This window comes from Mycoplana sp. BE70, assembly GCF_031455855.1.
Lineage (GTDB): Bacteria > Pseudomonadota > Alphaproteobacteria > Rhizobiales > Rhizobiaceae > Mycoplana.
In genome coordinates this window covers 1-111,534 of record NZ_JAVDTM010000004.1, presented here as the reverse complement: position 1 = coordinate 111,534, position 111,534 = coordinate 1, and the positions used below count along the sequence as shown (strand labels likewise).

The following is a 111,534-nucleotide window of genomic DNA, read 5'->3' as shown; positions in this document are numbered from 1 at the left end:
CTGGTGGTGCGCCGCACCGGCGGGGCGATCAACTGGGTGGACGGGCGCGACGTCTGGCTGGACGAGGCGGCCAGGGCGGCTTCGCCCGTATGCCCGGCCGAGCCGATGAACGCGGAGGACCCGCTGTTCATCCTCTACACCTCCGGCTCGACAGGCAAGCCCAAGGGGGTGCTGCACACCACCGGCGGCTATCTGGTGCATGTGTCGATGACGCACCAGTACGTCTTCGACTACCGTGACGGCGATATCTACTGGTGCACGGCCGATGTCGGCTGGGTGACGGGCCACTCCTACATCCTCTACGGGCCGCTCGCCAATGGCGCGACGACGCTGATGTTCGAGGGGGTGCCGAACTATCCCGACGCCTCGCGCTTCTGGCAGGTGGTGGACAAGCACAAGGTCAACATTTTCTACACCGCGCCCACCGCCATCCGGGCGCTGATGAGGCGACGACTGGGTGAAGAAGGGCTCGCGCGAGAGCCTGCGCCTGCTGGGTTCGGTGGGAGAACCTATCAACCCGGAGGCCTGGGAATGGTACTTCAACGTCGTCGGCGAGGGCCGCTGCCCGGTCGTCGACACCTGGTGGCAGACGGAGAACGGCGGCATCCTGATCGCGCCGCTGCCGGGCGCCACCGACCTGAAGCCCGGCTCGGCGAGCCGGCCCTTCTTCGGCGTGGTGCCCGAAATCGTCGACAATGACGGCGCGGTCATCGAGGGGATGGGCTCGGGCAACCTGTGCATCGCACAGCCGTGGCCGGGCATGATGCGCACGGTGTTCGGCGACCACGAGCGTTTCATCCAGACCTATTTCTCCACCTACGAGGGCAAGTACTTCACGGCGACGGCTGCCGGCGCGACAAAGACGGCTATTACTGGATCACCGGGCGGGTCGACGACGTCATCAACGTGTCGGGCCACCGCATGGGCACGGCGGAGGTGGAATCGGCGCTGGTGGCGCATGAGACGGTGTCGGAGGCCGCGGTCGTGGGCTATCCGCACGACCTCAAGGGCCAGGGCATCTACTGCTATGTCACGCTGATGGAGGGCGAGCAGCCGAGCGACGCGCTGCGCAAGGACCTGATCGCCCATGTGCGCAACGAGATCGGGCCCATCGCGGCACCCGACAAGATCCAGTTCGCGCCGGCGCTGCCGAAGACGCGCTCGGCCAAGATCATGCGCCGCATCCTGCGGAAGATCGCCGAGGACGACTTCTCCGCGCTCGGCGACACCTCGACGCTGGCCGACCCCTCCGTGGTCGACGACCTCATCGCCAACCGGCAAAACAGAAAAGCCTGAAAGCAAGCGCGGCCGCGAGGAGACCTTTGGAGCCTCGCTGCCGCCCCGTCTGCGACTTGAACTTCTGGTGTCCTACAGGCCGGCCCTGCGCTGGAAAGGCCCAGGGGAAGCTGAACGGCGATGGCGGAGAGCAGTGCCAGAAACCACGAGCATGAGTGCCGGAAACCTGGAGCGTCATCCGGCCACGTGATTAAGCCGTGGCGGCGCCGGAGCATCGGCCAAGCGCCGGCCACGGCATGCGAGAAGAAACCACGACCGCCGTCAGCCCGGAACTCAACATCCTCCATCGTTCCCGACCTTAGTGGCCTAGCCGATCGAGCGCGTCGCGAAGGGCGGCAGCTGCACTCTCACGCTCGCCGCTCGACATGAGTTCTGGCTCCAGATCGAGCTTTAGATGCGGCATGTCCTTGTGAATTTCCTCTGGTCTTGAAAGATTTGCCTTGGAAGCGACGACACGGTAGGCGGCAGTTGGATAAGCAATGCCTTTGACCTGGATCGGGCCAACCTCCTCGCAATGGATCACATCCTTCACCTGCGCGAAGGTCTCGTAGGAGATTAGGATGGATCCGGGGGCTGCCTCCTGCTCCAGCCTTGCGGCCAGGTTCACGGCACCCCCGATGATCGTGTAGTCCATCCGGTCTTCGCTGCCGAAATTGCCGACGGTACAATAATCCGTATGAATACCGATCCGGCAGCGGAGCGGAGTTTCTATCCCGACGCTGCGCCAGATCTCGCCGAGTTCACCCACTCGCTTCTGCATCGCAAGCGCCATCGAGACACAGGCAATGGCGTCTTCCTTGATACCGCGCGTCTCGGGATCGCCGAAGAACATCACGATGGCATCGCCGACATATTTGTCGATCGTAGCGCCAAACTCCAAGGCGATCTTGGACATTTCGGACAGGTACTGATTGAGGAGATGCGTGAGTTCCTCCGACTCCATTTTGTCGGTTGTTTCGGTGAAACCGGCAATATCGGTAAAGCAAATCGTTAGCTTCTTGCGCTGGCTCGCAATCCTCACGTCCTGTTGGCCGCTGAAGATCGAATTATAAACCTGAGGGGCGAGATACTTGGCCAATTTGCTCGAAAGCGCCTCGAGAGCGATCGACTTTTCGGACAGATCCTGCTCTCGACGCTTCAGCTCGGTGATGTCGGAATAGACCGCAACCGTCCCGCCGCCCGAGATCCGGCGCTCACTGATCTGGATCCAGCGGTCCGGACTGCGGCGCTGGACATGCGTTCCGGTTGGATTGCGATGCGCGAGCAGGCGCTCGGCGATCCATTCCTCCTCGCGACCAACCGCATTCTCTATAAGCCCGCGCTCCGCAGCCGCCCTGATGATTGCCTCGAACCGGGCGCCCGAAATGACGGTATCATTCATGTCCGGATAGAGAATTTCGCGGTAGCGGCTGTTGCAGAGGAGGAGCATGTCCTCCGAATCGTAGAGAGCAAACCCCTCGGAAATGCTTTCGATCGCGTCGACGAGGTGCTGGCGGGCTTCGGCGACTTCGCGCAGGTTCTTCTCCTCCACTTCGATCGCAGTGTCGCGAAAGAGCCGCAGCGCCTCGGCCATGCGGCCAATCTCGTCGCTCGCCGGCCTGGGCAGCTGCACTCGCAGATTGCCCCCGGCAATGGCCAGCATGCTCTGACTGACGCTCGCAAGCCGGGCGAGAAGGTTGCGGTCGACGTAGAGCCAGACGACCAGGAGCGAGCTGACGAGCGTCAGCAGGGCGGAGCCGAGAACGACCCCCGTCCCGAAAGCTTGTACGGCCGACGTTTCTCGTCCGGCATCGGCGATCTCACGGTGAGCAGCGGTTACAAGACGATCGACCGCAGCGGTGAGGTCCCGGGAAAGCCTCTCATTCTCGGCCACGAGCTTCTCGCCCTCGGCCAGAATGGCCAGCTCGCGTCCGCGAACGGCCGGAATTCCGGCGTCTCCTTCGGCCAATGCCCTGAACTCGGCGACCCGATCCCGAAAGCGGGCCTGCAACTTGGCTTCGATCTGCTGGACGATCGCCTCGAGGCTGTTTAGGGAACGCTGCAGCGGAAAGATGCTCAGCGCAAGATCGCCGGAAGTCGGCGTATTGGCGGCCTTCAGCAGCGCATCATTGACCGCGGCAATCTCCTGTTGGGCTTTCTGTTGGGGAAGATAGCCTACGATCGCCAGCAAGGCGCTCTCCGCCGCTGCGGCACGCTGCTCGGGCGGTGCGTCAGAGCCAGCGACCAATTTTTGCCACGCCGCCATTTTCGAGTTCGCAACCAGCGTGCCGGCATTGATCAGACGCAGGCCCGCCGTCGACGCAGCACCCAACCGGCGCAACAGCTCTTGCTTCCGGTCGACAACCGTCAGCCTCGTCGCAACCAGATCGTCGAGCGTCCGCAGGTTTCGTTCCAGGCCAAGGACCGCACTTTCGATCTCTGCGGACTCGGTTCCAAGCGTGCTGCCCTTGAGTGACCCGAGCAGCGTTTCGAGACGTGCCATCTCGACCGAGATGGCGGCGGACACCTCGGCACGCTTTATCGCGCTCGTTGCGGCGAGCATGGACGGCGCGGCGGCCGCTACCCGTTCGGCTTGTCGAGACAATTGCAGCGCAACAAGGGCAGAGGGCATCCGCCTTTGCGTGATGTGCGCGACGACGGAGCCGACTTCCCGATGCGCATAGATCGCAGCGGCGCTCGACAGCATGCTGATGGCGCTGAGCGCGAAGAATGCAAGCAACAAGCGGCCACGTATGCCGAGACGGTTATGCATCGCCTCCATTCCGGCTGATGCGGCTCGCTCTGCCGTGCCGGCATGCTCAAAATTCGCCGGCCCGCCAGCAGTTTGCCAATCCTGATCCTGGGCCTATTCTACGGGCACATACTCCCCATTCTTCCAGACGTACCACGCCCAGACTTGCCGCGTCAGATCGCCCTTGTCGTCGAAAGCGATCGGTCCGAGCACGGTCGAAAACTCGCCCTTGTGGAGTGCGTCGATCACCCGTCCGATCTCCAGCGAACCGGCCTTGGCGACAGCCTGGGCCCAGACCTGGATGGCGCCGTAAGTCAGCAGGGTATAGGCATAGGGCTCATAATTTTCCGCGCGATAGCGGGCGACGACCGCAGCGGCTTCGGCGTTTCGGCGCGCATCCGGTGTAAAGGTGAAAAGAAGGCCTTCAGCGGCAGGCCCCGCGATCAGCGCCAGTTCCTCGGTTGCCATCGCATCGCCGGACACGAACTGAACCGCGTAACCGGCATCGCGAGCGGCGCTCGCCATCAATGCGACCTCGGTGTGGTATCCGCCCACATAGACCACGTCGATCCCTTGCTCCTGGAGCTTGGCAACCTCCGCTGCATAGTCGCTCTTGCCCGGTTCATATTGAAGGTAGATTGCTTCGGTCACGTTGCGGCTGTTCAGCCGCTTCTTCGTCTGCTCCGCCAGGCCCTTGCCGTAGGTGGTCCCGTCATGAAGTATCGCAATCTTCTTCCCGCCCCAACGGTCGGCGAGAAGGTCCCCTGCGGTCGCACCCTGCGCATCGTCGCGTGGAATGACGCGGAAGACATTGGCACGACCCTGCTCCGTCAGGAGTGGATTCGTGGAACCTGGAGATATCTGCAGCACTCCTGCCGCCTCGTAAACCCCAGACGCCGGAATCGATGCGCCGGAACAGTAGTGCCCGACGATGAAGACAACTCTGTCGGCCACCAGCTTTTTGGCCGCTGCAGTGGCCTGATCCGGGTCGCAAAAATCATCGGCAATGATGAGCCGAACCGACTGGCCGAGCACGCCGCCTTGAGCATTGACGTCGTGAACCGCAAGCTCTGCGCCTCGCTGCAATTGCTCGCCGATCCAGGTCAGCTTGCCGGTCATCGGGCCGGCGGCCCCGATCAGAATCTCGGCCTGAGCGTGAAAGCCGATCAGCGATGCCAAAGCGACTGCTAATGGGAAAGGTCGGCGCATGACGCACCTCCTTTTCTCAATATACTCTGGATCAACAGGTGCGGCTACTTGTCTGTGCCCAAAGGAGCCGTGGGTGTGCATCCGCCACAAGCACGGGACACCTGGAGGGGTGACATCAGGACAACCAAATACGGGTTGCGGGCGGCGCGGATGTTGAGCGCATGGGTTTGCTATACGGTGTGGGTATAACGCTGCAACTTGAAATCACCATCGAGAAGCTTCGCATGCGACTTTCATGTGGCGATACAAAACTGTTGTATGGCTGTCATAAACTGACAATACTGCTCTCCGCGAGACTAAACCTTTCGCCAACCAGAACGGGAGCGAGACATGAAGATCGTAGGCTTCGCGGCCGGAGTTGCCGCCACATTCACGTTGCTATCCAGCACTTCGGCATTTGCCGTCACCGAGATTTCGTGGTGGCACGCCATGACGGGAGCCAACAACGAGGTGGTCGAGCAGCTTTCCAAGGAGTTCAACGAGAGCCAGAGCGAATACAAGGTCGTTCCGGTGTTCAAGGGCACCTATCCCGAGACGCTGAATGCCGGCATCGCCGCTTTCCGCGCCAAGCAGCCGCCGACGATCATGCAGGTCTTCGATGCGGGCACGGGTACGATGATGGCCGCCGAGGGCGCCATCAAACCGGTTGCCGAGATCCTGCCGATGGGCGGCCAGGCCTTCGACAAGAGCCAATACCTGCCGGGCATCGTTGCCTACTATTCCAAGCCCGACGGCACGATGCTGTCGTTCCCGTACAACTCGTCCTCGCCGATCCTCTACTACAACAAGGACATCTTCCAGAAGGCCGGCCTTGACGTCGACAATCCGCCCAAGACCTGGTCCGAGGTCTGGGATGCGGCCAGGAAGATCAAGTCGAGCGGTGCCGCACCGTGCGGCTTCACCTCGACCTGGCTGACCTGGATCCACACCGAGAATTTCGCCGCCTGGAACAACCTGTCCTACGGCACCAACGAGAATGGCATCGGCGGCACGGACGTCGAGCTCAAGATCAATGCCCCGACCTTCGTCAAGCACTTCCAGGAGCTCGCCGACCTCGCCAAGGACGGAACGTTCAAATATGGCGGCCGCACGTCGGAAGCCAAGCAGATCTTCCTCGCCGGCGAATGCGGCATCTTCACCGAATCCTCCGGGGGTCTAGGCGATATCGTCAAGTCGGGCATGAACTACGGTACCGGCCAGCTGCCCTATGAGGCGGATGCAGCGGGTGCGCCGCAGAACACCATCCCGGGCGGTGCATCGCTGTGGGTCTTCGCCGGCCTGCCGGACGAGCAGTACAAGGGCGTAGCCACCTTCTTCAACTTCCTGTCGCAGACGCCGATCCAGGCGCGCCTGCACCAGGTGTCGGGCTACCTGCCGGTCACGCTCGCCGCTTACGAGGAAACCAAGAAGTCGGGCTTTTATGACAAGAACCCGGCCCGCGAGATCCCGATCAAGCAGATGATGGGCAAGGCGCCGACCGAGAACTCGAAGGGCGTCCGCCTCGTCAACCTGCCGCAGGTCCGCGACATCGAGAACGAGGAGCTCGAGAAGATGCTCGCCGGCCAGCAGACCGCCCAGCAGGCGCTCGACAATACCGTCGAGCGTGGCAACAAGGCGATCCAGGACGCGATCAACAACTGATGCCGTGGGCGCGGCGGCCCCTGAATCGGGTTCGCCGCGCTCACCGCCTTTTTCCGCGGAGAGAGGCATCGCAACGTTAGCGTGGCATCGTCACTCGTCCGATCGGCCGGGCGAGGGTGCTGCACGCACCGAGCTGCGGTGTGGGCCTCCACGAACAAGCCGATGACCCAGCCGCCGAAGAGGCTCGCATTGTCCCCACGCGTCGTCTTTCCAAACAGGATCCTTCCCTATCTGCTGGTCGCGCCGCAGCTGGCGATCACGCTGGTGTTCTTCTACTGGCCGGCCAGCCAGGCGCTCTACCAGTCGATGCTCCGGGAGGACCCCTTTGGGCTGTCCTCCAAGTTCGTCTGGTTCGCCAATTTCAGGAAGGTGCTCTCGGACCCGAACTACCTCAATTCGGTTCACGTCACGATCGTCTTCTCCGTCGCCACCGCGGCGGTTGCCATGAGCGTGGCCCTGCTGCTCGCCGTGATGGCCGACAAGGTCGTGCGCAGTCGCGGGCTCTACCGCACGCTGATGATCTGGCCCTATGCTGTGGCGCCGGCCATTGCCGGCATGCTCTGGCTGTTCCTGTTCAACCCCTCGATCGGCTCGCTCGCCTATGGCCTGCGCTGGCTCGGCATCAACTGGGATCCGCTGCTCAACGGCAGCCAGGCGATGGTTCTGGTCGTCGCGGCCGCATCGTGGAAGCAGATCAGCTACAACTTCCTGTTCTTCGTCGCCGGGTTGCAGGCGATCCCGAAGACGCTGATCGAGGCTGCGGCCATTGACGGCGCCGGCGAGAACAAGCGCTTCTGGACGATCGTTTTCCCCCTGCTCGCGCCGACCACCTTCTTCCTGCTGGTGGTCAACACCGTGTATGCCTTCTTCGACACCTTCGGCATCATCCACGCCGTCACCGGCGGCGGGCCGGGCAAGGCCACGGAGACGCTGGTCTACAAGGTCTACAACGACGGCTTCGTCAATCTCATCCTCGGCGATTCGGCCGCCCAGTCGGTGATCCTGATGGTCATCGTCATCGCGCTCACCGCGATCCAGTTCCGCTACGTCGAGAGGAAGGTGCATTATGGCTGAGCCGACGACGCTTCCGCCCGCAAGCGGACATGACAGGCTGATGATCGGCCAGTCGGCTGCAGGCATCTATCTGGCGCACGCCGTTCTGATCCTCGGCATCCTGATCGTGGCGTTTCCGATCTATTACACCTTCGTCGCCTCGACCCATTCGTTGCAGACGATCCTGCGTCCGCCGCTGCCGCTTGTGCCCGGCGGCCGCTTCGTCGAGAACTATTCGGAGGCGCTGTTCGGCGGCGTCGGCCGCATCGGCGGGGTCAGCGTGGCGACGCTACTCGTCAACACCACCATCGTCGCGCTCGGCATCGCCGTCGGCAAGATCATCATCTCGATCGTGTCGGCCTATGCCATCGTCTTCTTCCGTTTTCCCGGCCGGATGTTCTTCTTCTGGCTGATCTTCATTACGCTGATGCTGCCGGTCGAAGTGCGCATCCTGCCCACCTACAAGGTGATGGTCGATCTCGGCCTGATCGACACCTACACGGGTCTGATCGTGCCGCTGATCGCATCGGCAACGGCGACGCTGCTGTTCCGCCAGTTCTTCCTCACCATACCCGGCGAACTGGTCGAGGCGGCGCGCGTGGATGGCGCCGGCCCCTGGCGCTTCTTCAAGGATATCCTGCTGCCCCTGTCGCGCACCAACATCGCGGCACTCTTCGTCATCCTCTTCATCTATGGCTGGACGCAATATCTCTGGCCACTGCTCGTCACCAACCGCAATGACATGAACACCATCGTGATTGCACTCAAGAAGATGATCTCGTTTGCCGATGCCGATACCGAATGGCATCTGGTGATGGTTACCTCCATGCTTGCGATCGTGCCGCCCATCCTCGTGGTGGTGCTGATGCAGCGCTGGTTCGTCCGCGGCCTCGTCGAAACGGAGAAATAATGGCAACCGTCGATCTCAAGGACGTCCGCAAGGTTTATGCAGGCGGCGTCGAAGCCGTGAAGGGCGTGTCCATCGCCATTCCCGACAAAGCGCTGTGCGTACTGGTCGGCCCGTCGGGCTGCGGCAAGTCAACGCTTCTGCGCATGATCGCGGGCCTGGAAACCATCTCGGCCGGCAGCTGCGCCATCGACGGGAAGGTGGTCAACGCCATCGGCCCGACCGAGCGCGACATTGCCATGGTGTTCCAGAACTATGCGCTCTATCCGCACATGAAGGTCTACGACAACATGGCCTATGGCCTGCGCAACCGCGGCACGCCGAAGGACGAGATCGACAGGCGGGTGCGTTCGACGGCGAAGACGCTTGAACTCGAGCACCTGCTCGAGCGTCGCCCGCGCGAGCTCTCCGGCGGCCAGCGCCAGCGCGTCGCCATGGGCCGGGCGATCGTCCGCAATCCCAAGGTCTTCCTGTTCGACGAGCCGCTGTCCAACCTCGACGCCAAACTGCGCGGGCAGATGCGCGTCGAGATCAAGAACCTGCAGCGCAATCTCGGCGTCACCTCGGTCTATGTCACCCACGACCAGTTGGAAGCGATGACGCTGGCCGACGTCCTTGTGGTGATGAATGCCGGCCTCGTCGAACAGTCGGGCGCGCCGCTCGACATCTACGAGAAGCCGGCCTCGACCTTCGTGGCCTCCTTCATCGGCGCGCCGCCGATGAACCTCCTGCCGCTCCGCAGCGGCCAGCTCGAAGGTGCGGTGACGCTGCCGGCCGCACCCGCCGATGCGGAGACGCTCGGCTTCCGTCCCGAGGATTGCGAGGTGCGTGCCGAGGCCGACGGCGTCGCCGCCGATGGCGCGTTGCGCCTGTTGGCCCGGGTGGAAGGCGTCGAGCCGGTGGGGGCGGAGAGCTTCCTCTACTGCCAAGCTGCCGGCGGGCGCATTGTCGTGCGCGTGCCCGGCCGCACCGAAGTCCAGCCCGGCGACCAACTGCCGGTGTTCGCCCGGCGCGAGAAGCTGCATTTCTTCGGCAGCGACGGCAAAAGGGTCTAGGCCGTGTGGGCCTCGATCTCCTTGTCAGATTTCGCGAGGAGATTGCGGCAGAGGCCCCGACGCAGTTGCAGCCGATTTACCGCTCACGGGTGACGCGGGCCGTTGACCGGAAGCAGGTAGTCGCGGCCTTCGGCCGCCATCCTTCACCGTAATCAAATTCTGGGCCGCCTCTCGACGCTGCACGTTCCTCCTCAGGCGGCGACCAGGTGGCCGCCGCCGATGTCCTTGAGGGTGACGCGTTGCGGCTCGTCGCCGACGGCGCGGGTCGGGCTCGGAATTTCGCCGTCCATGCGGGCGAAATGCGTGCGCCGACGAGAGGGATCGGGCGTCGGCACCGCCTCGATCAATCGCCGCGTATAGGGATGCGCCGGGTTGGAGAACACCTGGTCGCGCGTGCCCATTTCCACGATCTGGCCGAGATACATCACCGCGACCCGGTCGGAGATGTTCTCCACCACCGCCATGTCGTGCGAGATGAACAGATAGGCCATGCCGAATTCCTGCTGCAGCTCGCGCAGCAGTTCCAGCACGCGGGCCTGCACGGACACGTCGAGCGCCGAAACGCTCTCGTCGGCGATCACCAGCTTCGGCTGCAAGGCGAGCGCGCGGGCGATGCAGATGCGCTGGCGCTGACCGCCGGAAAATTCGTGCGGATAACGCTCCATCGCATCGACCGGCAGGCCGACCCGCTCGAACAGGGCGGCGACCCGGTCCCGGCATTCGCGCTTGGTGGCGATCTTATGGATGAGCAGCGGCTCGGCCACGAGGTCGCCGACGCGCATGCGCGGATCGAGCGAGGCGAAGGGGTCCTGGAACACCATCTGCACGTCGCGGCGCACCGTCTTGCGCGCATGCTTGTCGAGGCCGGCAAGATCGCGCCCGCCGACATTGATGCTGCCACTGTAGGGAACGAGCCCGGCCAGTGCCTTTGCGGTGGTGGACTTGCCGCAACCCGATTCCCCGACGAGCGCCAGCGTCTCGTTGGGGCGGATGGCGAAGGAGACACCTTCCACCGCATGGACGCGGCGCTGCACCCGGCCGAGCAGCCCTCCGCGCAGGTCGAACTGCACCCGCAGGTCGCTGACGGCCGCGATCGGTTCTGCACTGGTGGTAGGCCGACTTTCCTGCCGCCCGGCGCCGCCACCGATGCGCGGAACGGCGGCCAGCAGGGCGCCCGTATAATCCGTTCGCGGCGCCTCGAAGATCTGCGCCACCGGCGCTTCCTCGACCATGGCGCCATTGCGCATGACGATGACGCGGTCGCCCATCTCGGCGACGACGCCCATGTCGTGGGTGATGAGGATGATGCTGGTGCCGCGGCTGCGCTGCAGGTCGCGCAGCAATTCGAGGACCTCTCCTTGCACCGTCACGTCGAGCGCGGTGGTCGGCTCGTCGGCGATCAGCACGTCGGGATTGAGGGCAAGCGCCATGGCGATCATGACGCGCTGGCGCATGCCGCCGGAGAGCTCGTGGGGAAACTGTTTCATGCGGGTTTCGGCTTCTGAAATCCGCACCGCCCGCAGGGCTTCGATCGCCTTTTCGCGCGCTTCGGCCCGCGACAGCGACGTATGGGTCTCGATGGCTTCGACGAGCTGCCGGCCGATGCTTAGCACCGGGTTGAGCGAGGTCATCGGCTCTTGGAAGATCATCGCTACGCGATTGCCGCGGATGCGACGCATTCCGTCCTCACCGAGGCGGGCGAGGTCGAGGTCGCCCAGCATGATCGAGCCGGCCGAGACATAGGCAGCCGGTTGCGGCAGGAGGCCCATCACTGCCAGCGACGTCATCGACTTGCCGGAGCCGGACTCGCCGGCGATGCACAGCGTTTCGCCGCGCGCCAGCGTGAACGACAGGCCGCTCACCACGTCGCGCCCACCGTCCTCGCCACGCACGCTGATGGTCAGCCCGGAAACGGTCAGGACCGGCTCGGGCGACGCGGCGGGGGCCGAAGCTCCCGCCGCCGTGTTGATGCCGCCCGCGCTCATTCGAAGACGCAGCGCGGGAAGTAGAAGGACACGACCCAGTTGGGCATGTCGACGATCTCGCTGATGCGCAGGTCGCCGCATACCGACACCAGCATATAGGCGTCGACCGGATCGAGGTTGTAGCGGCCGGCCAGGAGATCGACCATCTGGGCGACGGCGCTCTTCGCACCCTCCATCAGGTCCGGCCCGATGCCGGTCGTCACCTCGTAGCCCTTCGCATCGAGGTGGCGCGTGACCGGCCCCGGCGTAGTGAAGCGCGGCGTCTTTAGGTTCGCCCCCTTCACCAGATCGAGGGTCAGGACGACATTCATCGGGCTTTCGATGGCCGTGCCGCAGACTTCGCCGTCACCCTGCGCAGCATGGGTGTCGCCGACCGAGAACAGCGCGCCCGCGACTTCCACCGGCAGGTAGAGCGTGGTGCCGGCGGCAAGATCGCGGATGTCGAGGTTTCCGCCGACCCGGCGCGGCGGCACGATCGAGTGCAGCCCCTTTTCAGCCGGCGCATTGCCGATGGTGCCGGCGAACGGCTTCAGCGGCACCCGGCCGTGCTTGCCGAACAGCGCCGGCTCCAGCGTCGAGGCGTCGTATTTCCAGATCGTCAGCGCCGGCTCCTTGAAGTCGTCGGCGAGCAGGCCGAAGCCCGGAATGTTCGCCGTCCAGCCGAAGCCGGACGGTTTGAACTCCTCGATGGTGACCTTCAGCGCATCGCCAGGCTCCGCGCCATCGACGAAGATCGGTCCGGTGACCGGATTGATCTTGGCGAAGTCGAGCTTGGCGATGTCCTCGACCGTGCTCTCCGACGAAAGCTGTCCGCCGGAGGAATCCAGGCACTCGAAGAAGATCGTTGAGCCGGGCGCGACCTTTTCGGCTGGGACAAACGTGTTGTCCCAGCCGAAATGGTGATTGCGTCCGTGGATGGTGTAGTTGCAGTTATTGCACATCGTTCACATACACATGGTCGTAGTTGACGGGGATATGGACCGGGTCGACGTAGAGGTTGTCGGCGCCGCCCATGCGCGTGGACTTCATGGTGAAGCGCTGCTCGTTGAAGATCGGCGCCCACGGGGCGTCTTCCATGATCTTCACATAGACGTCGCTCCACATCTTGTTGCGCTCCTCGGCCTTGGCCGGATCGACGATGGAGTCGGCCTTTTCGGCCATCTTGTCGAGTTCGGCGTTGCAGTACCAGGACCAGTTCCAGCCGCCCGGAACCGCGCCACCGCAACCCAGGATCGGGCCGTAGAAGTTCGACGGATCCGGGAAGTCGGCGATCCAGGCCATGCCGCCCGACCAGATCATCGGCGCGCCTTCCTTTTCGCCGCCGGCGGCGATGACGTTGGCCTGCGCCAGCGCTTGGATGTTGGCCTTGATGCCGATGGCGGCCAGATCCTGCTGGATGCCCTGCGCGATGCGCGGGTTCGGGTCGGTGTTCATGACGTAGAGATCGGTCTCGATACCGTCGGCAACACCGGCCTCGGCCAGCAACGCCTTGGCCTTCTCCGCGTCATAGGCGTAGCCCTGATAGTCCTTGGCGTAGCCCGGCATGGAGGGCGGCAGCGGCTGATTGGCCGGCACGGCGCGGTTGTTGATGAGCTGGACGATGCGCTCCTTGTTGATGGCCATGTTGACCGCCTGGCGCACCTTCACGTTGTCGAAGGGCGGGATATTGACGTTCATGGTCAGGTAGCCGGTGTGCAACTGGCCGCCCTCGACCACCCGTGCCTTCTGCTCGGGATCGTTCATCACTTCCTGGAACTTGGCCGGCGGAATGCCGTCGCCCGGAATGTCGATCTCACCCTTCTGCAGGCGCAGCAGCGCCACGATCGGCTCCTGGCCGATCTCGAAGGTGATGGTGTCGAGATGCGGCAGGCCCTTGTTCCAGTAGTCTGCGTTCTTCTCGAACACGACGCGCTGGCCGAGCGCCCATTCGCCCAGCTTGAAGGCGCCGGTGCCGACCGGGTTCTTGCCGAAATCCGGGCCGTACTTTTCGACTTCTTCCTTCGGCACGACATGGCTGAAGTTGATGGCCATGACATGCAGGAAGGTGGCGTCCGGACGGGTCAGCTCGAACTTGATGGTGTGGGAGTCGACGACGGTGATGCCCGAAACACCTTCGGCCTTGCCCTCGGCCGCTTCGTCATAGCCCTTGATGGAGGCGAAGAAGCCCTGGCCGGGGCTCTGCGTGACCGGATTGACGACACGGTCGATCGAGTATTTCACGTCTTCCGCGGTCATCTCGCGGCCGTTGTGGAACTTGACGCCCTGGCGCAGCTTGAAGGTGAAGGTCTGGCCGTCTTCCGAAATGTCATAGCTTTCGGCGAGGTCCGGCACCAGATTCGTGGTGCCTGGCTCATAGTCCATCAGGCCGTCGAACAGGCTCTTGATCATCGACCAGTTCTGCCAGTCGTAGCCGATCGCCGGATCGAGCGTGGCGACGTCATCCTTGTAGGTGATGGTGATGGAGCCGCCCTGCTTGGCGTCCGGGTCGGGCGCGACCTGTGCGGAGGCCGACGACAGGCCGAGCGCCAGTGCCGCTATGGCTACGGTTGAAGCGAGATAGGTCTTCATATTGTTCCCTTTCGTTGGTTATCGGAGTTTGATGCGAGGATCGATGAGCGGGGCGATGATGTCGGCGAGCAGGTTGCCAAGCACGATGGCGAACGCCGAGACGAGGGTCACACCCATGATGATGGGAATGTCGACGCGCTGGATTGCCTGCCAGACGAGCTGGCCGATGCCGGGCCAGCCGAACACGCTCTCGACCACGACGATGCCGCCCATCAGGATGCCGATGTCGATGCCGATCATGGCGATGATCGGCAATATGGCGTTGGGCAGCGCGTGCCGCAGCAGCACCGCGGCGCGGCCGAGCCCCTTGGCCCGGGCGGTGCGGATATAGTCCTGGCGCAGCACGTCGATCATCGACGAGCGCATCATGCGGGCATACCAGCCAGAACTCATCACCGCGACGGTGAGCGAGGGCAGCACGAGATGCGAAAACGTGCCGTAGCCGCCGATCGGGAACCAGCCGAGCTTGACGGCGAAGGCGTAGAGCAGCAGCAGGCCGACGACGAATTGCGGGGCCGAGACGCCGATGAACGAGACCACCATCAGCGATTGGTCGGTGCGGGTGCCGCGCCGCACCGCGGCGATGAGGCCCATGGTGAGGCCGATTAACAGCTCGAACACGATGGCGCCGGCCATCAGCAGCAGCGTCGGCGGCAGGCGGGCGACGATCAGTTGCGAGACTTCCGAGCGCTGGATGTAGGAGCGGCCGAGGTCGCCCTGCAACAGGCTCATGAGGTAGCGGCCGTATTGCACGAGGAAGGGCTGATCGAGGCCGAGCTGGCGGCGGATGCTTTCGACCGTTGCAGGCGTGGCGCTGCGGCCGGCGATCTGGCGCACGGGATCGGCCGGCAACAGATAGAGCAGCGCAAACGTGATGAGGGAAACGCCGAGCAGGATCAGCGCGGACTGGATCAGCCGGCGGCCGAGATAGGAGATCATGAACGCCCCCGCTGGGTTGGATCGAGAATGTCGCGCAGGGCATCGCCGACGAAGTTGAAGGCCAGCGCCAGCGCGAGGATGGCGATGCCGGGGAAGAAGACCAGCCAGGGGGCCGCCTGGAAATAGGTCTGGTTTTCGAAGATGATATTGCCCCAGGAGGGCGTGGGCGGCTGCACGCCGATCCCGAGATAGGACAGGGTCGCCTCCAGCAGCACGGTGGTGGAGATGCCGAGCGTGCCCCAGACGATGATGGTGGGCACGAGATGCGGCAGGATGTGCAGGAACAGGATGCGCGCGCTGCCGGCGCCAATGGTGCGCTCGGCGTCGATGAACTCGCGCTCGGCAAGCGAGCTGGTCTGCGTGTACATGACGCGCGCCGTCTGCACCCAGTTCACAAGGGCGATGACCAGCGCGACGATCCACAGGCTCGGCTGAAAGACGGCGGCAAGGCAGATCGCTAGCAGCAGGGCCGGAAAGGCCATCATCAGGTCGGTGAAGCGCATCAGCACGCCGCCGATCCAGCCGCGATAGTAGCCGGCGACGACACCGACCAGCGTGCCGATCACGAGCGCGATACCGTTGGCGACGATGCCGATGAACAGCGAGGTGCGCGCGCCGTAGAGGATGCGCGTCAGCAGATCGCGCCCCAAGAGGTCGGTGCCGAGCCAGTAGGTTTCGTTGGGCGGCAGCGGCTCGCCCGACAGGGTGAGGCCGTCGAAAATCTGCTCGTCCGGGCGGAAATTCGTAAGGTACGGCGCCAGCGCCGCTCCGCCCACGACGATGGCGATGAGCGCCAGGCCAATGAGCGCCAGCGGCCGCTTCAGCAGCTTGCCGAGGGCTCCCTTGCGCGGCCGGCTTGCGGCCGGCTGGATGTCAGGCGTGATGGCGTTCGTCATTCTCGTCCTCGTTTTCCGCCATGGCGACGACACGTCCGGCCGCCTCTTCGATGCTCATCTGCCAGTTCATGGCCAAATGGCGCAGCCGCGCGAAGCCCTGTTCGTAGTCGGTGTCCTTGGCGAGCGCCGCGACCGCACGCACGATGGTATGGCGTTCGGCCACGCGCAGCTGCAGCGCGTCGATGCGGGCGGCAAGCTGCTTGCGTTCTTCGAAATTCTGCCTTGCGATCAACAGACTGCTGTAGATCCCGGCCGTACCGACGGGCTTGACCACATGCGCGTTGGCGCGATGGGTGAAAAGCCCCCATTCGATGCGGCCCGGCGCTTCCGAACCGATCAGCGCGATCATCGGCATCGGTGCCTCGCCCGGTCGCCAGGGGAACTGCTCGTCGAAGCCGAGATCGACGTCGAAAAACACGAAATCTGCCGAAAGCGCCGCGGGGGGCAGTTCCGGCCAGCAGTCGATCGCCGTCAGGCCGATGGCCGACAATTGCCGCACCAGGGTCTGCGCCGTCGGATGCGGACGGTGCAGGACATAGGCGGTGGCGCCGCCGAGATTGGGAATGCGCGCCCGTCGGCTCATGGCGCCACCACCCGCAAACGCGCCTTGCCGAACTGAGTGGTGCGGTCGTAGCGGGAGAGATAGGGATCGGGCGCTACCTCCGGCTCCCGGCTGACGATGCGGAATCCGTCGCCGTCGATTGCGCCGATGACGACCGGCAGCGTGGCGTGCTGGGTGCGCGTATCGATGACCGTGGAGCCGAATGGCGTTTCGAAGCGGCGGGCGGCGAAGGCGGCCGGCAGGTCATCCCAGCCGGCGTCGGGATTGTCGGCGAGGATTTCGGCCAGCACGCAGATGCTCGCATAGGCCGCCGCCTCGAACGAACTGCGTGGCTTATAGCCTTGCGGGGCTTGGCTATCGGCCTCATGGAAATAGGGGCCGACCGAAAGGTGCCCGTTGCCGGCGGCGCCGATCGCCTCCAGCTCGCATTCCGTCAGATTGCAGGACACGACCGGGCAATGCTGTGGCAGGAAATGCCCGTCCTGCTCTCCCAGCGCCGCATAGGCCCTGAGGAAGGCATAGGAGGAGGAGCCGATCAGGTTGTTCATCACGAAATCGGGCCGCGTCGCCCGGATTTCCTCGATCAGGCGTGCGACATCGGTCTCGCCGAGCGGCAGATAACGCTCGCCGCGCACCTCGCCGCCGGCATCGGCGATGAGGTCGCGCGCTACCCGGTTCATCTCCCATCCCCAGATGTAATTGGAGCCGAGAAGGAAACCGTTCGCCCCGAACCGCGGCACGACATGGGAAAACAGCGGCAGCAATTGCTGGTTGGGGCAGGCATGCATGTAGACGACGTGATCGCTCGTCTCAAAACCCTCATAGGGGCAGGCATACCAGAGGGTGCCGCCGGCCCGCTCCAAAACGGGGATGACTTCCTTGCGGCTCCAGGAGGTCACGCAGCCGACGATATGCCGGGCGCTGCTCTTCTGCAGGATGTCGGCGCATCCGGCCGCATAGCCGTCGGCATTGCCCTCCGGATCATACTCGACGGGGACGAAAGCAACGGGCCTTGCGGGATCGGCATTGATATCCGCGATGGCGGACAGCGCGCCATTGCGGCAAGCATCGGAGACGAGCCGATAGTTGCCGGAACGCGAATAGAGAATGCCGATTTCGATGCGGCGCTTCAATCCGTCCCCCCAAAAATGAAAAAGCCTCGCAGGCTCGCCCGGGGGCGAAGCTGCGAGGCACAATTGCCGCTCGGCAAACCAAGCCGATATTTAATTGTAAGACTAGTCAGTTAACGTGTGCAGTCAAGTGGGGATAGCGGCCGGACCTGCGCCGGGCGTCGCCGGGCGCCGGTTATCCACGAACAAGCCGCGCAAACAGCACCGGCCTGCGCCTGTTCGAGCCGTCAGGAAGAGAGCAGGGCGCTCACAATGTCGCGACTGGACGCAAGCCGACCGAATCCGCACGCCGCTGCCGAGGGGCGACTTGCCGCTCGGGAGGAATGGGCATTTTCAAGCGACTACTGCCCCTGCATGAAGGCCCGCATCTCGTCCAATGTCACCTTGCCGTCCTTGTTTGCATCCACGGTGTCAAATATGCGCTTGTGGACGGCCGTGACCTCCTCGAACGACAAGGCACCGTCTCCGTCCGTGTCAGCCACCGCGAACATGATCCTCATCATCTGACCGCGCATCGGCCCCATCCCCATCCTGCCCATCATGCCGCGTCCCCCGCCACCCATCATGGCGTCGGGCGACATTTGAGACTGGTCCGGCTCCGCAGGTTGGGTTTGCGCCGTGCTTTCGTCCGTTTGGGCGAGGGCCGGGTTGATCGGGCTGATCGAAAGGACCATGGCAGCCGTTGCCATGCATGCCAATTTTGCCGAGGCCATTTTCCATTCTCCTGTCGGTTCCGGAATTGGGTGGCGTGAGCAGCATCTTGCGCCAAAAAAGGTAGCATAGAAGGACGCCGACCGCCTTGCTTTCGGTCAGGCCGTTCTCGAGCCGATGGGTGCGACATTCACAATTCCGTTACCCAACCTGCGGTGCGGCACAAAAAAACGCGCGATGCGTTATGCTGCAAAGAGGAAGTGGTGATGCAAATGAAGATCCTTGCAGTCATTAGCCTTTCGCTGACAGCGGCAGTGTCGGGTATCGCACCGGCGCAGGCTTTCCCTTCTATTCCCGACCCAGGGCTGCAGGCTTCGACCGACGTTCAGCAGGTCAAGTACAAATGGTACCGCCGAGGTGGCTGGAACCACGGCAACATGGGACGGTACGTTAACCGCGGCGACAACGATGGTGGCCGGGGATACTGGGTCGGTGGCCGGGGCGGTCGCGGTTGGTATGGCGGTCGCGGTTGGTATGGTGGGCATTATGGTGGTCACTACGGTGGCTACTACGGCCACTATCATAACCATTACAACGATGATGACTTCGGCGCAGTGTTCGGTGGGCTGGCGGCGGGCGCCATCATTGGCGGGCTGCTAGCGCAGCCCTATTATGGATCTTATGGATCGTATTATGCGCCTGGATACTATGCGCCGAGGTACTATGGCGCGCCGCGGTATTACGGCACGGACAGTCACGCCAGTTGGTGCTACTCGCGCTATCGCTCGTATCGGGCCTACGACAATACCTTCCAGCCTTACTATGGGCCGCGTCGACAGTGCATCTCGCCCTATTGAAGTTCCGAAGGTTAATCGGAATGGAGTATATGCTTAGTGCTAAGCCCTAAGTCCTCAGGTGAAGCCCCTAAAATCGAACCGCGGTTTTCACACAATTCAATGCGAAAATTGCCGTCAGCAAGCGGGACTTGTTTTCAACACATTGCACTCCTATATGTTGATCATCAATCTCGCTGAGCGTGATCTTTATTTGCAAATGCTCGCGAGATTACGTCACTCCCGGTCCTTGACCACGGATGTACTGGCAGGGATAGGATGTGACTGAGAAGGTCGGTGCGATGTCGCCCCGGCCTTTTTCATTTTCGGCTCGTACGCAACCTGCTGCGCTGAGCAGTCAGGCGGCCCGCCCAAAGTGCGGCATTCAGGCAACGTTGGCTTGATTTGGCTCATCGCCAGAATGCGACGTCCGGTCGAGCCCGCGCTGGAAGAGCGCAGCGATGAGGTCGGACTGCGTTACGATCCCGACGACGCGGTTGCGCTCGTCGACCACCGGCATGTGGTGGAGACCCAGATCCGCCATCGGCGGCACAAGCTTGGCGATCATGGTTTCGGGCGTCGCCGAATGAACGCGCCTGGTCATGATGTCGGCGACATTGCGTGGCTTGGTGCGTCCGCCAAGCGCGAGCCGAACCTTGTCTCCGAAGGTCAGGCGCAAGCTGCCGTGGCTGCCGAGGACCGAGCGGTGCATGAAGTCGGTCTGGGTGATGATTCCGACCAGGCCATCGGCCTTCGTCACCACCGGCAACGCCTTGATCCGGTGCGCCAGCAACAGCGCCCAGGCATCCCGCAGCGTGTCTTCGGGTGATACCATTGCAACGTCGCGCGACATCACGTCCGAACAGGTAACCTCGCCGGAAAGACGATGGTACGCGCGGATTTGTGCCTGATGCAGGAATTCGTCAAGCACGTCCGGGCTGACGTCCAGCACCTCGTCATATTGCGCAAGGACTGCCTGCAGGTCGTCCGGTACAACACCGATGCGTTGGGTCGGAACGGGATCGGCAGTGTGATGCGGATTTGCTGGCGCTGCAGGTGCCAGATGCGGATAACGTCGGCCGGTCGCGTTGTTGAAGAGCAGTGCCACGGTCAGGATCAGTGCGGAGTTGATGCCGACGGGCGTCAGCACAAACCAGTATCCCGCCTCATGCGTTGCCGGGCCTCCGAGAACGGCGGTCAGCGCGACCGCGCCACTCGGCGGATGCAGGCAGCCGAGTGGCATCATGACGGCGATCGCCAGCGCCACGGCAATGGCCGCGGCAATGATCGGGTCGCCGATGAAAAGGGCGCAAGTCACGCCGACGACAGCCGCGACCGTGTTCCCGCCGAGTATCGACCAGGGCTGGGCCAGGGGACTTGCGGGCGCGGCAAAGAGCAGGACCGCGGAAGCGCCCATCGGTGCGATCAGCAGCGGCAGGCTGATGCTGGAGCCGAGAGCCATTGTGCTGACAAAGCCTGTCAGGAGAATGCCGGTCAGCGCGCCCAGCGACGCGCGAAGCCTTTCGGTACGGCTGACAGGAGCAAGCGACGGTACCAGTCGCTTCAGGAAAGTGATGGCTTTTGACATGAAAACTCGTGCGGACGCGCGATGCCTGGAACGGTACGCGCCTCGATAGCACGGCAGCTTTGAAGCGCGCACGCAAAGTTGGCCTAAAAAAAGGGGTTAAGCTGAAAAATGTGCGCCTGACAATTTGCCCAGCGCGACATGTCAAGCGTCCGCGGACACTTGCGCCCGCCAACAGCGAAGGCGCGGGGCAGGGTGCCTTGCGGCTTGCGTCAATTTTGCTTCACATACTGCCGCCAGCTGTGTTCTGGCCGGAAGCCGAGTAAATCCCGCGCCTTGCGATTGGACAGCAGCGTCTCGAACTCGCCGAGCTCGCGCTTCAACGGCACGCCCGGATAGAAACGATCGATCAGGTCCCTGGTCGGGAGATCCGACGAGGTGTCGTCATTGGCGGCGTTGAAGATCTGGAAGCCGAGCCCGTCCTTTTCGATTGCCAGGGCGGTGATCTGCCCCAGGTCGCGCGCGTCGATGTAGCTCCAGGCGATCCGCTTGCGAAAGCCCGGATCGGCGAACCATTTCGGAAACAACTCGTATTCATGCGGCTCGATCACGTTGCCGATGCGCAGCGCGTAGATGTCGAAGCCGCTGCGCAGCGTAAAGGCGCGTGCCGTCTTCTCGTTGACGACCTTGGAGAGCGCATAACTGTCCATCGGGTCGACATCGTATTCCTCGTCGAGCGGAAAATAGGTCGGGTTGCGCGGTTCGTTGGCGAAGACGAGGCCATAGGTCGTCTCGCTCGAGGCGATGACGATCTTCCTGATGCCAAGCTTCACCGCCGCCTCGATGACGTTGTAGGTACCGAGTGCATTGATGCGGAACAGTTCGTTGTCCGGCGTGATCATGATGCGCGGGATGGCGGCGAAGTGGACGAGGGCGTCAACGGGCTGCGGGCGCAGCGACGGATCGAACTCGTGCAGCCCCATGTAGCTGGAAAGGGCGTTGAAGACCTGTCCACTATCGGTGATGTCTGTGATCAGGGTGCGCACCTTGGGATTGTCGAGCGGCCGGGTGTCGAGATTGAGGACCTGATAGCCCTGGTCGAGGAGATACTGGACGACGTGGCGTCCCGCCTTGCCACTGCCGCCGGTGAACATGATCCGCTTTGCCATCAGTTTCTCCCAACCCGTGCCGTCGCAGCCGACCGACTATTTCGCGTGGGCCCGTTCTCCAGAGGAGAACAGAATTGCCCGGGTGCAACACGCAAGATGCGGGGCGCCGCACAAGCGACGCCCCAAAGCAGGCCTACTTCTGGATGCAGGTATCCACCGTGTCCTTGGTGCATTCGTCAAGGCCGGTGAAAACCGGATCGTCGACCGGCTTGCCGGCGATCAGGTCCAGCATCACCGTCGGAGCCTTGTAGCCCATTTCGAACGGCCGCTGGCCGACGAGGGCGGTGACGAGGCCTTCCTTGGCGATCGCCACCTCGTCGCCGATCGTGTCAGCGGCGCCGATGACGAACTCGTTCTTGGCGATCTTCTCGGCCATCGGCTTGAACAGATCGCGATAGGGCTGCGGGGCGCCGAACAGCGGCCAGCCGCCCATGATGCCGAAGGCGTCGAGGTCGGGGTTGGCGGCGAGGATGTCGGTCATCGCCTGCACGCCCTTGGCGCCGTCGTCATTGGTGAAGACCGGGCAGCCGGCGACTTCCGTCCAGCCACCTTCGCCCTTCAGTTCCGTCAGTCCCTTCTGCCCGGTCAGGACATCACGCATGCCCTGGGCGCGGCGCAGGATGTTATCGGCGCCCGGGTTGCCCTCGATCGTGCAGATCTTGCCGCCTTCGGGTTTGGCTTTCTTGATGTACTCGGCGATGCGGGCGCCCATCAGGTAGTTGTCGGTGCCGAGGTAGGTCTTGCGGAGCGCCGAATCTTCCGCCGCCAGGTCGGCGTCGAGCGTCATGACGGGAACGGACGGGTTGGCGGTCTTGAGCGTCTGGGCGATCAGCTTGGCGTTGGAAGGCGAAATTGCGATGGCGGCCGTGCTCGCCTTGCCGAGCATGTCCTGGACGATCTGTGCCTCTCCGGCTTCATCGGAAGTCGATGCCGGACCGGTATAGAAGCACTCGTATTCGTTGCTGGCATTCTCCTTGTTCCATTTCTGGCAGCCCTGGTTGATCGCCTCGAAGAACGGGTTGTCGAGCCCCTTGACGACGATCACGAGCTGCTTCTTTTCCTGGGCCCCGGCCTGGCCGGCAACGACTGCCAGCGCCGCGACTGCAAGCAATAATGCCTTCCTCATAGGTTCCTCCCATTGAAACAGGCGGGGCAAGCGCGCCCGCCACACGATCAACCCGGGTACCAGACGATGCGAGGGTCATCTTGCGAACGCTCGTATTGCCAGGCCGAGTCAATGAGCATTTCGAGATCGTAGCGCGGGCGCCAGGCGAGCCGGTATTTCGCCTTGCTGTTGTCCATCCGGTTGGAGTGATAGCGGCTCGGTATGTCGACATGGGCAAGGCCGCGGGTGCGGGCGAGATAGGCGGCCACCTCGCCATAGTCGACCGGCCGGTCCATGCAGACGTTGAAGAGCTGGCCCTCTGCCTGTGGATTGTCGATCGCCAGCAGTATCGCGGCAATGAGGTCGTCGACGTGGACGAAATTGCGCTTCAGCGGCCGGCCATCGGCATCGCGCAGCAGCGGAACCGTCCCATCGCGCGCGTAGCGCTCGGCGTCCGCGGTCGGAACCATGGTTTTCCAGTCCGGCCCACCGAACACGTCGTCGCCGAAGGACAGCGAATGCTTGAAGTCGTCCTTCTCCATGATCCACGGCGCTCGCAGGCAGCTGCCGTTGATGCCGTATTGAATGACGAACTGTTCCAGCATCACCTCCTCAAGCACCTTGGACAGCGCGTAGGAGCCGGGATAGGCCCGGTGCGGCGTCTCTTCGGTGATGGGGCTGTCGTGACGATGGTGGAAGTGTCCGACCGCCGCGTCGCCGCCGATCAGGATGAACTGACGCGCGGTCGGGCTGGATCGAAAAGCCTCAAGAAGCCAGAACAGTCCCTTGACGGTCACGTCCATGACGTCGTCTGGCGTTTCCTTGCAGGTCGCGAGATGGACGACATGGGTGACGTCCGCAACTGCGCCGACGGCGATCTCCCGGTCGGCGATCGAGCCTCGCAGGGTGCTGATGCGATCGGTCTCTTCAAGCAAACGGTTGTGACACAGCGCGCGGATGCGCGCTTCAGAAAAACGCGGTTCGGCGAGCAGGCTCGCAATAAAGCGCCGCCCCACCTTGCCCGTTGCACCGGTGACAAGGATCCGCATGCTATGCCTCCGGCTACAGCTAATAACTGCTCGTTTCGGCCGTCAACTTCTATTTGTCATATGATAATAATATTTAATAGGTACGGGCGGTTTGTCCGCTCGTATCATTGACGCATTTATAAGCGTTTGCCTAAATATACCGATCGCTGCTGCAGGAAACAGCAAGCGAAATCGCGGGACCTATCCGGGCTACGGGCAGGCGGCGAGATGAGGGTTTTCCGGGAGGCTAGACGCGGGTGGCCGTACTCGAGCTCACCGACATCTCCAAACACTTCGGCGCCATCCAGGCGGTCAATGACGTATCGCTGTCGCTAGAGGCAGGGCAGGTGGTCGGCCTGATGGGCGACAACGGTGCCGGCAAGTCGACGCTGGTAAAGATGATCGCCGGCAACTTCCGGCCGAGTGGCGGGACGATGCGCCTCGATGGCCGCGAGATCGTTCTTCACCGCCCGCTGGACGCGCGCCGGCACGGCATCGAAATCGTCCACCAGGACCTGGCGCTGTGCGACAACCTGTCGGCGGCGGCGAACGTCTATCTCGGGCGCGAACTGCGCCGCGGCGTCGGCCCGCTCAGCGTTCTCGACTACCGGACGATGTATCGGCGCGCCGGCGCATTGTTCAAGGACCTGAAATCCGAAACCCGCCCGCGTGACGTCGTTCGGCAGATGTCCGGCGGCCAGCGGCAGGCGGTGGCGATCGCGCGCACCATGCTGTCGGAGGCCAAGATCGTGCTGATGGACGAGCCGACGGCCGCCATCTCGGTGCGGCAGGTGGCGGAGGTGCTGAACCATATTCGGCACCTGCGCGACCGCGGCATCGCGGTGGTCCTGATCAGCCACCGCATGCCGGACGTCTTTGCCGTCGCCGACCGGGTGATCGTCATGCGGCGCGGTCGCAAGGTGGCCGACAAGCCGATTACATTCAGTTCGCCCGAGGAGGTCACCGGGCTGATCACCGGCGCCATAGAAATGGTATGATTGGAACGCCCGCCGGCGGGCAATGGGAACGAGGCCGAGGATGGCAATAACCCTTGATCAGAGCATCGAGCAGAAGCAGCAATCCTTGCTTGGTTCCATCCTGGGCCACCAGACCTTCTGGGTGCTGATCGCCGTCGTCCTGGCCTGCATCTTCCTGTCGCTCACCACCGACGCGTTCGCGACCTCGACGAACCTCTACAACATCACCCGCAATGTCACCTTCGTCGCCATTATCGCGCTCGGGATGACGCTCGTCATCATCACCGGCGGCATCGACCTGTCGGTCGGCTCGGTGCTGTGCCTTTGCAGCATGGTGCTGGCCGTCGTCATGCATGCCGGCTACGGAATCGGCGTCGGCATCGCCGCCTCGCTGGTCACCGCGCTGGTGATCGGGGCGTTCAACGGCGTGCTGATCGCCTATCTCAATTTTCCGCCCTTCGTGGTGACGCTCGGCATGCTGTCGATCGCGCGCAGCCTGGCGATGGTGGCGTCCAACAATACCGTGGTCTTCCAATTCGGTCCCGATCACGACAAGCTGCTTGCCCTCGGCGGCGGTGCCTGGCTCTTCGGCATCGCCAACCCGGTGCTGTTCATGATCGCGCTGGCGCTCCTGACCGGCTTCGTCCTGCGCTGGACGCGCTTCGGCCGCTATCTTTTCGCGATCGGCGGCAATGAACACGCCGCCACGCTCACCGGCGTTCCGGTCCGCAAGATCAAGGTTGCCGTCTATATGATTTCGGCGCTGTCGGCGGGGATTGCCGGCATCATCCAGACCGGTTGGCTCGGCGCGGTGACGACCAATATCGGCGCCGGCATGGAGTTGCAGGTGATCGCGGCGGCCGTTATCGGCGGCGCCAACCTTGCCGGCGGCACCGGAACGGCGTTCGGGGCGCTGGTAGGCGCGGCGCTGATCGAGGTCATCCGCAACAGTCTCGGGCTTCTGGGGATCAACGCCTTCTGGCAGGGGACGTTCATCGGCGGCGCGACGATCCTCGCCGTCCTGTTCGACCGCATCCGCCATTTTCGCCAGAGCGAGTAGTGCTCTCAACGCGTTGTTCAGAGTTTTGCAGCCAGTTTCATCAACTGCTTTCGAAACACGACGGCGAGTGCGATCACCACGACGATGAAGGCGACGGCAGCAACCATCAGGTGCCGTGGCAGCGGAAGCCGGCCGAGCAATTGCTCGATGGTCTGTCCTGCGAAATATCCGAGGGCCGTGAACAGGGGGCCCCAGACCAACGCTGCCGCAGCATTCAGGAGGACAAATTTCGCTGCTGGTATCTGCGTCGTGCCGATCGCGACAGGACTGACGGTTCGCAACCCGTAGATGAAGCGGAAGGCGAAGACGAAGCCCGTGGGATGACGCTCCAATAGACGGCTTACGGCCGAGATTGTTGGGCTTGCAAGAACGCGCTGGACCGCCGGATAAGAACGGGCATGGCGTCCGGCAAGGAAGAGCAATTGGTCGGCAACAAACGATCCGAACGCCGCCGCAAGCGCGGTGGGCCAGAATGGCAGGAACTGGCGGTGGGAGAGAATGCCGCCAAGCAAAACCACGGTTTCACCTTCGATCCCGGCTCCGAGGAAGATCGCCAGAAGCCCGTATTTCGCGATGAGCAGTTCGATGGACACGCCGCGGCTCCATTGCGGCGATATATCGGCCGCTGCGCGAAGGTTATCCTTCCACGATGAGTATCAGGTAGGTGCCAAACAGCACCAAATGGACGGCACCCTGCATCAGGTTGGTTCTGCCGCTGGCAAAGGTGATCATGCTGAGCGCGAGGGTGAGGACGAGCATTATCGTCTCCGTCCGGCCCAGTCCGAGGACGATGCCGTGGCCGCTGAAGTGGCTGATCGCCAGCATTGCCGGGACGGTCAGCCCGATCGTCGACAGCACCGAGCCGAGGAAAATGTTGATGGAGCGCTGAAGCTGATCGGCGAGCGCGGCGCGAACCGCGCTGATCGCCTCCGGTGTCGCGACAAGCACGGCCATCACGAGGCCACCCAAGGCCGTGGGTGCGCGCAGGGTCTCAATGACAAAGTCGATCGGCTTGGCGAAATGCTCCACCAGGTAGACGATCGGAATCATGTAGGCGAAGAGGAGGGCGGTGTGGAGCGTCAGCGATCCTTCGGTAGTCGCTTGTGACGGCGTTTCGTCAGCGGCTCCGCGCTGCTTGAAGTAGAGCCTGTGGCGACCGGTCTGGAGCAGCAAGAAAGTGCCATACAGTCCCGCCGACGTCAGTATGAGAACGCGCTGGTGCGTCAATGAAAGCCCCTGAGCCGACGCGTCGGTCGTGAATTCCGGCAGGATCAGGCTCAGGGTCGCCAGTGGCACGATCAGGCCGAGATAGGCGTTGGCCCCTTGCAGATTGTATCGCTGCTCGGGGCGCCTCCATGCGCCGAGCAGGAGCGACAGACCGACCATCCCGTTGAGAATGATCATGACGACGGCAAACAGCGTGTCGCGCACGAGCGTGGGGTTGTTCTCGCCGTGGAACATCACCGCCGAGATGGCAACGACTTCGATCGTGGTGATCGTCAGCGTCAGGATCAGCGTGCCGTAGGGCTCTCCCAAGCCCTCGGCCAGTTGCTCGGCATGACGCGCGACCGACAGCGCCGAACCCAGAATGACGAAGAACAGCCAGAAGAACAGGAGACCGAGCCCCATGGGATGAACAAGCAAGGTCGAAAGCCGGTCGCCATAGGCAAAGAACAGCACCGCGGTCAGGACAGTGAGCGGCAGGAGCCGCTCCTGTCGAGCCAGATGCAGGAGGTCGAGATGTCTCGACTGCACTTCCATGTTCATGAGTTCATGGTCCCACGCCGTAATCGCCAGCGGAGTGATCACCTTACCCTAAAATTCGCTCCAGGATCATGTCTGCGATCGGGATGGCCGAGGTTGCGGCGGGAGAGGGGGCATTGCAGACATGCAGCATCCGGTCGGTACTGGTGAAGAGAAAATCGTGCACCAGCGTGCCGTCGCGCTTGACCGCCTGCGCCCGAATGCCGGCTTCATGCGGAAGGAGGTCGGACAGTTCCAGTCCGGGACAGTACTTGCGACATTCCTTGAGATAGCCGCGCTTCCATAACGAGTTTCGCAATTCGGACACGGCCGAGCTGCGGTTGCGCAGGACCGTCCGCCAGAAGCCCGGAAAGAAGGCATAGTCAAGGACATCCCTTGGAGCGACCGACAGGCGCGGGTAGCCCTCGCGCGCGAACCCGATGACTGCATTCGGCCCGACCGTCACGCTGCCGTCGATCATGCGCGTCAGATGGATGCCGAGGAAGGGCAGGTCGGGATCGGGAATGGGATAGATCAGGTGGTTCACGACCCGGTTCTTGCTGGCCGGCAGCTTGTAATATTCGCCGCGGAACGGAACGATGCGGTGGTCGACCGTCAGGCCGGCCATCATCGCCAGCCGGTCGGACTGCAGGCCCGCGCAGACGATCAGTTTCCGCGCGCGCCAGCTCTCGCCGGCTGCGGAGATCGTCACGTCGTTCGGTGCCTCCTTGATCGCACGCACCTCGGTGCCGAGACGGATCTCACCCCCGGCGGACTGAATTAGGCGTCCCATCGCGCGGCAGACTTCGCCATAGTCGACGATGCCCGTCGAGGGAACGAACAGGGCGCCTAGTCCGGTGATGTTCGGCTCGCGTTCGCGAAGCGCGTCTGCGCTGACGCGGTGGACGTCGACGGCGTTGTGCCGCGAACGCTCCAAAAGTGCGTCCATGCGCTTCATCTCCAGCGCCGTGGTCGCGACCAGAAGCTTGCCGCAGGTGTCGAAAGCTATTCCGTTCTCGGCGCAGAACTCCTTCGTCGCCTGCGCGCCCTTGCGGCAGAGTTCTGCCTTCAGGCTACCTGGCGGATAGTAGATGCCGGCATGGATGACGCCGCTGTTGTGTCCCGTCTGGTGCAGGCCGAGGCCGTCCTCCTTCTCCAGCAGAAGGAGACTGCAACCGGGGCGTGACTGCAGCAGCCGCATCGCGGTTGCCAATCCCACGATGCCGCCGCCGATTACGCAATAGTCATAGAGCATTGTGCGGTTGATCCTTCAGCGGCGTGAGAGAAGACAGGTCGGTTTGCCGATCATAGCGGAATCGAGAGATTGCGGGAGCCCACTTGCCGCCAAATGGTCAGCTCCTTTTCTTTCCGACCCTATCCATTCGGGCGGCTGAGGATGAACCACAACGGAAAGGCCATGACTGTCCCGACAATGACGGCGGTCATCGCTTGCGGGGCCTTGAAGAATACGAACAGGACATAACTTGCGACCATCAGGGCAACCGACGTGATCTTGGCCCGCGGCGAAATCGCCCCCTTTTCGCGCCAGCGGCGCAATGTTTCGCCGAAGACGGGATGATTGAGGAGCCATTGCTCGAAGCGAGGCGACGAGCGGGCAAACAGGCCGGCCGCCAGCAGCAGGAAAGGCGTTGTCGGAAGAAGCGGCAGAAATACGCCGGCTATGGCAAGCGCGACCATCAGCCAGCCAAGGCAAAGACAGAGGATCTGCAGCGGCAGCTTCATCGGTGATACCTGGCCTTCAGGACGGAGCCCCACTGTTAGCACGCTTGCGCGGTGGCCGACAGTTGCGCAAGCCGAAACAAAATGTCGCCGGTTGGAGCGCGCGGGAAATTCGAACTAACCCCGCTTTGCAACAGAGTTTTTCACGACTACTGTGTCTCCTGCATGAAAACAGAACCGAGCCGTATCCTCAGGAGGAGGTCGCATGCGGGTTCCGGGACTTCAGGTCATCCTGTTTTTGCTGCCTGCGGTTCTGCCAGGCAACGCTGCTGAAGCCCAACAGGCTCCGGCGGTCGTCGTCGTGCCAGCCAAGGTGATGGACCTTCGTGAGAGTGCGGATTTCACCGGGCGGCTCGTGGCGATCCAGAAGGTCGATATCCGCGCCCGCGTCTCGGGTTTTCTCGAAAGCATCAACTTCTCAGAAGGTCAGAAAGTAACGGCCGGCACCCTCCTTTATAAGGTCGAGGACGGCACCTATGCGGCCGCCGTGCGGGAAATCGAAGGTTCCATCCAGGCGGCGGAAGCTCAGCTCAACCTGGCGGTGATCGAACGGGATCGTTCAGTCCGTCTGCTGGCGAGCAACACGGCGCCCCAGTCGCAGGTCGATATCGCCAAGGCGCAGGTGCAGAAGGCCGAGGCCGATCTCGTGCGGCTGAACGGAACCAAGGCGCAAGCCGAACTGAACCTGTCCTATACGAGGATAACGGCTCCCTTCGACGGGATTGTCGGGCTGACCGCGGTGAATGTCGGCGCCCTGGTCGGACCCGAGGCGGGGGCGCTGACGACCCTGACGCGGCTCGACCCGATATATGCCGAGTTCTCTGTCGCGACAGCGATGTTCCTGACCTACCGCGAGCAGGTTCGACAGGGCAAGGTTTCGGCTGGCGCCAATGTGCAGATCATTCTCCCGAACGGAACGGTGTACCCGCCGAAGGGGACGATCAATTTCGTTTCGAGCAACGTGTCCCAGGGGACGGACACGGTCACGGTTCGCGCCGAATTCCCAAATCCCGACGGTCTGTTGCTCGACGGCACATTGGTGCGCGTCATGCTTGAGCAATCCGACAAGCAGGAGGTGCTGGCAGTCCCGCAGGAGGCGGTGCAGCGTGACCAGCAGGGGCCGTTCGTGATGGTCGTCGGTCCGGATTCCAAGGTCGAGCTGCGCCGGGTCGATATCTCTCGTTCCACACGGGGCGAGTCGGTTGTCGCATCCGGGCTGAAGGAGGGCGAAAACGTCATCACCGATGGCGTCGGCAAGGTGCGGCCGGGCATGGTGGTCGATGCTGCGTCGGCGACGGGTGGTTGAACGATGATTTCCGAGATCTTCATCGACCGGCCGCGGTTTGCCGCTGTCATCTCCATCGTTCTCACCCTGGCCGGTCTCATTGCGCTGACCCAGTTGCCGGTTTCGCAATTTCCCGACATCGTCCCACCCCAGGTCAGCGTCACCGCAAGCTATGCCGGTGCCGGGGCCGACGTGGTCGAAGCGACGGTCGCCCAGCCGATCGAGAGCAAGATCGTCGGCGTCGATGACATGCTCTACATGAAATCGACCAGCGGCGCCGACGGCTCCTACAACCTCGCCGTCACCTTTGCCGTCGGTACCGACCCGGACATCGCCACCGTGAACGTGCAAAACCGCGTGTCGCTCGCCGAGGCGGGGCTACCGGCGGAAGTCAAGCAAACCGGCGTGAGTGTCCGCAAGAAGTCGTCCGCCCTGATGCAGGTGATAGCGATCTACGGCAAGGACAGTCAATTCGACAACCTGTTCCTGTCGAACTATGCGACCATCAACGTGCTCGACACCATCAAGCGGGTGCCGGGCGTTGGCGACGCGTCTCTGTTCGGCGCCCAGGACTATTCGATGCGCATCATCCTGGACGTTGACCGGATGACCAGCCTGAAGCTGACGCCAACGGACGTGGCCAATGCCCTGCGGGCCCAGAACGTCCAGGCTGCAATCGGTCGTATCGGCGCGCAGCCGATGACCGATGATCCGCTGTTCCAGCTCAACATACAGACCCAGGGGCGCCTCACTGATCCGGCACAGTTCGAAAATATCGTCTTGCGGGCCGAGCCGGACGGCTCCTTCTTGCGGGTTCGGGACATTGCAAGGGTGGAACTGGGAGCGGCGAGTTCGGATTCGATCGCCCGTTTCAACGGCAAGCCGGTCGCGATGATCGGCACCTACCAGGCGCCGGGCGCCAACGCGCTCGCCGCCGCTCGCGGCGTCAACGAGGCAATGGAGCGGCTCTCCAGGAACTTTCCCGCAGGGCTGACTTACCAGGTTTCCTACGATACCGCTCAGTTCGTTCGGGCGAGCGTGGAGAATGTCCAGCACACGCTGATCGAGGCATTCATCCTCGTCATCATCGTCGTCTTCCTGTTTCTCGGTAACTGGCGGGCGGCACTGATCCCGCTCGTCGCCGTTCCCGTCGCGTTGATCGGTACGTTCGCGGTCATTCTGGCGCTTGGTTTCTCGCTCAATACGATATCGCTTCTCGCTCTGGTGCTTGCCATCGGCATTGTCGTCGACGACGCGATCGTGGTCGTGGAGAACGTCGAGCGGGTGATGGAGGAAAATCCCGGCATGCCGGCGGGGCAGGCCGCGCGGCTTGCCATGGGCGAGATCACCGGAGCCATCGTTGCCATCACCCTCGTCCTGCTTTCGGTGTTCGTGCCGGTGGCGTTCATTCCGGGGCTCAGCGGGCAGTTGTTCCAGCAGTTTGCCGTCGCAGTCTCCGTTTCGATGGTCCTCTCGGCCATCAATGCGCTGACGCTGAGCCCGGCCCTTTGCGCGATTCTGTTGAAACCGCACCACGGGCCGAAGCGCGGCGTCCTCGGCTGGATCTCGCGCGGCATCGACCGGGGGCGCGATGGCTATGTCTATGTGGCGGGGCACATCGCCAGAAGGGCGGTCATAGGGCTGCTGCTGCTGGCGGTGGCCGGCGGCGCTGCCGGCTGGCTATTCCGCATCGTTCCGACGGGCTTCCTGCCCAGCGAGGACCAGGGCATGTACCTCGTCGAAATCCGCTTGCCCGACGGAGCCTCGTTCAATCGTACCGATGCGGTGGTCAAGCGCGTGGAAGCTATGCTGCGGGAGATCGATGGCGTGGCGGACGCGATCAGCGTGACAGGCTACAGTTTTCTCGATGGCCTCTCCAAATCGAACAGCGGCTTCGCCGTCGTGACGATGAAGCCGTTCGCGGAGCGCACGAGTGCGGCTGCTTCCGTCGATGCGGCAGTTGCCACCACTATGGCCAAGGGTGCGGCGATCCGCGAGGCGCAGATCTTCGCCTTCAACCTGCCGCCGATCATGGGCCTCGGTACCGGTTCCGGTTTCGAGTATCAGTTACTCGACCTGCAGGGGCGGTCCCCGGCCGACCTGGCGGCCACGGCGCGCGGGCTGATCATTGCCGCGAACCAGAATCCCTTGCTCGGGCCGACCTTCACCACCTACTCGGCGACCTCTCCGCAGCTCTATCTCGACCTTGATCGCGACCGGCTGCAGGCACTGGGGGTATCCGTCAGCGACCTCTTTGCAACGCTGCAAGGCACGCTCGGCTCCTACTACATCAATGACTTCAATATGTTCGGCCGCAGCTGGCGGGTGACCATGCAGGCCGCGCAGGCCGACCGGCGCTCGGTTGCCGACATCTCAAGGCTGCATGTACGCAACGCCAACGGCCAAATGGTTCCGGTCGCGTCGGTCGCGCGCGTCAGCTACATCGTCGGTCCGCAATCGATTGTGCGCTATAACAATTACCGGTCGATCACCCTGAACGGGCAGCCGGCGCCGGGCGTCTCCTCCGGGGCGGCGCTCGCGGCGATGGAGGCCATTTCGGCGGCGACGCTGCCTCCCGGATACAGCTACGAATGGACGGGAACCGCACTGCAGGAACTGGAGGCGGCGGGCAAAACCAACGTCATTCTCGCGCTGGCCATCCTGTTCGCTTACCTTTTCCTGGTTGCGCTCTACGAAAGCTGGACGATCCCGGTTCCCGTCCTGCTGTCGGTGACGGTCGGCATCGCCGGTGCCCTTGTCTCCATTCTCGTCGCCGGACTGTCGTTCGACATCTACGCCCAGATCGGCCTGGTGGTGCTGATTGCGCTTGCCTCGAAGAACGCGATCCTGATCGTCGAGTTCGCCAAGTTCCGCCGCGAGAGAGGCGAAAGCATCATCGACGCGGCGATCGACGGCGCGCGTACCCGCTTCCGTGCGGTGATGATGACGAGCTTCGCCTTCATCGTCGGGTTGATCCCGCTGGTGACGGCGACGGGCGCGGGGATGCTCAGCCGCCGGGCGGTGGGCACCGGCGTCGCCGGCGGAATGCTTGTCGCGTCGCTGGTCGGAATCTTCCTGATTCCTGCGCTCTATGTCGTATTCCAATGGCTGCGCGAGAGGGCGCACAGCCTGGCAGGAATTGGACATGCTCCGGTTGTCGATGCCGAGCAGCAGAAGGCCGCGGCCGCAAGTCAGGACCAGGCCGCGCAGTAGCGATCAGGACTCAACGGTGAGGATCGATTGCTGGGGCTGGCGGGGGCAGGGGATCCCACGATCCCCCGCCGCTTTGCTCTCAATACCGGCTGAGCGCGAGGTCCGCCGACTCGATCTCCGGCTGGCGTCCGCTGATGATGTCGGCGAGCACGCGGCCGGAGCCGCAGGCCATCGTCCAGCCGAGCGTGCCGTGGCCTGAATTGATGAACAGGTTCTTGAACCGCGTGCCGCCGATGACCGGCGTGCCGTCGGGCGTCATCGGCCGCAGCCCCGACCAGAACGTCGCCTGCGACTGGTCGCCCGCGCCGCCGAAGAGGTCTTCCACCGAATGCTCGAGCGTGGCGCGGCGCGCCGCCGGCAGGTCGTGGCTGAAGCCGGCGATCTCCGCCATGCCGCCGACGCGGATCCGGTCGCCAAGGCGCGTGATGGCGATCTTGTAGGTCTCGTCCATGATCGTGGAAACCGGAGCACGGCTTTCGTCGACGATCGGAACCGTGATCGAATAGCCCTTCACGGGGTAAATCGGCGCGTTGAGGCCAAGCGGCTTGATCAGCGCCGGCGTGTAGCTGCCGAGGGCGGTGACGAAAAGGTCGGATTCCACGAGGCCGTCGGCGGTCTCGACGGCAACGATGCGGTCACCGAGATGCTTCAGCCGGCGAATGTCGACGCCGAAGCGGAAGGTGACCCCGAGCGCCTCGGCCTGCTCCTGCAGGATGGTGGTGAACTTGAAGCAGTCGCCGGTCTCGTCGTTCGGCAGGCGCAGGCCGCCGACGAACTTTTCCTTCACGCGGGCAAGCGCCGGTTCGGCGGCGATGCAGCCGGCGGGATCGAGAACCTCGAAGGGGACGCCGTCGGCGCGCAGCACCTCCACGTCCTTGCCGATACCGTCCAGTTGCTTCTGGGTCCGGAAGAGTTGAAGGGTGCCCTGGGTGCGATGGTCGTAGGAAATGCCGACCTCCTCGCGAAGCGCGATCAGGCAGTCGCGGCTGTATTCGGCAAGGCGGACCATGCGTCCCTTGTTCGTGGCGTAGCGGGCGCTGGTGCAGTTTGCCAGCATCGACATCATCCAGCGCCAGGTGGCAGCATCGGCCATCGGCCGGATGATCAGCGGCGCATGTTTCATGAACAGCCACTTGACCGCCTTCTGCGGGATCCCGGGCGCAGCCCACGGAGAGGCGTAGCCGGGCGAGATTTCGCCGGCGTTGGCAAAGCTCGTCTCCAGCGCGGAACCCGCCTGCCGGTCGAGCACGGTCACTTCATGGCCTGCCTTGGCGAGATAGTAGGCGGTGGTGACGCCGATGACGCCGGCGCCCAGTACGGTGATTTTCATGATTGCCCCATTGAACTTTATCTGTGCGCGCGAAAGGTCATCGGTATTCGCGGTGGTAGCGATCGCCGAGACCCGTCAGGATTTCGTAGGAGATGGTGCCCGCATCGGCGGCGAGGGCTTCCAGCGTCTGGTTCGGGCCGATCAGTTCGACCAGGCTGCCGAGCTTCAGCGTGCCGGGCGGCAGGGCGCTGATATCGATCGTGATGCTGTCCATCGACACGCGCCCGACGATCGGCAGGCGCACGCCGCCGTAATAGGCCGCCCCCCTGTGGCTCAGGCTGCGCGGCAGGCCGTCCGCATAGCCGGCCGCAATGGTCGCCAGACGGGTTTCCCCAGTGGTGACATGCGCGCCGCCATAGCCGACACGCGTGCCGGCCGGAACCGTTCGCGTCTGGACCACGCGGACATCGAGCCGCACGACCGGACGCATCGGGTTTGCCATGGCATCGGTCGGCGCACCGCCGTACAGCGCAATCCCCGGCCGCGCCAACGCGCCGCGGAAATCGCCGCCGAGGAAGATACCGCCGGAATTCGCAAAGCTAAGCGGGAGCGTGGGGAACAGGGCCGACGCCGCTTGCAAGGCCGCAAGCTGGTCGGCGTTCTGGATATTTTCCGACTCGTCGCCACTTGCGAGATGGCTCATGAGAAAGAGGAGGTCGATGCCATCGAGCAGGCGGCAATCGGCGGCAAGCGCTGTGAACTCTTCCGGCGGCAGGCCGAGCCGCGACATGCCGCTGTCGATCTGCAGGACGGCCGGAAGATGAGCACGGCGTGCTTTTGCGACCCGCGACCAGTTCTCAACCTGCTCGAGCGAATTGAGGACCGGGATGATGCCTTCGTTGGCGCATGTTTCTTCGGCGCCGGGCTGCAGGCCGTTCAGGACAAAGATGCGGGCATCGCCATGGATGGCCGGCTTGAGCCGAAGCGCCTCGCCGATGTGGGCGACGAAGAAATCGCGGCAGCCGGCATCGTAGAAGACCGGCGCGACGCGGGCAGCGTCCAGGCCATAGGCGTTCGCCTTGACCACGGCCGCGACGGGCGCCGGCGCTGCACGCTCGACCAATTGGCGATAATTCTGCCGCAAGGCCTTCAGGTCGATCGCAAGGTATCCCGAAGCGCCATCCTGATTGATGATTTCACGCGGTTGTGTATTCACTGCCGAACTCCCGATATCGGAACAGGCTAGTGAAACGATCGAGCGCTTTCCTTCGAATTATTGCTCTGTTATTGCATTTCGTAATAATAAGCAGAATTTTCTGCGAAAAGATGGACGATTCTGCATGAGGGGTTTGGACTCGATCGATCGCAATATCATCCGCCAGCTACGGTTGAATGCGCGCATCACGAACGCGAAGCTGTCGGAGGAGGTCGGCCTGTCGCCGTCGGCCTGCCTGCGGCGGATCAGCCTGCTCGAACAATCGGGCGTTATTCGCGGCTATACGGCGCTCGTCGGCAACTCGGAAGGCGAGAACCCGATTGCGGTCATCATCAACATTACGCTCGAACGTCAGACGGAAGAGCACCTGAATCGCTTCGAGTCCGCGGTCAAGCGGCATCCGGAAATCCAGGAATGCTATCTGATGACCGGCGGGTCGGATTATCTGCTGCGGGTCGAGGTGGAAAACGCTGGCGACTTCGAGCGAATCCACAAGGAAATCCTGGCTAAGTTGCCGGGAGTCCTGCGCATCCATTCGAGCTTTTCGATCCGCAACGTGCTGGCGACGCGGGTCCAGCCGCGCTGAGCTGGTCAAGCTGTAGTCGCGGGAGTTCGAAGCCTTGCTCCTAGGCCTTTTCCTCCAGCTTCCTGTCCGAGCGGGCGGGATGATGCTTTGATGGCTTGGCGAACCGCACCAGTTGGAGGCCGCGGGTAAAGAGGCTGTGATCGGGAAGCGGCCGTCCGATGCTGACGATTGTCGTACCGTGCAAATCCTTCTGGAGGATCGATAGGGCCCGCCTTTGTGCTGGAGGTTCCATCGATTCCAAGACCTCGTCGATGAACACCCAGCGTGGCCTGTGCAGGGACAGGCGTGCGAAAGCGAGCAAGCGCTCGTCCTCGTCGCTCAGTTCACGGTCCCAACGCGCTTCCGTGTCGAGTTGTGACACAAGGCGCTGGAGGCCGACCCTCGACAGCGCGTCGGTCAGCTGCGCGTCGTCGAATATGTCGGACTGCGGATAGGAGAGAACATCACGAAGTTTGCCCGGCGGCAGATAGGGCGTGCGCGGCAGGAAGGTAACCGGCTCGTCCTTCGGCAGGCCCACGCGTCCGCTGCCCCACGGCCAGAGCCCGGCCAATGCGCGGAAGAGAAGGGTCTTGCCGGTCCCTGGATCACCCGAGATGACGATCCGTTCGCCTGGCATGATCTCGACCCGGGGCTCCTCCAGCCGGGTATGGCCGCTCGGCGAGACAACTTCGAGACCGTCGATCGTCAGGCGGTTGCTGTCGTTCAGCGCGAATTCGATGCGTCCTTCGGCATCGTTCAAGGCGTCGGTGCCGATCAGGGCACTGCGGAATGCCGTGATCCGCTGCAGCGTCGCGCGCCAGTCGGTGATGGCGCCGATATTGGCGATGAACCAGCGCAGCGAGGTGTGAACCTGGTTGAAGGCGCCGACTGCCATCATCAGCCCGCCGAAGCTGATTTGTCCGGCGAAGTAGACGGGCGCTGCCACCAGGATCGGCGCGACGACCGTTACCCAGCCGTAGCTGTCGACCACCCAGGCGAGATTGATCTGCGCGCGGAAAATGTTGCGCATCGCCATCAGCACGGAGCCGAGATCGTTCTCCAGCCTTTGTCTTTCGCTCGGCTCGCCTCCGGCGAGCGTGATGGAATCGATATGTTCGTTGACGCGCATCATGGTGAAGCGCAGCGCCGCCTCGCGATTGTAACGCTCGCCATTGAGGTTGATCAGCGGGCGTCCAACCAGCCAACTGAGGCAGGAGGCGGAACCGGCATAGATGATCGCCGCCCAGACCATATAGCCGGGGATGTCTATGCTCCGTCCGCCGATGTGAAATATGAAACCGTCAGAGAGTGCCCAAAGGACGCCGACGAAGGAAAACAGCAGGATCGTTGACTGCAGGAGACCGAAAGCGAGATCGGTCGTCAGGTCGGCCAGATGTCCGGCATCCTCTTGCATGCGCTGGTCCGGGTTGACGCCGATCGCGCCGGCATTGGCCAGCCGGAAAGCGCGTCGGGGGCGCATCCACTCGGCAATGAGGTCTCTGGTCAAGCCCTCGCGCAGCTTGAGTCGAAACATCTGGTTCAGCCACTGTTGCGAGACGTTGAACAGCAGAAGGACGCCGGCTATCCCGGCAAATATCGTCAACTGGTGAAAGAAGGCTCCGGTGTCGCGCCGCTCGATCGCGTCGTAGAAGGGTTTGTACCAACGGTTCAGTACGATCTGGCCCAACGCGGTGGCGACGACAACGAAGAAACTACCAACTGCGAGGCAAAAGAGGGTTCTGAAAACCGGTGATGCAAGGTAGATCCGCCGCATCGTCATCAATTGCGCCCATAGACCGGGGTCGTCCAATCCCGGAGGGTTGGCGGGTCTGGTATTTTTCCCATTTGCATTGGGCATCGTCCGATCCTTCTGTCGCAAGGAGCGCTCGCTCCTCGGAGAGCGGAGCGCCTGCCTTCGATTACTGGAGCATCACAGCGCGAGCGGCAAAGCGGGTGTGGCGTCGAAAGATTAGCGCCTGCTGCCGAGGGCACCACATCACTTTGACGCTCAAACAATCAATTTTATGCCGACGTCCATGGGCAGAACTGGAGCAGGTCGACTGGCGGCATCGTCTCGATAGGTGCGATGATCGGGCAGGTTGCTTCCGGAGCGCAATTCGATACAAGCAGGGCGCACGCAAATCCCGGCGCCCCAGCGGCGCCCTGCCGAAGCTCGGAGAATATGATGACGACGCATGCATATCGAGACACTACGCTTTTGATCAACGGCGAATGGCGCGGCTCCTCGGACGGCGCGACGATTCCGGTGCTCGATCCGGCGACCGGCGAGCAGATCGGCAAGGTGTCGAAGGCAACGCGCGCGGATCTCGACGCAGCGGTGGCCGCGGCCGACGCCGGCTTCAAGGTCTGGAGCGCGGTTTCCGCCTACGAGCGCTCGAAGATCATGCGCCGCGCCGCCGACATCCTGCGCGAGCGCCGGGAAGGCATTGCCGTCTTGATGACCCGCGAGCAGGGCAAGCCGCTCGCTGAGGCGATGGGCGAAATCGCCGCCGCCAGCGACCTGATCGAATGGTTCGCCGAAGAGGGTCGCCGCACCTACGGCCAGGTGATCCCCGGTCGCAGTCCGAGCGTCTCGCAGACCGCAATCAAGCTGCCCGTCGGTCCGGCAGTCGCCTTCACGCCCTGGAACTTCCCGATCAATCAGATTGTCCGCAAGCTGTCCGGCGCCCTTGCCGCAGGTTGCTCGATCATCGTCAAGGCACCGGAAGAAACGCCGGCTTCGCCCGCCGAATTGATCCGCGTCTTCGTCGATGCCGGGGTTCCCGCCGGCGTCATCGGGCTCGTCTTCGGCGTTCCTTCCGAGATCTCCGAATATCTGATCGCGCATCCGGTCATCCGCAAGATCTCGTTCACCGGCTCGACCCCGATCGGCAAGCAACTGGCGGCACTCGCGGGCCTGCACATGAAGCGGGCGACGATGGAGCTCGGCGGCCACGCCCCGGCGATCGTGCTGGAGGACGCCGACGTCGAAAAGGCGGTGAAGGTGCTGGCCTTCTCGAAGTTCCGCAACGCCGGCCAGGTCTGCGTCTCGCCGACGCGTTTCCTTGTCCAGGAAAAGGTGTTCGATCGCTTCCTCGACGGCTTTGTCGAGGCTGCGCGCGCAGTCAAGATCGGCAACGGCCTGGAGGACGGGGTGACGATGGGGCCGCTCGCAAACGAGCGCCGCATCCCAGCCCTCGAGGCGCTGATCAACGACGCGGTCGAACGCGGTGGGCGGCTCGTCACCGGTGGCCGGCGGATCGGCAACAAGGGCAACTTCTTCGAGGCCACGGTTCTTGCCAACGTGCCGACCGATGCCCGGGTGATGAACGAGGAGCCGTTCGGCCCGCTTGCCATCATCAATCCGGTCGCAAGCCTTGATGCGGCGATCGAGGAAGCAAACCGCCTGCCGTTCGGCCTGGCCTCCTATGCCTTCACCTCGTCAATCGAAAGCGCGCATGCGCTTGCGACGCGCGTCGAGGCCGGCATGACGACGATAAACCACAACGGTCTTGCGCTGCCGGAAGTCCCCTTCGGCGGCATCAAGGATTCCGGATACGGCAACGAGGGTGGATCGGAGGCGATCGAGGCCTATCTCGTGACGAAGTTCGTCTCCGTCGTCTGACCGTTCGATGCCGCCTGACCTGAACAGGAGAAGGGCGGTTCAATTCAATCAGTGGTTTCGGCGCGCAATGCGCCGGAGCGGCCAAAGTCTATAGAGTTGGTGGAAATTTCCACCGCAGACAGTTTCCCGGAACGGATTTTTCGCAGGCGTGACGCCCAACAAATACCCATTCTTTGCTTCAAGAATGGGTATTTGCGATTTTCCGACCGTGACAACCGATGGTCCTCCCAAGACCGGCACAAACGTGAAAGCAGGTACATCCATGACCAAGACCGTTCTCCAACTTCTCGACAGCGTCCGCATCACCCGCCGGGCAGGGCTGGCCGCGCTTCTGGCGGCAACTGTAGCGACCTTCGCCTCGACCATGCCGGCTCCGGCCCAGGCCGAGGACAAGACGACGGTCAAGGTCGGCATCATGGCCGGCGAGGACGAGGACATCTGGCGCGTTGTAACCGCGGAGGCCGAAAAGAAGGGTCTGACCATCGAAGTCGTCACGTTCAACGACTACACGCAGCCGAACGAAGCACTCGAGCGCGGCGAGATCGACGCGAATGCGTTCCAGCACGGGCCTTACCTCGAAAACCAGATCCAGGCCCACGGCTACAAGATCGCAATCGCCGGCTATACGGCCGTATGGCCGATCGGCATCTACTCGAAGAAGTTCACGAGCGTTGCCGAGTTGCCCGAGGGCGCTGTGATCGGTGTGCCGAACGATCCGTCCAATGAAGGCCGGGCGCTGCTGGTGTTGCAGGACCAGGGCGTGATCAAGCTCAAGGAGGGGACCGGCATCCTCGCGACCATCGCCGACATCGCGGAAAACCCGAAGAAAGCCGAGATCAAGGAACTTGACGCCGGTATCGTCGGCCGGTCCGTCGAAGATCTGGACGCCGCCGTCGTCAACACCGACTGGGCACTGAAGAGCGGCCTGACGATCGAGAACCGCATCGCGCAGGAAAAGATCGAGGACAACCCGTACCGCAACTTCATCGCCGTGCGTGAGGCGGACAAGGATACTGCCTGGGTCAAGACGCTCGTCTCTTCCTACCAGAACGATACGGTGAAGGCCGAATTCGATCGCGTCTACAAGGGAACCGGCACCGTCGCCTATTGACCTGACCCGCCTTCGGACCTGAACATCAGGCGGCTCGCGACCCATCGGCGTCGCGAGCCGCCTCGCCATTGCGGGATGGCGGAAAGGAACACCCATGACCTCCCATCATTCATTCGCCGGCCAGCTGGCGGATGCCGGAACCGGACGCGACGCCGTTGTGCGGCTTTCCGGTGTCCACCGTCATTTCGGCCAGACACCGGCGATCGACGGCGTGTCTCTGACGGTGCGCAAAGGTGAGATCCTAGGGCTGATCGGCCGCAGCGGCGCCGGCAAGTCCACCCTCATCCGATGCCTCAACGGCCTGGAGCGGCCCGACAGTGGTTCGATCCAGATCGAAGGCCGCGAGATCACCGGCCTGAGCGAAGAAGAACTGCAGCCCGTTCGCCGCCGGATCGGCATGATCTTCCAGCATTTCAACCTGCTGTCGGCCAAGACGGTTGAGGAAAACGTCGCTCTACCGCTGAAGATCGAGGGCTGGGCGAAAGAGAAGCGGCTGGCGCGGGCCGCCGAACTGCTCGAACTCGTCGGGCTTTCCGGCAAGGCGAAAAGCTATCCGTCCGCGCTCTCCGGCGGACAGAAGCAGCGCGTCGGCATTGCCCGCGCGCTTGCCGCCAAACCGGCGTTGCTGCTTTCGGACGAGGCGACTTCGGCGCTCGATCCGGAGACCACGGCGTCCATTCTCGATCTTTTGAAGGACATCAACGCCAAGCTCGGGCTCACCATCCTGTTGATCACCCATGAGATGGAAGTGATCCGCACGATCGCCGACAGGGTCGCTGTCATCGACGCGGGACGCATTGTCGAAGAAGGGTCCGTCTGGTCCGTTTTCGCCAACCCGCATACCGAGACGACGCGAAACCTGCTTGCCGGCGTCCGGCCGAAGCTGCCGCAGCATGTTGCGGCGCGGCTGGTCGGTGAGGAGAACGGTGAAGCGATCCTTGGCGTCGATCTCTCTGGTCCGAATGCCGGCTATCTGCTGGCCGGGCTCTCGGACGAACTGCCGGGTGGTTTCCGCCTGATCCATGGCGGCATCGATCATATCCAGGAGCAGTCGGTCGCCCGCTTCTTCCTTGGCGTTCCTGCGCGGGCCGACGGGCCCGCACGGGCGATCACGTATCTGGAGCGCCACGGCGCCAAAGTGGAGGTTCTGGGCCATGTCCCCGGTCATGATTGAGCTTTTCATCCGCTCGTTCTGGGAGACGGTCGTCATGACGGCGGCATCGGGGTTGATTTCGCTCGTGGCGGGTCTGCCGCTCGGGCTCGTGCTGGTGGCAACCGCCAAGGGTGGGATTGCGGAAAACCTCTGGATCAATCGAATGCTCGGCGCGATCGTCAACGGATTTCGCTCCGTGCCGTTCATCATCCTGCTCGTCGCACTGATCCCGGTGACCCGCTTCATCGTCGGCACCTCGATCGGCATGTGGGCGGCGATCGTGCCGCTTGCGATCGCGGCCACGCCCTACTATGCGCGCATGGCGGAAGTCTCGCTGCGCGAGGTTGATCGTGGCTTGATCGAGGCCGTTCGCGCCATGGGCGGCAACCGCTGGACGATCGTGCGCGAGGTGCTCGTGCCCGAGGCGATGCCGAGCCTTGTCGCGGGGTTCACCGTAACGCTGATCACGTTGATCGGCGCGTCGGCGATGGCGGGCGCGATCGGCGCCGGCGGTCTCGGCGACCTCGCCATCCGCTATGGCTACCAACGCTTCGAGACGACCGTGATGGTTGCCGTGGTTGCCGTCCTGATCCTGCTTGTCTGCGCCATCCAGTGGGCAGGCGATCGGTTGGTCGCGCGACTGGATCACAAGGGATGATCGTGGTTGTCGGATCAGGGGCTCCGGGCGTAGCGAGCGGTGGCCCTGATCGGCTCAGCCGGTGGTCGTTCTGCGCCTGCCGCCGTTTCCTCGCTGCCGTTGGGTGAGGGGTTGGCCGGCGGCAGTGGCACGTCCTCGTCGTAGAGAATGCGCTCGGCCGCGCCATCCAGATCCTCGTACTGCCCGCTCCACAAGGACCACAAGAACAGCACGAGCGCACCCGTGCCGAGAACAAGCGAAATCGGGATTAGATAGGTGAGAACATTCATGTCGTTGCCTCGCGGGTTCCGATCGATGGAATAACCGCCATGCGGCTCGAGGGTTCCATCTTCGGCCTGGGCGTCGTCTCAATCCTTATCCTTGATCGCCTGATAGGCATGCCAGGTGGCGTGGCCGAGAAGCGGAAAGGTGATGATGAAGCCGAGCATGCCGGTAAGGAGGCTCGCGACGGTCAGGACCATGACGATGAAGCCCCACGTCAGCATGACCGGCATGTTGTTCCAGGCAAGCGAAATGCTGATCCCCATGGCGGTGAAGGCATCGACATCCTTGTCCACGACCATGGGCACGCCGAACACGCTGATGGCGAAGGCAAAGGCGGCGAAGAGGGCTCCCACGACCGTGCCGACGCAAAGCAGTGCCCAGCCCGCCGGCGTGCTGAACAGTATGGGGATGATATGGTTGAGGCCCTCGAACGGCTGCCAGCCGGCGAATAGCGCGTAGAGGATGACGGCTGCGCGCATCCACAGCAGCATCAGCCCGCAGAGAACTGCGCCGACAAAGAGCACGTGCTGGCCCGTCCCTGGCTTCGGGCGAATCATGGCGGCGAGCGAAACAGGCAGACCTTCTTCCAGTCGGCGGCTCTTTTCATAGAGGCCCGCCGCCAGCGCTGGGCCGACCACGAGAAAGCCGGCCAGCGCCGGGAAAAGCGCATAGTCGTAGCCGATTGAATAGAGGCCGCCGACGATGAGGATCGAGACGACGGCGACGCCAAAGCCATAAAACAGGCTCGGCAGCGGCACGGTCCAGAGATCGCGCCACCCTTCTGCCAGCCATGTCAAGGCCCGTCCTGCGGGGAGGTTCCGGTTGCGATCGACCGCCTTCGGCAGCGGGGGGACGGTTTCAGGCATCTTCATCTGAAGTTTCTCCCGTAACCCATTGGAACGCTCGTGCTTATCAGCAGGCTGACCCGGCCGCGCGGTAGACCCCCGGGGTGGGCGATTCCGTCTTCAGGTGCGCGACACAGTCGGGCTGGGACTCGATCGCCACATAGACCAGATGGGTGTTGGCAAGCGCCAGAAGGATCAGCCCGGCGCCGGCGGCCAGAAGCACCAGCGTCCGCGGCCGGATCGCAAGCCCGCTCATGTTCCGTTCCCGACAGCCGCATGCTGTTGCTCCCTGAGGTCGGTCAGGTAGAGGGCGAGTATCTTGATATCGAGCGGCGACAGCCTGAGGCCCCAGCTCGGCATGTGGCCTTGCCGGCCATGGAAGACCGTCTGATAGATCGCGTCGCGGCTCGAGCCATAGATCCAGAAATGATCGGTCAGGTTCGGAGCGCCCATGTCCATCTTACCCTTGGCGTCGTCGCCGTGACAGCTGACACAGTTGGCGGCGAAGATCTCCTGGCCGGCATCGATCGCGGCGGCGTTCGCCTCCGACCGCTCCTCCAATCCGGAGAGCGAGCGGACGTAGGTGATCACCTGCTGGATGGCCGGGCGGTCGAGCATCTGGTTGCGGCCGAAAGCCAGCATTTCCGACACCCGCGTATTCGGATCGGCGCCGTTGATGCCAACGGTGATCGTCTCGGCAATGGTCTCCGGCGCGTCACCCCACAGCATCGGGGCAGCCACAATGTTGGGATAGCCCATGTTGCCTTTTCCACCCGTGCCGTGACAGGCGGCGCAATTGTCGCCGAACAATGCGTGTCCGGTTTCGCGCACGACGCCCATCAGGTCGGTATCGGCCTTGATCGCGGCGAAGTCTTCCTTTTCGATACGTGCGGTCCAGGCGGCACGGTCGGCCCTGCCTTCCTCCAGTTGCTTGGCCACGGTCTGCTTCTGGTCGATCCCGAGCCATCCCTTGAAGTAGCCGGTGCCGTAAGGCCAGCTCGGCATGAACAGGGTCCAGACCACGCCGAAGACGGTGAAGACGATCAGGAAGAACCATACCGGCTTCGGCACCGGCGTGTGCAGTTCCTTGATGCCGTTCCACTCGTGACCGGTCGTCATGTGGCCGGTGATCGGGTCGCGTTCCCCTACCGCCATGGCCGGTCCTCGTCATCCGTAACGATGGAGTTGGCCGCTTGATCGAACCGCTTCCGGTTCTTCGGCCAGTAGGCATAGATGACCACGCCGATGAACATGGCGATCAGGTAGAACAGCCCGAACGACTTGGCAAAAGCGGTGACGGTGTCGTGGTCGAAGCTCATGGCGCGCTACTCCACATTGGCCTGCTCTGCGTGCTTGGCCGCATCCGTGAGCCGCCCGAGGATCTGCAGGTAGGCGACGATCGCGTCCATTTCGGTCAGCGTATCGGCCTTGCCGTCGAACAGGCTGACATTGGTCTTGTCACCATAGCGCTCGGTCACGCCGGCGGCCTGGCCGCTGTCCGGATTGGCCTGGCCATAGGCGTCCGCGGTGGCGTTGGCGATCATCTCGTCGGTGTAGGGCACGCCGACCGTACGAAGTGCGGCCAGATGCTCGCCGAGATCGTCGATCTTCAGCGAGTTGCGCATCAGCCAGCGATACGCGGGCATCTTCGATTCCGGCACCAGGTCGCGCGGATTGTAGAGGTGGGCTACCTGCCATTCGTTCGAGTATTTCCCGCCAATGCGGGCGATGTCCGGTCCGGTGCGCTTCGAACCCCACAGCATCGGATGATCGTACTTGGATTCGACCGCGAGCGAATAGGGTCCGTAGCGGTCCACTTCGTCGCGCAGCGTGCGGATCATCTGCGAATGGCAGGCGTAGCAACCCTCGCGGATGTAGATGTTTCGACCTGCGATCTCCAGCGGGGTGTAGACACGCATGTCGGGCGCATTCTCCACCGTTTCGTCGATGGTGAAGAGAGGAGCGATCTCCACGAGGCCACCGATGCCGCCGGCGATGATGATCGCGATCGTGAGGCCGATGGCATTGCGTTCGAGCCGGTAGTGGAAGTTGAACATCGGCTACTCCCCGGCCTGCGCCCAGGCCTTTGGCGCTGGCGGTTCGATCGGCAGGTCGACCGCCGCTCCCGCTTCGACCGGCCATGGCCATCTGATCGTCATCCAGATATTGTAGCAGGCCACGACCGTGCCGGTCAGGAACAGCAGTCCGCCGAAGGTGCGTGCGATGTAGTAGGGATGCATCGCCACAAGCGAATCGACGAAGGAGTAGGCCAGCGTGCCGTTCTCGTCATAGGTTCGCCACATCAGCCCTTGGGTGATGCCGGAGTTCCACATCGAAAAGACGTAGACGACGGTGCCAGCGAGCGCGAGCCAGAAATGGACCTCCACGAGCCGGGCCGAGTAGAGGGCGGGGCGTTTCCACATCCAGGGAACGAGCGCGTAGAGCGAACCGAAGGTGATCATCGCCACCCAGCCGAGTGCGCCGGCATGGACGTGGCCGACGGTCCAGTCGGTATAGTGCGAAAGCGAGTTGACGGCGCGGATCGCCATGAACGAGCCTTCGAAGGTGGAGATGCCATAGAAGATCGCCGCCAGCATCATGAAGCGCAGCACGGCGTCGTCGCGCACTTTGTGCCAAGCGCCGTTCAGGGTGAGGAGCGCATTGCCCGCCGATGCCCAGGAGGGCACGAGCAGCACCAGCGAGAAGACCATGCCCAGCGTCTGCACCCAGTGGGGCAGGGCGGTATAGTGCAGGTGGTGCGCTCCGGCCCACATGTAGATGAAGGTGATGCCCCAGAAGCTGATGATCGACATGCGGTAGGAATAGATCGGTCGTCCGGCGCGTTTGGGCAGGTAATAGTAGAGCATGCCGAGGAAGCCGGCGGTGAGGAAGAAGGCGACGGCGTTGTGGCCATACCACCACTGGGTCATCGCGTCCTGCACGCCGGAGAAGAGCGAGTAGCTCTTGGCGTGGCTCATCGAGACCGGAACCGCCAGATTGTTGACGATGTGCAGCACGGCAACCAAGAGGATGAAGGCCATGTAATACCAGTTGGCGACGTATATATGCGGCTCCCTCCGGCGCGCCAGCGTGCGCAGGTAGATCGAAAAGTAGACCACCCAGACGATCACCAGCCACAGATCGGCATACCACTCCGGCTCGGCGTATTCCTTCGACTGGGTCAGCCCCATCAGGTAGCCGGTCGCGGCCAGCACGCAGAAGAGGTTGTAGCCGAGCAGTACGAACCAGGGGCTCAACTGATCGGGCAGGCGGGCCCGCGTGGTTCGTTGCAGGACGTGGAACGATGTTGCGATGAGCGCATTGCCGCCGAATCCGAAGATGACGCCGCTGGTATGCACCGGACGTAGCCGCCCGAAGCTTGCCCAAGCGGCATCGAAAGTCAGGTCCGGCCAGGCCAGCAGGGCCGAGACCCACACGCCGACAGCCATGGCGATGACGCCCCAGATCAGCGACAGAACGATGCCGACCTTCGTCGGATCGTCATAGTACTCGCGAAAACGCTCTTCCCAGGGATCGGCGGCGTCGATGTTGCGAAGGAGGAAGGCCATCACGGTCATCGCAAAGATCGAAACGATCCAGCCGTGCACAGCGAGAAGATCTCCTCGCCCCACGACGGCCATTGCCACGCCGACGCAGATAATCAGGACAAGCAGGATCGCAGCGTAGGTACGCTCCAGGGCGGTCAGTTGTGCAACCATGCCTCTATCCCCCCATAAAGGGCGATCCGCATGCGACGGGATCACCGAATGCAATCAGTCCTATCGAACAATCGCGTCAGTACTCATCGGTGTTGCCAGGCACGCCGGAAACCGACAGCGTGCTAACGCGCTGAAGGTTACACTTTTTCTGCCGAGCGGCAATCAGGTTTTGCGTTCCGTGAATGCGGCGAATGCCGCGTGGCACCGTCGCATTCGATATTCGGGACGTCGGCAAATGCGTGGTATCAAGGTGTCGCAATAGCCGGATTCGCCGCATCGCGGCGGACCACCCCGGGAGCAAAGGCGCAAGATGAGTCAGTTACCGCAGATCGACTATACCGTTGCCAGCGATGCCGTTCGCGCCGAGCATGACCGGGAGCTTGCCCTGCGTGGCCGGATGACCAATATGAAGCGGACGCTGCTGCATTCGCCGACCGCGCACCGCATCTATGCCGAGTGGTTTACGCTCCGGGCCGAACTCGATCCCGCCATCAGCGACCGCGAGATCTGGATTTTCTCGCATGCGATATCGAAGGCGGCGAAGTCGAAGATCGCCGTTACATTTTTCCGCCGCGCCTTGATCAACGCAGGCTTCGATCCCGATGCCCTGGAGCTTTCGGACGGGGAAGCTTTGCTCGACCGCTTCGGTAAGGCAATCGTTGCCGATTCCAATGCGATACCACCTGAAATCTGGGTTGCTCTGAAGCAACGCCACGACACGAAGACGCTCGTCGACCTCGTTGCCTTCGCCGGCATCATGCTTGCAACCGCCATCTTCAACAATGTCGCCGAAGTCGAGTTCGATCCGGAACTTGAGCCGTTTGCCGAAAAAGACTGAGCACGGCGATCGTTCACAGCCGACCGCGCAACTGTAAACCGCCTCTTGGCTCGCATCTAGCCGGAAATGGTCGTCGCGAAATCCGGGTTGCCGCGTATGGTGTTGCTGACCGTGCAGATCTCGTCCTCGGCGGCTCGGGCGATCGCCGCGCGGGTTTGCGCGTCGATGTCGCCGCGGATCGTGAAGGCGATGTTGAACGTCTGCACGCGCGACAGGCCCTCGGCGGCTTTCTCACCGGTGACGACGGCCGAGACCTCCGTCAATCTCTCCAGGACGCCCAACTGGCTTGCCGCGATGCGTGCGCTCATGGTCAGGCAGGCGGACAGCGAGGCATAGAGCAGGTCCAGCGGGTTGAAGCCTGGCTGCGCGGCGCCCGTGACGATGTCGAGCGTCCCGCCGGTGGCGGAGGTGACATGCGGGAATCCGGTGCGACCGAGCGTTGCGGTGGCTCCCGTCGGCCTGGTTTTGATCTTCGCTTCACTCATGGAATTTGCCCATCCGATTGTCGTTCGGTTCTTGATAAGCGGATGCCGCGGCAAGAGGCAAGCTGCACTTACAATTGGCGGACGCCGGCACCGCATGACCAGAATTCCGTCTCACCGGGCAGCGAACTGGGGTATTATCGTGGAAGACGGATAGAGGGCAGTGTCGTGAGGTTTGACTGGATCAGCGGCATTCGGGCAGGGCTCATGGCCTTGGCCGTATTGGCCCTACCAATGCCGACCGCGCCCGCGGAGGAGGCGGCTCTCCCGGTTGGTACGGAAAAACATGTCATCGATTTCGACCAGATGAAGGAAAGGCAGATCGTCCGGGTCCTCGTGCCGTTCAGCAAGACGATCTACTTCATCGACAAGGGAAAGGAGATCGGCACGGCAGTGGATTCCGGCCGAGCGCTCGAGGCAGCCATCAACGCTGGCACCAGGAAAGAACTCGATCGTGTGCGGGTGGTCTTTCTGCCGACGCCGAGAGACAAGCTTCTCGTTTCACTGGTTCAGGGCTACGGCGATATCGTCATGGCAAACCTGACGATCACGGACGAGCGCCGCCAACAGGTCGATTTTACTGATCCCCTCTACAGCGAAGTGAAGGAAGTCCTCGTCACTGGTCCGGGCACGCCGGTGATCGGCACGATCGACGATCTGGGCGGGAAGAGAATCGATGTGCGTCAGTCGAGCAGCTACCGCGAACACCTGGAGGCGCTGAATGCACGGCGCAAGGCCGAAGGAAAGGCGGAAATTGAGATCGGCGTGGCGGACGAAAATCTCGAGGACGAGGATCTTATGGAAATGGTCAATGCGGGCCTGCTGCCATGGGCCATCGTCGACCAGCACAAGGCGGCGATCTGGTCCAAGGTCTTCACAGACCTGACCGTTCGGGACGACATCGTCTTTGCTGACCATGGGCAAATCGCCTGGGCAATCCGCAAGGACAGCCCGCAGCTCAAGGCCGTGCTCAATTCCTTCGTGGCCACACACAAGATCGGGACGAGTTTCGGCAATATCCTGAGGAACACCTACTACAAGAGCGACAAGATCGTCCGGCGCGCTTACTCGCCGCAGGAGGTCGAGAAATTCCGGCGCCTGGTGGAAATCTTCCGAAAGCACGGAAACACCTATTCCTTCGACTACCTGATGCTTGCTGCCCAGGGCTATCAGGAATCGCAGCTCGACCAGAGCCGCCACAGCCCGCGCGGTGCCGTTGGCATCATGCAACTGCTACCGGCAACCGCAAGGGACAAGGCGATCGGCGTTACCGGTATTGAAAAGGACGCCGACCGAAATGTCGAGGCCGGCGCGAAATACCTGCGGTACCTGATCAGCGCCTACATTGACGACGTCGGCCCGACACCGAAAGACCGGCAGTTGTTTGCCTTCGCAGCTTACAATGCCGGTCCCGGCAACCTGCAGAAATTCCGGAATAAGGCCAGGGAGCTTGGACTTGACCCCAATGTCTGGTTCGGCAATGTCGAGAATGCCGCGTCCTCGATCGTAGGTCGGGAAACGGTCCAGTACGTCGCAAACATCTACAAATACTACATCGCCTATTCGATGCTCTCCGAGCGTGCCGCAAACCGTATCGAAGCGAAGCAGGGTGGCGGCCTGGGCGGCAGCGAAGCATCTCCGGTAGAAACGGCCCGATAGCGGCTGTTTTCCATCACGGGGTGGCGGATTTGTCTCCCCGCAGTCTCAGCCGGCGACCGGGCGGAACCGCCTGAGGGAGAGAAAGGCGGCGGTCGCAAACGCCAGAAGGACAATGCCCTGGGTGATAGCAAATGGCGGCTCGGTCCCGTTCGGCGCAAACGCGTTGAGTACCTCCACCTTCTGGAAGGCCTGGACGACCAGAACGAAGACGTTGAAGTAGAGCGACACGGTGGAACAGATCAGGAAGATTGCCCGCCATTTTCCTGACAGGCGGTACAGATAAAGCGCGAGGATGGCCGCGAGCAAAAAGGCGGTGGTGATGATGCCAACCCCGATCGCCGGGGTGAAGGCGGTGATCGGAAACAGGAAGCCGGTGATGGTCGTGGCCAGCGTCGCGGCCAGAAAGGTCGCAGTCCACGCTGGACGGAGTTCGGAAGAGAGCCAGCCGCGCAATGCAACAAGCCCTGCCACGATTCCGATGAGGCTGAGAACAACGTGGAAGAGGGTAAAGGATGCCATGCCAAATATCATGTTCATTTCCCCCGGTGGTTGATTTCCTGGTTGGTGCATTAGAGGTGCAAATTTGACATTTGTAAATTTGCAGGTGATGGCAATGCTTGGTTGCGCGCTGCGGTAAAGATGGACAACTCAGACGCAGCGCCTTACCCAGATGGCCCATGGAGGAAATTGATGCGCGCGGATGACAAGGTGGCGGAGCCCATGGAGGTTGTAGAGTTCTGGTGCGAACTTCTCGCCCCGGAGCACTGGTTCACACCGCCGCCCCAGCTCGATGCCCATATCCGAACCCGTTATGCAGCCACCCACCTCGCGCTTGCCCGACACGTCCCGGATACCTGGCGGGAAACGCCGGAGGCGCGGCTTGCCGCGGTGATTGTCCTCGACCAGTTCCCCCGCAATATGTATCGCAGCACGCCGATGGCCTTCGCGAGCGACTGGATCGCCCTGCGCGAGGCGAAGTTGGCGCTGGAGCAGGGCGCCGACGTCAAGGTCTCCTATGATCGCCGGCATTTTTTCTACCTGCCGTTCGAACACTCCGAGGAGATCGCCGAGCAGGACCGGTCGGTTGCGCTGTTCCGGGCGCTCGGCGACAAGACCTATCTCGACTATGCGCTCCGCCATCACGCCGTTATCCGCGATTTCGGCCGGTTTCCGCATCGTAACGCCGTGCTCGGGCGGCAATCGACGCCGGCGGAGCTGGATTATCTCGCCCTTCCCGGTTCAGGCTTCTGACGCAAGTTGCCTTCACTTCGCCCGGGTGGCGCAATAGTTTGCGCGCCAAATCCGGGTTTGCCGCGATTCTGCGGGTTGCAGCGCCCGCCAGACGTTGATTTTGCACGCGATTCTGCCAATCATCAGTGTGCGTTGAAACATAATAGGATTGTCCGTGACGACTCTCAAACGCGCCGTTCTTGCGCTTCTGGCCGTTCTGCCGCTGCTCCAGCCTGCTTTGGCTATCGCCCAGGAGCCGGCGCCGGACGGACAGACCGTCGCCGCGCCGGCAAGCCCGATTGCCGATGCGAACGACAAACTGGACAAGGCCCGCCGGCAACTCAACGACCTGCGCAAGCAGATCGATGCCGCCCGTGAGGACGAGCCGAAGCTCGCCGAACTGAAGCTCAAGGTGGAACAGCTTGGCCGCTCCGCCCTCGATGCCTCCGTTTCCACGCGCCAGCGCTTCAACGAAATCAAGGCAAGGCTGGACGAACTGGGCCCGGTGCCCGCTGAGGGGCAGCCGGCTGAAGCGGATCCGATCAAGGAGGAGCGCGCCAAGCTTGCCGAGGAAAGAGCAGCGATCAATTCCGTCACGGGCAATGCCGAGGCTTTGTCGATCGAGGCGACACAGCTTGCCAACCAGGTCACGGAAATGCGCCGGACGCTGTTCACCGAGACGCTACTTGAGCGCACGAACATCAGCCCGGCCGTGTTGGAGGATGCGCTCGCCGCCGGCGGCCAGGAAGGGGCGGATCTGCAGAGGACCGTTGGTGGCTGGCTGCGTTTCGTCTGGTCGTTCAAACGGGAATCGCTGCTTGCCGCCGTATCGCTGTCGCTGGTCATCGGCCTTGTGCTCTACTCCGGCGGACACCGTCTCGCCGGCCCGCTGATCCAGCGCAACAAGACGATCGAGAAACCGCACTACATCACCCGGCTGATGATCGCCTTCTGGTCGATCACCATACCGACATTCGCGGTTGGTGCCTTCGCCTTCGCCTGCTATTCGCTGCTCTACAGCTTCAATGTTCTGCGACCGGACATTGCGCCGATGGTGTCGTCGCTGTTTGCCGTCTGCGTCGGTCTCTATTTCGTTTCGGCGCTCAGCCGGGCGGTACTGGCTCCCAAGCGCCCGCAGTGGCGGCTTGTCAGCGTGTCAGACGAAGGCGCCAGAAAACTCGAGCGGTCGATCTTCGCGATGGCGTTCGCCAATGCGCTCGACTATTTCCTGGGCGCTGTCAGTGTCGCGCTCGGGTCGGCCGTCGTGTTGACGGTGGCGAAGAGCATGATCGCCTCCATCGTCATCGGGTTCATCCTTATCTGGATTTCGTTCATCCGCCCGATGCTGAGGGAGGGCGAGGACCCCAGCGGCGAGGGACGTCCCTGGCCGCGGGCGCTGTCGACGCTGCTGCTGACCACCGGGTTCGGCCTGATCGGCATGGCGCTTTTAGGTTACGTGGGGCTCGCCCGGTTCGTGGCGGCCCAGATCGTCGTGACCGGCGCAATCCTGGTGACGATGTATATCGGCATTCTCTCCGGCCGAGCGATCGGCGTGCAGGGCGCTTTTGCCAGGACCTACCTCGGCCAGAGACTGGCGGAACGCTACCAGCTCAACGATGTTGCGATGGACCAGACCGGGCTGGCTGCCAGCCTCGGCATCTACATGATCGTCCTCTTCCTCGGCGTGCCGGGCATCCTGCTGCAGTGGGGCTTCCAGATCGGCGACATCGAGAGCTGGGCCTACCGGATTTTCACCGAGATCAATATCGGCAGCATCTCCATCTCGATCGTCGGCATCCTGGCGGGACTGGTGCTGTTCGCACTTGGCCTGGTGGTGACGCGCTGGTTCCAGCGCTGGCTCGACGGAACGGTGATGGTGCGCAGCCACGTCGACCCCGGCGTGCGCAACTCGGTCAGGACCGCGATCGGGTATGCCGGCGTCGGGCTCGCGGGTCTGATCGGCATCTCGGCGGCCGGGATCGACCTCTCCAGCCTTGCGCTCGTTGCCGGTGCGCTCTCGCTCGGTATCGGTTTCGGCCTCCAGAACATCGTGTCGAACTTCGTTTCCGGGCTCATTCTGCTGGCTGAGCGTCCATTCAAGGTTGGCGACTGGGTGGTCGCCGGGACGACGGAGGGCTACGTCAAGCGCATTTCCGTTCGCGCCACCGAAATCGAGACCTTCCAGCGGCAGACGATCATCGTGCCGAACTCGGTGCTGATCAACGGCACGGTTGGCAACTGGACGCACCGCAACAAGCTCGGACGCATCGAAATTCCGGTCAGTGTCTTTTCCGGCAACGATCCGCGCCGGATTACCGACCTCCTGCTCGAAGTCGCCGCCACCCAGCCGGTGTTGCGCAATCCCGAGCCATCGGTGGTGTTCGTCAATTTCAGCAGTTCCACGCTCGATTTCGAGTTGCGCGCGTTCGTCGCCGACGTGTCGAATGCCGGCTCCGTGAAAACGGAACTGCGGACCGCATTGCTGGAGCGGCTGCGTGAGGAGGAAATCGCCCTTTCGGCCCCGGCGGCAGCAACTGTGCCGGTCACCATCGATGCGCAGAGCGCAGAACTCGTCGCCGCCATGATCGACAACGCGAAGGCAGGTGTGCCCATAGCGGCGCAACCGCAAAAGAAGGCCAAGCCGAAGGTTGTCGAGGAGGGCGCCGACGAAACCGGCTGAAGATGAATGCCGCATTCACGCCACATTCAGCGATCGCGTCATAAAACACATGCAAATCCTTCAAAGTGAGGCTAGGGTCTCACGGGGTTTGAAACAGGGGCGGCGTATAGCGCCGGGCGGAAATGATGCGAATGCTTGCAGTGCTGCTTGTCTCGGGCGCGATCTCTGCGCCGGCTTTTGCGGCGTCGATCACCAACAAGGATGGCGACGCGGTAGTTCTGACGATCGTTGAAAACGGCAGCCGCTCGGAACTGGCCCTTGCCTCGGGCGAAACCGAAGTCGTCTGCCCGTCCGGCTGCTTTGTCACCCTTCCCAACGGCGACCGCGTGGGTCTCAACGGCGATGAGAACGTCGAGATCAGCCGTGGTTCGGCTGTCATCAAGTAATCACTTCCCACCTTCGAGAGCGGTGCATCCAGCGGCCATGCGCCGCTTTCGCCGTCTCAAGGTCACGCGCATGGACCGAAACGCCTTCCGACGGTTCATCGCGCTCCCCTTGGATTGCCTTTCCATTAATTGCGGAGCCATATTTTAACGCTTTCGCAAAGGGTTAGTCTTACCTCTTTGACTATTATCCGAAGAGTGGAAGACCCCTTCGGACGGGACCATGCGCAGGTCCGGTGCTGTCATTTCGTCATCCGACCCGCAGCACGCGAAACCCCTCACGTCAAAAGGCAAGATATGTCATTCATCGGTATCTCCGGCATGCAATATTCCGGCGCGTCGCTGGCTCATCACCGCATCTTGCTGGCCGAAGATTCCAATGTCTTCACCTCGATGATCAGCACGCGTCTGAAGGAGTTGTTCGGGATCGAGGTCGAAGTCTGCCGGAGTTTCCAGGAACTTGAGGAGGCCTATGATCAGTCGTCCGATCCGGTCACCCTTGCCATTTCCAACATCAACCTTCCGGGCGCCGAAAACGGCGAAGCGCTGAACTATCTGATCGATTTCAGCGTCCCGACGATCGTCTTCACCGGAACGTTCCATCAGCAGATGCGCGACGAACTGCTCTCCAAGGAAGTCGTCGACTACATCATCAAGGACAGCGTGTTCGCGGTCGACATGCTTGCGGAATCCGTCTGCCGGTTCCTGACGAACCATCGGCATCATGTGCTGATCGTCGACGACAGCCCCACGGCGCGGGCGCTCCTGACGACGCGGCTGAAGCGTTACAATTTCCGCGTCAGCACCGCCGACAGCGGGGCGGCCGCGCTTTCGATCCTGAAGGCCAATCCGGATATCGGCTTGATGGTCACGGACTATAACATGCCCGACATCGACGGTTTCGAACTGACGCGGCGCATCCGCACGTCGATCGGCTCACACCAGTTGCGCATCATCGGCGTTTCCTCGTCCACCGATCGATTGCTGTCCGCTCGCTTCCTGAAGGCCGGCGGCAACGACTTCATGCTGCGTCCCTTCATCGACGAGGAGTTCTATTGCCGGGTCAACCAGAACCTGGACACGTTGATGCAGATCAAGCAGGCGCATGCGCACCGGGCAGGCGAGGGGAAACCGTAACCGGGGTTCAGCACCGCGTGCATTTCGCCGCTCGTGCGCAGTGGTTGTGGGCCACAGCACGCGCAGGGGCGAACCAGGCTCAGCGCCCTGCCGCGGCGGTCGCAAGCGTCAGTTTGCGGTCGGCGCGCTCCTGCTGGGGCGAGCGATTGTAGAGTTCGCGATAGCACTTGGAGAAGTGCGAGGCTGAAACGAAGCCGCAAGCCACGGCCACTTCGACGACCGGCATGGAGGACTGCACCAGCAGGTGGCGCGCCCGGTCGAGCCTGATCTCGAGATAGTAGCGGGCCGGGGAGCGGCCCATCTCCTGGCGGAACAGCCGCTCGATCTGGCGACGGGACAGGTCGGCGCTGTCGGCGATCTCCAAGAGCGACAGCGGCTCGGAGAGATTGTTCTCCATCAGTTCGATAATCGACAGGACCTTGGAATTCTGGACGCCGAGACGGGCGCGCAGCGGCAGGCGCTGGCGGTCGTGCGGGCCGCGCACCCGGTCGGTGAGGGCCTGCTCGCAAACACGGTTCACCAGGTTCTCGCCAAAGTCCTGGTCGATCAGGTTCAGCATCATGTCCAGAGAGGCGGTGCCGCCGGCGCAGGTATAGATGTTGCTGTCGATTTCATAGAGGTCGGCATAGACCTCGGCCTGGGGGTATGCCTCGGCAAACCCCGGCAGGTTTTCCCAATGGATGGCGCAACGCTTGCCGGACAGGAGACCGGCCTGCGCCAGGACATGGGCGCCGGTGCAGAGCGAGCCGACGGAGACGCCGCGGTTGTAGGCCTCCCGCAGCCAGGCATTGACGGACTTGTTGTGGAACTCCTCAATGTCGATGCCCGAACAGACCAGGACCATCGATGGGCGGCTTTCGCCACCGAGAAATTTGCGTTCGTCCGCGAGCGATGAATTGACCTCGATGCCGATGCCGCTCGAAGACAGCACCTGCGTGCCGTCGACCGAAGAGAGCCGCCACGTGTAGGCCTCATAGCCCAGCATCCGGTTGGCGATGCGCAATGTCTCGATCGCTGCCGAAAGGGGCAGCAACGTGAAATTGGGCACGAGGAAGAACACCAGCGAACGCTTCTTGGCAGCTGTCTTGGTCATCGGAAGTTCCACTCTTATATCGTTGACCAAGCGTCTCTTGAAGGTGTCGCGCCTGGCGGTCTGTTTGCGACATTTGCATGGAACGATGCGACTGTGAAGGTCAGGTATTCACTTTAATGCTCAAGCCGTTCGTGAAAATGGCGCCCTGTACGTCTATGCTTACGGCTGTATGGCAAATGCGACACAGCTTGTGCTTGTTACTCGCTTGTATAAAAGCAAGAAATCACCCGATCCGCGACTATTGATGTTTGCAAAGGGCGTGAGCCAGCCGGGGCATGTCCCGCCTGACGACGCGAAGGCGCGTGCGTCCTTTGCCGTCCCAGCGAATGCGGGTTCGAAGGGCTGCTGGACTGGAAATGCGGGAGAAGGGGCGATTGCGGGCTGGATCATTTCGATCCGCCGCAGGTGTTGCGGCGACCCGGGTAATCGGCCCTTTTGGATTGCCGCGAATCAGGTGTCGATCCTGATTGGATGACGAGACTGGGGCGGTAAGGGGACTTAAGGGTCTGGAGTTTTGCGCGGGAGAGACAAATCGCCAGGCCGGTCCGATGGGGACTCAGGCCTGGCGATTGGACGCCGTCGTCTTGGGAGTTTGCGGGCGGCGTGCCGTCATTGGGACTTGCCGGCGTGTGACGTCATCTCTGTTTCTTCGTCGGCAGACGGAAAACCGATGTCCTTGCGAATGTCGAAGGGCAGGTTTTCCAGTTCGAGTTCATCGCGGTGGTGGCGCCACGCACTGGCGAGTCGGCTGGCAAGGCCTCGCCACGTGGAGCTCGCGCTGCTGCTGCGAAAATGGCGTCCGCCGCTTGCACTATGAGTGTATGAAAGGCTGGTCATGTTCAGGTTCCTTTCGATCTTGGGAGGATTCGAGAGGTCGCGACCCTTGTCGATCATATTGCCGCGACCTTACTCATCAATCCATCGCATATAATTGATCTCATGCATCAGTTTCTGTCATGCAAATACCGGCCTTCCGGCCAGCCGATGTCGCGTTTCAGCTCCGGTGAGAGATTCGCGATTTCGTTTTCCCCTTGGCGCCAACGACGCCGGGTGGCGCGTGCGTCGAGATATTGCCGGATCGTGAGGGCAAAACCCTTGCCGACGGCGCGAAGGGCGAACGGAACAACGTTTGCATGTGATTTGCCTGCGGTCATGGCTCATATCCTTTACCGATCAGGTTCCGATGGATTGACTATCGCGCCATATGAGTATTCAATCAAACGAAATGAAATGAGGCATTGGATCAGATAATCTGATAGCGGAGGAAGCCATGAACCTGATGCTGCGCCAGACGCTCCCGCTCCTGGAGCTCGACATTCTCAGGACCTTCGTCGCGATCGCCGAGACCGGAAACTTCACGACGGCGGCTGAAACCGTGCACCGTACGCCGTCTGCGGTATCGATGCAGATCAAGAAGCTGGAGGAGATGCTGGGCTGCATGCTGTTTCGGCGCGACGCCCGTTCGGTCGTGCTCACCCATCACGGCGAAGTCCTGCTCTCCTATGCGCGGCGGTTGATTGCGCTCAGCAACGAAGCGGTTTCGCGGTTCATGATGCCGGAGATGAATGGCGTGGTGCGCCTTGGCGCTCCTGATGACGTCGGCGAATTGATCCTGCCGGAGGTTCTTCGCCGCTTTGCGGAAACCTTCCCGTCGATCGCCGTCAACGTCTCGATCGAATCAAGCGGGAACCTGCGCCGCGCGGTGGCGGACCGTCGGCTGGACCTGGCGATCTTCAATGCATCCGAAACTGTTGCGCCGGTTCCCGGCGAGATCCTCATGAAAGAACAACTTGTCTGGGCCGGCAAGAAATGCGGCAACGCTCATCTCAAGAACCCGCTTCCTGTTTCCGTTTGGGAGGAGGGATGCATCTGGCGTGCGCGCGCGCTCGAGGAGCTCAGCAAATCGGGGCGGGATTTCCGTGTGGCCTACTTCTGCGCCCATCACATGGGCCAGCGCGCGGCTATCCGGGCCGACCTTGCGGTCGCCCCGCTGGCGCGCTTCCTCGTGCAGGACGACATGGTGGCGCTCGGTGTGAAGGATGGACTGCCGGAACTCGGCTACTACCACATCGGCATGGTGGTGGGGGACGACGCGGCAGCGCCGGCGCTTGCCGTGGCCGACTATATCCGCGCGGCCTTCGCGCGCTTCGAGCGCAGTCCGAAGGAAATTCTGCCGCTGGCGTGCTGAAGCGTCCCCACGCCATGTCTTGGTGGTGCCGCGGGCGCGGGCTGAAAGGTCGCGCCGCCGTTGCGGCACGACCGTGCGGTCTGCTTCAGTAGCCGAACTGCTCTCAGCGGTCGTCCTCAATGACGACGCGTCTATCGCGGATGGAGCCGTGCGGCACCGGTGCGCCGTTACTCGCGGCTGCGCCGCCGCCGTCGGCCGCCGCCTTCACCGCCGTCGCCATCCGCCAGCACCTTGCGTTCCGGCAGCGTGACCACGGTGGAGAGGTTGGGGAAGGCATCGACCTTGTTCGGCATCGCCATCGCGTTGACGAACAGCTGCTGGAAATTGCTCTCGAGCGCCGTTTCGATCTTCTCGATCCGGTTGACCGTCTGTTCGATCTCGCGGCGGTGGTCGCGGTTCAGCAGCGCCATCAACGCGCCGGTACCGGCGGCGTTGCCGACCGCCTTCACCTCAGCGAGGTCGCAATCCGGGATCAGGCCGAGCACCATCGCATACTTCGGATCGATGAAGGTGCCGAAGGCGCCGGCGAAGCGGATCATGTCGACATGGTCAATACCCTGCTTCTCCATCAAGAGCTTGATGCCGGCATAGAGCGCGGCCTTGGCAAGCTGGATGGCGCGAATGTCGTTCTGGGTGACGGTGATGCGCGGCTCGCCATCGTGCAGGAGATAGGAGAAGGTGCGGCCGTTCTGAATGATGCGCGGGCTTCGCGCCGCCATCGAACCGTCGACGACGCCGTCTTCCGAGATGATGCCGGAAAGGTACATCTCCGCCACCACTTCGATGATGGCCGATCCGCAGATGCCGGTGACGCCGACAGAAGCTGCGGCCTCGGCAAAGCCATCCTCGTCCGACCACTTGTCGACGCCGATGACGCGGAAGCGCGGTTCAAGCGATACGGGGTCGATGCGTACGCGTTCGATCGCGCCGGGTGCGGCGCGCTGGCCGGAGGAAATCTCCGCGCCCTCGAAGGCCGGGCCGGTGGGCGAGGAGGCGGCGACGACGCGGTCCTTGTTGCCCAGTACGATCTCGGCGTTGGTGCCGACATCGACGAGCAGCATCATCTTGTCCTGCTTGTAGGGGGCTTCGGCGAGCGTGGCGCCCGCCGCATCCGCGCCGACATGGCCGGCGATGCAGGGCAGCATGTAGACGCGTCCGCCGCGGTTGACGTCGATGTCGATGTCATGCGCCCAGTATTGCAGCGCGCCAGAAACGGCGAGCGCGAACGGTGCCTGGCCGAGCTCCGTCGGGTCGATGCCGAGGAACAGGTGGTGCATGATCGGGTTCGCAACGAATACCGCATCGAGGATGTCGTGGCGGTCGACCTGACCTTCGTCGCAGACCTTGCCGATCAGGTTGTTGACGGCCTCGCGCACCGCCTTCGTCATCGCTTCCCGGCCGTCCGGGTTCATCATGACGTAGGAGACGCGGCTCATCAGGTCCTCGCCGAAGCGGATCTGCGGGTTCGAGGTGCCCGACGACGCGGCGATGCGGCCGGACAGCAGCGAGACGAGATGCATGGCGATCGTGGTCGAGCCGATGTCGCAGGCAATGCCGTAGGCCTCGTTCTTCAGGCCCGGCCAGAGGCCGACGATGAAGGGGCGGGACGAGTCCATGTCGCGGTGGATCGCGGCGGTGACGCCCCAGTTGCCCTTGCGCAGGATCGACTGGAGTTGCGGGATGAGATGCGGGGCGATCAGCGGGTCCTTCCAGCCCCAGTCCTTTTCCAGCACCTGCTTGAGGCGGTCGAGATCGCCAAGAGGTTTGTGCATATCGGGCTCTTCCACCTCGACATAGCAAAGCTGGACGGCGGCGTTGCGCTCGATGACGCGGTCGGTCGCGGCCTTGCGGACGACCTGCGCATTGATGACGGTGTCCTGCGGAACGTCGACGACGAGATCGCCGAGGATCAGGGCCGAGCACGAGAGCCGCCGGCCGTCCGGAAGGCCGCGGACCTTCTCGTAGCGCTCCTCCTTCGGCCCCTTTTCCGAGATGTGGTCCAGCGAGGAGACGATCTTGTGCTTGGCGAAATTGCCTTCCTGCACCTCGATCTGGCAGCGGCCGCAGGTGGCGCGCCCGCCGCAGACGCTTTCGACGTAGACGCCCAGTTTGCGCGCGGCGTCGAGGACCGGGGTGCCCACCGGGAAGCGACCGCGCTTGCCCGACGGCATGAACAGCACGAGAGGGTCTTTCTGCGCGGCTTCGGTCATGTTGGTCTCGTTTTCGGATGTGCCATCGATGCGCATGCTGCTTCCGTCTTTCGCCAGGGCCGCTTCCGTCGGGGGACCGAAGCCTGAATAAACGCTACCAGACTGCACCGGAACGCTGCCTGATAGTTGTCAAATCCCGACATGGAAAGATCTGCCAGCATCATTTCCGCCAGCGAAAGCGATTAAAGGCCGGCGTTGCCGCGCATGCACTTGCGGCGGCCGAGAAGAATGCCTTTCTAGCCCGGCACAGACACGGTCAGAACACGAATTCCACTGACGTCAGCGGCCAGCATCCGAGCGTCCACTCGATCGGTCGGGACTGTTCGTCGTGATTGATGGCGTTGACCCGGAAAACCGGCGTGCCCGGCGTGAGCTTCAGCATGTCGGCCTCATCCGGCGAGGCAAAGCCGCCGCTGACACGGGTTTCGTGCCGGTGATACTTGGTGATGCCGTAGGCTCGGAAGACATCGGTTACCGATTGCTGCCGCAGATAGACGGATTCGAAGTCCGGAAAGCGGCTGGCCGGAAAGATCTTGGTGTTGACGTAGAGGGGGTGGCCATCGGCGCTCCGTATCCGACACAGCCGAATGATTTCCTCGTCATCGCCGAGCGCCAGTTTCCTCGCCGCTGTGGTGGCAGCGGTCTCGCGGCACAGGACCAGCGTCTGCGTCACGACCTTCTTGCCGCCGGCATTGAAGTTTTCCAGGAACGGGCGGTCGTCCCGAACCGTGAAGACGGAGGGAAGGCTGCGCACGAAAATGCCGACGCCCTTGCGGGCGGTGAGATGGCCTTCGCGCTGCAACTGCTGCAACGCGCGCCGGAGTGTGATGCGGGTCACGCCGAGTTTCTCGGCCATATGGTTTTCGCCGGGCAACTGGCTGCCCGGCGTCAGGAAATTGCTTTCGATCAGCCCGAGGATGTGGTCGTAGATCTGCTGCCAGATCGGCATGTCGCTGCGCGGCCGGACGACGACGTCCTCGAAGCCGGTCAGGAGATCGGTGCCCTTGTCGAGTCCGGGAGCCGAGCCGGTGCTTGCCTTCATGCCGGGGCGCCTTCCGCCATTCGCGCCATGGAGGGGGCGGACAGTCCGTGGCCGCCGGCGGAATAGACCAGGTCGCCGCCCACCATCGTTGCGATCACGTGCGGATGCGCCGGGTCGCTTGCATCGACCAGGATCATATCGGCCCGCATGCCCGGTTGCAGGATGCCCCGGTCTTCCAGACCGGCTGCCTTGGCGGCATTGGCCGACACCAGCGCCCAGGTTTCGGCCAGATCGCTGAAGTCGGGCCGGGCCAGCTTGAAAGCGGCGTGAAGGGGCGACGGATAGTGATAGTCGCTCGCAAGCACGCTGCAGAACCCGGCGCGGACGGCATCCGTTGCGTCGAGCGCGCCGTTATGGCTGCCGCCGCGCACGACGTTGGGGGCGCCAAGGACGATGTGTTCGCCCGCCGCGCGCGCCGCTTCAGCGGTCGCGCGATTGAGCGGAAATTCGGAGGTCACGACGCCCAGTTGCCGGAATTTCAGCCGTTCCTCCGGCGACGCCTCGTCGTGGGCGAGGAGAATGTTGCCCGAAGACCTGGCCGCCCTGGCGAGTTGATCGATGGCGGCCGGCACCTCGGCGCGCCGTGACCAGACGCTGTCGAGCAGCGCCGTGTAGGCCTCCTGGCTCAGCCCCGAGCGCGATGCCATCTGGCCGATCTTGCGGGCGATCGTGCCCTTCATGACCGTGCCGGTCGTGTGGTCGTTGAGCGCGATGATCGGCTTCGGGTCGAGCGACAGCCACCGCATGACCAGCGGCAACTGGTCCAGCGCAAAGGTTTCCCAGCGCAGATGCAGGCGTGTGTCGCATCGCAGCGAAGGGCGCATTCGCATCAGTTCCGCGATCAGGTCCGCCGCTGCCTCCACCGACCGCAGGCCGGGCTCCCACGAGATGGTGACGCCGTGAAAGGCGGTGGTGATGCCGTTTGCCACGAGCTGCCGGTCGGTGTCGCGAAGCGCAAGCGCCGTATCGAAGCGCACGCCGGGCCGCGGCATGATCTGGCGTTCAAAGCCGTCGCCGTGGATGTCGACGATGCCGGGAAGCACCAGCAGGCCCTCCGCTTCGATGACCTGTGTGGCGCTATCGGGGGTCGAGACGATCTGCCCCTCTGCGACGTGAATGTCGGCGGACGACAAGCGGTCTCCGGCGAGCGCGCGGCCGCCCCTGATGGTCCAGTGCATCTGCGATCCTTAATGGTAATTCATCTCACGGCAAGGTGTCATGCAGGCGTCATCTGCTGTCTATACAGGTATCGCGTCGAACGCATCCTGTCTACACAGCAGAGGAAAAATCATGATCCGCAAATTCGCAGCCGCCCTTGCGCTCACGCTTGCAACCGCAGTGCCGGTCCTTGCCGATCCCGTCAAATTCGCAGTCACCGACATCGAGGGTCTTGAAGCGTTGCAGCAGGAGTTCGGCGCCTTCGAGGTTGCGCTGGAAGAGGCCACCGGTCTCGAGATTGAGCTTTATCCCGTCGCATCCCGCACCACGGCCGTCGAGGCGTTGAATTCGGGCCAGGTCGATCTGGTTCTGACCGGTCCCGCCGAGTACGTCGTCATGAAGGAACTCAGCCAGTCCAAGATCGTCGTGGCCTGGCAGCGCCCTGACTACTTCGCCCAGATCGCGGTTCTGGCCGATGGTCCGATCCGCTCGATCGAGGACCTGAAGGGCAAGAAGGTCGCCTTCGGCTCCGTCGGCTCCACCTCGCAGCATCTCGGCCCGGCCCAGGCGCTGGCAGATTTCGGCTTGAAGTATGGAACGGATTACGAGCCGGTCATCATTTCCCGCAACGTTGCCGCCGAGGCCCTGACCCGCGGCGATATTGCCGCCATCGGCCTCAACTTCGGCCATCTCGCTTCCGTCCGCGAAGCATTTCACGACAAGGCCTTTGCCGTGATTGCCCGCGGCCGCGACCTGCCGAACGACATCCTGGTCGCGCGCAAGGATATTTCCGACGACGTCTTCAACGCCGTGCGCGATGCCTTCGCAGCCAAGGGCAACGAACTGATGCAGGCCGTTCTGACCGGTGAGGACAACAAAAAGTTCAGGGGCGGTTTCTTCCTGACCGACGTCAAGGACAGCGACTACGACTACGTCCGCTCGATGTACCGCACCATCGGCGTCGAAACCTTCACGGACTTCGTCAACTGAGCATATCGCTCCATCTCCGAACTGGGAGGCAGCCGGATCGGCCGGCTGCCTTCGTCGCAACAAGCAATCTTCCAGCAGCCAGGACAACAACCATGAGCGAGATCATTTGCGCCCGCGGCGTTACGAAGAAATATGCGGACGGGAAGACGGTCTTTTCCGGAATCGAACTGATGGTGTCTGCCACCCAGCGGGTTGCGCTGATCGGCTCCAACGGCGCTGGAAAATCGACGCTTCTCAAATGCCTGATCGGGCTGCTGCCGCTCAACGGCGGCGAGGTCCGCACCCTCGGCGAAAGCATCGGCGCCACATCCTCGCCGCGCCAGCTGCGAAGGTTGCGGCAGCGCATCGGCGTGGTGTTCCAGCATCATGGCCTGGTCGCCCGGCAGTCGGTCCTGACCAACGTCGTGCAGGGCAAGCTCGGCCTGGCGGGTGCCTGGCATGCCTGGCACCAATCGATTGCTCGACAGCAATGGCGCAGTGACGCGCAGGAAGCCCTCCGTCAGGTAGGCCTCTGCCACAAGGCTGCGGCACGGGCGGATGAATTGTCCGGCGGCCAGGCGCAACGGGTCGCAATCGCCCGGGCGCTGGTCCGAAAACCCAAGCTGCTGATCGCCGACGAGCCGGCGGCAAGCCTCGATCCGGCCTCCGGCCGCGATGTCATGGCCCTTTTTTCCCAGTTGTCGCAAGAGAGTGGCACTACGTTGATCTACACGACGCACGACATGGACCATGCGCTCGAATTTTCCGACCGCATCGTCGCCCTGAAATCCGGCTCCATCCTCTTCGACCAGCCGACCGCGGACGTGACGCGCGCAGCTCTCCAGGAGGTCTTCCATGGCTGAGAGCGCACTGCCGGCGCGCTTGACGCGCCTATCGCCGCTGTCCTTTGCACTTCTGGTCGCAGCCGGCGCACTGCTCGTTGCGTCCCTGCAGCAGGTGGCGCCGTCGCCGACGCAACTGGCCCAGGGCGGGCCTCGGATGGCGGAACTGGTTGGGCGCATGTTGCCGCCCAATCTCGAGGGCGCCTTCCTGCAGCGCGTGTTCTGGCGGATGATCGAGACCTTCCAGATCGCGCTGGTCGGGACGGTCATCGGCGTCGCGATCAGCCTGCCGATCGCCTGGCTTTCGTCCAAGGCGATCTCACCGGTGGGCGTTTTCCGGCATTTCTTCAAGATGCTCGTCTCGCTCTTCCGCACCGTGCCCGACCTGGTGTGGGCGCTGATCTTTGTTGCCTCCGTCGGGCTGGGGGCGGTGGCAGGGACGATGACGATCATGGTGGACACAATCGGCTTCTGCGGCCGCTTCTTCGCCGAAGCCATGGAGGATGCCGACGAGAAACCGCAGGAGGCGCTCTTCGCGATCGGGGCAAGCCGGCTCTCGGTGCTTTGCGGGGCGGTGCTGCCAGATGCGATGCCCTCGCTCATCAACACGACGTTGTTCGCGCTGGAGAAGGCGGTTCGCGCTTCTGTGGTGCTGGGACTGGTCGGCGCCGGCGGCATCGGTCAGGAGTTGAAGGTCGCCTTCGATCTTTTCCAGTACAAGAACGCCTCCACTATCATCCTGGTGATCTTCGCCATCGTGCTGGTCATGGAATTCGTTACCGATCGCCTGCGGGCTCGGGTGCGGTAGCCGAAAAGTCCAGCGGGGTAATATGAATCCAGCCGGTCAACCGCAACGAATTCCAGGTCTCGGTGAGCGAGTTGTCAACGGCGGCGTCATTGCCGGCCAAGGCGCAAGACCAGGTAACTTCAAGCCAGGTCAAGCGCTTGGGCGAGATCAGCGATCAGATCGTCCGGATGCTCGATGCCGATCGACAGGCGGATGGTTGAATCCAGCACGCCGATGCGTTGGCGCACCTCCACCGGTACGCCTGAATGCGTCATAGTCGCCGGGTGGCTGGCAAGCGATTCCGTCCCACCCAGGCTGACTGCAAGCTTGAAAATCTGCAGGGCATTCAGAAAGCGGTAGGACGCCGGCTGCCCGCCCCGGATGTCGAAGGAGAAGGTCGAGCCCGCTCCGATGCATTGGCGCTGGAAAAGCCTGCCGACCGGGCTGTCAGGATCCTGATAGGGGAGATAGTGGATCGTTTCGACCTTGGGGTGATCGCGCAGGTAGTCCGCGACCAACTGGGCATTGGCGTCCGCCTTCTCCATGCGGATCGACAGGGTTTCGAGCGAACGGCCAAGCATCCAGCAGGAATGCGGATCGAGCTGGGTGCCGATCGCACCGCGTAGTGCCTTCACCGGTTTCATCACAGTTTTCGCGCCGAGTGCTGCACCGGCGATAAGGTCGGAATGGCCGCCGACATACTTGGTCAGCGAATAGAGGGAGATATCTGCACCATGTTCGATCGGGCGCTGAAACACGGGTCCGAGCAGCGTGTTGTCGCAGGCGACGATTGGTCGATGCCCCTGGCTCTTGCCGATGGCGTCCGCCAGTCGGCTGACCATCGCGACATCCACCAGGCTGTTGGTGGGATTGGCGGGCGTCTCGATCAGGATAACGGACACGCGGCCTTTGCCTATCGCGTCATCGGCGGCTGTTCGCAGCGCCGACTCGTCCGTGCCGTCGGCGAAACCGACGGCGTTGACGCCCAGATTGAGCATGGTCCGGGCCAGCAGGGTCTCGGTGCCGCCGTAAAGCGGTTGGGAGTGCAGCACCACATCGCCGGGGCGGACGAAGGCCAGCAGCGTCGTGGCTATAGCCGACATGCCGGAGGAGAATAGGGCGCAACTTTCCGTCCGCTCGTACAGGGCAAGACGATCCTCGACGATCTCGCTGTTGGGGTGATTGAAGCGGGAATAGACGAGACCGCTCGCGGTTCCAGCGGGCGGCTCGCGGCGTCCGGCGGTGTAGTCGAAAAAGTCACGCCCTTCTTCCGCAGAACGGAACACGAAGGTTGAGGTCAGAAACACCGGCGGCTTGACCGCGCCCTCCGACAACTCCGGATCGTAACCGTAGTTGAGCATTTGCGTTTCTGGATGGAGTTCGTGGTTTCCGATACGGGTCTTGGGCGGGCGAGGAGCAGTCATGGGAGTCTCCTTTCGGCGTCGACGCGACAGCGCATGGCGTCAGCTTCTCAGGGGACACAGAAAATTGCGAGCGAAATCATGCGCCGCAATCATGGCCATGCAACTTTCGGCTGCGCCACGCGATCGTTGCCTCAGGAGGTAAGCGGGCTCACGCGTCGCCCTTCCTTGTTGACCGCCAAGAGACGCAAACGGCCGCCAATGCCGAGGGCGGCACGGGCGACCGGATTGGTGGCGGGGCATCTGACCGGCAAGGGCCGATACCGCCGCTTTCACTTGTTATGACCGCAGAATCATGCAGCGAGGGGAGCGGCCAGCGGCTTCATCGCAGCGAGGACCTTGGGCTACTCCGCCCTTGCGCCGGCGCGGGCTGCGCGACCACCACGTCGACCTGCCGCGGGGGCTGGTGCGGCAGAGGCTGCTGCGCCACCCTCGGCGGCCGGCTTGTGGTCGCGGTAGGTCATGATCCAGTTGGTGCAGTTCGCATCGGTGCCGTTGAGGACGTTGGCGGCGCGCACGGCTTCCATTTCCTGCGGACGGCAGGGGTTCATGATCGCGCTCGTCATGCCGGCGCCGATGACCATCGGGATGAAGCCGGCATTGATGCCGTGGCGGTGCGGCAGGCCGAAGGAGATGTTGGAAAGGCCGCAGGTCGTGTTGACCTTCAGCTCCTCACGCAGCCGGCGCAGCAGCGCAAACACCTGGCGGCCGGCGTCGCCGAGCGCGCCGATCGGCATGACCAGCGGATCGACGACCACGTCTTCCGGCTTGATGCCATGGTCCATGGCGCGTTCGACGATCTTCTTGGCGACGGCGAAGCGGACGTCCGGATCCATCGAGATGCCGGTCTCGTCGTTGGAGATGGCGACGACCGGCACGTCGTACTTCTTGACCAGCGGCAGGATCGCCTCGAGCTTCTCTTCCTCGCCGGTGACGGAGTTGACGAGCGGGCGGCCCTTGGCGACCTTCAGGCCGGCCTCGATGGCGGCCGTCACGGAGCTGTCGATCGCCAGCGGGATATCGACGAGGCCCTGGACGATCTCCAGCGTCTTGACGAGCAGGCCCGGTTCGGTCTCGTTCGGGTTGACCGAGGTGACCCCCGCATTGATGTCGAGCATGGTGGCGCCGGCGGCGACCTGCTCGAGCGCGTCCTTGATCACCGTATCAAAATTGCCTTCGATCATCTCGGCTGCGAGCTTCTTGCGGCCGGTCGGGTTGATGCGCTCGCCGATCACGCAGAAAGGCTGGTCGAAGCCGATGACGATCTCGCGGGTGGCGGAAGCGACGATGGTGCGGGTCATGAATTGTCCTCTGCTCGGGCGCGCAAGCTATCGCGCGGAAAATGGTTTATGGGACGGCGCGTTTCGATTGCGAGCGCGTCAATGGGGGTGCGTGGCGGCGATTTCCGCCATTTCCTGCTGGTTCTGTTCCTTGCCCTCGCGCACCGCCTCGATGCGCTCGGCAACCATCTGGTCGACGGGGTTCGGCTCGCGCTTCCAGGGCTTGCGCCCCTTGAGAACGCCGGATTCATGGACGATCTCGGCGACGTACTCCTCCTGGCGATAGGCCATGACGTGGACGCCGGAGACACCTTCGATCTCCTTCACCTCGTTGATGATGTCGATGCAGAGCTGCTTGCCTTCCTTCTTCTGGTCCTGCGCGCCTTCGAGGCGGGCAATCACGGAGTCGGGAATGTGGATGCCCGGCACGTTGGAGCGAATCCACTTGGCGGTCTTCGCAGACGCCATCGGGCCGACACCGACGAGAATGAAGCACTTTTCATGCAGACCGAGGTCGCGCACCTTCTTCATGTATTCCTTGAACATCGGCACGTCGAAGCAGTACTGGCTCTGGACGAACTGGGCGCCCGCCTCGATCTTCTTGGCAAGCCGGTAGGGGCGGAAGTCATAGGGCGGCGCGAAGGGATTGATCGCAGCGCCGAGAAAGACCTTGGGCGGGGAGGTGAGCTTGCGCCCGGACAGGAATTTCGAGTTGTCGCGCATGATGCGCACCGTTTCGAGCAGCGACATGCAGTCGAGGTCGAAGACCGGCTTGGCGCCGGGCTGGTCGCCGGCCTGCACGCCGTCGCCGGTCAGGCACATGATGTTGGCCACGCCCATCGCTGCCGCGCCCAGCACGTCACCCTGGATGGCGATGCGGTTCTTGTCGCGGCAGGCGATCTGCATGATTGGCGCGTAGCCCATGCGGGTCAGAAGCGCGCAGATGCCGACCGACGACATGTGGCAGTTGGCTCCGGAGGCATCGACCGCATTGATGCCGTCGACCCAGCCGTCGAAGATCGCCGCGCGTTCGTAGACGTCTTCCGGATTGGCACTGTCGGGCGGGTTCAGTTCGGCGGTGACGGCGAATTCGCCGCGCCGCAGCACGCGTTCCAGTCGGCCGAGCGAGGAGTGGCCGTGCAGGGGATCGAGCGGCAGGTGCGCGCCGAGCGGGTTCTCGTCTCTCTGGGCCATGGTTCAGGCGTCCTTTCCGGCTGCGGCTTCACGGGCCGCGGCGGCTTCCGCCGTCACGCGCAGCCAGGATGAGGTTTGGCGCAACGACTGGTTCACCGGCTTCTGGACGTCCATGATGGCATTACCCTTAGCCATGTTTCGCGAGCCCTTCCACGCCTGCACCCAAACGCAGGGCATGTCGGGCTCGACCTCGCAATTGCCGTTCGCCCGCACGCCGCCGCAAGGGCCGTTGCGCAGTTGCTTGGGGCAGTTCATCGGGCACGACATGCCGGTGGACGACAGCGCGCACTGGCCGCACATGCGACAGTCGAACAGGAAGCCCTTGACGTGACGTTCCACGAAGGTGATCGGCCGCTCGACACGCTCGTAGCCGAAGAACTTCCACACCGGGTGCAGGAGAAGGAAGGCCTCGGCGAAGCGGTTGTAGAACCACTCGAAAAAACGCGAATGGCGGACCGACCACAGTCGCACCGTGTATTTGCTGCGGGAACGCCGGCTCGGTGAGACACCGGCGGGCGTGAAGGCGCCGGTCTTGGCCTTGGTCGCCGCGGCGGCATTTCCCGGCATCTGCCGTTGCTCAGCCATTTTCGCGACCCCCCGCCTTCACGAGAGCGACGAGGCGCTCGCGGTCGTAGGCGGCCTCGAGCTGGGCGGCCGCGCTGTCTGCCTCCGCCTCGAGATCGTCGGAAACGGGCACCGGATCGGCCTTGCGCCATTCGGCGAGATAGTCGTCGGTTTCGGCGGCGCCGGTGCGCATGGCGCACATGTCGATCGCCTCGGTGAAGCGCAGCGAAAGCTCGCGCTTGGCGGTCGTGCGACCCTTCTTGATGATGACCTGGGCGGGAATGTCGCGCCAGTAGACGATGATGCGATCAGCCATTTGGAATGTTCTCCTCGGCCCCGACAATGCTTCCAGACCGGGCACACGGGCTGCACTCGCCACGACCGGGCCTCGCTCAAAAGCGACGTCGAAATTGACCGGCGGGAAAATCTACCAGATGCCTCGATTGATCCCGTTCCACACCCAGGTCCAAATGGTCGGGTGATACCATTGTCGCGACGTCGTGGTCTTCAGTTCTTGCGGACGCAGATTGCCCGACAGGGCCGCGCCCACTGCGCGCACGGCGATGCTGGTTCCGGCCGCCGTCAACAACAGCGGATAGGTGTGCATCGTGTCCTTCTTGGAGGGGGTCACGCGCGCCTGATAGAGGACCCCGCCGGTATCGACGCCCGCATCCACCAGATGGACGGTGGCGCCGAAGTTCGCCTCGTCCCGCATCACCCGCGACCAGTAGCCGCCCTGCTGGCCCCGATAGGCGGGGTTGATGCCAGCGTGGAAATTCAGCACGGGGCAGGGGATTGCCTCGAGGGTCGACTGCTTCAGCAGCCGGCAGCTGACGAGGAAGAGGACGGCCGGTTTCAGTTCATCGATCAGCCCCTGGAAATCCGGCCCGTTCACGCTGCCGACCTTCAATCTTCTCAGCGACGGATCCGGCTGCGGGTCGACATGAAACTGGTGGACGATTTCCTCTGCTCTCTTCCGCGTGAAGGGCTTGCCGAATTTCGACGCCGCCATCGTGGCCATCTGGCCGATCGCCTGCGGCCAGCCGAACCGGCGCGCCTTCTGGCGCAGCATCTGCTTTTTCGATTCCGGCTCTTCCTCGATCACTACGAGATTCGGGAAGTGGCGCTTGAGGGTATTGACGAGGATTTCCGGATTGGGTCCGCCCTGGGTCAGGACGACGACGCGCGCTCCCGAGTTGGCGGGCGTCTCGGGCATAGAGGAGGGATCGCCGAATGCAAGATTGGTGCTGGCCACAAATTGTTGCGTGTCGACCGTCATTTCCGCCATGTGCCCCGGTGCTGCGCCTGTCTCCCGGCAAGAAGTGCTCTCCTTGGCGGGTTTCCTGCGAAGAAAGGCGCAAAATGGTTACGATTTTCTGATGGCGCTCTAGAGTCGGGTCAGGGCGGAAGTAAGGTCGCCATAGCCGGTGAAGCGATACTCGTATTCGAGGCCGAGATAGTCGGCGGCCTCTTTCGCTTTCCGCTGCAGGTTCTCGTCTTCCAGCTGGGAGAGATAGACGAGCTTTCGGTAGTTGCCGAAGTACATGGGCTTCAGTTGCGGATGCCGGTCGAGGCCGAGCGGCTCGATCACGAAAGCCTCGAACTGGCGGGCAAGGAAGTCGGTGAGGAAGAACGACGTCACGTCGTCGTCGTTTTCCGCAAACGCGGCGTTGCCGGCAAAGAACGAATAGCAGTGCGGGCCTTCTATGCGCTCGACACCCTCGCGGTCGCACAACGCGTCGAGCTGGCCTCCGGTGCCGCAATCCGCATAGCCGACGAAGATCCGCTCGATTCCCTCAGCGCGGGCCTCGGCGATCGCGTTTTCGACGCCGGGCGCGATCTTCTCGGGATAGGCATGCCAGATCGCCGGAAGACACTGGAGTTCAATGTGGTCGAGCCCGTTGGCTTTATTGATGGCGATGATCTCGCGCGCGATGGCTCCGCATGCGATGACGCGAACCTTTTCCTTTTTCGCGCGTTGATGCGTAGAATTCTCGCTGCACACTTCGGTTTCAACAGCATCCATAGAAGGGCTCCGACCATGACTGCGAAAACCATGACGAAGATCTGCGTCGTCCTCGCCACGCTTCTTACGCTGAGCGCCTGTGCCAACACCATTCGCGGCATGGGCCAGGACACCGCCAACACTGTCAACGCGACCGAAAATGCCGGCAAACGGGTCGCCCATGCGGCTCAGTAGGCCCAGGATAGGGGCCTGGCGGCGCGCCCGCAAGGGCGATGGATCAGGCATCCGTTGGCCCCGGTTGCGGGCTAGCGGATGAAATCGATTGCGCGCCACTCCTTCTGGTGCGGCGCGCGATCTAAATTCGTCAGGCGCCAGCCAGCATGTTGTGCTTGCGCTTCATGAACTCCTTGGCGGTCTCGACGGCGACCGCCGCGTCGCGGCAGTAGGCGTCGGCACCGACGGCCTTGCCGAACTCCTCGTTCAGCGGCGCGCCGCCGACCAGCACGACGTAGTCGTCGCGCATGCCCTTTTCCTTCATGGTGTCGATGACGACCTTCATGTAGGGCATCGTCGTGGTCAGAAGGGCGGACATGCCGAGGATGTCCGGCTGCTCGCGCTCGATGGCCTCAAGGTAGTTCTCGACCGGGTTGTTGATGCCGAGATCGATGACATCGAAGCCGGCACCTTCCATCATCATGCCGACGAGGTTCTTGCCGATGTCGTGGATGTCGCCCTTGACGGTGCCGATGACCATCTTGCCCTGCTTCGGCGCGCCGGTGGCGGCGAGCAGCGGGCGCAGGATCGCCATGCCGGCCTTCATTGCGTTGGCCGACAGCAGTACTTCCGGGACGAACAGGATACCGTCGCGGAAATCGACGCCGACGATGCGCATGCCTTCGACGAGCGCCTGGGTCAGGACGTCGTAAGGTATCCAGCCGCGCTCGAGGAGGATGTTGGTCCCTTCCTCGATCTCCTCCTTGAGGCCGTCGTAAAGATCGTCATGCATCTGCTGCACGAGTTCTTCGTCGGAGAGCTCCGAGAGAATGATTTCGTCGTCTGCCATGTCGTGTTTCCTCTCCATTCGCGCGGCGGACTTAGGCCGGTCGTCCTCCAGTGTTATCTGCGTTGCCGGCGCGATCCGATTTTGAAAGCGACGTCGCATAGAGCGAAAAGCGACCAAGACATCATTGCGTGACAACGCTTTCTCAGCGGGAGCCGGGCATGCGTCCGGTGTCCCGCGTGCGCCACTCGTTGGCGCATTGAGACCCGTCCCGAGTCGGGCGCTTGGTAGCATATGGGTGACAGGCGCCGGAGTGCGCGGCATAACTGAGGATAGACGGACATGAGTTTGACGACAGAGCAGCCGGAAGGCGAAGGTGGCGGTCGCCGCGCACGCGGCGAGGGACGGGGTGCAGCCGCACGCCGTGCTTCACGTTCCGGCGGCGGTCCCGGCCCGTCACTGCCCTATATCACGCGCAAGATCCGCGAATACGAGGTGCTTGACGAGGAGGCGCTGCAGCTCATCGAGCGCAATGCCGATACCGTGCTCGAAGAGGTCGGCATCGAGTTCCGCGACGACGCCGAGGCGTTGGCGCTCTGGAAGGAAGCCGGTTGCGAGATCAAGGGCGAGCGGGTGCACTTTCCGAAGGGCCTTTGCCGCGAGTTGCTCAAGACCGCGCCGAAGACCTTTACCTGGCATGCCCGCAATCCCGCCCGCAATTGCGAGATCGGCGGCAAGGCCACGGTGTTCGCACCGGTCTACGGCCCGCCCTTCGTGCGCGACCTCGACGGCAATCGCCGCTACGCGACGATCGAGGACTTTCGCAACTTCGTGAAACTCGCCTACATGGCACCGTCGATGCATTCGTCGGGCGGCACCGTCTGCGAGCCGGTCGACATCCCGGTGAACAAGCGTCACCTGGACATGGTCTACAGCCACATCAAGTATTCCGACAAGCCGTTCATGGGCTCGGTCACTGCGCCGGAGCGCGCCGAGGACACGATCGCCATGGCGAAGATCGTCTTCGGCGACGAATTCGTCGAGAAGAATTGCGTGACGCTGAACTTGATCAACGCCAACTCGCCGATGGTCTTCGACGAAACCATGGTCGGCGCGCTGAAGGTTTATGCCCGCCACAACCAGGCCTCCGTCGTCTCGCCGTTCATCCTGTCCGGCGCGATGAGCCCCGTGACCGTCGCCGGCACGCTGACGCAGATCCTCGCCGAAGTGCTGGCCGGTGCGGCCTTCACCCAGCTGATCCGCGCGGGCTCACCGGTGCTGTTCGGCACGTTTGCCGCTTCGATCTCGATGCAGTCGGGGGCGCCGACCTTCGGCACGCCCGAGCCGTCGCTGGTCTCCTACGGCGCCGCCCAGCTCGCCCGCCGTCTCGGCCTGCCGTTCCGTACCGGTGGTTCGCTCTGTGGCTCCAAGGTTCCGGACGCCCAGGCCGCTCACGAATCGGCAAACACGCTGAACATGACGCTGCTCGCCGGCACGAACTTCGTGCTGCACGCGGCCGGCTGGCTCGAAGGCGGTCTAATCTCGTCCTACGAGAAGTTCATGATCGACCAGGATCAGCTCGGCATGATGCAGAAGATGGCCGAGGGCGTCGATCTTTCGGAAAACGCCCAGGCGCTCGACGCAATTCGCGAAGTCGGTCCCGGCAGCCACTACCTTGGCTGCGCGCATACGCAGGCCAACTTCCAGACCGCCTTCTACCGCTCGCCGCTCGCTGACAACAATTCGTTCGAGCAGTGGGAGGTCGAGGGCCAGAAGCGGATCGAGGAGCGCGCCAACGCACTTTGCCGCTCGTGGCTAGAGCACTACGAGGCGCCCTATCTCGACCCGGCGATCGACGAAGCGCTGCTGGAGTTCATCGCCAAGCGCAAGGACTCGATGCCCGACGCCTTCACCTGAAAGGCTCCCGAACGCGCCAGGGAGCAAGGCGGAGCGGGAAGGGTGGCGGACATGATCCAGAAGGAAGTCTGGCGGCCGCACTACGAACTGCAGGGACCGAAGCCGAAATGACGGCATCGCTTCCGACAACCAAGATGATCCGTGCGGCCTTCGAGCCGCACGGTCTTTTTTTGCGTGGAATCGTCGACCTCTCCGGCGACGAAGCCGCGCCGGCGCTGGAGAATAGCGCGCGCGCAGGGAGCGTGGTTCTGATCGGCCATATAGGCAGCTCGCTCTGGCCGGCCTTCCGTGAATGGCAGGCGGGGCAATCGGATCGCGGCGGCACCGACCCGCTGGATGCATGGTCAAAGGCGGTCATCGGTCCCGTGGCTTCAGCGCTCGGAGCCACCGCATGGTATCCCTCGGACCCACCCTGGCAGCCCTTCCAGCAATGGGCGATGCGGGCGGAGGGGCTCCGTCCGTCGCCACTCGGCATCCTGATCGATCCGCAATTCGGCCTCTGGCACGGCTATCGCGGCGCCCTCGGGTTTGCACACGCGCTGGACCGGGTGAGACCGCCTGCGCCGGACCATCCCTGCGACCGCTGCCAGGACAAACCGTGCCTGACACGCTGCCCCGTCGCGGCGGTGACGGCGTCGAACTTCGACGTTGCGACCTGCCGCAGTCATCTGCGCACGCAGGCGGGGCAGGACACCTGCATGGCGTTGGGTTGCCTCGCCCGCGCCGCCTGTCCGGTGGGGGCCGAGTACCGCTATGTCGATGATCAGTTGCGCTTCCACATGGACGCGCTTTCCCTTTGAGATGGCGCGTACCCGCGCAATTTCTCGTGCCGAACGCGTCGAGGAGACGATGATCCGCACTGTGTGTGCCGTCCTGCTTCTGCTGCTGCTTTGTGGTGCCGGCGCCGCGCGCGCCGGCGATCATTGCCGGGAGGTCGTCCTTCTTTCCGAGGCATACACCGTCTGCACCTTCGACCCGGCCTTGGAGACGATCCGCATCTACGGCGTTCCGGATGGATCGACGCAGCCTGCCACCTACGGCGCGCTCCGCGACCGCCTCCGCGACAACCACGAGGCCATGATCTTCGGCATGAACGGCGGCATGTATCACCCCGACTATTCGCCCGTCGGGTTGCTGGTCGAAAACGGCCGTTTGCGCACACCGCTCAATCACGACGATGGAACCGGCAACTTCTTCCTGAAACCGAACGGGGTGTTCTACGTCGGCCGCGGGACGGCCGGGGTGATGGAGAGTGAAGCTTATGCCGCTGCGAAGCTGGAGCCGCTCTATGCCACCCAGTCCGGTCCGATGCTGGTCATCGACGGCAGCATCCATCCGCGCTTCCTGCCGCAGAGCGACAGCCTGAACATCCGAAACGGCGTCGGTATCCAGCCGGACGGTCGCGTCGTCTTTGCGATTTCGCATCGGCCGGTGCGGTTCTTCGACTTCGCGACGCTGTTCCGCGATCGCCTCGGCTACCGCAACGCGCTCTATCTCGACGGCAGCATTTCCAGCCTTTACGCACCGGAAGTATTGCGCAACGATCGGTCTGCGAGGATGGGGCCGATCGTGACGGTCGTTGGAGGCTTGCCGTATTGATCGACGTTCAGTCTTGATCGGTGGTGCAGCACGCTTTCGCGGGCATCACGCTTTTGGAAAGGCATTCGCCAAGCCGCCGGAGCGGGTGAGGCCGCTACGGAAGGCATTGTAGGCGGCATGCTGGCTGGACCTTGCCGCCTCCATGAGGCGCGCTTGGAGCCGCGCCGGGGCCTGTTGGCCCATCCACTCGCCAAGCCTTTCCAGCTTCAGCGAATTCAGAAAATGCGCTGCGGCTGCGCGATCGAGATGCAGGGCCAACCCTTCAAGCAGGTTTTCGTCCTGATGGGTGTTTTCCATCAGCAGGCGCAGGAAATACTGTTCGGTCTCGCCGAGCTCGGACAGCTTGTCTGCGATCGTTTCCCTGTCCGGAAAGGTGGCAAATCCTGCGTTCATTGGCCCGATCTCCTGGCGAATCTCTCTCGGTCATCTGGATAGTTCAGGGGTGGGAAGCCTGCAAGGCGTCCAGGTTCGGCGCTTGCCGGCGGAAGCGGTTGAATGTCAACTTTTAAACAATAAATATAATATTGACAAAATATCTAACATGAGTGATATGCGGCGCATGCTCGAACACCGGTCCCACGTAAAATTGAAAACGCTCCATGGCCCTTCGGCTGCGGCCATCAGCGCGCTGCTCTATCCCCATGCTGAGGTTGTTCTCCATGACCTTGCAACGCGGACGATCGCGGGAATCTGGAATGCCTTTTCCGGTCGCCAGCCGGGCATGGATACGCTTGTCGAGGACGATTTCGTCGACGACGGCGAGACCACGCTGCTCGGGCCGTACGAGAAGATCGGCACGGATGGCCGCAGGCTGAAATCGGTGACGGCGGTGCTGCCGGACGGCGAGGGAAGGGCGATCGGATTGCTCTGCATCAACATGGACGTCTCGCGGATCGATGAAGCCGTGCGGTTGCTTTCGGCATTCGCAGGAACGCCGCAGTCGCAACCGGCATCGCTGTTTGCCAGCGACTGGCGCGAGGCGATGAATGTCGCGCTGCACGATTGGCTGCAGAAGCGCGGGCTGTCGCTGTCCGCGCTGAAGCGGGCCGATCGCGTCGACCTAGTCGCCGCACTCGAGGCACGCGGCCTGTTCAAGACGCGCAACGCGGCAGAACACCTTGCCGGCCTGACCGGCACCTCCCGCGCCTCGATCTACAACTACCTCGCCGACGCACGCCGGATGAGCGCAGAGAAGGATACCTGACGTGACCATGCTTCCCGATTTCCGCCTGGAAACCCACTTCTCCCGCTGGGAGTTCACAGCCCGTTTCAACATGGCCGCCAGCGATTGCGAGACGCTGACGCTGCGCGACCTGCTGGCGCTGGCCGACGAGGATGACCGTGCCGCCTGGGAGGATCTGACGCTCGGCTACACGCCGACCTGGGGCGCGCCGGACCTGCGGGGGACCATCGCATCGACTTATGCGGGCTTGTCCGGCGCCGACATCCTGACCTTCGCCGGCGCGGAGGAGGGGCTCTACTGCGCCATGCTCGCGCTGCTCGGGCCTGGCGATCATGCGATCGTCACGGTGCCGAACTACCAGTCGATGGAGACACTGCCGGTCACGATCGCCGGCTCTGTCACCGGCGTACCCCTGCGGCCCGAGAACGGCTGGCAGCTCGACCTCGACGACGTCCGCGCCGCACTGCGGCCGGAAACGAAGGTGATCGCCGTCAACTTTCCGAACAATCCGACCGGCGTCGTCCTCGACGGTTCGGTGTTTGCCGGGCTTGTCGAACTCTGCCGCGAGCGCGGCATCCATCTCTTCAGCGACGAGGTCTACTACGGTCTCGAGCGCGACGAGGCGCGCCGCCTGCCGCAGGCGGCCGAGGTCTATGAGAAGGGCGTGTCGCTCAACGTCATGTCGAAGGCCTATGGCCTGGCGGGACTGCGCATCGGCTGGATCGCCAGCCGCGACCACGAACTGTTGCAGCGCATGGAGCGGATGAAGCATTACCTGTCGATCTGCAACGCGCGCCCTTCCGAAGTGCTGGCACAAATTGCCCTGAAGGCGCGTGAGACCATTCTCGCCCGCACGCGCGGCATCAGCGCCGCCAACGCCCAGACGCTGACAGGCTTCTTCGGCGATCACGCCGATCTCTACGAATGGAGTGCCCCCGACGCTTGCGTCGCGTTCGTGCGCTATCTCGGCCGCGATGGGGTGGAGGAGCACTGCCGGCGGCTGGTGGAGGAGGCGGGAGTGCTGCTCCTGCCCTCCAGCCTCTTCGCCTCCGAACTTCTGCCAGTACCGCAAGACCGATTCCGTGTCGGTTTCGGGCGACAGGATATGCAGGCGGGGCTCGAAGCCTGGCGCCGGTTCCTGCAAACGGCGTACGGGCAGTAAGTTTCGTCCGGTTCGCCCCACATCCACCTGCCGGTCCTTCTCCCCCGCGAGTGGGGAAGGAGGGAAGTCGCGGGGTTCCAGTTCCCTCTCCCCGCCTGCGGAGAGAGGGTTAGGGTGAGGGGCAGCTCGCCTGCGGCTTGGCAGCAATTTCGATGGAAGGCGAGTCGAGGCCGCCCTTCTTGGCTAACGGACGACGGCCGGTGCCGGGCCGGAATTGTCGGTCAGCAGAAGCCGAATGCCGAGGCCGACCATCACCAGCCCGGTGAACCGTTCCTGCCATGCCAGAAGCCGCGGCCATCGGTACAGCAGTTGGCCAACCGATCCCGCCGTCACGGCGACGGATCCCAGCGAGAAGATCCCGGCCAGCTTCTGTATCGATCCCAGTACCAGAAGTTGCAGCCAGACGGGACCCGCTGACGGATCGACGAACTGCGGCAGGAAGGCAAACATGAACAGCAGCGACTTGGGATTGGTGAGATTGTTAATCGCCCCCTCGCGAACGGCGGACCAGCCGGAGACCGCCCTGACGGCAATCTTTCCGCCGCACCGGTGTGCGAAACTTGCCCAGATCATCCTGCTGCCAAGATAGACCAGGTAGAAGGCGCCGGCCCACTGGAGGAGGAGAAGCGCTGCCGGATAGGCGCGCAGCAGGGATGCCAGGCCGAGGACCAGCAACCCCACCTGAACCACGCCGGACACGAATATCATCCCGACAACGGTCAGTATGGCGACCTTGCGTCCCTGGCCGACGCCGCGAGCCACGATCAGCATCATGTCCGGCCCCGGCGTGATTTCGAGGACTGCCAGTGCAACAAGAAAGGTCAGGAACGTCGAAGCAAGATCTCATCCAGTGACGCGCTGCTAAAGGCGCGCCGCACCAGTATCACTTCGGATCCGATCGAAAAAGCCGCCCGCCATTTCGGCAGGGCGGCTGATTTTTGGCGTGGAAGTCGGTTTCAGGCCCGTGCGCGCCGGCCGCGTTCGCGTGCAGGCGCAGATGCGCTCTCGTTCGCCGACTTGTTCCGAAGCGGGCCGATGGCCTCGACAATCATCTCGAGCGTCGGCCGTTCGCGCGGCTCATGGGCGTCGAGCGCCTGGCGCATTGCCGCAAGGTGCTCACAGGACGTGCCGCAGCAGCCGCCGATGATGCGGGCGCCGGCGTCGCGGGCGAGGCGCGCATACTCGGCCATCAGCGGCGGGGTGCCGGAATAGTGGATCACGGCGCCGCGATACTCTGGGATGCCGCAGTTGCCCTTGACGACGATCGTCGCCGACGGGTCGGCGCCGGTCATGTCGAGCAGGGAGGAGAGAATATCGGAGGCGCCGACACCGCAATTGGCACCAACCGCGAGCGGACCCGAGCCGATGTCGCTGGCGACATCGTGAATGTCCTTCGGATGCAGGCCCATCATCGTCTTGCCGGCGGTGTCGAACGAGCCGGTATAGACGAAGGGCAGGCCGACCTTCACCGCCGCTTCGGCCGCGGCACGGATCTCCTCCGGCGAGGACATGGTCTCGATCCAGGCGACGTCGGCGCCGCCGGCCTTGAGGCCCTCGATCTGTTCGGCAAATGCGGTGACTGCGTCCTCATAGGTCAGCGCCCCGAGCGGGATGAGCAACTCGCCCGTCGGGCCGACGGAGCCGGCGACGATGACCGTGCGCGGCGCCGCATCAGCAACCGCGCGGGCGATTTCAGCGGCGCGCTTGTTCAGGTCGAAGACGCGGTCCTGCGCCTTGTGCAGCTTTAAGCGGTGGCGCGTACCGCCGAAGGTGTTGGTCAGGATGATGTCGGCACCCGCTTCTACGAAGTCCTGGTGCAGCTTGGTGATGTTTTCCGGCTTTGCCTCGTTCCACAGTTCCGGTGCCTCGCCGGCCTCCAGCCCCATGGCGAAAAGCGAGGTACCGGTTGCGCCATCGGCAAGAAGGAACGGTTTTTCCGCAAGCAGGGCCGCCAGCGCGTTCGGTTCGGTTGTCATCAGGGTCTTCCTTATCGTGCCGGCAGAGGCCGTTCGCAGGCCGAATTCGGTCATCTCGAAATGAGTTAACGATATAAAGATTTCTTTATGTTGCCGCAAGCGCGGATGCGAATGAACAACGGAAAAAGGGCGCTACGTTCGCGCGCCCTTTCATTCTTGTCCAAGCGTGCAGTCTATGCGGCGGCTTGCGCATGCGCCTCGTGGCTGGTCGGCGTGACCATGGCGGCGATGATCGCGCCCAGCGTTATCGCGCCGATCGGTCGGCCCGTTTCGTCGACCACGTGGGCAACGTCCTGGTTGGTGACGGTCATGGTGCGGGCCGCGGCTTCGAGCACGGTGCCCTTGGCGATGGGGGCGCCTTCCGGGTTGCCCGACAGGGGTGCCATGATCGTCTCGACGTTGATGACGCGGCCGCGGTTCACCTCCTTGACGAAGGCGGTGATGTAGTCGTCGGCGGGCTGCAGCACGATATCCTGGCCGGTTCCCTGCTGCACCACCTTGCCGTCGCGCAGGATCGCGATCTTGTCGCCGAGGCGCAGCGCCTCATCCAGGTCGTGGGTGATGAAGACGACGGTTTTCTTCAATTCCTTCTGCAAGTCGAGAAGGACCGACTGCATATCGACGCGAATGAGTGGGTCGAGTGCGGAATAGGCCTCGTCCATCAGTAGGATTTCGGCATCGTTGGTCAGCGCGCGGGCGAGGCCGACGCGCTGCTGCATGCCGCCGGAGAGCTGGTTGGGATAGTGGTTTTCGAAACCGGAAAGGCCGACCCGGTCGATCCAGTAGCGGGCGCGCTTTTGGCTCTCCGCTGTCGGAATTCCCTGAATCTCAAGGCCATAGACGGTGTTTTCAATCACGGTCCGGTGCGGCAGCAGCGCAAACTTCTGGAAGACCATCGCCGTCTTGTGGCGGCGGAAGGCGCGCAAGTCGCTTTCGTTCATCCGACAGATGTCGACGCCGTCATAAAGCACTTCGCCGGCGGTCGGCTCGATCAGGCGATTGATGTGGCGGATCAGCGTCGATTTACCGGAGCCAGACAGGCCCATCACCACCATGACGCCGCCGGCCGGCATGGATATATTGATGTCCTGCAGGCCAAGAACGTGGCCGTATTTCTCGTTCAGTTCGGCCTTGCCGAGGCCGTTCTTCACCATCTCGATATAGTCCGCCCCGCGAGGGCCGAAGATCTTGTAGAGATTTTTCACTTCGATTGCATGACTAGCCATGGACGACCTCCGAATGCTTTTGCAGCCGCTTGCCGTAGGCCTGGCTGGTTCGATCGAAAATAATGGCGATCGCGACGAGCGCGAAGCCGTTGAGAAAACCGACGGTGAAGAACTGGTTGTTGATGGCGCCCAGCACGTTCTTGCCCAGACCGCCGACGCCCACCATCGAGGCGACGACGACCATGGCGAGCGACATCATGATCGTCTGGTTGATGCCCGCCATGATCGTCGGAAGCGCAAGCGGAAACTGGACGTTCTTCAGCTTCTGCCAACTGGAGGAGCCGAAAGCGTCGGCTGCCTCCAGGACCTCCTTGTCGACAAGCCGGATGCCGAGATTGGTCAGCCGGATCATCGGCGGGATCGCATAAATGACCACGGCAATCATGCCGGGCACCTTGCCGATGCCGAAGATCATCACCACCGGGATAAGGTAGACGAAGCTCGGCATCGTCTGCATCACGTCGAGGATGGGATTGACGAATGACTGGACCCGGTCGAAGCGCGCCATGAGAATGCCGATCGGGATGCCGAGCAGGACGGCGAAGATCGTGCATACGGTCGTCATCGCAAGCGTCACCATCGCATCGTTCCAAAGGCCGAAAAGGCCGATGAGAACCATGGCGACAGCGGCGCCGAGCATCACCTTCAGGTTCCGACTGCCGACGTAGACGATTGCCAGCATCAGCACCAGGATGAGAGGCCATGGAGAGGTGACGAACAGGCGTTCAAGGAAGTTCAGAAACACTTGCAGCGGCTGTACGGCCGAATCGATGACCGACGCGTAGGAGCGCACGAGCCCCTTGAAGCCGTCGTCAATTGCCTTGCGTCCCTCGCGAATCGTGGAATCGCTCAGTGCGGGAAACCTGCAAAGCAATGCTGGCATGTCGTCGCACAATGCCATCTCGATCCCCTTGTCCTGCCGGGCATCGCCGTCGCGCCTGCCCCGCCGCAGTGCCGGATGCGTCATGGACGCTGCGTTTGTTGTCGTTCATTCCGGCTTGCCGCAATCTTGTCACATGAAGCCGATTCCTTTCATGTGCTGTTTGCGACTTTGATTTTTCTCTCCCCGTTTCCGTCATGAGCAACCGGCTCAGAGGGCGGATTTGACCTTTTCGGCGACCTCCGGGGCGACCCAGGTCGTCCAGAGTTCCGGATAGGTTTTCAGAAAATACTTCGCTGCGTCCTCGTTTGTTCCCTGGTTGTCGCCCATCCAGGCGAGGACCTTGCTGACCGTCTGGTTGTCCCACTTGCGCGTCTTGACGTAATCCATGGCAACGCTCGCTTTTTCTGCGAACTGCTTGGTCACGATCGTATAGACGCTGGCGACAGGATAGCCGTTCACCTTCGGGTTCGGGCAATCCGGAATGGCGGTGCACGAATCCCATTCCTTTTTGTCATGCTCGACGCCGAAGGGCAGCTTGATCATCTCGTACTTGCCCAGGATTGCCGTCGGCGCCCAATAGTAGCCGAGCCAGCCGACCTTCTTTTCGAAGGCATTGGCGATCGATCCATCCAGCCCGGCAGCCGAGCCGGTGTCGACCAGGTCAAACCCCTTCTGTTCGGCGCCGAGCGCCTTGTAGAGATTGGCGGTGGAAACCTGGCAGTTCCAGCCTGCAGGACAGTTGTAGACGGCGGCGCGTGCCGGGTCTTCCGGTGCGGGGAACAGTTCTGGGTGCGCCAGGGCGTCCTGGACCGTCTTGATATCCGGATGCGCGTCGGCGAGGAACTTGGGAATCCACCAGCCCTGTACGCCGCCCTCGGACAGCAGCGGCGCGGCCTGGATAAGGCGGCCTTCGGCGAGCGCGGCGTCGAGCGCGGTTCGCACCGAATCCACCCAGAATTCCGGGGCCATGTCCGGCTCGGACTTCTCATTCATCGATGCAAAGGTCGGCATCGTGTCGCCGGTCACAAGGGTGACCGTGCAGCCGTAGCCGTTCTCGAGAATGATCTTGTCGACCTGGGCGGCGACACCCGCCGATGCCCAGTTCATTTCTGCAATGGAAACGCTGCCGCAATCGGCAGCCTGTGCGGACCCGGCGCCGGCATAGAGCCCGGCGGCTAGGATGGTTGAAGCGAGCAGCTTCCTCATGGTCTCAAGACCTCCCAGTTTCGATGCAGCAAACCATCTGGAGCAGCGGCAGGGCTCTGCGTTTCCTGTGCTGCCCGGTCGTCACAAGCGTCAGGCCGGGGGCCGATAAGCGCGTCAGGCAGGTCGATACCCTGCTTGCGGCGACACCCATCTTATGCCGTTCGGCGAAATCGAACCTGTCACCGGCCGATCGTGTCCTTATCGCAGTCGTCAGCGTAAGGATTCCAGCATAGAAATCAACCTCGCTGCCGCTGGGACGTCGATCCGGCGCGGTTATGTTCGCGGCATAGCGGCGGCGGCGGCGAAAATGACCTCATCCGCCAACAAAAGTGCGCAATTCATCTTTGCTTAAGCTTTCAATAACGTTCCGGTAACGATGTGCGGCTAATTGTGTCGTCACGGCAGCCAAGCTACTGCCTGTCCCCGGATCAGGTAGTGCGTACCGGGGGCGAGTATCGCCGGTGCGTATCCGGCGTTGTCCGTGTTTCGGACCAGCCGCGGGCAAAACTGCACTGCGGCTTTTTCTTTGGTTCTTGCGCAAGGAAAAGCGCCCTCCCGACCGGGCAAGGGCGCCTCGGTGCAATCGCTTCCGTGTCAGCCGACATTGCCTGTGCGGATGAGGCGCAGCGGGCCAAACGGTGCGTCGGCGACCAGATTGCGCACGCGCGACTGGCTTTCCGGCATGCGGCCATTCCATGCGATCTGAACGAAATTCGGTTTGCTGAAGATGTACAGCATGGTCTTGGTCCTTCTCGCCGTCGGCGCATCAGAGTCGCATTCAGGCGGTGATATACGCTGGAGAATTGCTGAAATCGCAACCGTTTCCGGCGTCGGATGTCGTAAATCGACTACCGTCGGCGCGGTTGTGCCCGTTGCGTGCCGACGAAGCTGGTCCGCGGTGGCGGATCGCGGTCGTGAGGCGCCGTTTTCAGGACTTTGCGCTCAATGGACACGATGCTAGTGAAGGCGCATGACACGCAAGATCATGTTGCAGGGAACCGGCTCCGATGTCGGCAAGACGGTGCTGGTCGCGGGCCTGTGCCGGATCGCCTCGAACCGTGGGCTCAAGGTCAGGCCGTTCAAGCCGCAAAACATGTCGAACAACGCCGCCGTTTCGGCCGACGGTGGCGAGATAGGCCGGGCACAGTGGTTGCAGGCGATGGCGGCACGCGTGCCGTCGACGGTGCACATGAACCCGGTTCTGCTCAAGCCGCAGTCCGACACTGGCAGTCAGATCGTCGTTCAGGGCAAGGTGTTCGGGCAGGCGAAGGGCCGGGATTACCAGGCACTGAAGCCCAAGCTGCTCGGCGCGGTGATGGAGAGTTTCGAGGCGATCAGTGAAGGTGCTGACCTGGTCGTCGTGGAAGGGGCCGGCTCGCCCGCAGAAATCAACCTCAGGGCGGGGGATATCGCCAACATGGGGTTTGCGACCCGGGCCGGTGTGCCGGTGGTGCTCGTCGGCGACATCGATCGCGGTGGCGTCATTGCCTCGCTGGTCGGGACGCATGCGATTCTGCCCGAAGAGGACCGTTCGATGGTGACGGGCTACCTCATCAACAAGTTCCGTGGCGACGTGACGCTGTTCGATGACGGAATCCGGGCGGTCGAGGTGCATACCGGCTGGCCCTGCTTCGGTGTGGTGCCGTGGCTGAAACATGCCCGCCAACTGCCAGCGGAGGATTCGGTGGTGCTGGAGCGGCTGGCGACGGGGCGGGCGCGGGCGCTACGGGTGGCCGTGCCGGTGTTGTCCCGCATCGCCAATTTCGATGATCTTGATCCGCTGCGTCTGGAGCCCGACGTCGATCTCGTCTTCGTCCGGCCGGGCGAGCGCATACCCTCCGATGCCGGTCTCGTCGTTCTTCCCGGTTCCAAATCCACCATCGCCGACCTGAATGACCTGCGGGCGCAGGGCTGGGATCGCGACATGGAGCAGCACAACCGTCGCGGCGGACGTATCATCGGAATATGCGGGGGCTACCAGATGCTTGGCCGGCGCGTGAGCGATCCGCTCGGCATCGAGGGCAGCGAGCGAGAGATCGAAGGCCTTGGTCTGCTGGACGTCGAAACCGTGATGGCGCCGGAAAAGACGGTGCGCAACAGCGCTGCGCATTCGCTTCACTACGGCGTGCCGCTTGAGGGCTACGAGATCCATCTCGGCCTGACCACCGGCCCGGACTGTGCCCGGCCCGCCGTGGAGATCGACGGCCGGCCGGACGGGGCGACGTCTCCGGACGGGCGCATTTTCGGCACCTACCTGCACGGTCTTTTGTCGAGCGATTCCTTCCGGGCCCGCCTTCTGGCGGAATTCGGGATTGCAGGTGGCGGCTTCGACTATCGCAGGGCGGTCGATGAGGCTTTGGATGGAGTGGCGGCCGAACTTGAGGCCGCGCTGGACCCGCGATGGCTGGCTCGGCTTTTGCAATGTGATTGAGTTTTCCCGATTAAGCGACTTTCGCCAAACGTCAGTAACTGCAGGTATCCATGCACTGCCGGCTATTGGTGGGCAGGGAAGGCGGGATCAAAGTTGTGCCGGAATCTGATGCCATGGCCTTGATTGGCGTTCAGTTGGGGCTAGCGTGCGGAGGGTGCTTCCGCAGCGATCGAAAGGGAATTTGATGACCAGCGCGCGTTTTGCGAAACTCGGATTGGCTAGCTTGCTGGGGCTCGCCGTCGCCGGCGGACCAGCGGTGCAGGCGGCTGAAACGCAACCGCCTGCCAGCGCATCCAAAAAGTGGGAATCGGAATTTTCGCTGTGGCAGAAGATTTCGGCCAGCAGCGATCCGGCGGGATATGAAAGCTACCTGAAGCAGTATCCGAACGGCACGTTCGCCTCGATGGCCCGAATTCGCCTTGCCGAATTGAACGCCGCCGGCGTCGCCAAACCCGCCAAGGAGGCGGAGGGATCCGCGCAAGGGACAGCCGCTCCTTCCGCGAAGGAAAAGGCCCAATCAGACCAGAAGGCCGCCGAGGCTGCACGACTGAAAGCCGAGGAACAGGCGAAGATTGCCGCCGAGAAGGCAAAGGTCGAGCAAGAAAAGCTTGCCGTCGAGGCAGAGCGCAAGCGCCTGGAAGAAGCTGAGCAATTGCGCAAGGAAGAGCAGGCGCGCGCGGAAGCGGAAGCCAAGCGGGCCGCAGAGGCGAAGGCTGAGGTTGAGCGCCAGGCAGCCGAGGAGGCTGCTCAGGCCGAGCGATTGAAGGCGGAGCAGCAGGCGCGGGCCGAAGCTGCGCGCCTGAAGGCCGAACGGGAGGCCAAGATCGCCGAGGAAGCAAGGGCGAAGGCAGAAGCGGAGCAGGCGGCCGCCGAGGCCGAGCGCAAACGCATCGAGGCGGCGGCGGAAGCCGCGCGGATCAAGGCCGAACAAGCCGTCCAGGCAGAAACCGAGGCCCGGGCCAAGGCGGATGCCGCAGAGGCGGAAAGGGCAAGGGCGGAGGCGGCGCGGGATGCAGCCGAAGCCGAACGGGCCAAGGCCGAAGAGGCCGCAGCGGCCGCGCGACAGAAAGCAAGCCAAGCTGCGGACGGCAACACCGGGGCGACCGTGCCCCCCGATTTCCCTGCCGGCACGCTGGATGCCAAGGCACCTTCCACCGAGCCGGACAGTTCGACTGCGGCCACGGCGACCAAGGCTGAGGCCGATGAGGCCGAGCGCCTTGCCCGTCGCGAGGACAACAGCTGGAGCCGGGCCGTTCTCAATGGTACGGCCAGCGCAATCGAAAAGTATCTCGACGAGTTTCCGAACGGCCGCTTTGCGGCGGAGGCACACAAGCGATTGGCGGCTCTCGGAAAGCAGACGAACGACGGCGCGACAGCGGCAGGTGATGCAAGCGTTAACGACGTCGTCACCGAGAAGCCTGTCGCAAAGCAGCAGTTACAGTCGAAAACGACAGTTTTTGAAACCTCGCCCGATGTCCGGGAGGCTTACCTGGAGCCGGGAACCCGTATCCAGTCTCAGCGTTGGCTGAACGTGCTGGGTTACGACACGGGCGGTGCGGATGGCGTGTTCGGCCCGCGAACCCGATCGGCGATCGCGGCATGGCAGCGCTCGCTCGGCCAGCGCGCAGACGGCTATCTGACCCGCAAGCAGTTCCGACAGTTGCGCGAATCGGGCCAGTTCGCCGAGCAACGCAGTCGCCAGCGCGTCGCGCGGCAGCGCTACCAGACGGATCGCTATTCCAACGACGGCTATGGCGTGTACGACGGGCCGGTGGACGGCTATCTGGAAGGGCCTGTCGGCGGCTACTACGAGGGGCCGGTCGATGGATACTATGAAGGGCCGGTGGACGGCTATTACGGCCGCCCGCGTCGTGGCTGGGGCGGGCCCGGATACTGAGGCCCCGGACGCCCGTCCTGACGCCGGTATTCGGAAGATGGATGACGCGGACGGTCGATTGACTTCGGCAACTGTCAGGCATATTCATCGCCTATTGGATGGCGCGCCGGTCCGGAAACGGACGGGCGCGTAAATGGGAATGTGACGGGGTGGACCCAACCAGGGCGCTCCAATCACGGCCGACCCCGCGACTGTAGAGTGGCGAGGCCTATCCAGCCGATCGGAAACGACCGGCAAAGCCACTGGGTGGCGGCATGATGAACCGGGGTCTGGACGCCTCTATCTCTACGAATCGTCCGCCTCTCATGCCGCTTTTTCCCGGGAAGGCGAGGGTAGCCGCCGGCGCAAATGCGCCTGACGCCACGAGCCAGGAGACCTGCCTCCAATGAAGGGCATAGTGCCCGCCCTGGGGATGTTCCCCGTTGCCAGCACGGAGGTTGTCATGGCTGCTCACGTTTCTTCTTCTGTTTCCCTGTCTCTCAACGATCGTCTCTATGCCGGTCTCGTTGCGCTTTTGCTCGGCGGTTTTCTGGTGTTCGGCGCAGGCCTCGCCAATTCGTCGGTCCTGCACGATACCGCGCACGACACGCGCCACTCCTACGGCTTCCCCTGCCACTAAGGGGGGTGACATGATCGTCAAATATCTCCTGGCCGCTCTGGTGGCCGGGTTGTTCTCCGGCGCCCTGATGACGGCCGCCCAGGAGGCGCGAGTGATTCCGCTCATTCTTCATGCCGAAGAGTATGAAGGCGGCGAAGCTGCGCCTGCTCCGGCCGGTACGGAAGTCCAGCCCACCGAAGCCCAGCCCGAGGCGACGCAAGAGCATTCCGCGCTCGGCGTCGGCGCGGTTCTGTCCGAAATCGCCGGCTATCTCTCGCCGGTTTCGGTCGCCTACGCGCACAGCGGCGAGCACGGTGAGGACGAGGGCGGCATCATGTTCGGCATGAGCCGGTTCTCCGGCACGCTGCTTGCCAATCTGGTGGCGGGGGCGGGCTTTGCCCTGCTTCTCGCAGGCTTCAGCCTCGTGACCGGCAACCCGATCACGGTCGCAAACGGCGCTCTCTGGGGGGCGGCCGGCTGGCTTGCCGTGCATCTGCTACCGGCCATCGGCCTGCCGCCGGAGCTTCCGGGCTTTCCGGCAGCCGACCTTGCCGAGAGACAGGTCTGGTGGCTTGTGACGGTGGCGCTATCGGCAGGCGGTCTCTACCTGCTGATCCTGAAGGATGGCCTGGGTGCCAAAGTTGCCGGTATCGCCCTGATCGCGGCCCCGCACGTCTACGGCGCGCCGCAGCCGACGGATCTGGCTAGCAACGTGCCGGCCGTCCTCGGCGCCGAGTTCGCCGTCGCGGCCCTCGCCACGACGTTGTTCTTCTGGATCGTACTCGGCCTCTCGCTCGGCTTTGCCAACGAGAAGATCGTCAAGGCAGCCTGATGAAAACCGTATCGCCCGGAGCCGTCCTGGTTCTGGGCGGTGCCCGTTCCGGAAAATCCGCATTCGCGGAAAGACTGGCTGCGGAAACCGGCGTCTCGAAGCATTACATCGCGACGGGCAGGGCCTGGGACGATGAAATGCGCGAGCGCATCGAGCAGCACCGGGCGCAGCGGGGCAGCCACGGCTGGGTTACGCACGAGGAGCCGCTGGCGCTGCCGGAGCGCATCAACGACACGGCGCGCAAGGATCGGGTCCTGCTCGTGGATTGCCTGACGCTTTGGGTGACGAACCTGATGCTGGAAGGGCACGACATAAAGGCGGCCTTCGACGATCTTGCCGCGGCGATCGTCACCACGCCCGGCCGGGTGGTGTTCGTCTCGAACGAGGTCGGCCTTGGCATCGTGCCGGACAACAAGATGGCGCGCGAATTCCGCGACCATGCCGGCCGATTGCACCAACAGGTGGCCTCGCTTGCCACCGAAGTCTATTTTGTCGCGGCAGGCCTGCCGCTGAAAATGAAGGGTTGAGCCATGCTCCAGCAGAAGATTCCCGCCACCGTCATCACCGGCTTTCTCGGCGCCGGCAAGACGACGATGATCCGCAACCTGCTGCAGAACGCCAACGGCAAGCGGATCGCACTGATCATCAACGAGTTCGGCGACCTCGGCGTCGACGGCGACGTGCTAAAGGGCTGCGGGGCCGAAGCCTGCAGCGAGGACGATATCATCGAGCTGACCAACGGTTGCATCTGCTGCACCGTTGCCGACGACTTCATCCCGACCATGTCGAAGCTGCTCGAGCGCGAGAACCGCCCGGACCACATCGTCATCGAGACGTCCGGCCTGGCGCTGCCGCAGCCGCTTGTCGCCGCCTTCAACTGGCCGGAGATCAAGACGCAGGTGACGGTCGACGGCGTTATCACCGTGGTCGACAGCGCGGCCGTTGCCGCCGGCCGGTTTGCCGATGACCACGACAAGGTCGATGCATTGCGGACCCAGGACGAGAACCTCGACCACGAAAGCCCGCTGGAGGAGCTCTTCGAGGACCAGTTGACTGCCGCTGACCTGATCGTCCTCAACAAGACCGACCTGATCGATGCCGCCGGCTTGAAGGCGGTCCGCGAGGAGGTTGCTTCCCGTATCACCCGCAAGCCGGTGATGATCGAAGCGCGGAACGGCGATGTCGCCGCGGCCGTCCTGCTCGGCCTCGGGATCGGCACGGAGGACGACATTGCCAACCGCAAGTCGCATCATGATCTGGAGCACGAGAACGGCGAGGAGCACGACCACGACCATGACGAGTTCGAGAGCTTCGTCGTCGAACTCGGCGCCATCGCCGACCCGATAGGTTTCGTCGAACGGCTGAAGGGCGTGATCGGCGCGCACGACATCCTGCGGCTCAAGGGTTTTGCCGACGTGCCCGGCAAGCCGATGCGCCTGCTGATCCAGGCGGTCGGCAGCCGCATTGACCAGTATTTCGAGCGCGCCTGGCAGGCCGGCGAAACGCGCGGCACGCGTCTCGTCGTCATCGGCCTGCACGACATGGACGAAACCGCCGTACGCGCCGCAATCGCCGCCGCGGCGGCCTGAGGGGGCGGACGATGCCGACGCGTTCGGCGGAAGGGAGGCTGGCTTGCATCTCCTTCTAGCGCAAAAGGGTACGATCGCCGACGGCAAGGAGGCGATCGATCTCGGTCAGTCGCAGGGCGACATTCTGTTCCTCTCGGCGGCCGATACCGAGCTTGCTTCGATTGCGGCGGCGCATCGTGGCCGCGACGTGTCGACGCGATTGCGGCTTGCCAGCCTTGCCTCGCTCGCCCATCCCATGTCGGTCGATACCTATGTTGAGCGCACGGCGCGGCATGCGAAGCTGATCGTCATCCGCGCGCTCGGCGGCGCCAGCTATTTCCAGTACGTGCTCGAGGCACTGCATGCGACCGCGGTGGCGAACGACATCACGCTGGTGGCCCTGCCCGGTGACGACCGGCCGGACGACGGGCTTGTGCAATTCAACCGCGTGACCGAGGAGGACCGGCTCCGGCTGTGGGCCTACCTCACGGAGGGCGGGGCGGAAAACGCCGCCCGCTTCCTCGACTATGCCGACGCGTTGGTGTTCGGCGGGGACAAGCCTTCTCCGGCGGAACCGCTGGAAAAGGCCGGGATCTGGTGGCCCGGTCGGGGTGTCATCGACGTCGAGACTTGGAAGAGGCTTTCGCTGGGAGCCGCCGCTTCCGACGATCCGGAGAAGCCCGTGGTCGCGATCAGCTTCTATCGCGCCTATGTGCAAAGCGGCGAGACCGGGCCGGTCGAGCTGCTGATCGAGGCGCTCGCGGCCGAGGGCGTGCGGGTGCTGCCGCTCTTCGTCTCCAGCCTGAAGGATCCCGCCTCGATCGAAGTGGTGCGCGCCGCCTTCGCCGCCGCCCAGCCGGACGTGGTGTTGAACGCCACCAGCTTTGCAGTCTCCGCGCCCGGCGGCAGCCGCAAGCCGACGGTGCTGGACGAGACGGGCGCGCAGGTGCTGCAGGTGATCTTTTCCAGTTCCTCGCATGACGCCTGGCAGGCCTCCGCGCAGGGACTGACGGCCCGCGATCTCGGCATGAACGTGTCACTGCCGGAGGTGGACGGTCGGGTGCTTGCCCGGGCTGTCTCCTTCAAGGCCGCCGCGCGCTGGGACGCTGCCGTGGAGACGAACATCGTCAGCCTGGAGCCGGTCGAGGATCGCATCCGCTTCTCGGCGAAGCTTGCCGCCAATTGGGCGCGTCTGCGTCGGGCCAGGACGGACGAGCGCCGCATCGCACTCGTCATGGCGAACTACCCCAACCGCGACGGCCGGCTCGGCAATGGTGTCGGTCTCGATACGCCGGCTGGAACGCTCGAAATCCTGCGTGCGATGAAGGCGCATGGCTATGCGGTCGGTGATCTGCCGGCCGACGGCGATGCGTTGATGGGCCACCTGATGGCCGGTCCGACGAACTCGGCCGGTGAAGATCGCGAAATCCGCGAGACGATTTCGTTGAATCAATACAGGTGCTTCTTCGCTTCTCTTCCGAAGTCGATGCAGGACGATGTGATCGCCCGCTGGGGTGAACCGGAGGACGATCCCTTCATCAAGGGGGACGTCTTCGCCCTGCCGCTGACCCGTAGCGGCGAGACGCTTGTCGGCATCCAGCCCGCGCGCGGTTACAACATCGACCCGAAGGACACCTATCACTCGCCGGACCTCGTGCCGCCGCACGGCTATTTCGCCTTCTACGCCTACCTGCGCGAGGTCTGCGGCGTCCACGCGATTGTCCATGTCGGCAAGCATGGCAACCTCGAATGGCTGCCGGGCAAGGCGCTGGCCCTGTCGGAGACCTGCTATCCGGAGGCGGTCTTTGGTCCGCTCCCGCATCTCTATCCCTTCATCGTCAACGATCCGGGCGAGGGCACGCAGGCAAAGCGCCGTTCCGCCGCGGTCATCATCGACCACCTGACCCCACCATTGACGCGCGCCGAAACCTACGGACCGCTGAAGGACCTGGAGGCACTGGTCGACGAGTACTACGACGCCTCCGGCGGCGATCCCCGCCGCATCAAACTTCTCAGCAAGCAGATCCTCGACCTCGTCCGCGACATCGGTCTCGACCAGGACGCCGGCATCGCCAAGTCGGACGGCGAGGAGGCGGCGCTGCAGAAGCTCGACGCCTATCTTTGCGACCTGAAGGAAATGCAGATCCGCGACGGCCTGCATGTCTTCGGCGTCTCGCCGTCGGGGCGGCTGCTGACCGACCTGACGCTGGCGCTGGCGCGGGTTCCGCGGGGGCTGGGCGAGGGCGGTGATGCCAGCCTGCAACGGGCCATCGCGGCGGATGCGTTTTCCAGCGGTGACAAGGTGCGGGAAGCAATCGAGGCAGCTTTCGCCTTCGACCCGCTCGACTGCGTCCCCTCCGACCCCTGGAGCGGTCCACGGCCCGAAATTCTCGGGGAACAAACCGACGCACCCTGGCGAACCGCCGGCGACACGGTCGAGCGCATCGAACTGCTGGCGGCGAAGCTGGTAAGTGGCGAACTGCCGTGCCCGGAGGGCTGGACAGCCACCCGCGCCGTCCTCGACCAGGTAGGCTCCTCGATACGGCCTTCCATCGAAGCCTGCGGCGCAGCGGAGATGGCGGCGCTGATGCGGGGCCTTGACGGCCGCTTCGTCGAGCCGGGTCCCTCCGGCGCGCCGACGCGTGGCCGGCCGGACGTGCTGCCGACCGGGCGCAATTTCTATTCCGTCGACAGCCGCGCCGTGCCGACGCCGGCCGCCTGGGAGCTCGGCAAGAAATCCGCCGAACTGCTCGTGACCCGCTACGCGCAGGATCACGGCGAGTGGCCAACCTCGTTCGGCATCACCGCCTGGGGCACGTCGAACATGCGCACCGGCGGTGACGACATCGCCCAGGCCTTAGCGCTGATCGGCGCCAAGCCGCTCTGGGACGCCGTGTCCCGCCGCGTCACCGGCTACGAGATCGTCCCGCCTGCGATGCTGCGCCGGCCGCGCGTCGACGTTACGCTGCGCATTTCCGGCTTCTTCCGCGACGCCTTCCCGGAGCAGATCGCGCTGTTCGACCGGGCCGTGCGCGCCATCGGCGCCCTCGATGAGGACGGCAAGGACAACCCGATCGCCGCCCGCATGCGCGCCGAGGCGGCGAGCCTGGCCAGAGACGGTGCCAGCGAAAGCGAGGCGCGGGCGCAGGCCGGCTATCGTGTCTTCGGTGCCAAGCCGGGCAGCTATGGCGCCGGCCTGCAGACGATGATGGACGAGGGGCTCTGGAAGGATCGTGGCGATCTCGCCGAGGCCTGGCTGGCTTGGGGGGCACATGCCTATGCCGGCGAGGGCGAGGACGTTTCCAGCCGCGACCGACTGGAGGCGCGGATGAAGAGCCTGCAGGCGATCATCCAGAACCAGGACAACCGCGAGCACGACCTGCTCGACAGCGACGAGTATTACCAGTTCGAGGGCGGCATGGCGGCGGCGGTGGCGCACCTCACCGGCGCTCAACCGACCGTCTACCACAACGACCTGTCGCACCCGGAAAAGCCGGTGGTGCGGACGCTGGAGGACGAGATCGGCCGGGTCGTGCGGGCCCGCGTCGTCAATCCGAAATGGATCGACGGGGTCATGCGCCACGGCTACAAGGGCGCGTTCGAGCTGGCCGCGACGGTCGATTTCATGTTCGCATTCGCCGCCACGACCGGAGCGGTGAAGGATCACCATTTCGAGGCCGTCTATCAGGCCTACGTTCTTGATGATCGTGTGCGCGATTTCATGGCGGAAAAAAATCCATCGGCCTTGAAGGAGATGTGCGATCGGCTGATCGAGGCCATCGAGCGTGGCCTCTGGTCGCCGCGCTCGAACTCGGCCCGGTTCGAGCTGGAGAGGATCGCCGACAAGAGGAGGGCGTCATGACCGAGCTTTCCGGCCGTTGCCTGTGCAAATCGGTGCGCTTTCGGGTTTCCGGACCCGTCATCCGCACCGGGCATTGCCATTGCGAGAGCTGCCGGCGGGCGACCTCGTCGCCGGTGACGAGCTTCTTCTGCGTTGCTCGGGAGAACGTTGTTTTCGAAGGCGCGGCGTTGCGTCACTACGCCTCCTCACCAGGCGTATCGCGCGGGTTCTGCGGCGCATGCGGCTCGCCGATGAGTTACGAGACCGACGACCGGCCCGACGATATCGACCTGTATGTCGGCGCGCTTGACGACGCGTCGGGGCTGACGATCACCCAGCACTGGTTCTGGAGCGAGCGGGTCCAGTGGCTCGCCTGCGACGATGACCTGCCAAAGCATGATTGAGGAGCATTCGATGAGCGACACGGAAACCGAAACCGGCATGACTGAGGCCGAACTCGCCCGCCACTCCGAAAAGATGGCGAAGAAGAAGCAGGCGCGCGAGAAGATCATGGCGACGAAGACCGACGAGAAGGGCCTGGTCATCGTCCACACCGGCAAGGGTAAGGGCAAGTCGACGGCCGGCTTCGGCATGATCTTCCGCCATATCGCCCATGCCAAGCCCTGCGCGGTCGTGCAGTTCATCAAGGGGGCGATGGTGACCGGCGAACGCGAACTGATCGAGAAGCACTTTTCCGATCTTTGCCAGTTCTACACGCTCGGCGAGGGCTTCACCTGGGAAACCCAGGACCGCGCCCGCGACATCGCTATGGCGCAGAAGGCTTGGGAGAAGGCCAAGGAATTGATCCGCGACGAGCGCAACTCGATGGTGCTGCTCGACGAGATCAACATCGCGCTGCGCTACGACTATATCGACGTCGCCGAGGTCGTCGAGTTCCTGTCGACGGAAAAACCGTACATGACGCATGTCGTTCTGACTGGCCGCAACGCCAAGGAGGAACTGATCGAGGTCGCCGACCTCGTCACCGAGATGGAACTGGTGAAGCACCCGTTCCGTTCCGGCATCAAGGCCCAGATCGGCGTCGAGTTCTGAGATCCGTTTAGCGTGTAATGCCCCTCATCCCCCTGCCGGGACCTTCTTCTCGCGGGCGGGGAGAAGGGGCAAAACGGCGCCCGTCGCGAAGCAGAGCAAAGCGGCTCCATCGCTCCTTGCCCGCTTGCGGGGAGAGGATGGCCGCAGGCAGGTGAGGGGCGGACGCATCTGCAGGCAGGCCGGTTGTGGGCGGAAATATCTGCCGCAGCCTACCAACCGAGCCACAGCCGCAGCGGGTTCGTGGGATCTGCCATGAGGCGGATCGCCAGCACCGTGCTCGTGACGACCAGGATCGGCTTGATGATCTTCGCGCCCCGTTTCATGGCAAAGCGCGAGCCCACCTGTGCGCCGAAGAACTGGCCGGCGCCCATGACGAAACCGACCTTCCACAACATGGCGCCGTAGGCGAGGAAGACGGCGAAGGCGCCGATGTTGGAGCCGAAGTTCAACAGTTTCGTATGCGCCGTCGCCTTCAGCACGCCGAAGCCCGCGAGCGTCACGAAGGCGAGCATGAAGAACGATCCGGTGCCCGGCCCGAACACGCCGTCGTAGAAGCCGATCAGCGGTACGACAGTGAAGGCGAATGCCAGTTCCGCCAGCCGCCAATGCCGGTCGACGTCGCCGATGTTCGGCTTGAGCGCGAAGTAGAGGGCAATGCCGAGCAGCAGGAGCGGCAGGATCGCCTTCAGCACTTCTCCCGGCAGCACCGTCGCAACAGCGGCGCCGAGGGCCGCGCCGATGGCCGACAAAGCCGCCATCGGCAATTGCCGGCGCAGGTTCACCTGTCCCGCACGCGCATAGGCCAGCGTCGCGGAGCCGGAACCAAACAGCGCCTGCAACTTGTTGGTTCCGAGCGTTTGTAGCGGCGGTATGCCGGCAAGCAGCATGGCCGGAATGGTGATCATGCCGCCCCCGCCGGCGATCGAATCGATGAATCCGGCAATAAAGGCGGCGATGAACAGGAAAAGCAGAACGTGGAGTGCAAGGTCGATCACGGGGCATTCCAGTGGGCAAAGTATTGTCCACCACCTTTGTCAGATGCTGCCGGTAATTGCAAAGGACGGATCAGAAGGAGCCGACCGACGATCGGGAAGGTTCGGATTCTGGCAAATCAATGGCTCTAGGCGCCCGGTTCGCCCTCCCAATAGTCCACTGCGCTTTCAGCCCGTCCGACAAAGCGGAATTGCGCGGGGCCGCCGGCGTCCGGGCGCGTCTTGGCCAGGAACTTGCCGGAGTCCGGGTATTCGCAGATCTCCGTCGCCGCCATCGTCGAGATCGAGAGATACTTGAGCGGCACGTCGCCGGTGTTGATCAGGTGGTGCGCGGTTTCCGGGCCACCGGCCGGGGCGCCGAGCACGTCGCCGGGGCCGACCGGATACCGGTCCTTGCCGAACCGATAGGTGCCGGTTCCTTCGAGGATGATGAAAAGTTCTTCTTCCACGTGATGATTGTGGAACGGACAGCCGGACTTGCCCGGCGGAACCTCGCCATAGCCGATGCCGAGGTTCTTCAGGCCCAGGAGAGCGCCAAAAGAGGCGTCGCGTGACTCGAACAAGTCTCCCTGCGTCCAATGGTCGAGTTGCAGCGATTTCGGATTGACGACTGGCTTTCGAGTTTCGGCCATGGCCTCGGTTCCTTCGCGTGGTTGTGGATTCCCTTCGACGGCAAGTATGCAGGGAGCGGCGTAGATATCCAGCATGGCAACAGCGGCGTAATGCGGGCGACGTGCCGGAATTGAATGAAAATGTCCGAATTTCCTTGCCTTCGTCGCCCCGTCGTGGTTTTACCGCGGCCTCTGCCGCGACGATCCGCGTGCCTCCTCTCACAACGTTCGGGTGACCCATGGCAAATGCTGAAACCCCTCATCTCCTCGTCGTCGAGGCGCGCTTCTATGACGACATGGCCGACGCGCTGCTCGATGGCGCCAAGACCGCCCTCGACGAAGCGGGCGCGACCTACGATGTCGTGACGGTTCCCGGTGCCCTGGAAATCCCGGCGGCGATCTCAATGGCGCTCGACGGCATGGACTATGGTGGAACGGAGTATGATGGTTTCGTTGCGCTCGGCATGGTGATCCGCGGCGAGACGTACCATTTTGACATCGTCGCCAACGAATCCTGCCGCGCCATCATGGATCTGACCGTCAGCGAGGGGCTGCCGATCGGCAATGGCATCCTGACGGTGGAAAACGAGGCGCAGGCCTGGGCGCGCGCCCGCCGCTCGGAAGGCGACAAGGGCGGTTTTGCCGCACGCGCGGCGCTGACCATGATCAAGCTCAAGAAGAAGCTGGGCGGCGAATCGTGACCAAGGGTAAATCGGATCAGCCGGTAAAGCAGGCAAACCAGCGCGGCGCGGCCCGTCTCGCCGCCGTGCAGGCACTTTACCAGATGGATGTCGGTGGCGCCGGCGTGCTCGAGATCGTCGCCGAATACGAGGCGCATCGTCTCGGCCAGGAACTCGACGGCGACACCTATCTCAAGGCGGACGCCTCCTGGTTCCGCTCGGTCGTTTCCGGCGTCGTGCGCGATCAGCGCAAGCTCGACCCGTTGATTGGCGCCGCGCTACAGGACGACTGGGCGTTGTCGCGCCTGGACACCACCGTCCGCGCCATCCTGCGCGCCGGCACTTTCGAGATGCTGGAGCGCAAGGATGTTCCGGTTGCCGTCATCGTCACGGAATATGTCGAGATCGCCAAGGCATTCTTCGAGGACGAGGAGCCGAAGCTCGTCAACGCCGTCCTGGACCGCATCGCCCGCCAGGTGCGCGGCGAAGCAAGGGGATAGGGTGACGGAATGACGGTGGTGGCAGACGGCCTGGAACGCGAACTCTCGTCCGCACGCCGCAACGTCTTTCTGCTGACCATGGCGCAGGCAATCCTTGCCTCCGCCGGGCCGATCGTCTTCTCCATCGGCGGCATTGCCGGCTACGAATTGCTTGGCGAAGACAAGTCGCTGGCCACCGCGCCGCTGACTGGCTTCAATATCGGTGTCTCGCTCGGGGCGATCCTGGTCGCCATCCTGGCCCGTCTGCTGGGGCGCGCTTATGGTTTCGTCGCCGGCGCCGTGATTTCGGCCATCGGCGGACTGACGGCGGCGATTGCGCTTTTCCGCGCCGACTTCTGGATGATGGCGGTGGGCTTCCTGCTGATCGGCATATCCTCGGGGTTCGCCCAGAAGATCCGTTTCGCTGCCGCCGATGCCTCGCCCTCGTTCTACAAGCCGCGCGCGATTTCGTGGATCCTTGCCGGCGGCGTGATTTCCGCGGTGCTCGGCCCGCAACTGGTGATCCTGACCAAGGACCTTTTCGAGCCCGTCCTCTTCGCCGGCGCCTTCGTTGCGATGCTGCCGTTGTCGCTCACGGCGATCGTGCTGTTCCTGCTGCTGCGATTGCCGGACGCCTCGGCGGCAAAAGCCGGGCATGCCGAGCCCGCACGCCCACTTGCGGAAATCGTTTTGACCCAGCGGTTCCTGACGGGCATGATCTGCGGCATATCGAGCTATGCGCTGATGACCTTCATGATGACGGGCGCGCCGCTCGCCATGGTGATCGGCTGCGGCTTTTCGCAAGAGCTCGCCACCCTTGGTATCCAGTGGCATGTGCTGGCGATGTTCGGACCGAGTTTCTTCACCGGCATGCTGATCCAGCGCTTCGGTACGGAGAAGGTGGTCGCTGCCGGGCTGGTGGTGCTGATGGCCTGTGCTGTCATCGCCCATGCCGGCATCGAGCTTTGGAACTTCTGGGGCGCGCTTATCCTTCTGGGCGTCGGCTGGAACTTCGGTTTCATCGGTTCGACGGCGATCGTCGCTTCGAGCTATCGGCCGCACGAGGCCGACAAGGTCCAGGGTTTTCATGACATCGTGCTCTTCGGCACCGTCGCCCTTGCCTCGTTCTCGTCCGGGAAGGTGTTCAGCGCCTATGGGTGGCAGACGATCAACCTCGTGTTCTGGCCCGTCGCGGGCTTCAGCCTCTTCCTCGTCCTGGCGTTAGCCTACCGCGAGCGCACCCGGCGCCGTTGAACCGCCTATACAGCAAAACACACTCTTCCAGCCATTTGCGGCAGGCGGCTTGACGCAAGCGATTCGCACTTGCACTCTCTGCACGTCGTCAACTGCCCGCATGTGAGGAGGCAAGCGGGCCGCTGGCGTTTTTTATGGCCGCAGCGGAACGGAACGCGGCTTCACAGGAGGAAATAGCGAAATGACCATTTTATTGGGCGTTATCGCATGCGGGTTGCTCTCGGTGGCTTATGCCATCTGGGCGACGCGGTCGGTGCTTGCCGCCGATCAGGGGAACGCCCGCATGCAGGAAATTGCAGGCTATATCCGGGAAGGGGCGCAGGCCTACCTGACCCGCCAGTACAAGACCATTGCAGTCGTCGGTGTCGTCGTCTTCATTGCCGCCTGGCTTCTTCTGTCGGCCACCGCTGCCTTCGGCTTTCTGATTGGCGCCGTTCTGTCCGGCGCTGCCGGCTTCATCGGCATGCACGTCTCCGTTCGCGCCAACGTCCGCACGGCCCAGGCCGCTTCGGTCAGCCTGGCCTCCGGCCTCGAGATTGCCTTCAAGTCGGGTGCGATCACCGGCATGCTGGTAGCAGGGCTCGCGCTTCTCGGGGTCTCCATCTACTACTGGATCCTGACGTCGGTGCTCGGCCACGATCCCGCCTCGCGCGAGGTCATCGATTCGCTCGTGTCACTCGGTTTCGGCGCTTCGCTCATCTCGATCTTCGCCCGTCTCGGCGGCGGTATCTTCACCAAGGGTGCGGATGTCGGCGGCGATCTCGTCGGCAAGGTTGAAGCGGGCATTCCCGAGGACGACCCGCGCAATCCGGCCACGATCGCCGACAATGTCGGCGACAACGTCGGCGACTGCGCCGGCATGGCAGCCGACCTGTTCGAGACCTATGCGGTGTCGGTGGTGGCGACGATGGTGCTCGCGGCGATCTTCTTCGGCGGCACGCCGATCCTCGCGACCGCGATGATCTATCCGCTCGCCATTTGCGCGGCCTGCGTCATCACCTCGATCATCGGTACGTTCTTCGTCAAGCTGGGCACGAACAACTCGATCATGGGGGCGCTCTACAAGGGGCTGATCGTCACCGGCCTGCTGTCGATCCTGGGGCTTGCCGCCGCAACGTCGTTGACCGTTGGCTGGGGTTCGCTCGGTACCGCCGGCGGCGTCGAAGTCACCGGCACGAGCCTGTTCATCTGCGGCCTGCTGGGCCTCGTGGTGACGGCGCTGATCGTCGTCATCACCGAGTACTACACCGGCACGAACAAGCGTCCGGTCAACTCGATCGCGCAGGCCTCCGTCACCGGCCACGGCACGAACGTCATCCAGGGGCTCGCCGTTTCGCTGGAATCGACGGCGCTGCCGGCGATCGTCATCGTCGGCGGTATTATCTCCACCTACCAGTTGGCCGGCCTCTTCGGCACGGGTATCGCCGTGACCGCCATGCTCGGCCTTGCCGGCATGATCGTCGCGCTCGACGCCTTCGGACCGGTCACCGACAATGCCGGCGGCATTGCTGAAATGTCCCACCTGCCGCCGGAAGTGCGCAAGTCCACCGATGCGCTCGATGCCGTCGGCAACACCACCAAGGCCGTCACCAAGGGGTATGCGATCGGTTCTGCGGGTCTCGGCGCGCTGGTGTTGTTCGCCGCTTACTCCAACGACTTGTCCTACTTTGCCGCCAACGGCGACAAGTATCCCTACTTCGCCGGCATCGGTGAGATCTCCTTCGATCTCTCCAATCCCTATGTCGTGGCGGGACTGCTGTTCGGCGGGCTGATCCCGTATCTGTTCGGCGGCATCGCGATGACGGCCGTCGGCCGTGCCGCCGGCGCGATCGTCGAGGAGGTGCGCAAGCAATTCAAGGAGAAGCCGGGCATCATGGCCGGCACGGACAAGCCGAACTACGGCCGCGCCGTGGATCTGCTCACCAAGGCGGCGATCCGGGAAATGATCGTGCCGTCGCTGCTGCCGGTATTGGCGCCGCTCGTCGTCTATTTTGGCGTGCTGCTGATCTCCGGCTCGAAGGCCTCGGCCTTCGCGGCGCTGGGCGCCTCGCTCCTGGGCGTCATCGTCAACGGGCTGTTCGTCGCAATTTCGATGACCTCCGGCGGCGGCGCCTGGGACAATGCGAAGAAGAGCTTCGAGGACGGCTTCGTCGACAAGGACGGGCAGCGTCACATGAAGGGCTCGGAGGCCCACAAGGCCTCTGTCACCGGTGATACGGTCGGCGATCCCTACAAGGACACCGCCGGCCCGGCCGTCAACCCGGCGATCAAGATCACCAACATCGTGGCATTGCTGCTGCTGGCCGTTCTGGCTTGAGGCACCGGCACGTCAAATGGAAAGCCGCGGGGCGAAGGTCCCGCGGCCTTTTTGCTCTTCAATCGTCAGGTTATTGCGGGTTGTTCGCGAGGGCGTTGCGGATTGCCGCGTTCGGGTCGCCGCCGCCCTTCAGCAACTGGCCGAGGAAGGTGGTTTCCACGCCTCCGGTCGGCGTTGTGCGCGAAACCATGTCGAACGGTACGCCATCCTGCAGCGCGTAGTTCGCCAGCCGATCCACGTTGCCATCCTTGTTGAAATAGACGGCGAGGATGCTCTGCTCGATGATCTTCGGTTTCATAAATGCGGCCGGGCGCGAGCGCTTCTGCGAGATGTAATAGAAGACCTCGGTGTCAAAGGTGGCTGTCGTCGAAGGTGTCCCGAGCGAGAGCAACACCTGTTCCCGGGACGAACCCACAGGCGCAAGCGCCAGGGTCTGTTCGTCAACGATGTAGCCCTGGTTGAGGACTTCACCTGTCTGGCAGCCGGCGAGGACGCTGGTGGAAAGGGCGAGGGCAATCGTGGCGTTGCGCAGAAAAATCATATCAGTCCTGAAATAGCATCTCTTCAACGACAATCCCCTTGAGGCTAAGATGGCCGGCGAGCCATTGCAATTCGTGCATGCTTCGGTAAACCAGCTTCGGCTGTCATGCAACACGACACCGGCGGCTCGCTCTCCTTCAATCAGCCAAAACTAGGCGTTATGATGATTTTCGGCCTGTTCAGGAAAAAAAACGCCAACCAGCGGATCGTCGAACGCCAATACGCGCTTCTGACGGCGGCAGCCCGCCAGCCGTTTCTCTACGAGGCGCTAGGGGTGCCCGACACGGTGATGGGGCGCTTCGAGATGCTGTCGGGGGTGCTGATCCTTTATTTCCGCCGTACGCGCGCCTCCGCCGCATCGGGACAGGAGATCGCCCAGCAGATCATCGATGCGTTCTTCCAGGATGTCGATCACTCGATCCGCGAACTGGGCATCAGTGACGTCGGCGTGCCGAAACGGATGAAGAAGCTCGCCGGCCGCTTCTACGGCCGGCTCGAGTCCTACGCGGCCGCTCTCGATGCTGGGGATCGTGACGCCCTTGCGCAGGCGTTGCGACGCAATATTCACCCTGATGCAGGGGAAGAGGCCCCCGATATGCAGGAACTCGCACGCTATTTCTTTGCCGCCGAAGCGCACCTGGCGGCACTGGACGAACTGACCATCGAGACCGGAACCGCACAATTGCCAGCCGCGGACCCGACGGACTGACCGGTGCACGTCACCGAGGAAACATCATGAAGCACGACGAAGAGACACCATTTTCCTATTCCGTGAAGGTCGGACACATTTCCGTTAATCCGGTCGAGGTGAAGATCGCCGCCGACGCGGACGAGTGCCGCGCGCTCGCGCGCCAGTGGGACATTCGGGAGGTGCGGTCCTTTTCCGCCGAACTGCAAGTCCGGCGCTGGAAGAAGGACGGCGTCCGGGTGAAGGGCAGGGTGAAGGCCGACATCGTCCAGTCCTGCGTCGTGACGATGGATCCGGTGGAGTCGCAAATCGACGAGCCGGTCGACGCCGTATTTGTTCCCGAGGGCTCCAAGCTTGCCCTGCACCCTGACGTGGAGGGCGGCGAAATGCTGCTCGATCCGGACGGGCCGGACAGTCCGGAGCTCTTTCAAGGAGACACGATCAACGTCGGTGTCGTCGCTGCCGAATACGCGGCGTTGGCGATCGATCCCTATCCACGCAAGGCGGGCGTCGTATTTTCCGGTCACATCGAGCACACCGACGAGGGCGGCAGAAAGCCATCTCCATTTGCTGTATTGAAAGACTGGAAAAAGGACTGAATGGGCATCCATGGCCTGGATAATTCGGTTGTCACCCGGACGAAAAGCGGTATTTTGACCGAAATTCCGCCCTGGGGGCTGGAGAAAAGGACAAGACTCGCGTGGTCAGAATTTCCGTTGATGTCATGGGTGGCGATATCGGCCCACAGGTCGTTATCCCTGGCATAGCCAAGGCACTCGAACGTCATCCCGACATTCATTTTCACCTGTTCGGTATCGAAGAACAATGCCGGCCGTTGCTTGAGCAATACCCCAAGGTCAGGGACGCCAGCACGTTCACCCACTGCGAACTCGCCGTCGGAATGGATGAGAAGCCGAGTCAGGCGCTGCGCCGTGGCCGCGGCAAGTCCTCCATGTGGAAGGCGCTGGACGCGGTTGCAAAGGGGGAGGCGGACGTCGCCGTCTCGGCCGGCAATACCGGCGCGCTGATGGCCATGGCGAAGTTTTGCCTGCGCATGATGGCCAACATCGAACGCCCGGCCATTGCCGGCATCTGGCCGACGCTGCGGGGCGAGAGCATCGTGCTCGACATCGGCGCGACGATCGGCGCGGACGCCAATCAGTTGTTCGACTTCGCACTCATGGGCGGTGCCATGGCGCGCGCGCTGTTCGAGGTCGATCGCCCGACGCTCGGCCTGCTCAATGTCGGCGTCGAGGAAATCAAGGGCCAGGAAGAGGTCAAGGCCGCCGGCCAGCTGATCCGTGAGGCCAATTTTGACACGATCGACTACTATGGCTTCGTCGAAGGCGACGACATCGGCCGCGGCACCGTCGACGTGGTCGTGACGGAAGGCTTTGCCGGCAACATCGCGCTGAAGGCGGCGGAAGGCACCGCGCGACAGATCGCGGAATACCTGCGCGCGGCCATGTCGCGCACGTGGCTGGCAAAGCTCGGCTACATCCTGGCCAAGAGTGCCTTCGACCGTCTGCGGGAGAAGATGGATCCGCGCAAGGTCAACGGCGGGGTGTTTCTCGGTCTGAACGGCATCGTCATCAAGAGCCACGGCGGGACGGACGCGGAGGGCTTTGCTGCGGCGGTCGATGTCGGCTACGACATGGCTCGTAACGGCCTGAAGGAAAAGATCGAAAACGACCTCAAGAGATATCATGCGGACCGACCCGTCGAAGGCGCGGCCAGCAGCATGAGCGACGGGATATAGGAAGACAGATGATCCGTTCAGTGGTTCGCGGCTTCGGGACGGCACTCCCGAAGCGGGTGCTCACAAATCGTGAGCTGGAAAGCATGGTCGACACGTCCGACGAATGGATCGTGCAACGGACCGGCATCCGCCAGCGCTATATCGCCGGCGAAGGGGAAACGACAGCTTCGCTCGGCGAAGCGGCCGCGCGTGCCGCGTTGGACAACGCCGGACTGACCGTCGCCGACATCGACCTGATCATCGTCGCGACGTCGACGCCCGACAACACTTTTCCGGCGACGGCCGTCAACATCCAGAACCGGCTCGGCATGCAGCACGGGTTCGCGTTCGACATGCAGGCTGTCTGCTCCGGCTTCGTCTATGCCGTGACCACGGCGGACGCCTATATCCGTGGCGGTCTGGCGCGGCGCGTGCTGGTCATCGGCGCCGAGACCTTCTCGCGCATCCTCGACTGGACCGATCGCACGACCTGCGTGCTGTTCGGCGACGGCGCCGGCGCCATCGTGCTCGAGGGGCAGCAGGGCGAGGGGACGGTCGCCGACCGCGGCGTGCTGACGGCGCAACTGCGCTCCGATGGCACCCACAAGGACAAGCTCTATGTCGACGGTGGGCCTTCCACCACCGGCACGGTGGGCCACCTGCGGATGGAGGGGCGCGAGGTCTTCAAGCATGCCGTCGGCATGATCACCGACGTGATCGTCGCTTCCTTTGATGCGACGGGGCTTTCGGTCGATGATCTCGACTGGATGGTGCCGCACCAGGCGAATCGCCGCATCATCGACGGCTCGGCGAAGAAGCTCGGCATTCCGCTGGAGAAGGTCGTCGTTACGGTCGATCTGCACGGCAACACCTCTGCTGCGTCGATCCCGCTCGCGCTAGCTGCGGCTGCAAGCGATGGTCGCATCAAGCGCGGCGACCTGGTGCTGCTGGAAGCGATGGGCGGCGGCTTCACCTGGGGCGCGGTGCTCTTGCGCTGGTAGCCGAAATGGGCTCACACCGGACTTCAACGGCGCTTGACCGGCGCGGGCAAGAGAAATAGTCTTGCCTGATAAGCGAACGCTTTCAATAAGAAACGGTGGGAGAAGATGAGCGGCAAAACCGTGACACGCGCAGATTTGGCCGAGTCAGTTTTTCGTAAGGTCGGCCTTTCCAGAACCGAATCGGCGGAACTCGTCGAGACCGTCATCGACGAGATTTGCAACGCTATCGTGCGTGGCGAAAGCGTGAAGCTGTCCTCCTTTGCGACCTTCCAGGTGCGCGACAAGAACGAGCGCATCGGCCGCAACCCCAAAACCGGCGAGGAGGTTCCGATCTCGCCCCGCCGCGTCATGACCTTCAAGGCCTCGAACGTGCTCAAGCAGCGGGTTCTCAAGGCCCACACGGCACGCAAGGCCAAGCAAAAGCAGCAATCGTCGGCGCCATGACCGTTCGCGGCCGTGGATGCTGCGAAATCTTCGCTTGAAAAAGCTGACACAACCCGCTGAAATGCAACGATTCGCTGGCCGGAATCCCGGCTTCTGAGTCGAACCCGTCATTCGGTGAGGTGTACCGATGGAAAAGAGCCCCGACGCCTTCCGCACCATCAGCGAAGTGGCCGACGATCTCGACCTGCCGCAGCATGTGCTTCGTTTCTGGGAGACGCGGTTTTCGCAGATCAAGCCGATGAAGCGCGGCGGCGGACGGCGCTACTATCGCCCCGACGACGTCGAACTGCTCAAGGGCATCCGCCATCTGCTCTACGATCACGGCTACACGATCAAGGGCGTCCAGAAGCTTCTGAAAAACAACGGCAACAAGTTCGTCGCGGCGATCGCCAGCGGCGATCTGGCGACCGTCGAGGCGCTGGCCGCCGCTAGCCAGGACGAGCCGGCCGCGCCGAAGACCGCCGACGACGACCAGATCGTCGGCCGCGCCAAGGCGCCCGCCAGCCGCCGCTTCTTCTCCTTCGTCGGCGGCAGCGACGACGCACCAGAGGTGTCGATCGGCAAGAGCAGCGTCGGCAAGGAAGACCGGGCGCTGTTGCAGGAAGCGCTCTACGACCTCTTGGAGTGCAAGCGCCTGCTGGACCAGGTGCGCTGACGGCCAAAGACCGGTCGCCCGAAAGGGCAGCCGTTTTCAGCCAAGGATAGGCAAAAGCCGCGGCCGCGTCGTCCGGGTGCGAGACCGCGAACGCGTGTTCGGCGCAAATCCCGCCGAGAGATCCCGTGCGTCCAGCCACCGAACGGCCACGGCGGATGCGGCAGTGCCGGGCGCGGTTGCAGCTGTTGGACGGATTTCCGTCCGAATAACTCCAAAATACCCGTCTCCGCCGAACGGCTTTCTCACGCGCAACCGATTGCAGCGGGCGCGTCGGCGCCCCAGACCAGGACGGCCACAGCGGCGATGGCCGCATCACCCGTTCCCCAGCCATCATCCGCCCATTGCGGCGCGCCATTTGCCACGCCCCGCGGACCGATCCGCGATCGCCTGCCCGAAGCCGGTGATCACATCCGTCCGCGGGTCCGGATCGGGCCTGCGCGCCACAGCCGGCCGCGCCGCAGCAGACAACGACGACCGTGCGGATAATGCGAAAGCGGTACAATTCACGAAATAAATTCACCTGCCTCACCCAAATGGGGGAGGCGGAGCCACCAATCCGCCTGTTAACACTTCATTAAGCGCTTCGGAATGGCGGGGAGGATTTCGCAGCGCCGCGGGCGGTTGTCCCGGCCGGCAGGAGTCGGTCCGGGCACCGCGGGCGGCGATCGTCTGTGCGAAGGCAGGGGAGCAAGCGGCGGAATAGCGATCGACAAACGGCGGACCCGTGCGGACCGACTCCGCGCCGGGCAGCGTCAATTCAACCAAAAACATTCACGCGCCCCGGAGGGCAACGGCAAGCCAACCTGGCTCGCCGGGCCTCCGCACGGCGGCAATCTAGGTATAGAGACGGGAGACTTGAAATGAGCATTGATATCACCTCTTCGGCCCAGGCCGGGTCCGTCACCGAAATCGCTGACGGAGTCACAGGCGAGAATATCAACACCCATACGGCAGGCGGCACGGTGACCTTCACCGACGTCGCGGACTTCGACGACCACATGGCGAGTTTCACCGCGCAAGACAGCGGTTACCTCGGCAGCTTCAGCCTCAATGCTGTTGATCAGGGAGCCAATAGCGTCGGTTGGTCGTTCTCGCTCGCCGACGCCGACATCGAGCATCTGGCTGCGGGCCAGACGGTCACCCAGTCCTACGACGTCACCATCAACAACGGCAGCGACGGCACGGTGACGGAGACGATCACCGTCACCATCACCGGCACCAACGACGCGGCGGTGATCACCGGCACGAGCGAGAAGGAACTGACCGAGACGAATGCGGCGCAGAGCATCAGCGGCAAGCTCGACGCCACCGACGTTGACGGTTCGGCGGACTTCGTGGCGCAGACCGAGGTGAACGGCAGCAGCGGCTACGGCACGTTCTCGATCACCGCCGACGGCGCCTGGACCTACACCATGAACGCCGCCCATGACGAGTTCGTCGACGGCCAGGACTACACCGACGAACTCGCCGTGATGACCGCCGACGGCACCGAAAAGATCATCACCGTCACCATCACCGGCAGCAACGACGGTGCGACGATCTCCGGCGACGTGACGGGTGAGATCACCGAGGACGACGCGCCGTCGGTCGGCGGCACGCTCACGGTCGCCGATGCCGATACCGGCGAGGCCGGCTTCCAGGCTGCTGATGCTTCGACGCTTGTCGGTAACTACGGCAGCTTCACCTTCGACGCGGCGACGGGGGCATGGACCTACACGCTCGACGGCCGCGCCCAGGCGCTGAAGGAAGACCAGAGCGTCGACGAGACGCTGGAAGTCGCCTCCATCGACGGCACGACGCAGACGATCACCGTCACCGTCACCGGCAGCAACGACGGTGCGACGATCTCCGGCGACGTGACGGGTGAGATCACCGAGGACGACGCGCCGTCGGTCGGCGGCACGCTCACGGTC

At 63.3% G+C, this 111,534-nt stretch carries 104 protein-coding genes, 1 pseudogene and 1 riboswitch (1 of these 106 only partly in view); of the genes and pseudogenes, 51 read left to right on the top strand and 54 right to left on the bottom strand.

Translation table 11 applies throughout. The annotated features are described in order from the left end of the window. A pseudogene (acs, locus tag J2Y48_RS09040) lies at window positions 1-1,296 on the top strand (acetate--CoA ligase) (it extends 654 nt beyond the left edge of the window). Window positions 1,297-1,594: 298 nt separating this feature from the next. Here acs and J2Y48_RS09035 read toward each other — a convergent pair. Together J2Y48_RS09035 and J2Y48_RS09030 are read right to left on the bottom strand one after the other, a co-directional pair. Beyond that, entirely contained in the window at window positions 1,595-4,048 is a 2,454-nt protein-coding gene (locus J2Y48_RS09035; RefSeq protein WP_310416039.1) for an adenylate/guanylate cyclase domain-containing protein, read from the bottom strand. A 93-nt stretch (window positions 4,049-4,141) separates the two neighbouring features. Next, window positions 4,142-5,236 carry a branched-chain amino acid ABC transporter substrate-binding protein gene (locus J2Y48_RS09030; RefSeq protein ID WP_310416036.1) on the bottom strand — a complete coding sequence of 365 codons (1,095 nt, stop codon included), beginning with the start codon at window positions 5,234-5,236 and terminating at the stop codon, window positions 4,142-4,144. Window positions 5,237-5,566: 330 nt separating this feature from the next. Here J2Y48_RS09030 and ugpB point away from each other — a divergent pair, with 330 nt between their 5' ends. The 4 genes from ugpB to ugpC all read left to right on the top strand — a co-directional run bounded on the left by ugpB (window position 5,567) and on the right by ugpC (window position 9,892). Further along, window positions 5,567-6,877 carry a sn-glycerol-3-phosphate ABC transporter substrate-binding protein UgpB gene (ugpB, locus tag J2Y48_RS09025; protein WP_310416033.1) on the top strand — a complete coding sequence of 437 codons (1,311 nt, stop codon included), beginning with the start codon at window positions 5,567-5,569 and terminating at the stop codon, window positions 6,875-6,877. Window positions 6,878-7,039: 162 nt separating this feature from the next. Continuing rightward, complete coding sequence (gene ugpA, locus J2Y48_RS09020) at window positions 7,040-7,951, top strand: sn-glycerol-3-phosphate ABC transporter permease UgpA (protein WP_310416030.1); 912 nt, start codon at window positions 7,040-7,042, stop codon at window positions 7,949-7,951. Between the two features lie 40 nt (window positions 7,952-7,991). Continuing rightward, the gene (gene ugpE, locus J2Y48_RS09015; RefSeq protein WP_310416783.1) at window positions 7,992-8,840 is read left to right on the top strand and encodes a sn-glycerol-3-phosphate ABC transporter permease UgpE; all 849 of its coding nucleotides are present in this window, start codon (window positions 7,992-7,994) and stop codon (window positions 8,838-8,840) included. Further along, window positions 8,840-9,892 carry a sn-glycerol-3-phosphate ABC transporter ATP-binding protein UgpC gene (ugpC, locus tag J2Y48_RS09010; protein WP_310416027.1) on the top strand — a complete coding sequence of 351 codons (1,053 nt, stop codon included), beginning with the start codon at window positions 8,840-8,842 and terminating at the stop codon, window positions 9,890-9,892. Before ugpE ends, ugpC begins: the two co-directional genes overlap by 1 nt. Before the next feature lie 191 nt (window positions 9,893-10,083). Here ugpC and J2Y48_RS09005 read toward each other — a convergent pair whose 3' ends face one another. The 8 genes from J2Y48_RS09005 to J2Y48_RS08970 all read right to left on the bottom strand — a co-directional run bounded on the left by J2Y48_RS09005 (window position 10,084) and on the right by J2Y48_RS08970 (window position 18,685). After that, window positions 10,084-11,877, bottom strand: a complete 1,794-nt coding sequence (locus tag J2Y48_RS09005; protein ID WP_310416024.1) for an ABC transporter ATP-binding protein — start codon at window positions 11,875-11,877, stop codon at window positions 10,084-10,086. Then, the gene (locus J2Y48_RS09000) at window positions 11,874-12,818 is read right to left on the bottom strand and encodes an acetamidase/formamidase family protein (RefSeq protein WP_310416021.1); all 945 of its coding nucleotides are present in this window, start codon (window positions 12,816-12,818) and stop codon (window positions 11,874-11,876) included. Before J2Y48_RS09000 ends, J2Y48_RS09005 begins: the two co-directional genes overlap by 4 nt. Next, window positions 12,808-14,445: an ABC transporter substrate-binding protein gene (locus J2Y48_RS08995; protein ID WP_310416018.1), complete on the bottom strand. Its 1,638-nt coding sequence runs from the start codon at window positions 14,443-14,445 to the stop codon at window positions 12,808-12,810. Before J2Y48_RS08995 ends, J2Y48_RS09000 begins: the two co-directional genes overlap by 11 nt. Before the next feature lie 18 nt (window positions 14,446-14,463). After that, window positions 14,464-15,384, bottom strand: a complete 921-nt coding sequence (locus J2Y48_RS08990; protein WP_310416016.1) for an ABC transporter permease — start codon at window positions 15,382-15,384, stop codon at window positions 14,464-14,466. Continuing rightward, entirely contained in the window at window positions 15,381-16,280 is a 900-nt protein-coding gene (locus tag J2Y48_RS08985) for an ABC transporter permease (protein WP_310416013.1), read from the bottom strand. Before J2Y48_RS08985 ends, J2Y48_RS08990 begins: the two co-directional genes overlap by 4 nt. After that, entirely contained in the window at window positions 16,258-16,863 is a 606-nt protein-coding gene (locus J2Y48_RS08980; protein ID WP_310416010.1) for a transcriptional antiterminator, read from the bottom strand. The genes J2Y48_RS08985 and J2Y48_RS08980 overlap by 23 nt, the downstream gene beginning before the upstream one ends. Then, window positions 16,860-17,975, bottom strand: a complete 1,116-nt coding sequence (locus tag J2Y48_RS08975) for a transporter substrate-binding protein (protein ID WP_310416008.1) — start codon at window positions 17,973-17,975, stop codon at window positions 16,860-16,862. The genes J2Y48_RS08980 and J2Y48_RS08975 overlap by 4 nt, the downstream gene beginning before the upstream one ends. A gap of 338 nt (window positions 17,976-18,313) precedes the next feature. Further along, window positions 18,314-18,685, bottom strand: a complete 372-nt coding sequence (locus tag J2Y48_RS08970) for an EF-hand domain-containing protein (protein WP_310416004.1) — start codon at window positions 18,683-18,685, stop codon at window positions 18,314-18,316. Window positions 18,686-19,060: 375 nt separating this feature from the next. Between J2Y48_RS08970 and J2Y48_RS08965 the strand changes: the two genes are divergently transcribed. Beyond that, window positions 19,061-19,480, top strand: a complete 420-nt coding sequence (locus J2Y48_RS08965) for a BA14K family protein (protein WP_310416001.1) — start codon at window positions 19,061-19,063, stop codon at window positions 19,478-19,480. 361 nt (window positions 19,481-19,841) lie between these two features. On the opposite strand, the gene J2Y48_RS08960 is transcribed toward J2Y48_RS08965, so the two are convergent. From J2Y48_RS08960 to J2Y48_RS08945, 4 genes are all read right to left on the bottom strand, one after another. Further along, the gene (locus J2Y48_RS08960) at window positions 19,842-21,044 is read right to left on the bottom strand and encodes an HPP family protein (RefSeq protein WP_310415999.1); all 1,203 of its coding nucleotides are present in this window, start codon (window positions 21,042-21,044) and stop codon (window positions 19,842-19,844) included. Window positions 21,045-21,253: 209 nt separating this feature from the next. Continuing rightward, a complete protein-coding gene (locus J2Y48_RS08955) occupies window positions 21,254-22,150 on the bottom strand; it encodes an NAD(P)-dependent oxidoreductase (protein ID WP_310415996.1) in 897 nt (298 codons plus the stop codon). A 133-nt stretch (window positions 22,151-22,283) separates the two neighbouring features. Beyond that, window positions 22,284-23,276 (bottom strand): sugar-binding protein, encoded by a 993-nt coding sequence (locus tag J2Y48_RS08950; protein ID WP_310415993.1) that lies wholly within the window; start codon window positions 23,274-23,276, stop codon window positions 22,284-22,286. Between the two features lie 47 nt (window positions 23,277-23,323). Next, window positions 23,324-24,304 (bottom strand): NAD(P)-dependent oxidoreductase, encoded by a 981-nt coding sequence (locus J2Y48_RS08945; protein WP_310415990.1) that lies wholly within the window; start codon window positions 24,302-24,304, stop codon window positions 23,324-23,326. A gap of 236 nt (window positions 24,305-24,540) precedes the next feature. On the opposite strand from J2Y48_RS08945, the gene J2Y48_RS08940 reads away from it, so the two are divergent. Then, on the top strand, window positions 24,541-25,281 hold the full coding sequence (locus J2Y48_RS08940) for an ATP-binding cassette domain-containing protein (protein WP_310415988.1): 741 nt from the start codon (window positions 24,541-24,543) through the stop codon (window positions 25,279-25,281). A gap of 40 nt (window positions 25,282-25,321) precedes the next feature. Then, window positions 25,322-26,320: an ABC transporter permease gene (locus J2Y48_RS08935; RefSeq protein ID WP_310415985.1), complete on the top strand. Its 999-nt coding sequence runs from the start codon at window positions 25,322-25,324 to the stop codon at window positions 26,318-26,320. 17 nt (window positions 26,321-26,337) lie between these two features. Here the strand turns inward: J2Y48_RS08935 and J2Y48_RS08930 are convergent, their stop codons facing one another. The 4 genes from J2Y48_RS08930 to J2Y48_RS08915 all read right to left on the bottom strand — a co-directional run bounded on the left by J2Y48_RS08930 (window position 26,338) and on the right by J2Y48_RS08915 (window position 29,794). Further along, complete coding sequence (locus J2Y48_RS08930; RefSeq protein WP_310415983.1) at window positions 26,338-26,913, bottom strand: DedA family protein; 576 nt, start codon at window positions 26,911-26,913, stop codon at window positions 26,338-26,340. 43 nt (window positions 26,914-26,956) lie between these two features. Next, window positions 26,957-28,087 carry a calcium:proton antiporter gene (locus tag J2Y48_RS08925; protein WP_310415979.1) on the bottom strand — a complete coding sequence of 377 codons (1,131 nt, stop codon included), beginning with the start codon at window positions 28,085-28,087 and terminating at the stop codon, window positions 26,957-26,959. A gap of 43 nt (window positions 28,088-28,130) precedes the next feature. After that, window positions 28,131-29,318 (bottom strand): L-2-hydroxyglutarate oxidase, encoded by a 1,188-nt coding sequence (lhgO, locus tag J2Y48_RS08920; RefSeq protein ID WP_310415976.1) that lies wholly within the window; start codon window positions 29,316-29,318, stop codon window positions 28,131-28,133. Between the two features lie 119 nt (window positions 29,319-29,437). Next, complete coding sequence (locus J2Y48_RS08915) at window positions 29,438-29,794, bottom strand: YbaN family protein (RefSeq protein ID WP_310416781.1); 357 nt, start codon at window positions 29,792-29,794, stop codon at window positions 29,438-29,440. Between the two features lie 214 nt (window positions 29,795-30,008). On the opposite strand from J2Y48_RS08915, the gene J2Y48_RS08910 reads away from it, so the two are divergent. Both J2Y48_RS08910 and J2Y48_RS08905 read left to right on the top strand, forming a co-directional pair. Continuing rightward, on the top strand, window positions 30,009-31,109 hold the full coding sequence (locus tag J2Y48_RS08910; RefSeq protein ID WP_310415972.1) for an efflux RND transporter periplasmic adaptor subunit: 1,101 nt from the start codon (window positions 30,009-30,011) through the stop codon (window positions 31,107-31,109). Between the two features lie 3 nt (window positions 31,110-31,112). After that, complete coding sequence (locus J2Y48_RS08905) at window positions 31,113-34,301, top strand: multidrug efflux RND transporter permease subunit (RefSeq protein ID WP_310415969.1); 3,189 nt, start codon at window positions 31,113-31,115, stop codon at window positions 34,299-34,301. Between the two features lie 79 nt (window positions 34,302-34,380). On the opposite strand, the gene J2Y48_RS08900 is transcribed toward J2Y48_RS08905, so the two are convergent. Together J2Y48_RS08900 and alr are read right to left on the bottom strand one after the other, a co-directional pair. Further along, window positions 34,381-35,631: a D-amino acid dehydrogenase gene (locus tag J2Y48_RS08900; RefSeq protein ID WP_310415966.1), complete on the bottom strand. Its 1,251-nt coding sequence runs from the start codon at window positions 35,629-35,631 to the stop codon at window positions 34,381-34,383. Window positions 35,632-35,668: 37 nt separating this feature from the next. Then, complete coding sequence (gene alr / locus J2Y48_RS08895) at window positions 35,669-36,787, bottom strand: alanine racemase (RefSeq protein ID WP_310415963.1); 1,119 nt, start codon at window positions 36,785-36,787, stop codon at window positions 35,669-35,671. A 124-nt stretch (window positions 36,788-36,911) separates the two neighbouring features. Between alr and J2Y48_RS08890 the strand changes: the two genes are divergently transcribed. Beyond that, on the top strand, window positions 36,912-37,373 hold the full coding sequence (locus J2Y48_RS08890) for an Lrp/AsnC family transcriptional regulator (RefSeq protein WP_310415960.1): 462 nt from the start codon (window positions 36,912-36,914) through the stop codon (window positions 37,371-37,373). A gap of 40 nt (window positions 37,374-37,413) precedes the next feature. Here the strand turns inward: J2Y48_RS08890 and J2Y48_RS08885 are convergent, their stop codons facing one another. Beyond that, complete coding sequence (locus J2Y48_RS08885) at window positions 37,414-39,210, bottom strand: ABC transporter ATP-binding protein/permease (protein WP_405030184.1); 1,797 nt, start codon at window positions 39,208-39,210, stop codon at window positions 37,414-37,416. A gap of 327 nt (window positions 39,211-39,537) precedes the next feature. Between J2Y48_RS08885 and J2Y48_RS08880 the strand changes: the two genes are divergently transcribed. From J2Y48_RS08880 to J2Y48_RS08865, 4 genes are all read left to right on the top strand, one after another. Then, on the top strand, window positions 39,538-40,977 hold the full coding sequence (locus tag J2Y48_RS08880; protein ID WP_310415955.1) for an NAD-dependent succinate-semialdehyde dehydrogenase: 1,440 nt from the start codon (window positions 39,538-39,540) through the stop codon (window positions 40,975-40,977). Between the two features lie 262 nt (window positions 40,978-41,239). After that, a complete protein-coding gene (locus J2Y48_RS08875) occupies window positions 41,240-42,088 on the top strand; it encodes a MetQ/NlpA family lipoprotein (protein WP_310415953.1) in 849 nt (282 codons plus the stop codon). A gap of 94 nt (window positions 42,089-42,182) precedes the next feature. Next, window positions 42,183-43,262 (top strand): methionine ABC transporter ATP-binding protein, encoded by a 1,080-nt coding sequence (locus J2Y48_RS08870; RefSeq protein WP_310415950.1) that lies wholly within the window; start codon window positions 42,183-42,185, stop codon window positions 43,260-43,262. Further along, entirely contained in the window at window positions 43,243-43,899 is a 657-nt protein-coding gene (locus J2Y48_RS08865) for a methionine ABC transporter permease (protein ID WP_310415948.1), read from the top strand. Before J2Y48_RS08870 ends, J2Y48_RS08865 begins: the two co-directional genes overlap by 20 nt. 14 nt (window positions 43,900-43,913) lie before the next feature. Here the strand turns inward: J2Y48_RS08865 and ccoS are convergent, their stop codons facing one another. From ccoS to ccoN, 7 genes are all read right to left on the bottom strand, one after another. After that, a complete protein-coding gene (gene ccoS, locus J2Y48_RS08860) occupies window positions 43,914-44,168 on the bottom strand; it encodes a cbb3-type cytochrome oxidase assembly protein CcoS (protein WP_310415945.1) in 255 nt (84 codons plus the stop codon). A 78-nt stretch (window positions 44,169-44,246) separates the two neighbouring features. Beyond that, window positions 44,247-45,035, bottom strand: a complete 789-nt coding sequence (locus J2Y48_RS08855) for a DUF2189 domain-containing protein (RefSeq protein ID WP_310415942.1) — start codon at window positions 45,033-45,035, stop codon at window positions 44,247-44,249. Window positions 45,036-45,075: 40 nt separating this feature from the next. Further along, complete coding sequence (locus J2Y48_RS08850; RefSeq protein WP_310415939.1) at window positions 45,076-45,264, bottom strand: hypothetical protein; 189 nt, start codon at window positions 45,262-45,264, stop codon at window positions 45,076-45,078. Next, window positions 45,261-46,163 (bottom strand): cytochrome-c oxidase, cbb3-type subunit III, encoded by a 903-nt coding sequence (gene ccoP, locus J2Y48_RS08845; RefSeq protein WP_310415936.1) that lies wholly within the window; start codon window positions 46,161-46,163, stop codon window positions 45,261-45,263. The genes J2Y48_RS08850 and ccoP overlap by 4 nt, the downstream gene beginning before the upstream one ends. Continuing rightward, window positions 46,154-46,327 (bottom strand): cbb3-type cytochrome c oxidase subunit 3, encoded by a 174-nt coding sequence (locus tag J2Y48_RS08840; protein WP_310415934.1) that lies wholly within the window; start codon window positions 46,325-46,327, stop codon window positions 46,154-46,156. The genes ccoP and J2Y48_RS08840 overlap by 10 nt, the downstream gene beginning before the upstream one ends. Before the next feature lie 6 nt (window positions 46,328-46,333). Continuing rightward, window positions 46,334-47,065 (bottom strand): cytochrome-c oxidase, cbb3-type subunit II, encoded by a 732-nt coding sequence (ccoO, locus tag J2Y48_RS08835; RefSeq protein WP_310415931.1) that lies wholly within the window; start codon window positions 47,063-47,065, stop codon window positions 46,334-46,336. A 3-nt stretch (window positions 47,066-47,068) separates the two neighbouring features. Continuing rightward, window positions 47,069-48,727, bottom strand: a complete 1,659-nt coding sequence (gene ccoN, locus J2Y48_RS08830) for a cytochrome-c oxidase, cbb3-type subunit I (RefSeq protein WP_310415928.1) — start codon at window positions 48,725-48,727, stop codon at window positions 47,069-47,071. A 310-nt stretch (window positions 48,728-49,037) separates the two neighbouring features. Here ccoN and J2Y48_RS08825 point away from each other — a divergent pair, with 310 nt between their 5' ends. After that, window positions 49,038-49,565 carry a hypothetical protein gene (locus tag J2Y48_RS08825; RefSeq protein ID WP_310415926.1) on the top strand — a complete coding sequence of 176 codons (528 nt, stop codon included), beginning with the start codon at window positions 49,038-49,040 and terminating at the stop codon, window positions 49,563-49,565. Window positions 49,566-49,621: 56 nt separating this feature from the next. Here J2Y48_RS08825 and J2Y48_RS08820 read toward each other — a convergent pair whose 3' ends face one another. Continuing rightward, window positions 49,622-50,050 carry an OsmC family protein gene (locus J2Y48_RS08820; RefSeq protein ID WP_310415923.1) on the bottom strand — a complete coding sequence of 143 codons (429 nt, stop codon included), beginning with the start codon at window positions 50,048-50,050 and terminating at the stop codon, window positions 49,622-49,624. 231 nt (window positions 50,051-50,281) lie between these two features. Between J2Y48_RS08820 and J2Y48_RS08815 the strand changes: the two genes are divergently transcribed. Further along, a complete protein-coding gene (locus tag J2Y48_RS08815) occupies window positions 50,282-51,706 on the top strand; it encodes a lytic transglycosylase F (RefSeq protein WP_310415920.1) in 1,425 nt (474 codons plus the stop codon). A gap of 45 nt (window positions 51,707-51,751) precedes the next feature. Here J2Y48_RS08815 and J2Y48_RS08810 read toward each other — a convergent pair whose 3' ends face one another. Continuing rightward, the gene (locus J2Y48_RS08810) at window positions 51,752-52,237 is read right to left on the bottom strand and encodes a hypothetical protein (RefSeq protein WP_310415917.1); all 486 of its coding nucleotides are present in this window, start codon (window positions 52,235-52,237) and stop codon (window positions 51,752-51,754) included. Window positions 52,238-52,396: 159 nt separating this feature from the next. Between J2Y48_RS08810 and J2Y48_RS08805 the strand changes: the two genes are divergently transcribed. The 4 genes from J2Y48_RS08805 (at window position 52,397) to J2Y48_RS08790 (ending at window position 57,136) form a co-directional block, all read left to right on the top strand. After that, entirely contained in the window at window positions 52,397-52,957 is a 561-nt protein-coding gene (locus tag J2Y48_RS08805; protein ID WP_310415914.1) for a DUF924 family protein, read from the top strand. A gap of 154 nt (window positions 52,958-53,111) precedes the next feature. Continuing rightward, window positions 53,112-55,616, top strand: coding sequence for a mechanosensitive ion channel family protein (locus tag J2Y48_RS08800; protein ID WP_310415911.1), 2,505 nt, complete (start codon window positions 53,112-53,114; stop codon window positions 55,614-55,616). Between the two features lie 125 nt (window positions 55,617-55,741). Then, window positions 55,742-56,002 carry a hypothetical protein gene (locus tag J2Y48_RS08795; protein ID WP_310415908.1) on the top strand — a complete coding sequence of 87 codons (261 nt, stop codon included), beginning with the start codon at window positions 55,742-55,744 and terminating at the stop codon, window positions 56,000-56,002. A 294-nt stretch (window positions 56,003-56,296) separates the two neighbouring features. Further along, window positions 56,297-57,136 carry a response regulator gene (locus J2Y48_RS08790; protein WP_310415905.1) on the top strand — a complete coding sequence of 280 codons (840 nt, stop codon included), beginning with the start codon at window positions 56,297-56,299 and terminating at the stop codon, window positions 57,134-57,136. A gap of 79 nt (window positions 57,137-57,215) precedes the next feature. Here the strand turns inward: J2Y48_RS08790 and J2Y48_RS08785 are convergent, their stop codons facing one another. The 3 genes from J2Y48_RS08785 to J2Y48_RS08775 form a co-directional block, all read right to left on the bottom strand. Then, a complete protein-coding gene (locus tag J2Y48_RS08785; protein WP_310415901.1) occupies window positions 57,216-58,229 on the bottom strand; it encodes a GlxA family transcriptional regulator in 1,014 nt (337 codons plus the stop codon). Window positions 58,230-58,838: 609 nt separating this feature from the next. Beyond that, complete coding sequence (locus tag J2Y48_RS08780; protein WP_310415898.1) at window positions 58,839-59,123, bottom strand: hypothetical protein; 285 nt, start codon at window positions 59,121-59,123, stop codon at window positions 58,839-58,841. A 50-nt stretch (window positions 59,124-59,173) separates the two neighbouring features. Then, window positions 59,174-59,383, bottom strand: coding sequence for a hypothetical protein (locus J2Y48_RS08775; protein ID WP_310415894.1), 210 nt, complete (start codon window positions 59,381-59,383; stop codon window positions 59,174-59,176). Between the two features lie 116 nt (window positions 59,384-59,499). On the opposite strand from J2Y48_RS08775, the gene J2Y48_RS08770 reads away from it, so the two are divergent. After that, the gene (locus J2Y48_RS08770) at window positions 59,500-60,417 is read left to right on the top strand and encodes a LysR family transcriptional regulator (protein ID WP_310415892.1); all 918 of its coding nucleotides are present in this window, start codon (window positions 59,500-59,502) and stop codon (window positions 60,415-60,417) included. A gap of 167 nt (window positions 60,418-60,584) precedes the next feature. Here J2Y48_RS08770 and J2Y48_RS08765 read toward each other — a convergent pair whose 3' ends face one another. The 3 genes from J2Y48_RS08765 to J2Y48_RS08755 form a co-directional block, all read right to left on the bottom strand. Continuing rightward, window positions 60,585-62,663 (bottom strand): ASKHA domain-containing protein, encoded by a 2,079-nt coding sequence (locus J2Y48_RS08765; RefSeq protein WP_310415889.1) that lies wholly within the window; start codon window positions 62,661-62,663, stop codon window positions 60,585-60,587. 220 nt (window positions 62,664-62,883) lie between these two features. Beyond that, on the bottom strand, window positions 62,884-63,669 hold the full coding sequence (phnF, locus tag J2Y48_RS08760; RefSeq protein ID WP_310415887.1) for a phosphonate metabolism transcriptional regulator PhnF: 786 nt from the start codon (window positions 63,667-63,669) through the stop codon (window positions 62,884-62,886). Further along, complete coding sequence (locus tag J2Y48_RS08755; RefSeq protein WP_310415884.1) at window positions 63,666-64,847, bottom strand: alpha-D-ribose 1-methylphosphonate 5-triphosphate diphosphatase; 1,182 nt, start codon at window positions 64,845-64,847, stop codon at window positions 63,666-63,668. Before J2Y48_RS08755 ends, phnF begins: the two co-directional genes overlap by 4 nt. A gap of 112 nt (window positions 64,848-64,959) precedes the next feature. Between J2Y48_RS08755 and J2Y48_RS08750 the strand changes: the two genes are divergently transcribed. The 3 genes from J2Y48_RS08750 (at window position 64,960) to phnE (ending at window position 67,446) form a co-directional block, all read left to right on the top strand. Continuing rightward, window positions 64,960-65,817: a PhnD/SsuA/transferrin family substrate-binding protein gene (locus J2Y48_RS08750; RefSeq protein ID WP_310415881.1), complete on the top strand. Its 858-nt coding sequence runs from the start codon at window positions 64,960-64,962 to the stop codon at window positions 65,815-65,817. A gap of 92 nt (window positions 65,818-65,909) precedes the next feature. Next, window positions 65,910-66,659, top strand: a complete 750-nt coding sequence (locus J2Y48_RS08745) for an ATP-binding cassette domain-containing protein (RefSeq protein WP_310415878.1) — start codon at window positions 65,910-65,912, stop codon at window positions 66,657-66,659. Continuing rightward, complete coding sequence (gene phnE, locus J2Y48_RS08740) at window positions 66,652-67,446, top strand: phosphonate ABC transporter, permease protein PhnE (protein WP_310415875.1); 795 nt, start codon at window positions 66,652-66,654, stop codon at window positions 67,444-67,446. Before J2Y48_RS08745 ends, phnE begins: the two co-directional genes overlap by 8 nt. 119 nt (window positions 67,447-67,565) lie before the next feature. On the opposite strand, the gene J2Y48_RS08735 is transcribed toward phnE, so the two are convergent. From J2Y48_RS08735 to J2Y48_RS08705, 7 genes are all read right to left on the bottom strand, one after another. Beyond that, the gene (locus J2Y48_RS08735) at window positions 67,566-68,849 is read right to left on the bottom strand and encodes a cystathionine gamma-synthase family protein (protein ID WP_310415872.1); all 1,284 of its coding nucleotides are present in this window, start codon (window positions 68,847-68,849) and stop codon (window positions 67,566-67,568) included. A gap of 341 nt (window positions 68,850-69,190) precedes the next feature. Beyond that, window positions 69,191-70,147 (bottom strand): methyltetrahydrofolate cobalamin methyltransferase, encoded by a 957-nt coding sequence (locus tag J2Y48_RS08730; protein ID WP_310415869.1) that lies wholly within the window; start codon window positions 70,145-70,147, stop codon window positions 69,191-69,193. Between the two features lie 78 nt (window positions 70,148-70,225). Then, on the bottom strand, window positions 70,226-71,320 hold the full coding sequence (locus tag J2Y48_RS08725; RefSeq protein ID WP_310415866.1) for a methylenetetrahydrofolate reductase: 1,095 nt from the start codon (window positions 71,318-71,320) through the stop codon (window positions 70,226-70,228). A gap of 3 nt (window positions 71,321-71,323) precedes the next feature. Further along, window positions 71,324-71,905, bottom strand: a complete 582-nt coding sequence (locus tag J2Y48_RS08720; RefSeq protein ID WP_310415863.1) for a methylenetetrahydrofolate reductase C-terminal domain-containing protein — start codon at window positions 71,903-71,905, stop codon at window positions 71,324-71,326. After that, on the bottom strand, window positions 71,898-72,200 hold the full coding sequence (locus J2Y48_RS08715; protein ID WP_310415860.1) for a virulence factor: 303 nt from the start codon (window positions 72,198-72,200) through the stop codon (window positions 71,898-71,900). The genes J2Y48_RS08720 and J2Y48_RS08715 overlap by 8 nt, the downstream gene beginning before the upstream one ends. Window positions 72,201-72,311: 111 nt before the next feature. After that, window positions 72,312-73,100 (bottom strand): formyl transferase, encoded by a 789-nt coding sequence (locus J2Y48_RS08710; RefSeq protein WP_310416779.1) that lies wholly within the window; start codon window positions 73,098-73,100, stop codon window positions 72,312-72,314. Between the two features lie 171 nt (window positions 73,101-73,271). Beyond that, window positions 73,272-73,910, bottom strand: a complete 639-nt coding sequence (locus tag J2Y48_RS08705; RefSeq protein WP_310415856.1) for a DUF1638 domain-containing protein — start codon at window positions 73,908-73,910, stop codon at window positions 73,272-73,274. A gap of 15 nt (window positions 73,911-73,925) precedes the next feature. Between J2Y48_RS08705 and J2Y48_RS08700 the strand changes: the two genes are divergently transcribed. Further along, a complete protein-coding gene (locus tag J2Y48_RS08700) occupies window positions 73,926-74,084 on the top strand; it encodes an entericidin (protein ID WP_310415853.1) in 159 nt (52 codons plus the stop codon). A 130-nt stretch (window positions 74,085-74,214) separates the two neighbouring features. Here the strand turns inward: J2Y48_RS08700 and J2Y48_RS08695 are convergent, their stop codons facing one another. After that, complete coding sequence (locus J2Y48_RS08695) at window positions 74,215-74,913, bottom strand: B12-binding domain-containing protein (RefSeq protein WP_310415849.1); 699 nt, start codon at window positions 74,911-74,913, stop codon at window positions 74,215-74,217. Between the two features lie 279 nt (window positions 74,914-75,192). On the opposite strand from J2Y48_RS08695, the gene J2Y48_RS08690 reads away from it, so the two are divergent. From J2Y48_RS08690 to J2Y48_RS08680, 3 genes are all read left to right on the top strand, one after another. Next, complete coding sequence (locus J2Y48_RS08690; protein ID WP_310415846.1) at window positions 75,193-76,767, top strand: trimethylamine methyltransferase family protein; 1,575 nt, start codon at window positions 75,193-75,195, stop codon at window positions 76,765-76,767. Window positions 76,768-76,874: 107 nt separating this feature from the next. Beyond that, window positions 76,875-77,567, top strand: coding sequence for a ferredoxin (locus tag J2Y48_RS08685; protein ID WP_310415843.1), 693 nt, complete (start codon window positions 76,875-76,877; stop codon window positions 77,565-77,567). 49 nt (window positions 77,568-77,616) lie between these two features. Next, window positions 77,617-78,366, top strand: a complete 750-nt coding sequence (locus J2Y48_RS08680) for a phosphodiester glycosidase family protein (RefSeq protein ID WP_310415840.1) — start codon at window positions 77,617-77,619, stop codon at window positions 78,364-78,366. A gap of 45 nt (window positions 78,367-78,411) precedes the next feature. On the opposite strand, the gene J2Y48_RS08675 is transcribed toward J2Y48_RS08680, so the two are convergent. Next, window positions 78,412-78,759: a hypothetical protein gene (locus J2Y48_RS08675; RefSeq protein WP_310415837.1), complete on the bottom strand. Its 348-nt coding sequence runs from the start codon at window positions 78,757-78,759 to the stop codon at window positions 78,412-78,414. Window positions 78,760-78,907: 148 nt separating this feature from the next. Between J2Y48_RS08675 and J2Y48_RS08670 the strand changes: the two genes are divergently transcribed. Together J2Y48_RS08670 and J2Y48_RS08665 are read left to right on the top strand one after the other, a co-directional pair. After that, the gene (locus tag J2Y48_RS08670) at window positions 78,908-79,570 is read left to right on the top strand and encodes a PAS domain-containing protein (RefSeq protein ID WP_310415834.1); all 663 of its coding nucleotides are present in this window, start codon (window positions 78,908-78,910) and stop codon (window positions 79,568-79,570) included. 1 nt (window position 79,571) lies between these two features. After that, entirely contained in the window at window positions 79,572-80,711 is a 1,140-nt protein-coding gene (locus J2Y48_RS08665) for a pyridoxal phosphate-dependent aminotransferase (protein WP_310415831.1), read from the top strand. A 183-nt stretch (window positions 80,712-80,894) separates the two neighbouring features. Here the strand turns inward: J2Y48_RS08665 and J2Y48_RS08660 are convergent, their stop codons facing one another. From J2Y48_RS08660 to J2Y48_RS08635, 6 genes are all read right to left on the bottom strand, one after another. Next, complete coding sequence (locus J2Y48_RS08660; RefSeq protein WP_310416775.1) at window positions 80,895-81,503, bottom strand: LysE family translocator; 609 nt, start codon at window positions 81,501-81,503, stop codon at window positions 80,895-80,897. A gap of 164 nt (window positions 81,504-81,667) precedes the next feature. Beyond that, a complete protein-coding gene (bmt, locus tag J2Y48_RS08655) occupies window positions 81,668-82,687 on the bottom strand; it encodes a betaine--homocysteine S-methyltransferase (RefSeq protein WP_310415828.1) in 1,020 nt (339 codons plus the stop codon). 173 nt (window positions 82,688-82,860) lie between these two features. Continuing rightward, window positions 82,861-83,913, bottom strand: a complete 1,053-nt coding sequence (locus tag J2Y48_RS08650; protein ID WP_310415825.1) for a glycine betaine/L-proline ABC transporter ATP-binding protein — start codon at window positions 83,911-83,913, stop codon at window positions 82,861-82,863. Further along, a complete protein-coding gene (locus J2Y48_RS08645; protein WP_310416773.1) occupies window positions 83,906-84,814 on the bottom strand; it encodes a proline/glycine betaine ABC transporter permease in 909 nt (302 codons plus the stop codon). The genes J2Y48_RS08650 and J2Y48_RS08645 overlap by 8 nt, the downstream gene beginning before the upstream one ends. Window positions 84,815-85,003: 189 nt before the next feature. Next, entirely contained in the window at window positions 85,004-86,002 is a 999-nt protein-coding gene (locus J2Y48_RS08640) for an ABC transporter substrate-binding protein (RefSeq protein WP_310415822.1), read from the bottom strand. A 594-nt stretch (window positions 86,003-86,596) separates the two neighbouring features. Continuing rightward, a complete protein-coding gene (locus tag J2Y48_RS08635) occupies window positions 86,597-86,740 on the bottom strand; it encodes a hypothetical protein (protein ID WP_310415819.1) in 144 nt (47 codons plus the stop codon). A gap of 232 nt (window positions 86,741-86,972) precedes the next feature. Here J2Y48_RS08635 and J2Y48_RS08630 point away from each other — a divergent pair, with 232 nt between their 5' ends. The 9 genes from J2Y48_RS08630 to cobO all read left to right on the top strand — a co-directional run bounded on the left by J2Y48_RS08630 (window position 86,973) and on the right by cobO (window position 98,222). Beyond that, window positions 86,973-88,433 (top strand): cobyric acid synthase, encoded by a 1,461-nt coding sequence (locus tag J2Y48_RS08630; protein ID WP_310415816.1) that lies wholly within the window; start codon window positions 86,973-86,975, stop codon window positions 88,431-88,433. Between the two features lie 184 nt (window positions 88,434-88,617). Continuing rightward, entirely contained in the window at window positions 88,618-90,330 is a 1,713-nt protein-coding gene (locus tag J2Y48_RS08625) for a peptidoglycan-binding protein (RefSeq protein ID WP_310415813.1), read from the top strand. A gap of 82 nt (window positions 90,331-90,412) precedes the next feature. Next, window positions 90,413-90,729, top strand: a riboswitch (cobalamin riboswitch). 43 nt (window positions 90,730-90,772) lie between these two features. Then, on the top strand, window positions 90,773-90,949 hold the full coding sequence (locus tag J2Y48_RS08620) for a CbtB-domain containing protein (protein WP_310415810.1): 177 nt from the start codon (window positions 90,773-90,775) through the stop codon (window positions 90,947-90,949). Window positions 90,950-90,959: 10 nt separating this feature from the next. Beyond that, a complete protein-coding gene (locus J2Y48_RS08615; RefSeq protein WP_310415807.1) occupies window positions 90,960-91,760 on the top strand; it encodes a CbtA family protein in 801 nt (266 codons plus the stop codon). Continuing rightward, window positions 91,760-92,287 (top strand): bifunctional adenosylcobinamide kinase/adenosylcobinamide-phosphate guanylyltransferase, encoded by a 528-nt coding sequence (gene cobU / locus J2Y48_RS08610; protein ID WP_310415804.1) that lies wholly within the window; start codon window positions 91,760-91,762, stop codon window positions 92,285-92,287. Before J2Y48_RS08615 ends, cobU begins: the two co-directional genes overlap by 1 nt. A gap of 3 nt (window positions 92,288-92,290) precedes the next feature. Further along, complete coding sequence (cobW, locus tag J2Y48_RS08605; protein ID WP_310415801.1) at window positions 92,291-93,349, top strand: cobalamin biosynthesis protein CobW; 1,059 nt, start codon at window positions 92,291-92,293, stop codon at window positions 93,347-93,349. A gap of 43 nt (window positions 93,350-93,392) precedes the next feature. Beyond that, window positions 93,393-97,190 (top strand): cobaltochelatase subunit CobN, encoded by a 3,798-nt coding sequence (gene cobN / locus J2Y48_RS08600; protein WP_310415797.1) that lies wholly within the window; start codon window positions 93,393-93,395, stop codon window positions 97,188-97,190. Next, entirely contained in the window at window positions 97,187-97,573 is a 387-nt protein-coding gene (locus tag J2Y48_RS08595; RefSeq protein WP_310415794.1) for a GFA family protein, read from the top strand. The genes cobN and J2Y48_RS08595 overlap by 4 nt, the downstream gene beginning before the upstream one ends. A 10-nt stretch (window positions 97,574-97,583) precedes the next feature. Next, on the top strand, window positions 97,584-98,222 hold the full coding sequence (gene cobO / locus J2Y48_RS08590) for a cob(I)yrinic acid a,c-diamide adenosyltransferase (RefSeq protein WP_310415790.1): 639 nt from the start codon (window positions 97,584-97,586) through the stop codon (window positions 98,220-98,222). A 209-nt stretch (window positions 98,223-98,431) separates the two neighbouring features. Here the strand turns inward: cobO and J2Y48_RS08585 are convergent, their stop codons facing one another. Then, complete coding sequence (locus J2Y48_RS08585) at window positions 98,432-99,217, bottom strand: TSUP family transporter (protein ID WP_310415788.1); 786 nt, start codon at window positions 99,215-99,217, stop codon at window positions 98,432-98,434. Between the two features lie 125 nt (window positions 99,218-99,342). Continuing rightward, on the bottom strand, window positions 99,343-99,846 hold the full coding sequence (locus J2Y48_RS08580) for a cupin domain-containing protein (RefSeq protein ID WP_310415786.1): 504 nt from the start codon (window positions 99,844-99,846) through the stop codon (window positions 99,343-99,345). A 218-nt stretch (window positions 99,847-100,064) separates the two neighbouring features. On the opposite strand from J2Y48_RS08580, the gene ribH reads away from it, so the two are divergent. The 4 genes from ribH (at window position 100,065) to J2Y48_RS08560 (ending at window position 104,555) form a co-directional block, all read left to right on the top strand. Continuing rightward, window positions 100,065-100,526 (top strand): 6,7-dimethyl-8-ribityllumazine synthase, encoded by a 462-nt coding sequence (gene ribH, locus J2Y48_RS08575; RefSeq protein WP_310415783.1) that lies wholly within the window; start codon window positions 100,065-100,067, stop codon window positions 100,524-100,526. Beyond that, window positions 100,523-101,005, top strand: a complete 483-nt coding sequence (gene nusB / locus J2Y48_RS08570; protein ID WP_310415780.1) for a transcription antitermination factor NusB — start codon at window positions 100,523-100,525, stop codon at window positions 101,003-101,005. The genes ribH and nusB overlap by 4 nt, the downstream gene beginning before the upstream one ends. A 9-nt stretch (window positions 101,006-101,014) precedes the next feature. Beyond that, window positions 101,015-102,238, top strand: coding sequence for an MFS transporter (locus J2Y48_RS08565; RefSeq protein WP_310415777.1), 1,224 nt, complete (start codon window positions 101,015-101,017; stop codon window positions 102,236-102,238). A 181-nt stretch (window positions 102,239-102,419) separates the two neighbouring features. Next, window positions 102,420-104,555: a sodium-translocating pyrophosphatase gene (locus J2Y48_RS08560; RefSeq protein ID WP_310415775.1), complete on the top strand. Its 2,136-nt coding sequence runs from the start codon at window positions 102,420-102,422 to the stop codon at window positions 104,553-104,555. 70 nt (window positions 104,556-104,625) lie between these two features. Here the strand turns inward: J2Y48_RS08560 and J2Y48_RS08555 are convergent, their stop codons facing one another. Then, window positions 104,626-105,129, bottom strand: coding sequence for an outer membrane protein assembly factor BamE (locus tag J2Y48_RS08555; protein ID WP_310416770.1), 504 nt, complete (start codon window positions 105,127-105,129; stop codon window positions 104,626-104,628). A gap of 72 nt (window positions 105,130-105,201) precedes the next feature. Between J2Y48_RS08555 and J2Y48_RS08550 the strand changes: the two genes are divergently transcribed. The 7 genes from J2Y48_RS08550 to J2Y48_RS08520 form a co-directional block, all read left to right on the top strand. Next, complete coding sequence (locus tag J2Y48_RS08550; RefSeq protein ID WP_310415772.1) at window positions 105,202-105,804, top strand: ubiquinol-cytochrome C chaperone family protein; 603 nt, start codon at window positions 105,202-105,204, stop codon at window positions 105,802-105,804. A 26-nt stretch (window positions 105,805-105,830) separates the two neighbouring features. Further along, window positions 105,831-106,382 (top strand): DUF177 domain-containing protein, encoded by a 552-nt coding sequence (locus J2Y48_RS08545; RefSeq protein ID WP_310415770.1) that lies wholly within the window; start codon window positions 105,831-105,833, stop codon window positions 106,380-106,382. Between the two features lie 101 nt (window positions 106,383-106,483). Beyond that, window positions 106,484-107,542 (top strand): phosphate acyltransferase PlsX, encoded by a 1,059-nt coding sequence (gene plsX, locus J2Y48_RS08540; protein ID WP_310415767.1) that lies wholly within the window; start codon window positions 106,484-106,486, stop codon window positions 107,540-107,542. 8 nt (window positions 107,543-107,550) lie between these two features. Continuing rightward, entirely contained in the window at window positions 107,551-108,522 is a 972-nt protein-coding gene (locus J2Y48_RS08535; RefSeq protein ID WP_310415765.1) for a beta-ketoacyl-ACP synthase III, read from the top strand. Window positions 108,523-108,627: 105 nt separating this feature from the next. Continuing rightward, window positions 108,628-108,966: an integration host factor subunit alpha gene (locus J2Y48_RS08530; protein WP_310415762.1), complete on the top strand. Its 339-nt coding sequence runs from the start codon at window positions 108,628-108,630 to the stop codon at window positions 108,964-108,966. A gap of 127 nt (window positions 108,967-109,093) precedes the next feature. Further along, window positions 109,094-109,621: a MerR family transcriptional regulator gene (locus tag J2Y48_RS08525; protein WP_310415759.1), complete on the top strand. Its 528-nt coding sequence runs from the start codon at window positions 109,094-109,096 to the stop codon at window positions 109,619-109,621. A gap of 860 nt (window positions 109,622-110,481) precedes the next feature. Next, the coding region (locus tag J2Y48_RS08520) for a VCBS domain-containing protein (RefSeq protein ID WP_310415756.1) at window positions 110,482-111,534 on the top strand (1,053 nt) is incomplete at its 3' end.

What these genes read in the sequence shown, in the direction of transcription:
- J2Y48_RS09035 (WP_310416039.1), bottom strand. Translation starts at nt 4,048, where the DNA reads ATGCATAACCGTCTCGGCATACGTGGCCGCTTGTTGCTTGCATTCTTC.
- J2Y48_RS09030 (WP_310416036.1), bottom strand. Translation starts at nt 5,236, where the DNA reads ATGCGCCGACCTTTCCCATTAGCAGTCGCTTTGGCATCGCTGATCGGC.
- ugpB (WP_310416033.1), top strand. Translation starts at nt 5,567, where the DNA reads ATGAAGATCGTAGGCTTCGCGGCCGGAGTTGCCGCCACATTCACGTTG.
- ugpA (WP_310416030.1), top strand. Translation starts at nt 7,040, where the DNA reads ATGACCCAGCCGCCGAAGAGGCTCGCATTGTCCCCACGCGTCGTCTTT.
- ugpE (WP_310416783.1), top strand. Translation starts at nt 7,992, where the DNA reads ATGATCGGCCAGTCGGCTGCAGGCATCTATCTGGCGCACGCCGTTCTG.
- ugpC (WP_310416027.1), top strand. Translation starts at nt 8,840, where the DNA reads ATGGCAACCGTCGATCTCAAGGACGTCCGCAAGGTTTATGCAGGCGGC.
- J2Y48_RS09005 (WP_310416024.1), bottom strand. Translation starts at nt 11,877, where the DNA reads ATGAGCGCGGGCGGCATCAACACGGCGGCGGGAGCTTCGGCCCCCGCC.
- J2Y48_RS09000 (WP_310416021.1), bottom strand. Translation starts at nt 12,818, where the DNA reads ATGTGCAATAACTGCAACTACACCATCCACGGACGCAATCACCATTTC.
- J2Y48_RS08995 (WP_310416018.1), bottom strand. Translation starts at nt 14,445, where the DNA reads ATGAAGACCTATCTCGCTTCAACCGTAGCCATAGCGGCACTGGCGCTC.
- J2Y48_RS08990 (WP_310416016.1), bottom strand. Translation starts at nt 15,384, where the DNA reads ATGATCTCCTATCTCGGCCGCCGGCTGATCCAGTCCGCGCTGATCCTG.
- J2Y48_RS08985 (WP_310416013.1), bottom strand. Translation starts at nt 16,280, where the DNA reads ATGACGAACGCCATCACGCCTGACATCCAGCCGGCCGCAAGCCGGCCG.
- J2Y48_RS08980 (WP_310416010.1), bottom strand. Translation starts at nt 16,863, where the DNA reads ATGAGCCGACGGGCGCGCATTCCCAATCTCGGCGGCGCCACCGCCTAT.
- J2Y48_RS08970 (WP_310416004.1), bottom strand. Translation starts at nt 18,685, where the DNA reads ATGGCCTCGGCAAAATTGGCATGCATGGCAACGGCTGCCATGGTCCTT.
- J2Y48_RS08965 (WP_310416001.1), top strand. Translation starts at nt 19,061, where the DNA reads ATGGGACGGTACGTTAACCGCGGCGACAACGATGGTGGCCGGGGATAC.
- J2Y48_RS08960 (WP_310415999.1), bottom strand. Translation starts at nt 21,044, where the DNA reads ATGTCAAAAGCCATCACTTTCCTGAAGCGACTGGTACCGTCGCTTGCT.
- J2Y48_RS08955 (WP_310415996.1), bottom strand. Translation starts at nt 22,150, where the DNA reads ATGGCAAAGCGGATCATGTTCACCGGCGGCAGTGGCAAGGCGGGACGC.
- J2Y48_RS08950 (WP_310415993.1), bottom strand. Translation starts at nt 23,276, where the DNA reads ATGAGGAAGGCATTATTGCTTGCAGTCGCGGCGCTGGCAGTCGTTGCC.
- J2Y48_RS08945 (WP_310415990.1), bottom strand. Translation starts at nt 24,304, where the DNA reads ATGCGGATCCTTGTCACCGGTGCAACGGGCAAGGTGGGGCGGCGCTTT.
- J2Y48_RS08935 (WP_310415985.1), top strand. Translation starts at nt 25,322, where the DNA reads ATGGCAATAACCCTTGATCAGAGCATCGAGCAGAAGCAGCAATCCTTG.
- J2Y48_RS08925 (WP_310415979.1), bottom strand. Translation starts at nt 28,087, where the DNA reads ATGAACATGGAAGTGCAGTCGAGACATCTCGACCTCCTGCATCTGGCT.
- lhgO (WP_310415976.1), bottom strand. Translation starts at nt 29,318, where the DNA reads ATGCTCTATGACTATTGCGTAATCGGCGGCGGCATCGTGGGATTGGCA.
- J2Y48_RS08910 (WP_310415972.1), top strand. Translation starts at nt 30,009, where the DNA reads ATGCGGGTTCCGGGACTTCAGGTCATCCTGTTTTTGCTGCCTGCGGTT.
- J2Y48_RS08905 (WP_310415969.1), top strand. Translation starts at nt 31,113, where the DNA reads ATGATTTCCGAGATCTTCATCGACCGGCCGCGGTTTGCCGCTGTCATC.
- J2Y48_RS08900 (WP_310415966.1), bottom strand. Translation starts at nt 35,631, where the DNA reads ATGAAAATCACCGTACTGGGCGCCGGCGTCATCGGCGTCACCACCGCC.
- J2Y48_RS08890 (WP_310415960.1), top strand. Translation starts at nt 36,912, where the DNA reads ATGAGGGGTTTGGACTCGATCGATCGCAATATCATCCGCCAGCTACGG.
- J2Y48_RS08885 (WP_405030184.1), bottom strand. Translation starts at nt 39,210, where the DNA reads ATGCCCAATGCAAATGGGAAAAATACCAGACCCGCCAACCCTCCGGGA.
- J2Y48_RS08880 (WP_310415955.1), top strand. Translation starts at nt 39,538, where the DNA reads ATGACGACGCATGCATATCGAGACACTACGCTTTTGATCAACGGCGAA.
- J2Y48_RS08875 (WP_310415953.1), top strand. Translation starts at nt 41,240, where the DNA reads ATGACCAAGACCGTTCTCCAACTTCTCGACAGCGTCCGCATCACCCGC.
- J2Y48_RS08870 (WP_310415950.1), top strand. Translation starts at nt 42,183, where the DNA reads ATGACCTCCCATCATTCATTCGCCGGCCAGCTGGCGGATGCCGGAACC.
- J2Y48_RS08865 (WP_310415948.1), top strand. Translation starts at nt 43,243, where the DNA reads ATGTCCCCGGTCATGATTGAGCTTTTCATCCGCTCGTTCTGGGAGACG.
- ccoS (WP_310415945.1), bottom strand. Translation starts at nt 44,168, where the DNA reads ATGAATGTTCTCACCTATCTAATCCCGATTTCGCTTGTTCTCGGCACG.
- J2Y48_RS08855 (WP_310415942.1), bottom strand. Translation starts at nt 45,035, where the DNA reads ATGAAGATGCCTGAAACCGTCCCCCCGCTGCCGAAGGCGGTCGATCGC.
- J2Y48_RS08850 (WP_310415939.1), bottom strand. Translation starts at nt 45,264, where the DNA reads ATGAGCGGGCTTGCGATCCGGCCGCGGACGCTGGTGCTTCTGGCCGCC.
- ccoP (WP_310415936.1), bottom strand. Translation starts at nt 46,163, where the DNA reads ATGGCGGTAGGGGAACGCGACCCGATCACCGGCCACATGACGACCGGT.
- J2Y48_RS08840 (WP_310415934.1), bottom strand. Translation starts at nt 46,327, where the DNA reads ATGAGCTTCGACCACGACACCGTCACCGCTTTTGCCAAGTCGTTCGGG.
- ccoO (WP_310415931.1), bottom strand. Translation starts at nt 47,065, where the DNA reads ATGTTCAACTTCCACTACCGGCTCGAACGCAATGCCATCGGCCTCACG.
- ccoN (WP_310415928.1), bottom strand. Translation starts at nt 48,727, where the DNA reads ATGGTTGCACAACTGACCGCCCTGGAGCGTACCTACGCTGCGATCCTG.
- J2Y48_RS08825 (WP_310415926.1), top strand. Translation starts at nt 49,038, where the DNA reads ATGAGTCAGTTACCGCAGATCGACTATACCGTTGCCAGCGATGCCGTT.
- J2Y48_RS08820 (WP_310415923.1), bottom strand. Translation starts at nt 50,050, where the DNA reads ATGAGTGAAGCGAAGATCAAAACCAGGCCGACGGGAGCCACCGCAACG.
- J2Y48_RS08815 (WP_310415920.1), top strand. Translation starts at nt 50,282, where the DNA reads ATGCCGACCGCGCCCGCGGAGGAGGCGGCTCTCCCGGTTGGTACGGAA.
- J2Y48_RS08810 (WP_310415917.1), bottom strand. Translation starts at nt 52,237, where the DNA reads ATGATATTTGGCATGGCATCCTTTACCCTCTTCCACGTTGTTCTCAGC.
- J2Y48_RS08805 (WP_310415914.1), top strand. Translation starts at nt 52,397, where the DNA reads ATGCGCGCGGATGACAAGGTGGCGGAGCCCATGGAGGTTGTAGAGTTC.
- J2Y48_RS08795 (WP_310415908.1), top strand. Translation starts at nt 55,742, where the DNA reads ATGCGAATGCTTGCAGTGCTGCTTGTCTCGGGCGCGATCTCTGCGCCG.
- J2Y48_RS08790 (WP_310415905.1), top strand. Translation starts at nt 56,297, where the DNA reads ATGTCATTCATCGGTATCTCCGGCATGCAATATTCCGGCGCGTCGCTG.
- J2Y48_RS08785 (WP_310415901.1), bottom strand. Translation starts at nt 58,229, where the DNA reads ATGACCAAGACAGCTGCCAAGAAGCGTTCGCTGGTGTTCTTCCTCGTG.
- J2Y48_RS08780 (WP_310415898.1), bottom strand. Translation starts at nt 59,123, where the DNA reads ATGATCGACAAGGGTCGCGACCTCTCGAATCCTCCCAAGATCGAAAGG.
- J2Y48_RS08775 (WP_310415894.1), bottom strand. Translation starts at nt 59,383, where the DNA reads ATGACCGCAGGCAAATCACATGCAAACGTTGTTCCGTTCGCCCTTCGC.
- J2Y48_RS08770 (WP_310415892.1), top strand. Translation starts at nt 59,500, where the DNA reads ATGAACCTGATGCTGCGCCAGACGCTCCCGCTCCTGGAGCTCGACATT.
- J2Y48_RS08765 (WP_310415889.1), bottom strand. Translation starts at nt 62,663, where the DNA reads ATGCGCATCGATGGCACATCCGAAAACGAGACCAACATGACCGAAGCC.
- phnF (WP_310415887.1), bottom strand. Translation starts at nt 63,669, where the DNA reads ATGAAGGCAAGCACCGGCTCGGCTCCCGGACTCGACAAGGGCACCGAT.
- J2Y48_RS08755 (WP_310415884.1), bottom strand. Translation starts at nt 64,847, where the DNA reads ATGCACTGGACCATCAGGGGCGGCCGCGCGCTCGCCGGAGACCGCTTG.
- J2Y48_RS08750 (WP_310415881.1), top strand. Translation starts at nt 64,960, where the DNA reads ATGATCCGCAAATTCGCAGCCGCCCTTGCGCTCACGCTTGCAACCGCA.
- J2Y48_RS08745 (WP_310415878.1), top strand. Translation starts at nt 65,910, where the DNA reads ATGAGCGAGATCATTTGCGCCCGCGGCGTTACGAAGAAATATGCGGAC.
- phnE (WP_310415875.1), top strand. Translation starts at nt 66,652, where the DNA reads ATGGCTGAGAGCGCACTGCCGGCGCGCTTGACGCGCCTATCGCCGCTG.
- J2Y48_RS08735 (WP_310415872.1), bottom strand. Translation starts at nt 68,849, where the DNA reads ATGACTGCTCCTCGCCCGCCCAAGACCCGTATCGGAAACCACGAACTC.
- J2Y48_RS08730 (WP_310415869.1), bottom strand. Translation starts at nt 70,147, where the DNA reads ATGACCCGCACCATCGTCGCTTCCGCCACCCGCGAGATCGTCATCGGC.
- J2Y48_RS08725 (WP_310415866.1), bottom strand. Translation starts at nt 71,320, where the DNA reads ATGGCCCAGAGAGACGAGAACCCGCTCGGCGCGCACCTGCCGCTCGAT.
- J2Y48_RS08720 (WP_310415863.1), bottom strand. Translation starts at nt 71,905, where the DNA reads ATGGCTGAGCAACGGCAGATGCCGGGAAATGCCGCCGCGGCGACCAAG.
- J2Y48_RS08715 (WP_310415860.1), bottom strand. Translation starts at nt 72,200, where the DNA reads ATGGCTGATCGCATCATCGTCTACTGGCGCGACATTCCCGCCCAGGTC.
- J2Y48_RS08710 (WP_310416779.1), bottom strand. Translation starts at nt 73,100, where the DNA reads ATGCCCGAGACGCCCGCCAACTCGGGAGCGCGCGTCGTCGTCCTGACC.
- J2Y48_RS08705 (WP_310415856.1), bottom strand. Translation starts at nt 73,910, where the DNA reads ATGGATGCTGTTGAAACCGAAGTGTGCAGCGAGAATTCTACGCATCAA.
- J2Y48_RS08700 (WP_310415853.1), top strand. Translation starts at nt 73,926, where the DNA reads ATGACTGCGAAAACCATGACGAAGATCTGCGTCGTCCTCGCCACGCTT.
- J2Y48_RS08695 (WP_310415849.1), bottom strand. Translation starts at nt 74,913, where the DNA reads ATGGCAGACGACGAAATCATTCTCTCGGAGCTCTCCGACGAAGAACTC.
- J2Y48_RS08690 (WP_310415846.1), top strand. Translation starts at nt 75,193, where the DNA reads ATGAGTTTGACGACAGAGCAGCCGGAAGGCGAAGGTGGCGGTCGCCGC.
- J2Y48_RS08685 (WP_310415843.1), top strand. Translation starts at nt 76,875, where the DNA reads ATGACGGCATCGCTTCCGACAACCAAGATGATCCGTGCGGCCTTCGAG.
- J2Y48_RS08680 (WP_310415840.1), top strand. Translation starts at nt 77,617, where the DNA reads ATGATCCGCACTGTGTGTGCCGTCCTGCTTCTGCTGCTGCTTTGTGGT.
- J2Y48_RS08675 (WP_310415837.1), bottom strand. Translation starts at nt 78,759, where the DNA reads ATGAACGCAGGATTTGCCACCTTTCCGGACAGGGAAACGATCGCAGAC.
- J2Y48_RS08670 (WP_310415834.1), top strand. Translation starts at nt 78,908, where the DNA reads ATGAGTGATATGCGGCGCATGCTCGAACACCGGTCCCACGTAAAATTG.
- bmt (WP_310415828.1), bottom strand. Translation starts at nt 82,687, where the DNA reads ATGACAACCGAACCGAACGCGCTGGCGGCCCTGCTTGCGGAAAAACCG.
- J2Y48_RS08650 (WP_310415825.1), bottom strand. Translation starts at nt 83,913, where the DNA reads ATGGCTAGTCATGCAATCGAAGTGAAAAATCTCTACAAGATCTTCGGC.
- J2Y48_RS08645 (WP_310416773.1), bottom strand. Translation starts at nt 84,814, where the DNA reads ATGGCATTGTGCGACGACATGCCAGCATTGCTTTGCAGGTTTCCCGCA.
- J2Y48_RS08640 (WP_310415822.1), bottom strand. Translation starts at nt 86,002, where the DNA reads ATGAGGAAGCTGCTCGCTTCAACCATCCTAGCCGCCGGGCTCTATGCC.
- J2Y48_RS08635 (WP_310415819.1), bottom strand. Translation starts at nt 86,740, where the DNA reads ATGCTGTACATCTTCAGCAAACCGAATTTCGTTCAGATCGCATGGAAT.
- J2Y48_RS08630 (WP_310415816.1), top strand. Translation starts at nt 86,973, where the DNA reads ATGACACGCAAGATCATGTTGCAGGGAACCGGCTCCGATGTCGGCAAG.
- J2Y48_RS08625 (WP_310415813.1), top strand. Translation starts at nt 88,618, where the DNA reads ATGACCAGCGCGCGTTTTGCGAAACTCGGATTGGCTAGCTTGCTGGGG.
- J2Y48_RS08620 (WP_310415810.1), top strand. Translation starts at nt 90,773, where the DNA reads ATGGCTGCTCACGTTTCTTCTTCTGTTTCCCTGTCTCTCAACGATCGT.
- J2Y48_RS08615 (WP_310415807.1), top strand. Translation starts at nt 90,960, where the DNA reads ATGATCGTCAAATATCTCCTGGCCGCTCTGGTGGCCGGGTTGTTCTCC.
- cobU (WP_310415804.1), top strand. Translation starts at nt 91,760, where the DNA reads ATGAAAACCGTATCGCCCGGAGCCGTCCTGGTTCTGGGCGGTGCCCGT.
- cobW (WP_310415801.1), top strand. Translation starts at nt 92,291, where the DNA reads ATGCTCCAGCAGAAGATTCCCGCCACCGTCATCACCGGCTTTCTCGGC.
- J2Y48_RS08595 (WP_310415794.1), top strand. Translation starts at nt 97,187, where the DNA reads ATGACCGAGCTTTCCGGCCGTTGCCTGTGCAAATCGGTGCGCTTTCGG.
- cobO (WP_310415790.1), top strand. Translation starts at nt 97,584, where the DNA reads ATGAGCGACACGGAAACCGAAACCGGCATGACTGAGGCCGAACTCGCC.
- J2Y48_RS08580 (WP_310415786.1), bottom strand. Translation starts at nt 99,846, where the DNA reads ATGGCCGAAACTCGAAAGCCAGTCGTCAATCCGAAATCGCTGCAACTC.
- ribH (WP_310415783.1), top strand. Translation starts at nt 100,065, where the DNA reads ATGGCAAATGCTGAAACCCCTCATCTCCTCGTCGTCGAGGCGCGCTTC.
- J2Y48_RS08565 (WP_310415777.1), top strand. Translation starts at nt 101,015, where the DNA reads ATGACGGTGGTGGCAGACGGCCTGGAACGCGAACTCTCGTCCGCACGC.
- J2Y48_RS08560 (WP_310415775.1), top strand. Translation starts at nt 102,420, where the DNA reads ATGACCATTTTATTGGGCGTTATCGCATGCGGGTTGCTCTCGGTGGCT.
- J2Y48_RS08550 (WP_310415772.1), top strand. Translation starts at nt 105,202, where the DNA reads ATGCAACACGACACCGGCGGCTCGCTCTCCTTCAATCAGCCAAAACTA.
- J2Y48_RS08545 (WP_310415770.1), top strand. Translation starts at nt 105,831, where the DNA reads ATGAAGCACGACGAAGAGACACCATTTTCCTATTCCGTGAAGGTCGGA.
- J2Y48_RS08535 (WP_310415765.1), top strand. Translation starts at nt 107,551, where the DNA reads ATGATCCGTTCAGTGGTTCGCGGCTTCGGGACGGCACTCCCGAAGCGG.
- J2Y48_RS08530 (WP_310415762.1), top strand. Translation starts at nt 108,628, where the DNA reads ATGAGCGGCAAAACCGTGACACGCGCAGATTTGGCCGAGTCAGTTTTT.
- J2Y48_RS08525 (WP_310415759.1), top strand. Translation starts at nt 109,094, where the DNA reads ATGGAAAAGAGCCCCGACGCCTTCCGCACCATCAGCGAAGTGGCCGAC.